Raw genomic sequence first — 114,457 nt, 5'->3', positions numbered from 1 at the left:
TCGGTGAGCACCTCGCCGGTCAGCTCGAAGCCGGCCTCGGCCTCCGGCTCGACCGCCTCGAGGTACTGGTAGAGCCGGTCCCGCAGGATGCGGAACTGGAGCGTGTCGAAGACCTGGTGCACGGCCTCCCGGTCCCAGCCGGTCCAGCGGGTGTCCTCGGCCCGCAGCGGCAGGTCGAGGTCGGCGACCAGGCGGTTCAGGTCGTAGTTGCGGAGCACGTCGGCGAGCCGCTCCCGCAGGCTGTCGCCGGCCTTGCCCTTGATCTGGTCGGCCTGCGCGACGACCCCCTCCACCCCGCCGTACAGGTTGATCCACTTGGCGGCGGTCTTCGGGCCGACGCCGGGCACGCCGGGGAGGTTGTCGCTGGTCTCGCCGACCAGCGCGGCGAGGTCCCGGTAGCGCTGCGGGGGGACGCCGTACTTCGCCTCGACCGCGTCGGCGTCCATCCGGGCCAGGTCGGAGACGCCCTTACGGGGGTAGAGCACGGTGATCTTGTCGTCGACGAGCTGGAAGGCGTCCCGGTCGCCGGTGGAGATCAGCACCGACATGCCCTGGTCGCGGGCCTGGCAGGCGAGGGTGGCGATGACGTCGTCGGCCTCGTACCCCTCCTTCTCGACCACCGGGACGCGCAGCGCGGCGAGGACCTCCTTGACCAGGCTGACCTGGCCGACGAAGTCGGCCGGGGTCTCCGACCGGCCGGCCTTGTACTCGGCGTACTTCTCGGTGCGGAAGGACCGGCGGGAGACGTCGAAGGCGACCGCGAGGTGGGTGGGCTGCTCGTCGCGGAGCACGTTGATCAGCATCGAGGTGAAGCCGTAGACCGCGTTTGTCGGCTGCCCGGTCGTGGTGGAGAAGTTCTCCACCGGCAGGGCGAAGAAGGCCCGGTAGGCCAGGGAGTGGCCGTCGACGAGGAGCAGGCGGGGGGTCGTAGCTGTCACGCACGCGACTCTAGTCCGTACCCCCGACAGCGCCCGGTGCGACCGGCCCGCCGCGTGCTGCGGGTGCCGCGGCGGTCGGTTCCCGCCGCGGCACCCGGCGTCACAGCACCCGGGCCAGGAAGTCCCGGGTACGGCTGTGCCGGGGGTTGGCCAGCACCTCCCGGGGCGGACCGGACTCCACCACGACCCCGCCGTCCATGAAGACCAGCGAGTCGCCGACCTCCCGGGCGAAGCCGATCTCGTGGGTGACCACGATCATCGTCATGCCGTCGCGGGCCAGGTCCTTCATCACGTCGAGCACCTCGCCGACCAGTTCCGGGTCGAGCGCGCTGGTCGGCTCGTCGAAAAGCATCAGCTTCGGCCGCATGGCCAGCGCCCGGGCGATGGCGACCCGCTGCTGCTGGCCGCCGGAGAGCTGGCCGGGGTAGTTGCCGAGCTTGTCGCTGAGGCCGACCCGGTCCAGCAGCGCGGCGGCACGTTCCCGGGCCGCCGCCTTCTTCTCCCGGCCGAGCAGCACCGGCGCCTCGACGACGTTCTCCAGGACGGTCATGTGCGGGAAGAGGTTGAACCGTTGGAACACCATGCCGATGGCCTGGCGCTGGGCGGCGACCTCCTTCTCCCGCATCTCGTGCAGCTTGCCGCCGCGTTCCCGGTAGCCGATCAGTTCGCCGTCCACCCAGATCCGGCCGGCGTTGATCTTCTCCAGGTGGTTGATGCAGCGCAGGAAGGTGGACTTCCCGGAGCCGGACGGGCCGAGCAGACAGCACACCTCGCCCGAGCGCACCTCCAGGTCGATGCCCTTGAGCACCTCGACCGACCCGAACGACTTGTGCACCTGCTCGGCCCGGACCATCAGGTCGGTGGCCGTGCCGGCCGATGCCCCGGTCGCCGTGCCGGCCGAGGCCGGGACACCGTCGCCGCCGGCCCCGTCGGACTGCTTCGCGGTCACCTCAGTCACCCTTGACCACCCCTCCGGTCCGGCCGCCGGTCTCGGCGGTCATCCCGCGCAGCTTCGTCTTCGCCCGCGCGCTGCGACCGACGCCCCGGGAGAAGTGCCGTTCCAGGTAGTACTGCCCGACCAGCAGCACGCTGGTGAGCAGCAGGTACCACAGGCAGGCCGCCACGTACATCGGGAAGACCTGGAAGGTCCGGGTGCCGACGCCCCGGAGCTGGAAGAACAGCTCGGTGGAGACCGGCACGAAGGCCACCAGCGAGGTGTCCTTCAGCATCGCGATGGTCTCGTTGCCGGTCGGCGGGATGATCACCCGCATCGCCTGGGGCAGGACGATCCGGCGCAGGATCTGCGACCGGCGCAGGCCGAGCGCCTGGGCCGCCTCGGTCTGCCCCTCGTCGACGGACTGGATGCCGGCCCGGACGATCTCCGCCATGTACGCCGCCTCGGAGAGGCCGAGCGCCAGCATGCCGGCGACGAAGCCGGTGAGGATGTCGACGGCGGAGAAGCCGAAGAGCCGGGCCTCGAAGTCGTCCACGCCGAAGAGCGCGCCGATCTGGCGGTCGAAGGGGAGCCCGACCTCGATCCGGGACCAGAGAATGCCCAGGTTGCCGAAGAGGATCGCCAGCACCAGCCGGGGCACCGCCCGGAAGAACCAGGTGTAGACCCAGGAGACGCCACGCAGGATCGGGTTCTCCGACAGCCGCATGATCGCGACGACGATGCCGAGCACCACGCCGATCAGCATGGCCAGCACGGTCAGCGCGATGGTGCCGCGCAGTCCCTCGATGATCGCCGGGCGGAACATCTCGTCGACCATGAAGGACCAGTTGAACGCCTTGTTCGTCACCAGCAGGTGCACGAACATGGCCACCAGCACCCCGATGACGAAGACCGCGATCCACCGCCCGGGACGCCGCACGGGCACGGCGCGGATGGGTTCCGGCCGTGCCCGCTCGGTTGGTTCCGTTCCGACCGACATGGTCAGCTGGTCGGGTTCAGTGCGGAGGTCTTGATGCCGCCGCCCTCGACGCCCCACTTCTTCAGGGCCGCCTCGTACGTGCCATCGTCGATGACCGCCTGCACGGCCTCCTTCAGCACCTCGGCGAAGGCCTGCTGCTCCTTGTTCACCGCGTAGCCGTACGGGGCCGACTCGTAGATGTCCCCGACGAGCTGGAGCTGGCCGTTGCTCTGCTTCACCGCGTACGCCACGGCGGGCGAGTCGGCGAGCATCGCGTCGTTCTTGCCGCTGACCACGGCGGCGGTCGCGTCGCTCTGGCCCTGGTACTGGTCGATGGTGATGGCCGGCTTGCCCGCGTCGGTGCACTTCTTCGACCGGGTGTTGAGGTCGTCGACCTGCACCGCGCCGGTCTGCACCGCGACCTTCTTGCCGCAGGCGTTCTCGATGTCGATCGAGGCGCCGGCCTTGGCCAGCCACTGGGTGCCCGCCGAGTAGTAGCTGACCATGTGCACGCTCTGCACGCGCTCGGCGTTGATGGTGAACGACGAGACACCGATCTCGTACTTGCCGGAGGAGACGGCGGGCAGGATCGCGTCGAACGGGGCGGACTCGTACTCGGCCTTCAGGCCGAGCTTCTGGGCCACCGCGTTGAACAGGTCGATGTCGAAGCCGATCACCGTCTTGCCGTCGGTGTCGAGGTACTCCGCCGGGGCGTACGTGGAGTCGGTACCGACCTTGATCACACCGTCGGCCTTGATCGCGTCCGGCACCTTGGCGGCCAGCGCCGCGTCGACCGACGCGCTGACCGAGGGGCCGGAACCGGGCTCGTTCCCGGTCTCCTCCTTCTCGCCGCACGCGGCGAGCGGAAGGGTGAGCAGCACCGCGCCGGCGGCGCCGAGCAGCGCGCGGCGACCTCCGTTGGTCCTGAACATGTGTGGACTCCTTGGGAATGAGGGGTGACGGGCCGGTCAGGCCACGCCGAGGTACGCCTCTTTGACGGCCGGGTCGTGCAGGAGTTCGGTGCCGGTGCCGCTCTTGACGATCCGGCCGGTCTCCAGCACGTACGCGCGGTGCGCCCGGGCTAGGGCCTGCTGCGCGTTCTGCTCCACGAGCAGGATGGTGGTGCCCTGCTGGTTGATCTCCGTGATGATCGAGAAGATCTGCTGGATCAGCATCGGGGCCAGACCCATCGACGGCTCGTCCAGCAACAGCAGCTTCGGCCGGCTCATCAGCGCCCGCCCCACGGCCAGCATCTGCTGCTCACCGCCGGAGAGCGTGCCGCCGGCCTGCTTGCGCCGCTCGGCCAGGCGCGGGAACAGCTCCAGCACCCGGTTGAGGTCCTGCGCGATGCCGGCCCGGTCCCGGCGGGTGTACGCGCCCATGTCCAGGTTGTCCAGCACCGTCATGCCCGGGAAGATGCCCCGGCCCTCCGGCGCCTGGCACAGCCCCCGCCGCACCCGCAGGTCGGCCCGGAGCTTGGAGATGTCCTCGCCGGCGAACCGGATCCGCCCGGACGCGATCGGCCGGATGCCCGAGATGGCGCGCATGGTGGTCGTCTTGCCGGCGCCGTTGGCGCCGATCAGCGCGACGACCTCGCCCTCGTCGACGGTCAGGCTGATGCCGTGCAGCGCCTTGATCCGCCCGTAGAGCAGGCTCATGTCCTCGATCTCAAGCAGCATCGTCCGGCACCCCCAGGTACGCCGCGATCACCTTCGGGTTCTCCCGCACCTCGGCGGGGAGCCCCTCGGCGATCTTCTTCCCGAACTCCAGCACCACGATCCGGTCGGTGACGCCCATGACCAGCCGCATGTCGTGCTCGATCAGCAGCACGGTCACGCCCTTGTCGCGGACCTGCCGGATGAGCTGGAGCAGTTCCTCCTTCTCCGCCGGGTTGAAGCCGGCGGCCGGCTCGTCCAGGCAGAGCAGCACCGGGTCGGTGGCCAGCGCCCGGGCGATCTCCAGCCGCCGCTGCTCGCCGTAGGAGAGGTTGCGGGCGTACTCGTGCAGCCGGTGCGGGATGCCGACGAACTCCAGCAGCCGCTCGGCCTTCTCCCGGCCCTCGCGTTCCTCCCGGCGGTGCCGGGGCAGCCGGAACAGCGCCGAGATCACGCTGGTCTTGTGGTGCGCGTCCGCGCCGACCTGCACGTTCTCCAGGGCGGTCATCTCCGGGAACAGGCGGATGTTCTGGAACGTCCGCGCCATGCCCATCTTGGTGATCTGGTGCCGCTTCTTGCCGCTGATCTTCTCGCCCCGGAACCGGATCTGGCCCTCGGTGGGCTGGTAGATGCCGGTCATCGCGTTGAAGCAGGTGGTCTTGCCGGCCCCGTTGGGGCCGATCAGGCCGAGGATCTCACCCTTGTAGAGGGTGAAGTCCACCTGGTCCAACGCCACCACGCCGCCGAAGCGGAGCGTGACGTTGTCCACCTCCAGCAGCGGCTCGCGGTTCGGCAGCGTCTCGGCGGCCGGCGCGGTCGCCTGCGCCGGCACGACCGGCTTCTGCTCGGTCTCACTCACCGACGGTCACCTCCTTGCGGCGATCCTTGAACTCCGCCGCTCGTCGCCGGTTCGGGATCAGGCCCTCCGGCCGGAAGATCATCATGATGACGAGGACCAGGCCGAAGAAGAGGAACCGGTACTCGTACAGCTCGACTCCGAACAGCTCGATGCCACGGAACCGCTCGATCATGTACGCGACCAGGCCACCGCCGACGATCGCGCCGACGATGTTGCCCGAGCCGCCGAAGATCACCGCCGCCAGGATGATGATCGAGTTGAGCAGTTCGAAGTTCTGCGAGTTGACGAAGTTCTGCTTACCCGCGAACAGCGCCCCGGCCAGGCCGGCGATGGCCGCACCCGCGGCGAACGCCCACAGCTTGAACTTGAACGTCGGCACACCCATGAGCTGGGCGGCGTCCTCGTCCTCCCGGATGGACACCCAGGCCCGGCCGACCCGGCTGCGCTCCAGGTTCCGCACCCCGATGACCACCAGGATGATCAGGGTCAGCACCAGCCAGTAGTACGGGCGCGCGTCCAGCACGCCGAAGACCGGCCGCCCGTCGGCGTACTCACCGGGCGGGTGCGGGATCTGGTTGAAGCCCCGCTGCCCCTTGAGGAACTCCGAGCTCACCGCGGCGATCCGGATCATCTCGGCGAAGCCGAGGGTCACGATCGCCAGGTAGTCACCCCGCAACCGCAGGGTGGGCGTGCCGAGCATGACGCCGGAGACCATCGTCAGACCGATCGCGACCGGCACCGCCAGCAGCCACGGCCAGAGCGTCTTCAGGTCGCTGCCCGGCGAGGTCAGCACCGCCACCGTGTACGCGCCGACGGCGAAGAAGCCGAAGTAGCCGAGGTCCAGCAGACCGGCGAAGCCGACCACGATGTTCAGACCGACGGCGAGCAGCACGTAGATCGAGACGGTGAAGAGCACCTGGGTGAAGTTCGACCCGGTGGTCGGGATCGGCCCGAGGTACTGGTAGAACTCCTTGTTCGGCAACGCGTAGAAGAACACGATCACCGCGGCCAGGACCGCCCAGCGCACCCAGCGCGGCATGTCCCGCCAACGTTCCCCGGCCGCCTGACGGCCGGAGCGCACCCGCTCCAGAACGGTCGTCATGCCCGTGCCCTCCCCAGCGATTCGCCCAACAGGCCGGTCGGCCGGAACATCAGCAGCACCACCAGGACGGCGAACGCCGCGAAGTCCTTCCACTCCGAGCCGAACAGGCCCGAGGCGTAGTTCTCCACCACTCCCAGCAGCAGACCACCGACGAGCGCGCCGCGCAGGTTGCCGATTCCGCCGAGCACGGCGGCGGTGAACGCCTTGAGCCCGAGGAGGAAGCCGACGCTGTAGGTCAGGTTTCCGATCCGCACGTCGTAGAGCAGGCCGGCGGCACCGGCCATCGCACCGCCGACGATGAAGACCATCAGAATGATCCGGTCCTTGTTGACGCCCATCAGAGCGGCGGTGTTCGGGTCCTGGGCCACTGCCCGGATACCGCGACCGATCCGGCTCCGGTTGATGAAGAAGTCCAGAGCGATCATCATCGCCAGCGCGGCGACCACGGTCAGGATCTGCACCTTGGTGATCGGCACCCCGGCGATGGAGAAGACCGTGTCGTTCTTGACGATGGTCGGAATGCCCTGCGGGAGCCGGCGAGTGTAGATGCCGAACGCCTCGGCGATCGCGATCGACGCGCCGATCGCGGTGATGAGGAAAGCCAGCGGCGGGGCGTTACGCTGACGGAGCGGTCGGTAGGCGACCCGCTCGATCACCGTGGCGGTCAGCGCCGAGGCCGCCGCCGCTGCCAGCAATGCCACCAGCAGGTAGAACACGATCGAGCCGAACCCGGTCACCACCGAGTCCTGGTTGAGGCCGAACGCGCCCCACGTCCACAGCGCCGCGAAGGCGCCGGCGATGAACACCTCGGAGTGGGCGAAGTTGATGAGTCTCAGCACGCCGTAGACCAGCGTGTACCCCAGCGCGACCAGGGCGTAGATAGCGCCCTGCGTCAGGCCGGTCGTGGTGAGTTCCCCGAAGTTGGAGAACAGGCCGTCGAAGTCCAAGGGAGGGACGCTCCATCAGGTCTGGAAACAGTTCGGGTGCGGCCGGGAGCGAGCTCCCGGCCGCACCCGCGATCACGAATCAACCGCTGTAGCAGCGACCGGCCGTCAGGACTTCGGGACCTCCTGGTCCGGGACGACCTTGCCGCCCGTGACCTTGAACGCCCAGACCTTGACCTGCGCCGGGTCCAGCTCGCCGCCCTCGACGAACTTGTAGCTCGCCGCGACGCCCTCGCCGCTGTAGCCCTTCACGAACTCCAGCAGCGCCGGACGGGTGGTCTTGCCCGCCTTGATGCCGGCGAGCAGGATGTTCGCCGCGTCGTAGGCGGTGTCGCTGTAGGTGCCCGGGTCGGTGCCGTTGAGCGCCTTGTAGTCCGCGATGAAGTTGCCCCGCGCCTCGGTGGCCGGCTGGCACGGGCAGGTGAGGATGGTGCCCTCGGCGGCGGCCTGACCGGCCGAGGTGATGTAGGCGGCGTCGTTCACGCCGTCGCCGGCCACCAGCGGCGCGGTGACCCCGGCAGCGGTGAGCTGCTTACGGATCAGGCCGGCCTCCTGGTAGTAGCCACCGTAGAAGATCGCCTGCACACCGGCGGCCTTGACCTTGGTGACCACGGCCGAGAAGTCGACCTGCTTGCCCTCGCCCTGGACCTTGTCCGAGCCGACGACCGCCGAGCCGAGGACCTTCTTGACCTCGTCGGCCAGACCCGCGCCGTACGCCGACTGGTCGTCGATGACGTAGACCTTCGGGGCCTTGATGACGTTCTTGATGTAGTTGCCGGCCGCCGGACCCTGGCTCAGGTCGTTGCCGACCGCGCGGAAGAACGTCTTCCAGTTCTGCTTCGCGAGGGTCGGGTTGGTGGCCGACGGGGTGATGGTGACCAGACCGGCCTCGTTGAACAGCGGGCCGGCGGCCTCCGACTCACCCGAGTAGGCGGGGCCGACGATGCCGAGGAGCTTCTCGTCGTCGATGGCCTTCTGCGCCAGACCCGGCGCCTGGTCCGGGCTGCCCTGCGAGTCCAGCGGAACCAGCTCGACCTTGCAGTCGGGGTTCGCCTTGTTGTACTGGTCGACCGCGAGCTTCACGCCGTTGTTCTCGTTGATGCCGAGCGCGGCGGAGCTACCGGTCAACGCGCCGAAGAACGCGATCTTGTTGCCGCACGCGTCCCCACCGGACGCGGCGTCGTCGCTACCGCTGGAGCACGCGGCACCACCTGCGACGAGCGCCATCATGGCCACGCCGCCGATCACGCGTGCGAGCTTCTGCCTCAAGGCCCGAACCCTCCTCAGTCCCATGGCCCGAACCACCCGCTTCAAACTGGCTCTTGCGGGGACGGACGAACCAGACCGTCGTCGCCGGTCTGGGGCGGGACGTTATCCCACGCTGAGCTGTGGCGTAAGACCCGGCAGTTGTCGTTGACCGAACCGTTACAGACCGTGGTAAATCAAGGACGATAACTGTAAGAGTGGCCGTTTCACCTACCACGTACCCCTCCCGACCCGGGCACCGGCGAGGCGCGCCGACCTGCGCGGCTATCGACCGACGTCGCGGACCGACGCGGACCAGACCCGGGACGAACCGCCGTCGTCGGCCACCACGACGACCCGGTCGCCGGCACCCGCCACGGCCACCGCCGAGTCACCGCCGTCGGGCACCACCGCAGGCAGCCCCACCGGCCGCCAGGAGCCGCCCGCGTCCGGCGAGATCCACATCCCGTATCCGCCGCCGTCCCCGGCCACCGCGACCACCTGCTCCCCGGCCACGGCCAGCCCGTCCACCCAGGCCACCCCGGGCCCCGCCGCCGCGCCGAACGCGCCCGCCTCCCGCCAGCCCGCCCCGTCCCACCGCCACGCGCCGAACCCGTCGCCCCGGGAACCGACCACCACCACGGCCGACCCCACCCGGGCCACCCGGTGCGCCTGGCCGCCGCCGGCCGTGGCGGGCAGCATCCACCGGCGCCACGCCGCACCGTCGGAGGAGGTCCAGGCGACCGGCAGGAGGGAAGTCCCACCGGTGGGCAGGAGGGAACCGGCGAGGAACCAACCGGAGGGTCCGGCCGCCGCGTCGTGGGCAGAGGTACGACCACGACCGTCGCCGGCCAGCTCGGCCGCCCCCTCACGCAGCGTGAACCGGTCCGCGTCGGCCGACGACCAGACGGCCGCGCCGTCCCGGCGGCTGCCCGCGATCAGCCAACCCGACGGGCCGGCCGCGATCCGGGCCACGTTGACCGCCCGGGGACCGCCGAACAACTCGAACGGGGCGGCCACCTCGGTCAGCGTCCCGTCCGGCGACTGCCGCCAGGTGGCCGTACGCGGGTTGCCGTGCGCGCCGCCGCTCTTCGCCCCCAGCAGCGCGATCCGGCCGTCCCGGCAGGCCACCGAGTACAGCACGTGCTGCCGACCGTAGTGCGAGATCGGCAGCGTCCGCAGCGCCGTCCAGGTCACACCGTCGGGACTGGACCAGGCCGCCGGCCGGGTGTCACCGACCGCGTCGGCGACCGCACCCACCACGTACCACCGGTCGGCGCAGGCGGCTGCGTCGCGTACCAGCAGGCGACCGGGCGGCCCCGGCGGCGCCGGCAGGGTCAGCGGCTGCCAGGCCAGCGTCAGCGGCCGGACGTCGGCATCGGTGTCCGGCGACCGTGCGCAGCCGGACAGCAATACGGCGACCAGAGCGAGCAGCGCCACCGCGCGCCGGCGAGACATGGACGAGATGCTATCGGTCCGGACCCCGCCGGGGCGGCCGGCGACACCGCCGCGCTCAGGAGCCGGACGGCGCCGCCTCACCGCCCGAGGTCTCCGCCAGGATCCGCTCGGCGACCTCCTTCATGGTCATCCGGTGGTCCATCGCCGTCCGCTGGATCCACTTGAAGGCCTGCGGCTCGCTCATGTTGTACGTGCTCATCAGCGCGCCCTTGGCACGCTCCACCGTCTTGCGGATCTCCAGACGGTCGGTCAGCCCGGCGACCTCGGCCTCCAGTGCGGAGATCTCCGAGTAGCGGGAGAGGGCGATCTCCACCGCCGGCACCAGGTCGCTCTTCTGGAAGGGCTTGACGAGGTACGCCATCGCGCCGGCCGCCCGTGCCCGCTCGACCAGGTCCCGCTGGCTGAACGCGGTCAGAATGATCACCGGCGCGATCCGCGCCCCGGCGATCCGCTCGGCCGCCGCCAGGCCGTCCATGATCGGCATCTTGATGTCGAGGATGACGAGGTCGGGCTTGAGCTCCTCGGCGAGCCGGACGGCGGTCTCGCCGTCGCCGGCCTCCCCCACCACCTCGTAGCCCTCCTCGACGAGCATCTCGGCCAGATCGAGTCGGATCAGCGCCTCATCCTCGGCGATCAGCACGCGCCTGCGCTCGGCATCCGTCTGCGTCTCGGCCACCTGTCCAACTCCCACCAGTCTGAACCCGACACCCGCCTGGCCGGGTGTCGCAGCCATTAGCGTAGTGGGTACTCTCATGGGGCCGGACCGAGGAATGCCCCTGTAGTCCAACGGCAGAGACGATGGACTCAAAATCCATACAGTGTGGGTTCGAATCCCACCGGGGGCACAACCTGTCGTACGCCCGTTCGATAGTAACGGTGTGCACTCCCCTGAGACGCGTGCCCGCGTCCGCGAACTCCGCTCCCGTGGGCACTCCATCCGATCGGTCGCACGTCACCTCTCACTTCCCTACAGCACCGTCTGGCACTGGTGCGTGGACCGGCCCGAACCGGTCGTGTCCGGCACCGCCCTGCGGTGCTTTCGTTGCTCACCCGTCCCACGTCCTCCGGCGGCCCCGGACGCCTACGCCTACCTGCTGGGCCTCTATCTCGGCGACGGGCACCTCGTCACGTCGACGAGGACCCCGGTCCTCCGGATCGCCTGTTCCGACGCCTATCCCGGACTGATCACCTCCTGTGAGCAGGCGATGCTCGCCGTGCTCGCCGCCCGGGTGCAGCGGATCCCCAAGCAGGGCTGTGTCTCGGTCGAGAGCAGCGGAAACCACTGGACGTGTCTGCTACCGCAGCACGGGCCCGGCCGCAAGCACGAGCGGCCGATCGTGCTCGCCGACTGGCAGCGGGACGTCGTCGCGGCGCACGCCGGGGACTTCGTCCGGGGCCTGTTCCACTCCGACGGCTGCCGGGTGGCCAACCGGGTGACCGTCAAAGGGCGGGAGTACGTCTATCCCCGCTACCTCTTCGCCAACGAGTCGGCGGACATCATGGGGCTGTGCCGGTGGGCGCTGGACCTGCTCGGCGTGGCCTGGCGGATGAACCGCCGCAACTCGTTGTCGGTGGCCCGGCGGCAGTCGGTCGCCCTACTCGACGGGTACGTCGGCCCGAAGTCCTGACCGGGTCGGCACGCCGGACGGGCCGGGCCCCTTCAGCCGAGCCACAACTGTCAGCAGAGGTCCAGCCGGCCGCGCAGGAACCGGCGCTCGGCGTCGGTGGGGGCCAGGTCGAGGGCCACCCGGTAACTGTCCGCCGCCTCCACGGTCCGGCCGGCGCGGCGCAGCAGGTCGGCGCGGGTGGCGTGCAGCAGGTGGTAACCGTCGAGCTGCCCGGTGGCGGCGATCGCGTCGACCAGGGGCAGCGCCGCCTCCGGGCCGTCGGCCATGCCGACCGCGACAGCCCGGTTCAGGTCCACGATCACGCTCGGGGCGACGCGGGCGAGGTGGTCGTACAGCCCGACGATCTGCGGCCAGTCGGTGTCGGCCGCGACCGGCGCGGTGGCATGACACGCCGCGATGGCCGCCTGGAGCTGGAACGGTCCGGCGCGCCGGTGGCGCAGGGCGCGTTCGCAGAGGGCGACGCCCTCGGCGATCCGTTCCCGGTCCCAGCGGGAGCGGTCCTGGTCGGCCAGGGTGACCAGGTCACCGGCGGCATCGGTACGGGAATCCCGCCGGGCGTCGTGCAGCAGCATCAGGGCGAGCACGCCGAGCGCCTCGGGTTCGTCGGGCAGCGCGGCGGTCAGCACCCGGGCGAGCCGGATGGCCTCCCGACTCAGTCGGGCCTTCTCCGGGTCGCCGTAGCCGGCGTTGTACAGCAGGTAGAGCACGTGGAGCACGGCAGGCAGCCGGTCCGGGAGCAGGTGCGCCGGCGGCACCCGGAACGGGACGCGGGCGTGAGCGATCTTCTGTTTGGCACGGAAGAGGCGCTGGCCCATGGTGCGTTCCGGCACCAGGAACGCCCGGGCGATCTCGGCGGTGCTCATGCCGGTCAGGCTGCGCAGGGTCAGCGCCACCTGGGCGTCGAGGTTCAGCGACGGGTGGCAGCAGGTGAAGACGAGTTCCAGGCGTTCGTCCGGGATGTCGCTGTCGCCGCGGTAGGGCGGCGGCTCCGGACCTGTCGCGGCCATCTCCCGTAGCTTCGCGGCCTCGGTCGACGCGCGGCGCATCCGGTCGATCGCGCGATGCCGGGCGGTGGTGGTCAGCCAGGCCAGCGGCTGGTCGGGTACGCCGGATTCCGGCCATTTCCGCAGGGCCTGGGTGAACGCGTCCTGGGCGCATTCCTCGGCCAGGTGCCAGTCGCCGCCGGTGAGCCGGATCATGGTGGCCACGATCCGGCTCCACGCCTCGGCGTAGATGCCGGCGATGCGTTCGGTCAACTCAGCCGGTCCGGCGCCTTCCGTTTCCGTGGTCAGTCCTCGTCGTCGGTCCAGAACGGGCGGAGTTCGATCTTCCCTCGCCACGCCATCGGGTGCCGGGACGCCACCTCGACGGCCTCGTCGAGGTGGGCGCACTCGATGATGTCGAAGCCGGCGATCTGGTCCTTTGTCTCGGCGTACGGACCGTCGGTCAGCAGCACCTGGCGGTCGCGGACCCGGACGGTGGTGGCGTCGCTGGCCGGCCGGGTCCGGCTGCCCATCAGCCGGACGCCTTTACCGTCCATCTCGGTGACCCAGTCCTCGACGTCCGGGACGGCGTCGTCCGGGCCGGGCTGGTGGTCCGGGTCGGTGCAGACCAGCATCAGGTATCTCATCGGGCGATTCTCCTCGCGGTGTCGGTGGCGCTCGTGGTGACCGGGTTCATGGTCACGCTCCTCTCGGTCTTCGTCGGCACCGGTGACGAACGGGGTTCGCCGGTCCGGGACAACGAAGGTTCCGTCAGATGGGTGACGAACGGGAGGGGCGTCCCACTACACCGCCGCTTCAGAATCTTCGGCCGGGATCGAGTCGAGCGCGTGGGCGAGGTCGGCGTGCAGGTCCTCCGGGTCCTCGAGACCGACGGAGAGGCGGAGCAGCCCGGCGGGCGGCTTGGCCGGGCCGTCGACCGGGCGGTGGGTCAGCGACGCCGGGTGCTGGATGAGGGTGTCGACGCCGCCGAGGGAGACGGCGTGGGTGATCAGCCGGCAGGCCGCGGCGACGGCAGAGGCGGCCGGCGCGCCGCCGCGTACCTCGAAGGAGAGCAGGCTCCCGGTGCCGCGCAGTTGCCGGCCGACGAGCCCGGCGGGGTCGGCGAGGCTGGGGTGGTGGACGCGGGTGACGTGGGGGTGGGTGGCGAGCCAGGCCGCGAGCTTCTCCGCGCCGGCCTGCTGGGCGCGGACCCGCAGCGGGAGGGTCTGGAGTCCCCGGTGCAGCAGGTACGCGCCGAGCGGGTGCAGGACGGCGCCGGTGAGCGCACGGACCTGGCGCAGTCGCGCCGCCCAGCCGCTGTCGCAGGCGACGACGCCGGCGAGGACGTCGCCGTGCCCGCCGATGCTCTTGGTGGCGCTGTGCAGGACGAGGGTCGCCCCGTGCCGGGCGGGCTGCTGGAGCACGGGGGTGGCGACGGTGTTGTCGACCAGCAGCGGGACACCGCCGGCGGCGGTGGCGAGGGCGGCGATGTCGACGAGGTCGAGGGTGGGGTTGGCGGGGGTCTCGACGACGACCAGGGCGGTGTCCGGGCGGACGGCGGCGGCGACCTGGTCGGGACGGGCCCAGGTGACCTCGGTGCCGAGCAGGCCGCTGGCGAGCACGTGGTCGGTTCCGCCGTAGAGGGGCCGGACGGCGACGAGGTGGCGTTTCCCGTCGCGGGTGGCGGCGAGCAGGGTGGCGGTGAGGGCGGCCATGCCGCTGGCGAAGGCGACGGCGTCGGTGGTGGCTTCGAGTTCGGCGAGGGCGGTCTCGAAGCGGGCGACGGTGGGGTTCCAGAGGCGCTGGTAGACGGCGGTGCCGCCGGGGTGGAGGGGTTCTCCGGTGGCGAGGGCCTGGTAGGCGTCGCCGCCGCTGTCGACCGAGGGCAGCGGGTTGGTGGTGGAGAGGTCGATGGGCGGGACGTGCACGCCGAGGCCGGTGAGGTCGTCGCGGCCGGCGTGCACGGCCCGGGTGTCCAGCGCGGTCATGGCGCAAGCCTCGAATATCCCGGCGATGCTGGGCAAGGAATCCGTAGAAGATTCTGTGTCGCTGCATGTCTGTCGACGGATGTTCGGTAGATCATGGATGGATGCCAGTCGCACCGAATGATGTACGGCGCTTCGCCGCCCTCGACGACACCGACCGGGCGATCCTCGCCGTCCTGGCCGGGGACGGACGGATTCCGAACAACGCGCTCGCCGAACGGGTGGGGGTGGCGCCGTCGACATGCCTGAGCCGGGTCCGGGCGTTGCGGGAGTGCGGGGCGATCCGGGGGTTCCACGCGGACGTGGACCCGGCGGCGGTGGGGCTGCCGTTGCAGGCCCTGGTGTCGGTGCGGTTGACCGCGCACGAGCGGGCGGCGGTGGACGCGTTCCGGGCCCGCTCGGTGCGGCTGCCGGGGGTGGTGTCGGTGTTCCACGTGGCCGGGGTGGACGACTACGTGCTGCACGTGCGGGCGGCGTCGGGGGACGCGTTGCGGGACTTCGTGCTGGACCACCTGGCGGTGGACCCGGCGGTGCAGCACGCCCACACGAGCCTGATCTTCGAACAGGTGCGCGGGCTGGGCTGAGGTGGTAGCAGGGGACCCCTGCTCATCAAATTGCGGTAACAGGGTGCCCTTGCAGGAACAAGGCGGGAGCGAACCGGGTTGGTGAGGCGTGTGATCGACGTACCGTTGTCTGTTCTTGATCTTGCTCCGGTCGCGGCGGGGACCTCCTCGGGGGCGGCGCTGCGACACACCACCGAGTTGGCCCGGCGCACCGAGGAACTGGGTTACCGCCGGTTCTGGGTGGCCGAGCACCACAACATGCCGGCGATCGCGAGTTCGGCGCCGGCGGTGCTGATCGCGCACCTGGCGGCACACACCTCGACGATCCGGCTGGGCTCGGGCGGGGTGATGCTGCCCAACCACGCGCCGCTGGTGGTGGCCGAGCAGTTCGGCACCCTGGAGGCGCTGCATCCGGGCCGCATCGACCTGGGCATCGGCCGGGCCCCGGGCACCGACCAGCTGACCGCGCTGGCGTTGCGGCGGACCATGGAGGGCCTGTCGGCGGAGGGGTTCCCCCGGGAGCTGGCCGACCTGATGAACTACTTCAGCGGGGAGCGGTCGGGGCCGATCGTGGCGACCCCGGGGCGGGGTGAGCAGCCGGCGATCTGGCTGCTGGGGTCGAGCGGGTTCAGCGCGCAGCTGGCCGGGGCGCTCGGGTTGCCGTTCTCGTTCGCGCACCACTTCAGCGCGGCGAACACCGAGCCGGCCCTGGCGTTGTACCGACGCAGCTTCCGGCCGTCGCAGTGGCTGGACCGGCCGTACGCGATGGTGGCGGTGAACACCGTCTGTGCGGAGACCGACGAGCGGGCACGGTGGCTGGCCGCCCCGGCCGCGCTGTCGTTCCTGAAGTTGCGCTCCGGGAAGCCGGAACCCCTGGTCAGCCCGGACGAGGCGGCGGCGTACCCGTACACCGAGATGGAGCGGGAGTTCGTGGCGCAGCGCGGGGACGGCCAGGCGATGGGCTCGCCGGAGACGGTCCGCCGGCAGCTCGGCGAGCTGTTGGAGCGGACCCGCGCCGACGAGCTGATGTTGACCACCCTGGTGTACGACGTGGCGGACCGGGTGCGGTCGTTCGAGCTGGTCGCGGAGCGGGTGGCCGGCGGGCTGCGGCGCGCGGACTGACCGACGGGCCCGCCGGGAGCTCGGGGCGGGTGCCGTTGGTGAACGGGCGGCACCAGACCTGGTGCGCCACCGTTCACCCCACCGCTCCCCCGGTGTCCGGCGTTGCGCACGCGGACACCGGGAGGGCGGTCGGCGGGGTCAGCGCGGGTAGATGTTCGGGGTGGGCGGGTTGGGCATGCCGTCACCGATGAAGAAGCTCGGGTGCGGCGGCTGGTTGTAGGCGGTGTTCTGCCAGGCGACGGCGGTGCGGTACTGCGGGTCGTGCATCAGGGTGTGGATCCGGGTGGCGGTCGGCGTCGGGGTGCTGTAGATGCGCAGCGCGGTGTTGTCGCTGGTTCGCCAGATGACCTCCTCGCGCCAGTCGCCGAGGATGTCGCCGGACAGTGCCGGGGTGGACTTGGTGCCGTTGTTGGCGGCGACGCCGCTGCCGGTGAGCAACCGGGTGTCGCCGCCGGTGCCGTACTTGTCGATCCGGGTGGCGTCGAGGAGTTCCCGGACCGGGTCGCCGTCCCACCAGGCGAGGAAGTTCGCCGAGGACGGTTTGCGGCCGACGTTCTGCCCCCGGGTGTTGGCGATCCCGCTGGCGGCGGACGACCAGGACTCGGCTCCGGGGCTGCCGGCCCAGATGTCGCCGGAGACGCCCCGGCCGTTGTCGCCGGACGCCGGCGTGGACCAGATGATCTGCCCGGTACGGGCGTCGGCGAAGTACGAGCTGGGCTTGCTGCCGTCCTCGTCGACCTTGAAGACCTCCAGGCCGGCGCGGGCCGGGTCGAGGTCACCGACGTGCAGGGCGTCGCCGTGGCCGTTGCCGGTGGAGTGGAGCAGCCGGCCGTTGTCGTCGATGGTGGCCGCGCCGTAGACGATCTCCTGCCGGCCGTCGGCGTCCACGTCGGCGACGGAGAGGTTGTGGTTGCCCTGGCCGTACGCGGCGCCGTTGCCGGAGGTGTTGGAGTCGAACGTCCACCGCTTGGTGAGGGTGCCGTCGCGGAAGTCCCAGGCGGCGATGACCGCCCGGGTGTAGTAGCCCCGCGCCATGATCAGCGAGGGACGCTGGCCGTCGAGGTAGGCGGTGCCGGCGAGGAACCGGTCGACCCGGTTGCCGTAGTTGTCGCCCCAGGAGGCGACGTTCCCGCGCGGCGGGTCGTAGTTGACGGTGGAGGCGATCGCGCCGGTGCGGCCGTCGAACATGGTGAGGTACTCGGGGCCGGCGAGGACGTAGCCGCTGGAGTTGCGGTGGTCGACGGAGGAGGACCCGACGACCTGGCCGGTGCCGGAGCGGGTGCCGTCGGCGGTCTTCATGGCCACCTCGGCGTCCCCGTCGCCGTCGTAGTCGTACACCTGGAACTGGGTGTAGTGCGCGCCGGCGCGGATGTTGCGGCCGAGGTCGATCCGCCACAGCCGGGTGCCGGTGAGGGTGTACGCGTCGACGAACACGTTGCCGGTGTAGCCGCTCTGCGAGTTGTCCTTGGCGTTGGACGGGTCCCACTTGAGCACGATCTCGTAGCGGCCGTCGCCGTCGAGGTCACCGACGGAGGCGTCGTTCGCGGCGTACGTGTAGGCCTCGCCGCTGGGGGTGGTGCCGCCGGACGGGGGCTGGATCGGCACGTCGAGGTGACCGCCCGCGAACTGGAGCGCGGGCGCGGACGGCGGCTGCTCGACGCCGTCCACCACGGCCCGCACGGTGTACGCGGCACCGGCGGCGGCCCCGCTGTCGAGGTGGTTGGTCGCGCCCGTGATCGGCGTGCCGTTCACCTTCGTGGTGCCCCGGTAGAGGTTGAACGACACCCCGGAGGTCTCGGTGCCGAGCAGCCGCCAGGAGACGAGGTTCCCGGTGCCGGATCGGACGCTGATCAACCCCCGGTCGAGGTCCTCGACCTGCTTGGCCCCGGCCGGCGGCGTGGTGGGCGGCGGTGTCGTGGGCGGGGGTGTGGTCGGCGGGGGCGTGGTCGGTGGGGGCGTGGTCGGTGGGGGTGTGGTCCCGGGTGGGGTGGTGGGAGTCGCGCCGGTGCAGGTCGTGCCGTTGAGCGCGAAACTCGCCGGGACCGGGTTGGTGGTGCCGTTCCACGAGGCGTTGAAGCCGAAGGTGGCGGTGCCGCCGGTGCCGATCACGGCGTTGTAGCCGACGTCGCGGGCGGTGACCCGGTCGGCGGACTGGGTGACGGTGGCGTTCCACGCCTGGTCGACCTGTTGGCCGGCGGTGAAGGACCAGGTGAGGGTCCAGCCGGTGACCGGGTCGCCGAGGTTGGTGACGGCGACGTCGGCCCCGAAGCCGCCACCCCACTGGTTGGTCACGCGGTAGTCGACCCGGCAGCCGACGGCGGCGGCCGAGGCGACCACGGTGGTCAGGAGTCCGGCGGCGAGAGTGCCGGCGGCGGTGGCGGCGAGCAGGGCGGTGCGGGTGGTTCGGGTACGCATGCGGGCCTCTCGGGGAGGTCGGGCGCACGGCGAAGGCACCGTCGCCTTGCCCGGTCGACGGTCGCTCGCCGCGCTGCGGGTCCGGCCGGGACAGCACCGGCCGGGAGGAAAGGCCCCACGCACGATGGACGATAGAAGACCCGGTCGTGCGGCACAACACCCGCCGGCCGGGCGGGGCAAGATGCCCGAAACACGATCTTCACACCGGCTTCACCCACGGGTGGCGGGGGTCGCCTAACGTTGGTTCCGGTGGTGGTAGGGCATCCCCGGTCGGGACGGGTCGGGGGTGCTGCGGTGTGGTGCACCGGGCCGCAGCTGTGCGGATTCCGCGGCTGTGGCCCGGTGCCTGCCGTTGGGACAGGTCACACACCCTTGCCTGGCGTACGGATTGTTGGTCGACTCGTCGCGTGGCAGCTCACATGGATCCCGAGGAGTTCCGCCGCGCCGGTCACGCGGTGGTGGACTGGATCGCCGACTACTGGTCGACGCTCGACGCGCGCCCGGTGACCTCGCAGGACCCTCCGGGGACGGTCACCGCCGCGCTGCCCGCCGGTCCGCCGACCGTCGGGGAGCCGATCGAGGCGGTGCTCGCCGACCTCGACACGGTGGTCGCCCCGAACCTCACCCACTGGCAGCATCCCGGGTTCTTCGCGTACTTCCCCGCGAACACCAGCGGCCCGAGCGTGCTGGGCGACCTGGTCAGCTCGGGGCTCGGCGTGCAGGGCATGCTCTGGGCCACCGGACCGGCCTGCACCGAGCTGGAGACGCGGATGCTCGACTGGCTGGCCGGGCTGCTCGGCCTGCCGGAGCGGTTCCACTCGTCCGGTCCGGGCGGCGGGGTGATCCAGGACTCGGCCTCGTCGGCGACCCTGGTCGCCACCCTGGCGGCGCTGCACCGGGCCGGCCGGGGCCGGTGGCGGGCCGTCGGCGTCGACCGCCGCTACCGCGCGTACACCTCCACCCAGGGGCACTCCTCCATCGAGAAGGCGGCCCGGATCGCCGGTCTGGGCGACGAGGGGGTGCGTCCGATCGAGGCGGACCCGGAGACTCAGGCCATGCGCCCGGAGGCGTTGCGCGCGGCGTTCGAGGCCGACCTGGCCGCCGGTGCGGTGCCGGCGATCGTGGTGGCGACGATCGGGACCACCTCCACCGCCGCCGTCGACCCGCTGCCGGAGATCGGCGCGATCTGCGCCGAGTACGGCGTCTGGCTGCACGTCGACGCGGCGTACGCGGGCGCGGCGGCGGTCTGCCCGGAGCTGCGCTGGTCGCACGCGGGCCTGGAGTACGCCGACTCGTACTGTTTCGACCCGCACAAGTGGCTGCTCACCGGCTTCGACTGTGACGCGTTCTGGGTGGCCGACGCGGCGGAACTGGTCGAGGCGCTGACCGTGCTGCCGGAGTACCTGCGCAACGCCGCCACCGAGTCCGGGGCGGTGATCGACTACCGGGACTGGCAGGTGCCGCTGGGCCGCCGGTTCCGGGCGTTGAAGCTCTGGTTCGTGCTCCGCTGGTACGGCGTCGAGGGACTGCGGGCGCACATCCGCTCCGGGGTGGCGTTGGCCGCCCGCTTCGCCGACCGGGTCCGCGCCGACGACCGGTTCGAGCTGACTGCGCCGCACCCGTTCTCGCTGGTCTGCTTCCGGCTCCGGGGCGCGGACGAGCCGAACGCCGCGCTGCTGGAGCGGGTCAACGCCACCGGCCGGGTGTACCTGACGCACACCCGGGTCGGGGGCCGGTACACGCTACGCCTGGCGGTCGGCTCCCCGCAGACCCGCGAGGAGCACGTCGACGAGGCCTGGGAACTGCTCCGTGCCACGGCGGACAGTCTGCTCGCCGAGGAGACTCCGGCGCGGTGAGGGCGCGGGGCGGTGAGGGCGCGGGGCGGTGACGGCGCGGGGCGCGGGTCAGCTCCAGGCTCTGGGGTCGGCGGCGAGCTGGTTGATCCGCTCGGGCAGGGTCCCGGTGGCCACGTCGGCGATGGTGACCAGTTCGAGGATCTCCCGCTCGCTGGCGCGCAGGGCGATCCACACCTCCTGCAACGACCGCGCCGCCCCGTGGTACCCGACCTGCTCCGGGCGCTGCCCCCGGACGTGCGCCAGCGGGCCGTCGATCACCCGGATCACCTCGGCGAGGGAGATCTCGGCCGCCGGCCGGGCCAGCCAGTAGCCGCCCTCCGGGCCACGCTGGGCGTGCACGACGCCGCCCCGGCGCAGTTGCAGCAGGATGCTCTCCAGGAACTTCGGCGGGATGTCCTGCGCCCGGGCGATCTGCTCGGCGGTGACCGGGCGGGTCCGTCCGGGTCCGTCACCGGCGACCGACGCGAGTTCGGCGGTCGCGCGCAACGCGTAGTCGACCCGGGCGGAGAGACGCATGTCGGACAGGTTACCGGCCAGTCGGAACGGCTGGCCGGTCGCCCCGGCGCGTCATCCCTCCACCCGGCGCAGCAGTCCCTCCTGCACCGCGCTGGCGATGTGCCGGCCGTCGGTGGTGAACATCCGACCGGTGGCCAGTCCCCGGCCGCCGGAGGCCGACGGGCTCCAGCAGTCGTAGAGGAACCACTCGTCGGCCCGGAATGGGCGGTGGAACCAGAGCGCGTGGTCGAGGCTGGCCCCGACCACGCCGCCGGGCCCCCAGACCTCACCGTGCACCGACAGCACCGAGTCGAGCAGGGTCAGGTCGGAGGCGTACGTCAGGGCGCAGGCGTGCAGCAACGGGTCGTCGGGGAGCTTGCCGTCGATACGCATCCAGACCCGCTGGTGCGGGTCCGCAGGACGGTCGCCGGGGCGCACCCAGCCGGGCTCGCCGACGTAGCGCACGTCGATCGGACGGGGGATCATCGCCCAGATGCCGAGCCGCTCGGGGTAGCGGGCGAGCCGGTCGGTCATGGTGGGGACGCCGTCCGGGCCGGGCACGTCCGGCGGGGTGGGGGCCTGGTGGTCCAGCCCCTCCTCGTAGCGCTGGAACGAGGCCGACATGAAGAAGATCGGCTTCTCGTGCTGGTAGGCCACCGACCGGCGGACCGAGAAGGAACGCCCGTCCCGGACGTTCTCCACCTCGTAGTCGATCGGCTCGCTCGGGTCACCGGGGCGGACGAAGTATCCGTGCAACGAGTGCACGAACCGCTCCGGGTCGACCGTACGGCCGGCGGCCACCAGAGCCTGACCGGCGACCTGGCCGCCGTACACCCGCTGCGGACCGACCGGGGGGCTGATCCCCCGGAAGGTCGTCGCGCCGGTCGGCGCGAGGTCGAGGACCTCCAGCAGCTGGTCGACGGCGGCCTGGCCGGTCAGGACGTCGGTCACTGCAGGGCCCGCGCCGAGGCCGCGTCCACGAGCGAGCCGAGCTGGTGCACCCGCAGGGTGTTGGTGGAACCGGGGGTGCCGGGCGGGCTGCCGGCGACGATCACTACGTAGTCGCCCGGGTTGGCCCGGTTGAGGCCGAGCAGCGCCTGGTCGACCTGGCGGAACATGTCGTCGGTGTGCTCCACGAACGGCATCAGGAAGGTCTGCACGCCCCAGGAGAGGGCGAGCTGCCGGTAGACCTCGGGGACCGGGGTGAACGCCAGCAGCGGCAGGTCGCAGTGCAGCCGGGAGAGGCGCTTCACGGTGTCACCGGTCTGCGAGAACGCGACCAGCGCCTTCGCGCCGATGGCCCGGGCGATCGACGACGCCGCCGAGGTCAGCGCGCCGCCGTGGGTACGGGGGTCGTGCTGGAGGCGGGGCACGGCGAACGAGCCGGCCTCGGTGGTGGTGACGATCTTCGCCATGGTGCTGACGGTCAGTACCGGGTACTTGCCGACGCTGGTCTCGCCGGAGAGCATCACCGCGTCCGCGCCGTCGAGCACGGCGTTGGCGACGTCGGAGGCCTCGGCCCGGGTCGGCCGGGAGTTCTCGATCATCGAGTCGAGCATCTGGGTGGCCACGATGACCGGCTTGGCGTTCTCCCGGCAGAGCTGCACCGCACGCTTCTGCACCAGCGGAACCTGGTCCAGCGGCAGCTCGACGCCGAGGTCGCCCCGGGCGACCATGACACCGTCGAAGGCCAGCACGATCGCCTCGAGGTGGTCGACCGCCTCGGGCTTCTCGACCTTGGCCAGCACCGGCCGGTGTACCCCGACCTCACTCATGATCGAGTGGACGAGCTTGATGTCCTCGGCGGAACGGACGAAGGAGAGCGCGACCAGGTCGACCCCGAGGCCGAGCGCGAAGCGCAGGTCCTCGGCGTCCTTGTCCGACATGGCCGGCACGCTGACCGCCACGTTCGGCAGCGAGACACCCTTGTTGTTGGAGACCGGACCGCCCTCGGTGACCAGGCAGCGAATGTCGTTGCCGGTGACGTCGGTGACCTCGACGGCGACCCGGCCGTCGTCGATCAGCAGGCGGTCGCCCGGCTTCACCTCCTGCGGCAGCTTGCGGTAGGTGCAGGAGACGCGGTCCTTGGTGCCGAGGATCTCGTCACTGGTGATCACCACCGAGTCGCCGGTACGCCACTCGTGCGGCCCGTCGGCGAACCGGCCGAGGCGGATCTTCGGGCCCTGGAGGTCGGCCAAGACGGCGACCGGACGGCCCGACGCCTCGGCGGCCTCGCGGACCAGCCGGTAGACGGCCTCGTGGTCGGCGTGGCTGCCGTGGCTGAAGTTCAGCCTCGCCACGTTCATGCCCGCCTCGACCAGCCCGCGGATGCGTTCCGGCGAGGAGGTGGCGGGACCGAGAGTACAGACGATCTTCGCGCGGCGTGTCACGCCCATCAGGCTAGTCTCTCCCCCGGGCCGGGCTGGGTGCCGACCCTCTTGCAGAATGCGGAACAGTTGTCCAACGACGCGCGGGGCGCGTATGGCCGGCGGGCGACGCCGCACCGGGACGTTGAGGTGGCGGGCATCGGCGACCGCGCGCCCGGAATCGTACTCCTCGCCGTCGCGCTTCGCTGGATCGTCCCTCGGCCCGGCGGGATCGGTGTCCGGATCGTCGTCCACGACCGGACCGACGACGGACGGTGACCGACCCCCCGCCGCCGGGTGAGTGACCGACCGGCTACGGTCTGATCCATCGATCGCCGACCGGGGGTCCAGTGTGGAAGAGTTCGACTACATCGTGGTCGGCGCGGGCACGGCGGGCTGCGTGCTGGCGCACCGGCTCAGCGCGGACCCGGCGACCCGGGTGCTGGTGGTCGAGGCCGGCGGCTGGGACAGCAGCCTCTTCGTCCGCATCCCGAAGGGCTTCTCGAAGCTCATGGACGACCGGAGCACGGCCTGGCACTACCCCGCCACCACCCCCGGCGGGCGCGAGGTGTGGCAGCGGGGACGGCTGGTCGGCGGCTCCAGCTCGATCAACGGCATGATCTACGGCCGGGGCGCCCCGGCCGACTGGGACGCGCTGGCCGACCGGGGCAATCCCGGCTGGGGCTGGGACGCGATGCGCCCGGTGTTCCAGCGGATCGAGGACAGCCCCTACCGCGCGGCGGATGCCGGCGTGGACGGCCCGCTGCGTCTCTCCACGGCGGTCGGCACGAACGAACTCTGCGAGGAGATGATCGACGCCGGGGTCCGGCAGGGGCTGCGCCGCACCGACGACCTCAACGACGGCGACGACGAACGGATCGGCTACACCACGGCGACCATCCGGGACGGCCAGCGGGTCAGCGCCGCCCACGCCTTCCTGCACCCGGTGCGCGACCGGCCGAACCTGACCGTGCTGGTACGCACGGTGACCCAGCGGGTGCTGGTGACGGCGGGCCGGGCGGTCGGGGTGCGGGTGCACCGGGCCGGGCGCAGCGTCGACCTGTACGCCCGCGCCGAGGTGATCCTCGCGGCCGGCGCGATCGCCAGCCCGCAGCTGCTCCAGCTCTCCGGGATCGGGCCGGCGGACACGCTGCGGGCCGCCGGGGTGACGGTGCTGGCCGACCGGCCCCGGGTGGGTCAGGGGATGCGGGAGCACCGGATGATGGCCCTCCAGTACCGGCTGGCCGGCCAGATCGGGTACAACCCCCTCCTCAACAACGTCCTCGGGCAGTCGCTGGCGGCGATGCGCTGGCTGGTCGCCAAGCGGGGACCGCTCGCCCTGCCGGTGCACGACGTGGCCGCCTGCCTGCGCTCGACGCCCGGGGAGGCCCGGCCGGACGCGCACCTGCTGATGGCCCCGTTCTCGGCCGCCCCGCCCCGGCCGGGCCGGGCGCTGGAACTGGAACGGGAGGCCGGGCTGATGTGCCTCGGCGGGGTGACCCGGCCGGAGAGCGAGGGCAGCCTGGAGATCACCGGTCCGGCACCGGCGACCCCGCCCCGGATCGTCATGCGCTACCTCACCGACCCGTACGACCGGTCGGTGGCGGTGGCGACGTTCCGCCGGATGCGGGAGTTCTTCGCGACCGGGCCGATCGCCCGGCGGATCGTGACCGAGACGCTGCCCGGCCCGGCCGTCCGGGGCGAGCGGGAGATCCTCGACGCGGCGCTGGCGCGCGGCTACTGCGGCTACCACGCCGTCGGCACCTGCGCGATGGGCCCGGACGACGCCGACGTGGTCGACCCGGACCTGCGGGTGCGCGGGGTGGACGGGCTGCGGGTGGTGGACGCCTCGGTGCTGCCGGTGCTGGTGTCGGCCTGGATCAACGGCCCGGTGGCCGCGCTGGCCTGGCGCGCCGCCGACGTGATCCTGGGCACCCGCGTCTGAGATCGAGCATCCCGCTAGTAGCGCCGACCACCCCGACCACGCCAGCCGGATGGCGATCACCTCACATCCGCCGCGCGCGTCGGGGACGGCGCGTCGGGTAAGACCGACGGAGGACATGAACGGCGGAGCCGACCGCCGGTGGACGACGAGGTACGGGAGGATCCGGATCATGACAGTCGGAACGGGTGGTCAGCCGGCGAAGGCGTCGGGGCGGTACCGGATCGGCGGGGACCTGCCCGTCGACCGGCTCGGGTACGGGGCGATGCAGCTCACCGGCCCGGGGGTGTGGGGTGACCCGAAGGACCCGGCCGAGGCGCTCCGGGTGCTGCGCCGGGCGGTGGAGCTCGGCGTCACCTTCATCGACACCGCCGACTCGTACGGGCCGTTCGTGAGCGAGCTGCTGATCCGCGAGGCGCTGCACCCGTACCGCGACGACCTGGTGATCGCCACCAAGGCCGGACTGACCCGCTCCGGCCCGGACGACTGGCGGCCGGTGGGCCGACCGGAGTACCTGCGCCAGCAGTGCGAGCTGAGCCTGCGGCACCTGGGCCTGGAGACCATCGACCTCTACCAGCTGCACCGCATCGACCCGCAGGTGCCGCTCGCCGACCAGCTCGGCGAGCTGGCGCTGCTGAGGCAGGAGGGCAAGATCCGGCACATCGGGCTCTCCGAGGTGTCGGTGGAGCAGATCGAGCAGGCCCGGGAGATCGTGCCGATCGTGTCCGTGCAGAACCTGTTCAACCTGGCCGACCGGCGGGCCGAGCCGGTGCTGGAGCACTGCGAGCGGCACGACCTGGCGTTCATCCCGTGGTTCCCGATCGCCACCGGCGCCCTGGCCCGCCCTGGCGGTCCGCTGGACACGGTCGCCACCGACCACCACGCGACGCCCGCGCAGCTCGCGCTGGCCTGGCTGCTGCGCCGGTCGCCGGTCATGCTTCCCATCCCGGGTACGTCCTCGGTGGCGCACCTGGAGGAGAACGTGGCCGCCGCCGAGGTGACCCTGACCGACGACGAGTTCGAGGCGCTCAGTCGCGCCGCCTGACGTGCCGGCTGACGGTGTGGCCCCGGCCGGGCGGGCCGTCCGCGACCGGGGCCACACCATGACAGGTCAGGGTCAGCACTGCACCACGGAACTGGAGTCGTAGTACCAGGACAGGCCGAGCCACTCCCGGTGCCAGAACCGGAAGGTGATCTTCCCGAGGTACGGCCGCTGCCAGGCGATGCGCTGCCCCACGTAGCGGTCGGCGTAAGCCGCCTGCGGCGGGTAGATGTCCCCGGCGCTGGTGCAGAACGGCGTGCCGAACCCGCTGGTCGGCGTGAGCGACGAGGTGGAGACCAGGAGGTCGCCGCTGCACTTGGCGACGTAGCTGCTCCGGTAGTACGGGCCCGGCTCCTCCACGATCCAGTACCGGTAGGTGTAGCCACCGTTGGAGCGGCTACCGATCCACGAGTAGGTCAGGGCGACCGGGTTGGTGACGCCCGGCGGCACGCTCCACCCGCTGGACCAGCAGTTGGAGTCCCGCTGGATGACCGGACCCGCCGACGCGGGGGTCGTCACCGCCGCAGGGGCGGCCAGCCCGAGCAGCAGCCCGAACAGCAGGACCAGGGTCGACGAACGACGGCGGTGGCGGTGGCGAAACGTGGGCAGGACGTGGTTGGGGGGCACGGCACACCTCCAGGACGGACAGCCGGCGCTGGCAACCGCGCCGGGAACCACCACGAGCATAGAAATTGCTCTATTGGCCGGAGTGACTCTGACAGCGATGTGACACCCGCCGACGCGACCGGGCCGACGGGTGACCGCGCCGGCCGGCACCGGGCTTCGTGCTTCCGCCGGTACCGGTCGGTGGCGCGTGGGGTCAGACCGCGAAGCAGTTCGGGGTGATCGCCCGGTCGGCGAGCGCGTCCTGGATGACGGTGTACGTGGTGCCGTCGAGCACCAGCCCGAGATGCCCGACGATCCGCAGCGGGCAGGGGGTCTGGACCAGCACGTTGGTGGCCCCGTCGGCGAGGGTCGCGTTCTGGGTGGGACGGACCAGCTCGTCCTGGAGGGTCCGGACGGTGGTGTAGCGGACCGCGCCCGGCGTGTCGTCCCCGGCGTTGAGGTCGTTGAGGAACGCCGAGCCGATGGTCATCTGCTGGCAGGCGACGATCCCGATACAGTCGCCGAGCCCGAGGAACTTCGCGATGTCGGCGACGTAGGTGCCGTAGTGCGGGCTGCCCAGGGTGACCAGCCGGCCGACCGAGCCGGTGCCGCCCAGGTACTTCAGGTAGTAGCGGGAGACCAGGCCGCCCTCGGAGTGGGCGACCAGGTCGACCCGGGCCGCGCCGGTGGCGGCGCGCACCTGGGCGACGTACCCGCTGAAGGAGCGGGCGGACGCGGCGATGTCCCCGAGGCCGAGGCCGGGGAGCTGGTAGATCGAGACCCGGTGCCCGTCGCCGCGCAGCCGGGCGGCGAGCGGCTCGTACGCGATGGCGACCCCGGAGAGGCCGCCGACGACGATCACCGGGTTGGTGGCGGACGCGCCGACCCCGGTCGACGCGGGCGTCGTGCTGGCGGCTCCGTCGGGGACGGGTGTCGGGGCGGCGGTGGCGGCGGTGGCCGGCAGCAGGAACGCGGCGGTGGCCGTGGCGGTGACGAGGATCTTTCGGAGCAGCATGGCTGCGCCCTCCGTGGGGGTGGTCCCGGTGGTGGCGGGAGGCTGGCGGGGGACGTCCGATCGATCGTGGACACATGATGCCCGGATGAATTTGGAAACGTCAATGAAAAGTTACGGGCGAGTAATGAGTGGCGTGGTGTCCGGACAGCACGAAGGGGCCGCCCCGATCCGGGGCGACCCCTTTCGTACCGCCGACGCTCAGCGCACCACGCGCAGCCAGATGTTGGTGACCGGCGGCGCCTGGGTGACGCCGACCGGTTCGAGCCGGACGGTCGAGCCGCCCGGATGGTCGAACAGCCGCACCCCGTCGCCGAGCAGCACCGGCGCGACGGAGACCAGCACCTCGTCCAGCAGGCCGGCGGCGAGGCACTGCCGGGCGACGTCCGCGCCGAGGACGTTGACGTACCCGTCGCCGGCCGCCTCCCGCGCCCGCGCGACGGCCGTCGCCAGGTCGGAGACGAAGGTGACGCCGGGCACCGGGTCGGCCGGCGGGCGGTGGGTGAGCACGAACTGCGGCCCTTCCCAGCCGCCGCCGAACGCCTCCCCCTCCCCCGGCAGATCGCGGTACGGGTCGTCGCCGCCGAAGGTCCGCCGGCCGACGAGCAGCGCGCCGGTGCGCGCGGCGACGTCGTCCATCGTCGGGTTCGGACCGAGGTACGGGGTCAGCCAGGACATGTCGCCGCCCACCCCGGCGATGAACCCGTCCGTCGACGTCGACGCGGAGTACAGCAGTTTCGCCACTGTCAGCCCTTCGGAGCCGGGTCGGTCGCCGTACGGGCCTGCGGGACCGCCGTCGGGGTGGCGGCGGCCTGCCCGTTCTTGACGTACGTCGGGTGCAGGTGCACGGGCTTCGCCTCCTCGCGCTTCTGCTTGGACCGGACCCGCAGGTTGAGGAACTCCACGAAGATCGAGAAGGCGATCGGGCCGTACACGTAGCCCTTCGGGATGTGCTGGTCGAAGCCCTCGGCGATCAGGCTGGCCCCGATCAGCAGCAGGAACGACAGGGCCAGCATCTTGACCGTCGGGTGCCGGTTCACGAAGTTGCTGACCGCGCCGGCCGAGACCAGCATGATGATCATCGCGATGATCACCGCCGCCACCATGACGATCAGCTCGTCGACCATGCCGACCGCGGTGATCACCGAGTCGAGCGAGAAGACGATGTCCAGGACGAGGATCTGCGCGATGACCGCGCCGAACGAGGCGGCCTTGCCCGACCGGGCGTGGTCGGCGCCCTCTAGGTGCTCGTGGATCTCGTACGTCGCCTTGCCGAGCAGGAACAGACCACCGACCAGCAGGATCAGGTCCCGTCCGGATATCTCCTGTCCGAGGACGGTGAACAGCGGAGCGGTCAGGCCGATCACCCAGGACAACGAGGCCAACAGGATGAGTCGGGTGATCAACGCCAGGGAGAGACCGATGGTCCGCGCCCGGGCCTGCTGGTGCTCGGGCAGCCGGCCGGACAGGATCGAAATGAACACCACGTTGTCGATACCGAGCACGATCTCCAGCAGGAGCAGGGTCGCGAACGCGATCCACAGCTCGGGGCTGGCCAGAAACTCCATCTCACCCTCGACTTCCTGATCACCGCCGGGTCGTCCGCCCGGTCCAGGCGGATCCTGTCATGCGGTGTCGGGCCGCGTCTGCACGGCGCGGCCCGACACCGTGCCGGCCCCCTGTACCCCGAGTGGATCACCGCCAACCGGCCAGGCGACGACGGACGGCAGCGCCACCCCCGGCGGCGCCACCCGCCGGTCCACCGTCAGGCGAGCGGATCGACCCCCGTGGCGACGGCCAGCAGCTCCGGCTGGCCGCCGACCGTCGCGTCGAGCAGGACGTCGACCGCGATCCCGGGCGTGACCAGCCAGAACGCCTCCGTCGCGCCGACCAGGCCGGGCAGGTCACCGTGGCGGAACTCGGTGAACGTCCCGTCGGCGGGGTCGCGCTCGTGGTATTCGGCGAGGAAGTCACGCAGGTCGGTGAGGGTCGCGAGCCGGTCGGCGCGCAGGATGTGCACCCGCAGGTCGACCCGGGCACCCTCGGCGGTCTCCCGTTCCCACACCCGGGAGGCGAACCGGACGTCGTCCCACTCGGTGGCGAAGTCCGACACCAGGTCACCGGTCCCGGCCGGCACGTGGCCGATCCGGAACCCGTCCAACTCCCCGCCGGACCGCCCCCCACCACCGGATCCACCCACGCCCGCCTCCGCTCCCACCGTCAATCTTGGACAGTTACCGTCCCCTCCGAACGGTAGCTGTCCAGATTGACAATCGGGCGTCACCCGACCGACGGCACGGGGTCGCCGGCGGTCTGCGTGGCACCCGAAGGACGTGCGGACGGACCATCCGGCCATCCCGGACGGCGTGAGCGGTTACCGTGCAGAGACGGCTTCGACGGAACGGCCCTGACCAGCCGAAACGTTTCGTGCTGGTCGGTTCGGAACAGTTCCTCCACCGAGACAGTGGGGAACGGGTGTACGCGGACTGAAGGACAAGGTCGCACTGGTGACGGGAGGTGGATACCGCCCCGAGCAGGTGGGTTCCGGCCTCGGTCGATCCATGTGCGTGGAGCTCGCCTGGGAGGGGGCGAAGGTCGTCGTCTCCGACCTCTCCCTGGCAAACGCCGCGAGCGACGACGCGTCCTTCATCCACGGCCACACCATCCCGGTGGACGGCGGCTCGCCGATCAGGTGACGCAACCGCCCGCCGGGTCGACGAGGACTGGCTCGTCCTCGTCGACCCCTGACCGGTCCGTTGCTCGGCGTCCTACGGTTGGTAGCAACCGGAAAGGTTGCTCTGGGGAACCCAGCCGTCCTGCCAGGGTGCTTCGGCCCCGTGCCCGTAGATCCACATGACGCCCGAGCCGGTGTCGCTGCCGATGCCGTGCGACCGGAACCCGCGTCCGGCGGTCAGCGTACGCAGCACGGTGCCGTGCTCCGAGGCGCGCAGCCACGTGTTCTGGTTGAGGACGCAGATGACGCCGGTGGGGTCCTCGCTGGCCGACGCGGGCGAGGCGACCGCCGCGCCACTGGCGAGCACCAGGCTCATCACCATCAGTACGCGCAGGAGACCGTTTCTCACAACTGTCCTTTCTCGACTGTTTCAGCTCGGCGTGAATTGTGCCTCAGCCACCGCCCGCGGCTGTCTCCGACCTCGGCGAGCAGCTCGTCCGCCTGCCCCCGTACGGCCAGCAGTCGGGCGGCGGATGTCCCCGGGCGGCGATAACGCGATAGCCAGGCCGACACGACCGGTGCAATGATCGACACCTGGGTCGTTAGCTCAACTGGATAGAGCATCCGACTGAGTAGCGCGTCCGTTCTCCGCTCCTGCGGTCATGGAGGCGCTTCCTTCTTCTCCTTGTTGGATCGGAAGGTTCGGGGTTCGAGTCCCCGGCGACCCACTCTGCCGCTGCGGGGCAACGGCCGGAGTCGTTCGGGGGACCACGTGAACGAGAAGCTGATCATCCAGAAGACACTGCGCGTACCGGTCAGCACCGGCGCGGCCGGCGACGGCACGCCGGTGGCCCGGCAACTGGACGCGGCACTGCTCGACGTCGGGTTCTCGGCGTCGCGGGCCCTGCTGGAGCACGTCGGCGCGCTGGCTCCCGGCCCGGCGATGGACCTCGCCGTCACGGTTGTGACGGCGGTACGCGAGCTGGTGGGTGACCACGTCCAGCACAACGCCTACTTCATCGGCTTCCCAGACGACGTGCCGGACACCGTCGAATTCTGGACCGACCGGCTCCGGGCGGCCGTACTCACCGGTGGGGGCACGGCGACCGAGGCGCAGCTGCGGGAGGCCGTGACCTCGGGCGGGGTGAACCTGCTCGACCTGCCGGGTTACGGCACCTACCAGCACACCTACGCCGAGCTGCTGGCCGCGCACGACGACCTGGTCGCCGCAGCCGGCGACCGGGTGACCCTGCTGCGGCTCGGCGATACCGCCGAGGTGGAGACGACCCGGCTCTACCTGGCGCTGGCCGGCAGCGTCACGCCGCACGGCGAGGCGGACCTGGCGATCCTCGGCGAACTCGCGGTGGCCTGCGCGGACGGCCCCCAGCCGGCCGAGATCCCGGTACGGGAGAACCGGGCCGTGCTCAACGGGATCCGGCTCGTCCTCGGCCGGCCGCTGGTCGCCGTGGACACCACGACCGACGTGCTACGCCTGGCCTGCCAGGTCTCCGACGGGGACCCCTCGCTCGGGACCCCCACCCGGTTCCGTGCCTTCCGACGCCCGGAGCGGCGGATGCTGCTGGCCGCGCTGGACCAGGTCGTCGCGGCCAGCCCGGCGAAGCTCGGGGACGTCGCGCGCTACGCGGAGCGGTGGAAGCGGCTCGGGGAACGGCTGCACCCGCACGAGTACGCCCAGTGGCCGCACGCGCAGCGGGTGTTCGCGGTCGCCCGTGGCGAGCGGCGGGTACCCAACCTCGCCGGTCGCGCGGAGGCCGCGATCCGCTCCGGGGCCGTCGCCCCGGCCGCGTCGGTGTTGTCGGCCGCCCCGGGCCTGCTCCTGCGGTCCGCCGACCGGCTGCTGCGGCTGGCGTCGGCGGCGGAGCGCACCACCGTGGTCGACGTCGTCGCGGGCGCGCTCGGCTCGGCGTCGGGCCGGGTGCTCCTTTCCCTGCGCGAACATGTCGACAACCGGCTGACGCCCGCGTCCGTCCGGATGTACGCCAGCCGGTCGCGCAACTCGTGGGTCGGACCCGACGAACGGCCGCCGCTGCCGGCGGAACTGGTGGCCGAGCTGTCGGCACTGCTCGACGCCGAGATCGCCGCCCGGCTGCCGGAACCGGAGCGACCGCTGCTGGTGGACCCGGAGGTGCTCGACGTCGCCCTGCCGCTGACCGGCAAGGCGGCCGAGGGCGGTTTCGCGGTGCTGCCGAGGGGTTCGCGGGCGTCGGTCTCCGGCGAGCTGCTGCGCTTCTTCACGTACTGGCGGCAGAGCAGCCGGCGCACCGACTACGACCTGTCGGTGCTGCTGCTCGACGACGGGTTCCACAGTGCGGGCCAGGTGTCCTGGACGAACTACCGCCACGACGGCGTGGTGCACTCCGGTGACATCACCGATGCGAAGAACGGCGCGACCGAATTCATCGACGTGCCGCTGACCGTCCGTGGGCGGTACGTGGTTCCGCAGGTCAACATCTACGCGGGCGAGTCGTTCGACGAGGTCGCCGAGTCGATGTTCGGGTACCAGACGCGTACCCGGGACCAGCGCGGCGCACCGTTCGACGCCCGGACCGTGCGGGCGCGTTCGCACCTGCGCGGCCAGGGCCGGGTCGGGCTGCCGATGGTGTTCGCCCGGAACGCGCACGGCTGGCAGGCCGTCTGGCTGCACCTCTACCTGCGGGGTATGCCCTCGTTCAACCGGGTGGAGGGCAACACCTTCACCACGGCCGACCGGGTACGGGCACTGGTGGAGCGGCGGTACCTCACCATGGCCTACCTGGTCGACCGGTGGCGCACGAAGGCGGAGGTGACCATGTGGGACGGGCGGCTGCCGGCCGAGCCGGTCACCTACGTCGGCATCGAGGCACCGGAGGGCCTGCCGGCCGGGTCGGAGACGTACACTCTCGACCGACTCAGTGAGTTGATCCCTGGGTAGAGTCGGCGAGGGCCGAGGTCATGCGGGAGCTTCCTTCTATTCCGTTCGATTCGGGAACCTCCGCCACTGCGGGGGATCTGGCATTCAGCACCCGCGCTCTCCTCGGCCCTCGCCGGCTCAGCCAACTGCCTCGGACGAGCGGGCAGCCGGCGAGGTGCTGGGCAAACCCAATCTGAGCAGGAGAAGAGAGACATCGAAGCCGACGGCAGCGAGACCGACAGCGTAATTGAACGCCTGGAGACCGAAATCGCAATCAGGGCAGACGTACTGAGCGCGGTCGCGGGCCAGATAGACGATATCAACTACGAGGTCGACGACCAGATCGCCGAGTGCGACTACGAACGCGTGCGGGAAGCAGCCAACGAGGTGGCCGCGCTCCTGGAGGACGGCGTCGAGCAGGATCTCTTCACCCTGGCGACGCTGGCCGGTGTTCTCCACGGCGTACCCGATCAGCCCGCCTGCCCGACCACGACGAAATCCTTCACCTCCCCTAGCGAGCCAGTCCCGTCACCGGACCATGAGGACGACGAGGAAGAGCGCATCGCAGAGTTGAAACTCAGGGAATTCGAAGCAGGGCACCGCATACGCAGCCTGATTCACCAGGTCTCGGACGCTGTCGGAGAAGCACAGGCAGCCGCCGAAAGAGGCGACCGCGAACGAGCGCTCAGCGAGTTCCACTTCGCGAAGGAAGCAGCCCGGGAAACGTCTATAGCCTGCGACTCCTGGCAGCGAATCTTGGCCGAGTTGTACGAGGTCAGTCCGGGTAGCCTGGGTGCCGTGGGCCAACTCTGGAGTGGCTTCGAGGCGTTTCTCCTCAGCGAGTACGGCAACACCTCGAAGACCGACGACAAGTGACCTCGCCGGCTCGCCAGGTGGGCAGGAGCGATGCTGGCACCTCCCACCTGGCGAGCCGGTCGTTCGGAATCAGGTGCGCACGCCAGTCGTTCAGCTCTCCCCGTCGGCCGAGGCACGAGCCGTCAGGGCGTCGGCGATGGCGGCGAACTCGCGCAGCGCGGCCTGGAGGTCCTCCACGATCTCCTGGGCGATCACCTCGGGCGGGAGTAGCGCGTCGGCGCCCTCCAGGGAGGTGTCCTTGAGCCAGGTGACGTCGAGGTTGACCTTGTCGGGCACGCCGCCGCTCGAAGAAGAGCACGTTGTCCGGCAGGACGACCGCCGCCCGGCCGTCGATCTCCAGCATCGAGGCGATGTGCTGAACGACGTTGAGCTGCTCTAGAGGAGCTACGCCCGAAGGGCGGGTTCGCCAGCACCAGGCTGTAGCGGCGACTGGGCTCCCGGCCGAGCGCGTTCTCGATCGCGATCAGCGAGTCACCGCCGGGGCACCGATGCCGTACAGCAGCACGTTCAACGCAGCCAACCCGCATTCTGTCCGACCATGCCCAACATTGATAACCCGGGTTATCGACTGTAGTGCTCCCGGAACGCAATATGAGTGCCTACAGTGGACCCCGTTGATCGCGGAGGAGGTGAGAGAGCATGACCGCTGAACTCATGTCGTACGGGGAGATCGCCCTGTTGGCGCGGGTCGAGCGTCCCGTGGTGACGACCTGGCGGCGCCGGTACTCCGATTTCCCCACTCCGGTGCCCGGCAGCAGCGGGCAGATGCTCTTCCCTGCGGACGCGGTCCTCACCTGGCTGCTGGACCACAAGCTCGGTAACGCCGATGCCGAGAGCTTGCGCGCCGAGCGCGCGATGCACACCCTGACCGCGTACGCCCGTGAGCACGGCGGCCGCCGCCTGGTGCTGTCCTTGGGCGCTGCCCTCTGCCTGCGTTACCTGGCTGGGCGTCCGTTGCCGCCCGACCCGCTGCCGCTGGCCGGGCGGCTCGACCCCGATGACGAGTTCCTCCTCACCGACCTGCAGGAAGCTCCCGCGCTGACCGATATTCCGGGGATGGTCGAGCAGTTGATCGAGGGCGCCTACAACCCGAGCCGGGCGTACCAGTTCCTGCTCGGCAGCTCCGCCCGACTCGGTTGGCCGGAGCTGGGCGCCGACGCGCTCACCTCACACCTGGTCACGCTGGTCCGGCTCGCCGCCGACGTGCCCGGCCGGTTGCGCGCGGGCGGCCGCCTCACGGTCGGCGACCCTCACGCGGGCTCCGGCGACCTGCTCGCCGCCCTGCTGACCGACCAGGAGCCGGCGGCGTTCAGTTTCAACGCCGCTCAGCCGGACCCGGCGCTAGCTCGCCTGATCCGGCGACGACTGCTGCTGACCGGCGTCCCCGAGTTCAACATCGAGGTGGTCCCGGACGACCTGAACGATGAGTTCGCCGAGGTGGACCTGGTCGTGGCCCGGCTCCCCTACCAGCCCGCCGAGCTGCGCGACCCGGCCGAGGACCTGGCCAGGATCAGTGACATCGCCGACCGGCTCGGCCCGGGGTGCACCGCCGTCGTGGTCGGCCCTGCCACGAGCCTGGTCAACGTCCTGCGCGACCCCGCCGCGATCATCAAGCGGGCAGACCTACTGGCCAGTGGCCTCGTCGAGGCGGTGGTGTGGCTCCCCGGCGGTGTCTTCCCGGCTCGCCCTGGCTACTCCCCGGCCGTGTGGCTGCTCACCCGCGACCCGGTTCCAGCCACCCAGGGCCGTCTGCTGGTCGCGGACGTCAGCAGCACGGCCCTCGACCAGCGCATCGCGGAGACCGCAGCCGAGGACATCCTGCTGTGGCGGGCCGAGGGGTACCGCCACGACGGCCACGACCCGCGCACCGGCCAGGTGGTCCCGCTCGACGCCCTCGACCTGCGCCGGGGCGCGGCGCTGCGATCGCCCGGTCCGGCCTCGGTCACCCTGCATGCCCGTGAGGCCGCCGACCGCCCCGCGCTGATCGGCGAGGTCGAACGCCGTCTCACCGACGCCGGGCAAGAAGCCATCCGGCACGCCGAAGAGCATGGTCCCTTGAGCACCGGGGCAGTGCGGCGCGACGGAACCCGACCTGCGGAACTCTCTCTCGAGGCGCTGCGCACGGCTCGCCGGGTCCGCCCCCTTCCCGGGCACCGCCTGTCACCTGAGCATGCCGGGCCACGCGGGCACCACCGGGTCATCGGCAGTGCGGAGGTCGTCGCGCAGTCGTCCCAGCGCTGGATGGACCGGCTCACCCTCGCCGCCGAGTACCCGCACGTCGCTCTCACCGACCCGGGTGATCTTGTGGTCACCACGGTTCCCCGGTTCGGTGCCTTCCTCGACGAGGACGGCTTCTCGGTGATCGAGTTTCCGGCTCGTGGCCTGCGCATCTCCTCCGGCGACGTCCTCACCCCGCGTGTCCTGAAGGCGCTGCTGGACACCGCCCGCAACACCACGCGCAGCCCTGGCGCGGTACGCGGCCCACGGCTACGGGATGTGACGATCCCCGACCTGAACCGGGACGAGGCAACCCGCCTGGATGAGGTGCTGCGTCGCCTCGACCAGCGCGAGCGCCTACTCCAGCGGCAGACCGGCCTCCTCGCCGAACTGCGCGAACTCGCAGTGGCGGGCTTCGCCGACGGCACCCTCACGACTTTGTACGGTACGAACTCCTGAACGAGAGAACGGAACACACAGTGCCCCCACGCAAACGCGCGAACGTACAGGGCGAATTGCCCGGCATGTCCAGCACCAAGCAGATCCAGGACATCCTGTGGAAGGCCGCCGACAAGCTGCGCGGCTCCATGGATGCCGCCCAGTACAAGGAGTTCGTCCTCGGTCTGGTCTTCCTCAAGTACGTCTCGGACGCGTTCGCCGAGCGCCGCGCCCACGTCGAGGCCAGCCTCTCCGACATCCCGGAGAACCGTCGTGCGCAGTTCCTCGACGAACGCGACGAGTACACCAGCGCCAACGTCTTCTGGGTCCCGGAGACCGCCCGCTGGGACTACCTGGTGAGGAACGCACCCAACGGCGTCGGCGCGCTGCTCGACGACGCCATGGACGCGATCATGAACGAGAACCGAGCACTGACCGGCGTCCTACCGAAGATCTTCAACCGGGACAACGTCGACCAGACGCGACTCAAGGAGCTCGTCGACCTGATCAGCGACGCCCGCTTCACCGGCCACGGCGACCGCAAGGCACAGGACGTCCTCGGCGAGACGTACGAGTACTTCCTGGAGCGGTTCGCCCGCGCCGAGGGCAAGCGGGCCGGCGAGTTCTACACCCCGTCCAGCGTGGTGCGGGTTCTCGTCGAGGTGCTGGAGCCCTACTCCGGGCGCGTCTACGACCCTTGCTGCGGGTCCGGCGGCATGTTCGTGCAGTCGAAGAAGTTCGTGGAGGCACGCGCCGGACGGGAGCACACCCACGACATCGCCATCTACGGCCAGGAGGCCAACGAGCGCACCTGGCGACTGGCGAAGATGAACCTCGCCATCCACGGCATGGATCCCGTGGGCATCGGCGACCGCTGGGCGGACACGTTCGCCAACGACAAGCACCCGGACATGCGAGCCGACTTCATCATGGCCAACCCGCCGTTCAACATGAGCGACTGGGCCCGCCGCGAGACCGACCCACGCTGGCGCTACGGTGTCCCGCCGCAGAGCAACGCCAACTACGCCTGGCTTCAGCACATGCTCTCGAAACTCGGCGACCGCGGCAGCGCCGGCGTCGTCCTGGCCAACGGCTCGATGGCCTCCAAGCAGTCCGGCGAAGGCGAGATCCGCCGGGCGATGGTCGAGGCGGACGTGGTGGCCTGCATGGTCGCCCTCCCGCCGAACCTGTTCCGTACTACCGCGATCCCCGCCTGCCTGTGGTTCCTGACCAAAGACAAGTCGCCGCAGGGCGCAAAGGCGCTGACCGACCGGCGCGGCGAGATCCTCTTCATCGACGCCCGCGCCCTCGGAACCATGGTCGACCGCACCGAACGCATCCTCACCGACGACGACATCGCGAAGATCGCCGACACCTACCACGCCTGGCGCGGCACCAAATCCGCGAAAACCAAGGGCCACACGTACGAGGATGTTCTCGGCTTCTGCTACTCCGCACAGTTGGCCGAGGTTAGCGCCCACGACCACGTCCTCACGCCCGGCCGGTACGTCGGCACCGCCGAAGCCGAGGAAGACCCGGACGCCGAGCCGCTCGCCGAGCGCATCGAACGCCTCACCAAGGAGCTGTACGCGCACTTCGACGAGTCTGCCCGCCTGGAGGCTGTCGTCCGCAAACAGCTAGGAGGGATTGATGTCTGATTGGCGAACCTACGCCCTAGGGGACGTAGCTAACGTATTTGACGGACCTCATGCAACCCCCACCAAGACCGAAAAAGGACCCTGGTTCCTAAGTATTTCGAGCCTCATTTCCGGACGCCTCGAACTATCTCAATCAGCCCACCTATCCGAACAAGATTTCGAGCGCTGGACCAGAAGAGTAACACCGAGCCCAGGGGACATTCTCTTCTCTTACGAGACGAGACTCGGCGAGGCAGCACTCATGCCCGAAGGAATCAGGGCGGCGCTAGGCCGCCGGATGGGCCTTCTCCGACCGAGACGCGAAATAGTCGAACCGAGATTCCTGCTGTTGGCCTATTTGTCGCCGGAGTTCCAGCAGGTGATCCAAGCGCGGAAGATTCACGGAGCAACCGTAGACCGAATTCCGCTGGTGGAGCTTCCGAAATGGCCCATCAGGATACCTGACGTTCCAACGCAGCGCCGCATATCTGCAATCCTGGGAGCATTGGATGACAAGATTGCGACCAACGACCGCATCGCCGCCGCTTCACGCGAACTCGGGACGGCCCTATACCGAGAAGCCTTAACGGAGTCAGGAACGGAAGAGACCGTCGGCCGAATAGCAGTATTACTGACGAGGGGACAAGCACCCAAATACACCGACAACTCCACGGGCATCACGGTTCTGAACCAAAAGTGTGTCCGCGATGGCCGCATCCTTCTCGAACCCGCACGCCTCACGGAGGCCAATCGCGTCAAGCAGGATCGAATCCTGCATAAATACGACATTCTGGTCAACTCAACTGGCGTCGGGACCCTGGGGCGTGTGGGTATCTGGTCTCATGCCATAGCAGCAACCACTGACTCGCACGTCACCATTATCAGGATCGCATCGCCACTTCCAGCAATCATCGGCGGCTTTGCTCTACTAGCGGCTCAATCAGAAATTGAAGCGCTGGGAGAAGGTTCAACGGGCCAAACAGAGCTCAGCCGCTCCAAGCTGGCGTCTCTCGTGGTGCAGATTCCTACGAAAAACACGGAAGACCTGGCGCATCGACTGTCTGCGCTTGAGGAGAGGGCGGACGCGGCACTTAACGAGTCGAAGGCGCTGGCAGCCCTTCGGGATACGTTACTGCCGGAGTTGATGTCGGGGCGGTTACGGGTCAAGGACGCCGAAGAGGTCGCCGAACTAACGGTTTAAAGAGGAATAACGGTTCGCGGGGAGGGGTTGGGATGGGTTTGGACGGGCGGATGAACGAGGCCGACTGGGAGGCGCTTGCGCTGGAACAGCTCGGCGAGCTCGGGTGGGAACCGGGTGCCGGGAAGGAGTTCGCGCCGGGGTCGGGTCAGCGGCGGGACTGGGCCGATCTGGTGCTCTTCGAGGATCTGCGGGTAGCGATCGAACGCCTCAATTCGGACCTACCGCCGACGGCTGTCGCCGACGCGGTGCGCGCCGCCACCGAGGTGACCTCCCGGGAAGCGTTCGCCGAGAACCGGGCGGCGCACAAACGGCTGGTACACGGCCGTCCGATCCCGTACACCGACTCGTTCGGCGCAGAGCGGACCCCCACCGTGCGCTTTGCGGACCTGCACGACCCCGGCCGCAACATCTACCGGGCGATCAACCAGGTCATGGTCGTCGACGGCGACCTCCGATGTCGGTTCGACATCGTGCTCTACCTCAACGGCCTGCCGGTCGCCATCGTCGAACTGAAGAACGCCGCCGACGAGAATGCCACCATCACTGGCGCGCACGCGCAGCTCCAGACGTACCTCGCGGAGTTCCCGCTCGCGTTCCGGCACGCCGTGCTGTGCCTGATCTCCGACGGGGTCACCGCGAAGTACGGCACGCCGTTCACCCCCTATGAACACTTCGCGCCCTGGAACGTCGACGACGAGGGCGCGCGCGTCGACACCAGCGCGCCGGACTACGACGGCCCGGAGGCGCTGATCGTCGCCCTCCACGGCGTGTTCAACCAACGGCGTTTCCTGGAGCTGACCGGCGGCTTCGTCAACTTCACGTCGAAGACCAAGCGGATTGCCAAGGCGCACCAGCACTTCGCGGTGACCCGGGCCGTCGACTGTATCGTCCGGGCGTCCCAGAGTGACGGGAAAGCCGGCGTCGTCTGGCACACGCAGGGCTCCGGCAAGTCCGAGGAGATGGTGTGCACGTCGGCGCTGACCGCTCGTCACCCCGCGCTGAAGAACCCGACCATCGTGATGCTCACCGATCGCAACGACCTCGACGACCAACTCTTCGACACGTTCGCTGACAGTCGGGACCTGCTGGGTCAGGCACCGGAGCAGGCAGAAACCCGCGCCGAACTGCGGGACAAGCTGTCGAACCGGAACGCCGGTGGCGTCATCTTCACGACCCTGCAGAAGTTCGGGCGTACGAAAGAGGAGCGGGAGGCCGGGCGACCGCATCCGCTCCTTTCCGACCGGCGCAACATCCTGGTGATCGTCGACGAGGCGCACCGCAGCCACTACGACAGCCTGGACGGCTACGCCCGGCACCTGCGTGACGCGCTGCCGCACGCCACGTTCATCGCCTTCACTGGCACCCCGATCGCCACCGCCGAGGTGAACACCCGCGCCGTCTTCGGCGACTACATCGACGTGTACGACCTCAAGCGTGCCGTTGACGACGAGGCGACCGTACGGGTCTACCACGAGCCGCGGATCATCCCCGTGTCGCTGCCGCCGGACATCGATCCGAACAGCATCGACGAGCAGGTGGAGACGCTCACCGCCAGCCTCGACGACGCGGAGCGGCGCAAGGCCGAGGCGTACGCGGCCACCATGAACACCGTATACGGCGCGCCCGACCGGGTTGAGACCCTCGCCAAGGACCTGGTCGACCACTGGGAGAAGCGACGCGACCTGATGCGGCCGCAGCTCGGTGGGCCGGGCAAGGCCATGCTCGTCTGCGCTACCCGGGAGATCTGCGTTCGCGTCTTCGAGGCTATCGAGAAGCTGCGGCCCGACTGGGCGGACCCGGCCGTCGACAAGGGCAAGATGAAGATCGTCTTCCACGGGGAGCCCAGCGACAAGGAGGTGCTGCGCCCGCATCGCCTGCGGCCGTCGCAGCAGAAGCGCGTCCAGGCCCGCGCCAAGGACCCGGACGACGAACTGGAGCTGCTCATCGTGCACTCGATGCTGCTCACCGGCTACGACGCGCCGCCGATCCACACGATCTACATGGACCGGCCGATGAAGGGCGCCAACCTGATGCAGGCCCTCGCCCGGGTCAACCGGCGTTTCCGGGAGAAGCAGGACGGCCTGCTGGTCGGCTACGCCCCACTGACGGAGAACCTGCGGAAGGCGCTCACCGAGTACACGCCCAGCGACCAGGAGGACCAGACCCTCGGCCGGGACATCGATCGTGCCATCAGCGAGGTGCGCAACGAGATCTCCGTCATCGAGGCCATGCTGGCGCCGGTGAAGTGGCGGACGATCGTCGACGACGAAGGCGATCCGGCCCGCTGGCGTCGGGCGGTGCGGAAATCCGCCAACTTCCTTCGCGACCCGCGGACCCCCGGGAACGTCGTCGAGCGCGGCACGAAGCCACTGCACCAGCGTTTCCGCGACTCCGCAGGCCGACTGGAACGCTTCTACCGGCTGTGCGCCACCAGCCGCGACTTCGTCGAACGTGCCGGCGACATCCAGGGCCTACGCCGTGACATCCAGTACTTCCGCGACGTTCGGGTCTGGGTCGTCAAGGAGGAGGCCGCCGATCGAGAGGCCAAGGGTCTGCCCAACACCGCCGAGGTGGAACGCTACCTGTCCCAGCTCGCCGCCGAGGTGGTCGACGCCGCCGACATCACCGACATCTACGAGGAAGCGGGCCTCGGCAAGCTCGACATCACCGAGCTCAACGGGGTCGCGTTGCAGCGCCTGCAGGACTCCGAGACCCCGCACCTGGCCGCCTCGGCGCTGCGCCGGCTGATCCAGCGGAAGATGCGCGAGGTCACCAAACACAACGTGGTCCGGCAGGAACGCTTCTCTGCCCAGCTCGAAGACCTGATGAACCGCTACATGCGCCAGCAGTTGACCAGCGCGCAGCTCATCGTCGAGCTGGTCGAGCTGGCCAAGCAGGTATCTGCGGACGCTCGACGCGGCCAGCGGTTCGACCCTCCACTCAACCACGCCGAACTGGCGTTCTACGACGCCGTCGCGCAGAACGGCGCGGCCACGGAGCTCATGGGTGTCGGCACCCTGGCAGAGATCGCCCGGGAACTGGTCAAGTCGATCCAGTCGTCGATCACGGTGGACTGGTTCTCCCGTGAACCGGTACGCGCGAAGCTACGCAGCCACATCCGCCGGCTGCTGGCCCGCTACGACTATCCGCCGGACCACGAACGCGCCGCCATCGACCTGGTCATCCGCCAGATGGAGACCTTCGCCAGCGATTGGACCGTCACCGCCGGATAAACGACCTGAGATCAAATTTCTCGTGCAACAATCCACTTTGCACTTTTCCGCGATCCCCCTGGGAGGATGACTTGAGTTCAGCCGGCCGCCGATCCGGCACCCGCGACACGGCACTACAGGTACGCCAGGTCGAGGCCGCTCTTCGCACCACCTACATCAACGACGGCCTGCTCAATCTTGAAGATCTTGAGGGGCGTCCGGATGAGGAGCGCACCCCTCGGGCGCTCTCCCGGGCGCTCGCCGCGCAGGCCGTTCGTATCGTCACCGGGTGGACTCCGCAGGACTCGGCTCTCACCGTCATCGACGGCGTCGCAGACCAGGGCATCGATGCGATAGCGGTGGTGGAGAAGCCCGACCCGCATGTTTACCTGGTCCAGGCCAAGTGGAGCAAGAACGGCAACGCCAGCGCCGACCGGTCTGCGGTGATGGAGCTTCTCGCCGGCCTGCGACTGATCGACGACGAGGACTTCGCACCGTTCAACCTACGCGGCCGGATCCTGGCGGAACAGGCCAAGAACGTCATGTCTCAGGGGCCGGTTCCGGTGACGCAGGTCGTCGTCCTGATGCGCGCCGACGACGTGCCCTTCGGCTTCCTCGATGCGATCCGTGGCGGGGAGCGGGAGTTCAATCGCCTCGGCAACGTTCTCGACAGCCGCATCATCCTCGCGCCCGAGGTCTGGGCTTCGGTCCGCGAGGACATGTCACCACGCCCCGTGGAGCTGGAGGCTGAGCTGTTCCCGTGGTTCACGGTCAGCACGCCCTACGTCTCCTATCAAGGTGTGGCAGAAGCCGCACAAGTGGCGCAGTGGGTTGAACACGGCACGAACCTGTTCAACCTGAACATCCGCAACCCCCTCGGCCGTACCCCGATCAACAACGAGATGATCGACACGCTGATGAGGGAGCCCGGAAACTTCTGGTACTTCAACAACGGGGTCACCATCCTCTGCGAGTCCGTCGAGTCCGTCCAGCAGGCGATACGGTCGCCGCACTCGCGACCGATCAAGCTGACCTTGCACAACGCCAGTGTGGTGAACGGGGCGCAGACCGTCCGGTCCATTGCGGAGGCCGTCTCCACAGACGAGGAATCCGGCTCCGCTCAGGTTGGCGTGCGCGTCATCGTGACGGGCAAGGCCGTTCAGTTCGCGAAGCAGGCCACCCAGGCGACCAACCGGCAGAACCGGGTCGAGGCTCGGGACTTCATCGCCCTGGATCCGGTGCAGGCAGTCATCCTGGAAGACATGCGGGCCGAGCTCGGGCTCGACTACAGCGTCCGCCGGGGAGAGCTGGAACCTCAGCCGGACACCGGCTGTTCGGTGGTCGAGGCCGCCTGCGCACTCGCCTGCGCCCACCCCGACAGCCAGTACGCGGCCCGGATCGCAACCACGCTCGATGTCTTGTGGGAGCGCGGCTCACAAGGAATCTACGACGTCCTGTTCCGGCCACAACTCGGCGTCTATGCGCTCTGGAACGCTGTTCTGGTGCTGCGACAGGTACGCCGTGTCCTGCATGAGCTACGGCCGCTATACACCGGGCGTGGCGCCGCACTGATCGAACACGGCGGGTACCTTCTCGCCCACCTCGTGTTCCGCAGACTCGACACCGAGGCGATCGATGAGCCCGACTCGAAGTTGGAGTGGGCGAAGCAGGCGGTCGAACAGGTACAAAGCCTGGTTGAGGGGTTGTTGCCCACAGTGGCGGCGGCCATCGACGAGCTGTATACGGACCGCGCGCAGATCCGAGTGGTCTGCTCGGACGTCACACGTTGTCGCGAGATCGCTGAACATGTGCTTGACCCGGCCGGAGCTACTCCTTCGCCATCGGGGAACAAGTACCGCCGACTGCCACCGGGCCGCAAGCGCCGTCCGAACGCTGTCTCCGTCCTCGTCGACAAGGCCGTTCTCCCCGAAGGGGAGGCGCTCACCTTCGTCACGCCGTTTGCAAGCGAGGCAGAGGCACTCCGCGACTGGCTGGCCGAAACCCCGAAGCGGGGACGCGCAACGTGGGTTCCGCACCGCGGCAAGCCGATCCTCTGGGCGGCCGACGGTCAACGGTACTCGCCGTCCGGGCTGATCTCTCATATGTGGGAGCTGGCCGGCTGGGAGAATCGGCCGGTAGCCAACCAAGGGACCGCTCGGTGGGCCGTGAGCTCCGGGGAGACCCTCGCCGACCTCGCGTGGCGAGTCCTTCGCGAACTCGGCCCAGCGAACGAGGTCGATTGACGGCATCCCGAAGGTTGTTCCGGTCGACCAGGAAGAGGATCCGACCGGCCCGCGCGTACTTGAGCAGCCGGTGGCTGGCGCTGAAAGCGGTGAAGGTCTTCCCCGCGCCGGCGACCACTGGACGAGGGCGCGCGGCCGGTCCTCCGCAAGCAATAGGCGGGCTACCCCGCCGCCTCGATCGCGGCCTCTACCTTGTCCAGGTAGTTGAACCACCATTCGCCGGGCGCCTTGGGCTTGGACGACAACAGGTTGGCAGCAACGACGAACGAAAGCGGCACGAGTCGTTCCGGAGGGAGGGTGTCGAGCGTTCGGCTACCGCCAAGGACCGCATCGATGTAGTCAGCAACCTCCGCTATAGTGACCGATGACCAGCCTTCGCCTTCCGCTATGTCGGTGGCCAGTGCCCGTACCTGCCCCTCTGAAGGCCGCTGGCCGAACAAGTCAACCGTCGTGTAGCCGCAGATCGCTACGAGCAGTTCCAGCGCCGAAAGGCGACTAGCCTCGTCCGGGAAGGCACGCAACGCGTCCCCGAACTCGGCAGGCTTACGCTTGACAGCCCAGTGCAGGGTATCGCGCACGAGCTGTTCAACCCGATCATCGATCTTCATTCGAACCTCCGCGCTCCTTTGTTCTGGCCCTATACGCCTTGAAAGCTCCCCAGCTGGCCACCGACCCAAGGAGAACTCCCGCGATCGCCTTCGGCAGCGCCGGCAGGAACTCTGCAACGCTTGCCCATGCGGTGGTAGCAGCGGACCCGCCAAGTGCGATGGCTTCCGGACTCAACCGCTCCCGACGGGCAGGAGGTGGGGCCTCGGTGCCCTCCCGATTCCGGGACTCCCGGCGTTCTTGCCTCCGGGGAGGCTCATCGTCCCACTGTGGCACGCTGGGCCGGATTACCGGAGGAGCCGCCCGGGGTGGCTGGCGGGTTGTGCTGCCACCACCCCCGGTTAGTTTCCCAGCGCGTGGATCTTCGCGATCGTCTCCTGGACATGCTGCCGGGCCGGCTCGCTGCCCTGCGCGGCCTGCATCAACGCCTGCCGGTAGGCGTCAATCACGCCGACCAGCGGACCAGCACCCACGCCCTCCAACGCACTCGCCACGAGAGCCCGCGCCTCGGCGACGTCCTGAGCGGCACCCGCCGTCTTGGCCCGCGACTCCTCCAACTTCTGCGACGCCGCACTCAACTTCGCGATCATCTCCGCAGCGCTACTCACACACCCCTCCCCCAGGGTCAGCCGAGTTGAGCGGCCACGCCAACTCTCCAGCGCGGACCACCACGCAGCGTATGAGAGGCCGGTTCGAGGGCTTTTGATTTGATCTATGCTTTGCGTCCGGTTGAGGGTCCTTCAGCGGGTTCGCCACGGATAGCGGTCTCTCGATGTCGGGGAATGTGAATCCTGGTCGTGACCGTCGGGCGGTAGTGGCGTTAGGCCGTTCATGGGTGATCGGAAGCCGTACCCCAGCGATGTCACCGACGCGCAGTGGGCGTTGATCGGGCCGTTCCTGCGGGCGTGGAAGGCCAAGCGGGTCTCGGTCTCGGGGCATCAGGGTGACTACGACCTGCGGGAGATCGTGAACGCGATCCTCTACCAGAACCGGACCGGCTGTCAGTGGGCGTACCTGCCGCACGACCTGCCGCCGAAGTCCGCGACCTACTACTACTTCGCCCTGTGGCGGGACGACGGCACCGACCAGGCGATCCATGATCTGCTGCGCTGCCAGGCCAGGGAGAAGGCCGGCCGGACCGAGGATCCGACCGCGGTCGTGTTGGACAGCCAGTCGGTCCGGGCGGCGAACCATGTCCCGGCCGCCACGACCGGCAAGGACGCCGGCAAGAAGGTGTCCGGCCGCAAGCGCGCCCTGGCCGTGGACACCCTCGGTCTGGTCATCGCGGTCGTGGTGACCGCCGCCTCGGTCACCGACAACGCCATCGGCATCCGACTGCTCGACACAGTCGTCGAGCGCGCCCCGACGGTCACCCGGGCGTGGGTCGACGCCGGGTTCAAGCAGGACCTCGCGCTGCACGGCTCCGTCCTCGGGATCGACGTCGAGGTCGTCAAACGATCCGACACCCGACCCGGGTTCGTGCCAGTACGCAAGCGGTGGATCGTCGAGCAGACCTACGGCACGTTGATGCTGCACCGCCGGCTCGTGCGCGAGTACGAGAGCCGCCCAGAATCGGCCGTGTCACGAACGTTGTGGGCGTCGATGGTCACCATCGTGCGCCGGCTGACCGGCACCAGCACACCGTCCTGGCGACACCGGTGAACCTCACCGTGATCCTCGACCTGATCACCGCACGCGAAGCCACCGCCGATCAGGCCGCCGACCGGCTACGCGAGCAGATCACCGCCCTCACCGCCGACCTCGCCCGCATCGAGGGCGAGCTGGCTGACCTGAAGGTCACCCGCACCACGCTGCGCATCCTCACCGCCGCCGAGTTCACCGCCGATGACCCGACGATAGCCAGCGCCCCCTACCAGCAGATCCTGACGGTCCTCGACACCACGACCACCGGCATGCGGGCCAAGGACATCTGCCTCGCCCTCGGCGTCGACCCCATCCCGAAACACGTCGAGAGCGCCCGCGCGAAGCTCAAACGCATGGTCAAGCATCACGTCCTGACCGAGAACCAACCCGGAGTGTTCACCCTCACCCCGAAACGGACCTAACCTAACGAACCGGCCTCTGAGATCAACCACGGACAAGCCACCCCGAGACAAATCCACGACGCACCGACCCCACTGATCCACTCCGTTTCGCCAATCCGGGGCATCGCACGCTCGACGACGCCGCGACATCGACGAAACGGAGTGGGTCAAAGCGAGTGAGGGGCAACAGTGGAGGCGCGCGATCGATCGTGGTGGGAAACGGCCCCCATAGGGGCGCTTTGCCACCACGATCAAGGAGGACAGCAGGGCGTCAGCCGGCAGAGCAGCCGACCGCGCCTAACGCTCGGCGACGAACACCCCGACGCCGCTTACTCCCTCGACCAATCCCTCGATCTTGAGGGCATTGATCGCCTGGCGGACGACGATCGCGGACACGCCGTGCTGTTCGCACAGCTGCGAGGTCGACGGCAACTTGTCTCCCGGCGCAAGGTCACCGGACTGGATCTGAGCGCGGATGCCGTCGGCAATCAGCGCCCACTTGGCTTTGGCGGGCATTGGTGTCTCCCAGGTCTGCACCGCCATTCGATCACGCAGAGCTTTACATAGCAAGCGATACCAAGTTCGCCCGCTTGCGCTTGTATGACCTGTTATATATGCCCACCCTCGGCTGGCTCCCAGGTCTGCAACCCCGGAGTTGGTCCTTCCCCACCGCAGTAAGCGCCCGGTCGGCCGCTCCCCCTGGCCGACCGGGCGTGCCGGGGCCTGCCCGCACGCAGCCCGGCCACCGACACCAACACCGAGGCCCAGACCGACCCCACCCATCGCGCAAGGAGCAGACGGGAGACGTACCCGTGGAGCACCTGTCCGACTTCGCGTCCGCGCAGGACGTCGAGGACGCCGACGACATCCTCTTCGCCCATCCCATCCGTACCGTGACCCGACTGGTCTGTGCCTGCGGCGCGGACCATCCCTGCCCGGAGGTCCGCTTCGCCCAGATGATCAAGGGCACGACCAGCGGCGGCACCCGGTGAACCAGGGTCACTTCACCACGTACGCGCACGAGCGGATCACCGACGCGCGCCGGGTGCTCGCCGCGCACCGGACCGTCGCGTACACCGGGGTGTGCCGCGCCTGCGGACGGCCCGGCCCGTGCGACGAGTGGCGGGCCGCTCAGGGCCGGCTCGCCCACTATGCCAGCGTGCGACTCACCGATGACCTGGTCGACGACCTGCGGACCGCCTGGCTGGCGCTGATCGCGGCGAACGACCGGGCCGGCGCGCACCTGCACGGGGTCGGGTCGCCCACCCGGCATCCGTGGCGGGAGGCGGTGACCGAGTGTTGGCGGGCGCTCGGGCTGGTCTACGCGGGGCTGGCCGAGGCGCGGGCCGATCCGGACACGCCGGCCGGTTCCACGAGTTTGCTGGCCGGGCTGCGGTTGGCTCGCGCCGACGCGGACCGGGCCGCCGCGCTCGCCGCCCGGGTGCGGCACCGGCTCGGCGCGGCCGAGGACCGGCTGCGGCGTACCGGGCGGGTGGACGGCCTGGTCGCGGCCCGGCGGTTCGCGGCGGCGTCCGCGCGGCTCGACCTGGTCGCCGCGCGGCTGGCGGTGGGCGCACGAACCATCGACCGGTACGCGGCACGGCTGGCCGGCGTGCCGGAGCCGGCACCACCGCCGTGGGGCAGCACGCGCGCCGACCCGGCGGAGATCGCCGCCGGGGTCCGGGCGGCGGTCCATCTGGTACGGGCCCGGCGTCGCCGGGAGTGCCCCGGCCGCTGGACGTGGGTACGCAACGAGGTGATCAGGGAGTGGCGACGGTGACGGAGAGCGTGCGGACGGCCCTGCGGAGTCTGGTGCACGGGCGGGTGGACCGGCACGACCGGCGGGTACGCGGTTTCGCCGAGCCGGAGTGGCGGCGGTACGCGGACCTGCTGGCCGGGGCGTTGCTGGTGGCCGCCCGGCGGCGGTTCGCGCCCGGGGCGGACCGGGCGGCGGTGATCCGGTTCGTCGCCTCGGCCCGGGAGCGGTACGACGTGACCGGCCTGGACGTGGACCCGACGGTGGCCGAGGCGTTGATCCGGGCGGCGCTCGGCGAGTGCCCGGCCCCGCCGGACGACGCGGCCACGCTGACCGCCCGTACGCTCCTGCTGCTCGGGCTCCTCGAGGACGAGGGGATGAGCCCGGCCGACCTGGACGACCTGCTCACCGCCGCCTGGACCACCGCCGAAGCCGAGCCGACGGACGGCAGCGAGCCGGCCGACACCGCCGGGTCAGCCGCCCCGGGCGAGGAGCAGGTAGCCGCAGGAGACGGCGGGCAGCAGCAGGAAGCAGATCACGAAGCCGGTGTTCAGGTGCCGGGGCGGGGATGCGCCACCGACGGCCGGTCGGCCGTACCGGCCGAGCAGCAGGAACCCGGCGAAGAAGGCGAGCGCGGGGATGCCGGCACCGGTCCAGATGGCGAGGGTGGCCGAGTCGATCCAGCCGGCGTTGGCGACGAGCACCAGGACGGCCACCGCGAGCGCCCCGACCACGGCGCTACCGAGGTAGACGACGATCGCCCGGAGCAGCGGTGACCAGCTTGGCAGGAGTCGGGGCTGCCCGGCCCACGCCTCGACCTGCCGGCCGTACCGGTCGGCCTCGTCGGCGCGGGATCGGACCCGGGCCAGTTCCTCGGCCGGGTCGAGCGGGGGCGGCGGGGCGGCCGGACCGGGCGGAGGCGGCGAACCCGGGTCGACGGCGCGGAGGGCCCCGGCCCGGGCGGGGTCGTTGGTCGGCAGGGCCGGGCGGGACGGGCCGACCGGCAGTTCCTGGTACGTCGTCCCGTCCGTCGTCGGCTCCCGGTCCTCCGGCGGTCCGACCGGGTCGGCCGTGCGGAAGGGTGCACCGATCGCCGCGCCGAGCCCGGCCAGCCACTCCTGTTGGGCGGTGAGACGCTGGTCGAGCTGGTCGACGTCGGCCTGCCAGCGTCGTCGCCGTCCGGTCTCGGCGTCGGCCCGCCGGTCGGCGATCCGGCGTTGCTCGGTGAGGTGCCGGGCCAGGGCCGCGTAGTCCTCGAAGCCGCTCACCTCAGCCCCTCCTCGTCCGGCTCGTGTCCCGCCCCGACGAACGGCACGATCAACTGGGTGCGGTGTTCGTGCCGGTCCACCAGCAGGGCCCGGTTCGCCCGAGGGGTGTACGCCAGGTCGGTCACCCCGAGGTGCAGCCCCAGCTCCGCCCCGGGCACGTTCAGCGCCACCAGGCAGGCCACGTCGTCCCGGTTCTGCGTGCCACCCAGGTCGTCGGCGAGCCGGCGCAGCCCACGCCACCAGCCGAGCAGGTGCACCCCGTACCCGGGGGCGTGCCGCAGCACGGCGCGCAGGTCGTCGTACCCGGTGCGGAAGGTGGCCGGGTCGGACAGGCCGAGCACTGCGCCGGCCGCGTCCACCCCGAACACCACCAGGTACGTCCGCCCGGTCGGCGGTGCGGCCGGTGCGGTGGCGAGCTGGCCGACGTGTCCGCGCAGCCCGGTGGCGTCGAGCTGGTCGACCGGATGCCCGGCGTCGGTCAGCGCGGTGCCAAGGTCGTCGGCGACCGGGTCGGCGGCGGCGACCAGCGGGGCGAGCAGGAACCGGGCGGTGCCCGGCGCGTGCTGCCGGGCGAGGCTCCACGCGGCGGCCCGGAGCACGTGGGCACCGGCCGCCGAGGTGCCCACCACGGCCAGGTGCCGGCCGGGGGTGGCGTCCAGGGGGACGGCGGCGGTGCTGCCGGTCACATCGACCGCCCGGCCGACCAGTGCGGCCGGACGCCGGACGCCGGGCCGTAGCCCAGCGAAGACCGGATCGTCCTCGACGTGCGCGGCCTCGTACCCCCGGAACACGGCCGGCGAATGGTTCCCGGCGGGCCGCGCCTGCCAGAGCTGGTGGCGCAGTCGGGCCAGGTCGGCGGCGTCGGCGTGCGCGTCGGGGAAGCGGATGACGGTGTCCGGGCCGGCGGCCCCGGCGGCGGTGTTCAGTACCGCCGTGCCGATGGTCAGCGCGTCGGCCGCCGGGTTGAGCGGGTCGAGCACCCCGGAACCACCGGGCAGGGCCACCCGGAGCGGGAACTGCCCGAAGATCGCGTCGGCCTTGCCGTAGAGGGCCTCGATGCCGGCGGTGCTCTGGCTGGCCAGCACCAGGTGCACCCCGTACGAGCGGCCCTTGCGGGCCAGCTCCTCCAGCAGGGTGACCGCCTCGCGGGCGAGGCTGTCGTTGCCGGCCAGCAGGACGTGGAACTCGTCGACCACCGCCACGACGCGGGGTGCCGGCGTGTCCCGAGGCAGGTCTGCCAGCTTGGTGACGCCGTACCGTTTCAGCGCGCCGGCCCGGCGACCCAGTTCGCGGCGGAGTTCCCGGAGCACGGCGACGCCGTACTCGCGGTCGGACTCGATACCGACCGCGCGGGCGTGCGGCAGCCAGGACGGGTCCCGCCCGGTGGGGACGAACTCGGTGAAGCTGACCCCCTCCTTGAAGTCGAGGAGGTACAGGTGCAGTTCCGCCGGGGAGTAGCGGGTGGCCAGGCCGTAGAGCACGTCGAGGAGGAAGACCGTCTTGCCGGCCCCGGTCCGTCCGCCGACCAGCCAGTGCGGGGTGGCGTCGTCGAACGCCACGGTGACCGGGGTACGCCCGGCCCGGCCGATCACCGTACGCAGGCCGGCGCGGGCCGACTCGGCCCAGTGGTTGGCCGGGAGCAGGTCGGTGAAGCGGAGTGCGGCGCCCTGCCGGGTGGCGGCGGCGAGGTGTTCGGCGAGCGCCGCGACGGTGGCCGGTGCCGGATCGCCGTCGAGCAGCACCGGGGCGGCCAGTCCGGTCCCGTCCGGGCTGTACGGCAGGCCGGGCGGGTCGCCGACGTGGGCGTACCGGTCGGTGAGGGTGATCCGGGTGGCGGCGGCCAGCGGTGGGGGTGGCGGCCCGGCGTCCCGGGGTGGCTGCCCGGCGAGCAGCACGCAGAGCGCGGCGGTCGGGCCGGCGTGGGTGAGGGCGGCGAGCCGGGCGAGTTCCCGGGGCGGGGGCGGTGCCGCGCCGACCACGACCAGGGTGGGCAGGTCGGCGTCCGGGCCGGCCTGCTGGGCGAGACGGGCGTGTCGTTCGATCGTGTCGAGGAGGCTGGCGATCTCGGGTTCGGTGGTGGCGGGCGGATCGAGCACCCCGGCGTCGACCAGGGGTCGCAGCGGCAGGAAGGCCGCCCCGAACGTGGCCGGGTCGAGGGCGGCGACCCGGACGGTGCCCGGTGGCGCGGTGGCGACCAGCCGGAGCACCAGGGCGCGCAGCAGGGCGGCGACCCGGGGATCGCGGGCGTCGGTGTCGACCGCCAGGTGCCGGCCGCTGCCGAGTGGAACGACCACGGGAAAGTCGCCGTCCACAGTGGACGCCTCGCCGACCCGGACCGGGACCGGTCCGACGGTCAGCGGGGTCGCGCCGGGGGTCGGGGTGGCCAGGGCCGCGCCGACCCGGGCGAGCCGGGCGACCAGGTCGGCGGTCTCCCCATTGGCCGGGACGGGACACTCGGCAAGGGCCCGGGTGAGCCGGCCGAGCCGCTCACGGGCTTCCCGATGGGCCGTGACCGCCTGCCGGTACGCCGACGCGATACGCGCCATCCGTCACCTCCTGATCACCTTCCGTCGTACCGCGCAACGGTAGCGGAGGTGCCCGACAGCCGACAGTCCGGTATGGACCGTCGGCTGTCGGATTGGTGGTGGTGGGAAGGCTCGGGGTCAGCCGGTGACGGCGTTGAGGGCGGGCAGGTAGCCGAGGCGGTAGCCGTCGGCGTTCGGGTGGTAGGCCTCGATCAGCCCGGTGACGTCCTTGATCCAGGGGGTGCTGGCGCAGACGCCGTGCCCGGCGAAGTAGGAGCGGGTGTCGGAGAAGGTCGCCCCGGCCGCCGCCGCCCGGTCCGCGGTGACCTGGGCGAGCAGGTCGGCGGCCTCGTTGAGGATGATCCGCTTGGACTTGCTCATGCCGAGCAGACCACACGAGCCGGTCTCGAAGAGGCGCGGGTAGCCGAGCACGATCAGGCGGGCGTTCGGGGCCCGGTTGCGGATCTCCGCGTACGTGGTGTCGAGCCGGCCGGGGAGCACGGTGGTGGCGAAGGTCTTCGCCTCGTTCACCCGGTTGGCGCAGTCCGACTCGCTGCCGAACCGGCAGTTCTCCAGAATGCTGGAGAAGCCGGCGTCGTTGCCGCCGATGGTGATGGTGACCAGGGTGGTGGTGGCGTCCAGTGATCCGACCTGCTCGTTGAGCACGTCGTCGGTCTTCGCCCCGCCGCAGGCCGGGAACTTGTAGCTGGCCACGGCGTGCTGCTGGGCCCAGAGCGACGTGTACGACTTGGAGCTGCGCAGGCAGGTGTTCGGGTCGTACGACCCGGCTCCGACGCCGGAGGAGTAGGAGTCGCCGAGCGCGACGTAGTGGATGGCGGCGGCCTGGGCGGTGCCGGGAACGAGCAGGACGGCGAGGGTGGTGGCGACCAGCGCGGCCAACGCGGTGACGGCACGGGCCAGCGGGCGGTGGGGCATGGACGGTCCTCCACGTGTGGGGGTGGTGGAACCTTCAGCCGCGCGCGTGGCCTGGGTCCGGGGGGGGTTACCAGGCGGTAATGCTATCGAAACATAGCGATATATGGAAGAACGCCGAGATGGGCTGAGCGGGGCGGGCGCACGGACGGGGCAGCTCGACAGCAACCACGCCAGGCACCGGCCCGCGCCGACGGAACGCCGCGAACGAAGAGGCGGTCACCTGGTCGCCGGGGTGGAGGCCGCGCAGGGCGGGTCCGGCCGCCACGTGTCGGCCACCCCGCAGTGGAAGACCTCCACCGGCTCGTCCGCCACGTCGGGCACCCGCTCCACCCGCATCATCGCCAGCCGCTTCTGCGCCGGCACACCCGTGTCGACGTCCACCCGGAGCAGGCCCGAGATCCCCCGGTAGCCATCCCCGTCGATCTGCCGGAGCACCTCGGCGTGCATGCCGACCGGGTTGATCGCCTCGGGCCGCCACCGTGGACTGTCGTCCCCGTGGTGCAGGCGGGTGGCGAGGCTCTCCACCGCGCGGACCACCATCGTCGTCGCGTCGTAGGCGAGGCTGACGCGCTCGCCGACCTGGTCGCCGCCGGGCGTGCAGCGCGGCCGGTCGAGCAGGTCGTCGCTGGAGATCCAGCGCAGGAAGGTGGCCCGGGGTTCGTCCCGGCCACTCGACGCGGCGGCCCGCAGCACCGCGCAGGTGGCCAGCGAGGCCTTCGACACGTACGTCACCGGCAGGTTGCCCGGCGCGCTGCGGCGCAACTGCGGGTTGGCCATGTAGCGGTTGACCGAGTCGTTGCCGACCAGGTTGCGCGGGGGGTTGTTCGCGCAGTCCCGCTGCAACGCCCGCAGGAATCCGTCGAACTCCGACCACCGGCCGGCGAAGACCAGCATGCCGGCGTAACCGCACTCCCGGGCCATCGAGGTGCCGGGCTGCCACTGCACCGGCCGGGCGAGCCGGTCACCGAACCGCTGTTCGAGGTCCGCCACCAGGGTGCTGACGTAGATGTCCTCCGCCAGCGAACTGCCCTCGCCCGTCGTGTAGTAGACGTGCGCGTCGGTCAGCCGCCGTGCTCGGGCGTACTCGTGGAACAGGCGGGCCTGTTCGGTGTTGGGCGCGGACACCTGGATGTAGAGCCGCGAGCGGCTGCCGATCCCGTCGCCGGAGATGTTCGGCGCGATCACCGGCAGGCCGACCCGGTTCAGCTCGCCGATCGCCTCGGCGGTGTTCCGCCGGCTCTCCACCAGACCGACCACGCCGAGCAGCGTCCGGTCCTCACGGGCCAGCTCGGCGAGCATCCGCACGGCCGGGCCGGCGTGGCGCATCTGCCGGCCACCGTTGGCGACCACGATCCGCAGCAGGGCGGCGCCGGGGGCCCCGGCAGAGATCTGCAACAACGCGTAACGGGCGGTCGCCATCCCCTCCAGTTCCTCCCGCTCGGAGACGTACGACTCCTCGTCCTCGCGGGTCGGGTTTCCGGTCAGGGTGCCCAGGTAGACCAGGGTGAGGAAGGGCCGCCGCTTGCCGCTGCGTTCCCAGGCCCGCTCGGCCGCCCGGTTCTGCGCGAAGATCCGACGCTGGATCGCGCGCAGCCGGTCCTGCCCCGGGTCGTCGTTGAACACCTGCGCCTCGCTGTCGCTGTAGCCGACGCACTCCGACCCGACCAGCTCGACCTTCACCTGACCGGACAGCGACGGCAGGCAGCCCGACCCCCACCGGGTGCCCACCCACGCGCCACCCGCGGCGAGCAGCACCAGGCAGAGCCCGGCGGGCAGGAAACGTCGTGACCACCAGGGCGGATCCGGCGCGGCGAACCCGCGCGGGGCGCCGCGCGTCTGGGCGCCGGTGTCCGGGACGCCGACCTCCAGGGGGAGCAGCCAGGCCGCCGGCCGGCGCAACCGCCGCGCCTCCGGCACCCCCTCGACCCATTCGTCGTACGCCTCCTCGGCGTCGGCCAACGGCGTCACGACGGCGGGTTCCGGCGGCGGCTCCGCCCCGACCGCGAGCACCAGCAGCGGGTCGTTACGCCCCGTCTCGTTGCGGACGTCGTTGAGCAGACGGACGAGCCGGTGCCCCTGGTCGCCCGGGACCACGTGGTCGAGCAGCAGCACCACCGAGGTGGTCCGCCGCCACTCGGACGGCCGCCAGGGTCGCCGCCGGTACGCCTGCCGCAGGTCCTCCAGGAAGGCGTGCAGCAGCAGCTTGTCGACCTGGTCCGGCTGCTCCCCGTCCCGCCAGCCGGTGGTGAGGCGCTCGGCGAAGCCGAGGAAGGTCACCGACTGCTGGGGGGCGAGGTACTGCTGACGCATGAACCACGAGTACGGCCGCCCGAGCACCGGCAGCCGGCCGGAGACCGCGATCCGGAACACCACACTGGGCACCGCCCGCCGGACGAGCCAGAACAGCACCTGGGAGACGACCGTGGCGGCGTCCCCACCCGGGGCCAGCGGCTCCCCCGTCATGCCCTGACCGCGCCGGTCGCGCAGCCGGCGCACCAACGCCGAGCGGCCGTCCTCGGCCTCGACGCCGAAGGTCAGGCTCTGCTGCATCAACCAGTCGGCCAGCGGATAGTGCCGGAACCGGATGCGCTCGGCGCCGAACGCCTCGACGCAGAGCTGCCGGTGCAGTTCCCGCAACACGGCCGGCAGGCCCGCGCCCTCGGGCAGCGTCCGGACGTCGACCACGGCGTGCGGCACCCGCCGGTGCGGGCTCTGCCCGACCAGCCGTCGCAGGACGGACATCAGGTCGGCGGCGCCGGTGGGGTGCACCAGCCAGAACACCGGCAGCCGCCGGTCGCCGCGACGCGGCCGGCGCAACAGCCGGGCGAGCAGGGCGAGGAAATCCAGGCCACCGTCGGGGAGCGGGTCCCGACCCGGGGTGGGCTGCTGTTCCTGAGCTGTGGACTCCCGCACCCGACACCTCCGACGTGGCCGTGCGTGAACACCAGAGCACCCAGTGTCGCGCGGACCGGCAAGCGTCGGATCCGACGACCGGTACCTCCGGCTGGACGCGCCGACGGGGCAGCTCCACAGTGTCCGGTGCGGCACGTCCCCCGCCCCGCGACACGCCCACGCAGACGGAAACGGCCGGCGGCACCGGATGGTGCGGCCGGCCGTACCCGTAGCAGGTCAGCGTGCGGCGAGCGGCCGGGTGGAGGAGGTCACCGGCGCGGGGAGGTTACCCGCGCCGCCGAGGTAGCTGTGGATCGCGGCGGCGGCGGCCCGGCCCTCGGCGATCGCCCAGACGATCAGGGAGGCGCCCCGGTGCATGTCACCGGCGACGAAGACCCCGTCCACCCCGGTCTGCCAGTCGGGGCGGGCGTCGACCGCGCCCCGGGCGTTGCGTTCCACCCCGAACTGGGCGAGCAGCGGCTGTTCCTCGGTGCCCTCGAAGCCGATGGCCAGCAGCACCAGGTCGGCCGGGAGTTCCCGCTCCGAACCGGGCACCGGCGTGACGATCCGCTGGCCGTCGCGCTTCTCCACGGTCACCTCGGCGATCCGGACCGCCCGGACCTGACCGGTGCCGTCGTCGACGAACTCCTGCACGGCGACGGCGAAGACCCGCTGGCCGCCCTCCTCGTGCGCCGGGTAGTCACGCAGCAGCCACGGCCAGGTCGGCCACGGGTCGCGCGCGTCGTCCCGGCTGCGCGGCGGCTCCGGGTACAGGTCGAGCTGGTGTACGCCGAGCGCGCCCTGCCGGTGCGCCACGCCGAGGCAGTCCGCGGCAGTGTCACCGCCACCGATGATCACCACGTGCTTGCCGGCGGCGTCGACCGGGGTCGCCGTGTCCCGGCCGGCGACCACCCGGTTCGCCGCGACCAGGTGCTCCATCGCCTGGTGGACACCGCGCAGGTCGCGTCCGGGGGTCTGCGGGGTGTCCCGGCCGGCGAGCGCGCCGCAGGCCAGCAGCACCGCGTCGTACTCGGCGCGGAGCTGCTCGGCGGTGACGTCCACGCCCACGTTCACGCCGGTGCGGAACTGGACCCCCTCGGCGGTGAGCTGGGCCAGCCGCCGGTCGACGTGCTCCTTCTCCAGCTTGAAGTCGGGGATGCCGTACCGGAGCAGACCGCCGACCGCGTCGTCGCGTTCGTACACGGTGACCGCGTGACCGGCGCGGACCAGCTGCTGGGCGGCGGCCAGGCCGGCGGGGCCGGAGCCGACCACGGCGACCCGGCGGCCGGTCGGCGCGACCGGCGCCGCCGGGGTGACCAGCCCCTGGTCGAAGGCGGCGTTGGCGATCTCCACCTCGACCTGCTTGATGGTCACCGGATCGTCGGCGATGCCGAGCACGCAGGCCGCCTCGCAGGGCGCCGGGCAGAGCCGGCCGGTGAACTCGGGGAAGTTGTTGGTGGCGTGCAGCGACTCCACCGCCGCCGCCCAGTTCCCGGTGCGGACCAGGTCGTTCCAGTCCGGGATCCGGTTGCCCAGCGGGCAGCCGTCGTGGCAGAACGGGATGCCGCAGTCCATGCAGCGGGTGGCCTGCTCCCGGACGAGGCCCTCCTCGGCCGGCGGGTAGACCTCCCGCCAGTCGCTGATCCGCACCGGCACCGGGCGGCGGTTCGGCATCCGCCTCGGGTAGCGCAGGAAACCGTTCGGGTCAGGCACGAGCCACCTCCTGGGCCGCCACCGTCCGGGCCACCGGCACGGCCGGCGCGGACAGCGCGGTCATCACCGCATCGTCGACGTCGCGGCCGGCGGCTTCGGCGGCCCGCATGATGTCCAGCACCCGCCGGTAGTCCCGGGGGACCACCGCGGTGAACTCCTCCACCGCCTCCGGCCAGCGCTTGAGCAGCTCCTCGGCGACCGTCGAGCCGGTCTCGGCCACGTGCCGGCGGACCAGGTCGTGCAGCAGCTCACGCTCCTCGTCGCGCAGTGGCGCGAGGTCCACCAGCTCGGTGTTGACCCGACGGCGGTCCAGCTCGTGCACGAAGGCGAGGCCACCGGACATGCCGGCGGCGAAGTTACGACCGGTCGGTCCGAGGACGACCACCGTACCGCCGGTCATGTACTCGCAGCCGTGGTCGCCGACGCCCTCGACGACCGCCGTCGCGCCGGAGTTGCGGACCGCGAACCGCTCCCCCACCCGGCCGCGCAGGAAGACCTCGCCGGCGGTGGCGCCGTACAGGATGGTGTTGCCGGCGATGATCTGGTCCTCGGCACGTGCGCCGGGCCCGGCCTGGGCGGTGACGAACGGGGCGGCCTGGTCCGGGGTGACGACGACCCGCCCGCCGGAGAGGCCCTTGCCGACGTAGTCGTTGGCGTCGCCGTACAGCCGCAGGGTCACCCCGGACGGCAGGAACGCGCCGAACGACTGGCCGGCCGTGCCGCGCAGCACGAACTCGATCGTGTCGTCGGGCAGCCCGGCCCCGCCGAAGCGACGGGTCACCTCACCGCCGAGCATCGCGCCGACGCTGCGGTGCTCGTTGCGCACCGCCACCTCGACCCGGACCGGGGTGCCGTCGCGCAGCGCCGGCCCGGCCAGCCGGATCAGCTCGTTGTCCAGGGCCAGGTCCAGGCCGTGGTCCTGGGCCCGGACACCGCGCCGCGCCGCGCCCTCGGGCAGCTCCGGCAGGTGCAGGACGCGGGCCAGGTCGAGCCCCTTGGCCTTCCAGTGCTCGACCGCCGGGGCGACGTCGAGCAGTTCGGTGCGGCCGATCGCCTCGTCGATGCTGCGCAGGCCCAGCTCGGCCAGGTAGCCCCGGACCTCCTCGGCGAGGAAGAGGAAGAAGTTCTCCACGAACTCGGGGCGGCCGGTGAAGCGCTCACGCAGCACCGGGTTCTGGGTGGCGATGCCCACCGGACAGGTGTCCAGGTGACAGACGCGCATCATCACGCAGCCGGCAACGATCAGCGGCGCGGTGGCGAAACCGAACTCCTCCGCGCCGAGCAGCGCCGCGACCAGCACGTCCCGGCCGGTCTTGAGCTGCCCGTCGACCTGCACGGTGACCCGGTCGCGGAGCTTGTTGAGCAGCAGCGTCTGCTGTGCCTCGGCCAGGCCCAGCTCCCACGGGGTGCCGGCGTGCTTGAGCGAGTTCAGCGGGGACGCGCCGGTGCCGCCGTCGTGGCCGGAGATCAGGATGACGTCGGCCTTGAGCTTGGCGACGCCCGCCGCGACGGTGCCGACACCGACCTCGCTGACCAGCTTGACGTGCACCCGGGCGGCCGGGTTGACGCACTTCAGGTCGTGCACGAGCTGGGCGAGGTCCTCGATCGAGTAGATGTCGTGGTGCGGCGGCGGGGAGATCAGGCCGACGCCGGGGGTGGCGTGCCGGGTCCGGGCGATCCACGGCCACACCTTGTTGCCGGGGAGCTGGCCGCCCTCGCCGGGCTTCGCGCCCTGCGCCATCTTGATCTGGAGGTCGTCGGCGTTGACCAGGTATTCGCTCGTCACGCCGAACCGTCCGCTGGCGATCTGCTTGACCGCCGAACGGCGTTCCGGGTCGTGGAGGCGGTCGGGGTCCTCGCCGCCCTCACCGGTGTTGGACTTGCCGCCGAGGCGGTTCATCGCCACCGCGAGGGTCTCGTGCGCCTCCGCCGAGATCGACCCGTACGACATCGCGCCGGTGGCGAAACGCTTGACAATCTCGCTGGCCGGCTCGACCTCCTCGATCGGCACCGGCGGCTGGACGCCGCTGCGCAGGGTGAACAGGCCACGCAGCGAGCCGGAGTGCGCGGCGAGCGCGTCGACCTTGCCGGTGTACTCGCGGAAGATGTCGTACTGCCGGCTGCGGGTGGCGTGCTGGAGCAGGAAGACCGTCTCCGGGTTGAACAGGTGCAGCTCACCCTCGCGCCGCCACTGGTACTCGCCGCCGACCTCCAGCCGGGGTGAGGCGGGGGTGCCCGGGGCGGGCCAGGCCAGGGCGTGCCGGGCGGCGACCTCGGTGTGGATGCCGTCCAGCCCGATGCCGCTGATCGTGCTCGGGGTGCCCCGGAAATACCGCTGGACGAGCTGGGTGTCCAGCCCGACGGCCTCGAAGACCTGCGCGCCGCAGTACGACGAGACGGTGGAGATGCCCATCTTCGACATGATCTTCAGGACGCCCTTGCCGAGCGCCTTGACGTAGTTGCGCACCGCCGTGGCGGGTGCCACGCCGGGCAGCGCCCCGGTGGTGATCATGTCCTCGACGGACTCGAAGGCGAGGTACGGGTTGACCGCCGCCGCGCCGTACCCGATCAGCACGGCCGCGTGGTGGACCTCCCGGCAGTCGCCGGACTCCACCACCAGCGCCACCTGGGTGCGGGTCTGCTCCCGCACCAGGTGCTGGTGCACGGCGGCGGTGAGCAGCAGCGACGGGATCGGGGCCAGGTCGGCGTTGGAGTCCCGGTCGGAGAGGACCAGGATGCGGACGCCGTCCTCGATCGCCTCGGAGACGTGCCGGCAGATCTCGGTCAGCCGGGCCTTGATGCCCGCCCCGCCTTCGCGGATGCGGTAGAGCCCGGAGACCCGGACCGCCTTGAAGCCGGGCAGGTCGCCGTCCTCGTCGATGGAGAGGAGCTTGGCCAGCTCGTCGTTGTCGATCACCGGGTACGGCAGGACGACCTGCCGGCAGCTCGCCGGCCCCGGGTCGAGCAGGTTGCCCTCCGGGCCGATGGTGGTCTGGAGGCTGGTGACCAGTTCCTCCCGGATGGCGTCCAGGGGCGGGTTGGTGACCTGCGCGAAGAGCTGGTGGAAGTAGTCGTAGAGCAGGCGCGGCCGGGTGGAGAGCGGGGAGATCGGGGTGTCGGTGCCCATCGAGCCGATCGGCTCCGCGCCGGAGCGGGCCATCGGCGCGAGGAGGATCTTCAGCTCCTCCTCGGTGTAGCCGAAGGTCTGCTGCCGGCGGCGCACCGAGTCGTGGGTGTAGACGGTGTGCTCCCGGGCGGGCAGCTCGTCCAGCTCGATCAGCCCGGCGTGCAGCCAGTCGCCGTACGGCTGGGCGGCAGCCAGCTCGGTCTTGATCTCGTCGTCGTGCACGATCCGGCCGGCGACGGTGTCGACCAGGAACATCCGGCCCGGCTGGAGCCGCCCCTTAGCGACCACCCGGGCCGGGTCGAGGTCGAGCACGCCCGCCTCGCTGCCCAGCACCACGAGACCGTCGGCGGTACGCCACCAGCGCCCCGGCCGCAGGCCGTTGCGGTCGAGCACCGCGCCGACGACCGACCCGTCGGTGAAGGCCACCGACGCCGGGCCGTCCCAGGGCTCCATCAGGCTGGCGTGGAACCGGTAGAAGGCGCGCTCGTCGGCGCGCATGTCCGGGTCGTTCTCCCACGCCTCGGGGATCATCATCAGCACCGCGTGCGGCAGGCTCCGCCCGGCCAGGTGCAGCAGTTCGAGGACCTCGTCGAAGTTGGCCGAGTCGGAGGCGGCCGGGGTGCAGATCGGGAACAGCCGGCGGATGTTGCCCGGCAGGTTCGGCGTCCGCAGCAGCGCCTCGCGGGCCTGCATCCAGTTCCGGTTGCCCCGGATCGTGTTGATCTCGCCGTTGTGGGCGATGAAGCGGTACGGGTGCGCCAGCGGCCAGGACGGGAAGGTGTTCGTGGAGAACCGGGAGTGCACCAGGGCGATGGCGCTGACCACCCGGGCGTCCCGCAGGTCCGGGAAGTACGCCGGGAGCTGGTCGGGGGTGAGCATCCCCTTGTAGACCATGGTGCGTCCGGACAGCGACGGGAAGTACGCCGGCACGCCCCGCTCGGCGGTCTCCCGTTCGGTCTGCTTGCGGACGCAGAACGCCACCCGGTCCAGGTCGAGGCCGGTCAGCGGGGTGCCGGCCGGGCCGTCCGGGGAGTCGGTGAGGCGGTTCGCGGCGAGGAAGAGCTGGCGGACCCGGGGCATCGCGGCCAGGGCGGTCTCGCCGAGGTCGCTCGGGTCGACCGGCACGTCCCGCCAGCCGAGCACCTCGGCCCCCTCGACCAGGGCGTACTTCTCCAGCACCCGGCGGGCGCGGGCCTCGTCGGCGTCGTCGTCGGGGAGGAAGACCAGACCGGTGGCGTACTGCCCGGCGGGCGGGAGGGGGAAGTCCACCACGGCACGGAGGAACGCGTCCGGCACCTGGATCATGATGCCCGCGCCGTCGCCGGTGTTGGGTTCCGCGCCCCGGGCGCCCCGGTGGTCGAGCCGGCACAGCGCGCCGAGGCCGTTCGCGACGACCTCGTGGGAGCGTCGTCCGTACAGGTCCGCCACGAAGGCCACACCGCAGGCGTCGTGCTCGTTCGCCGGGTCGTAGAGGCCCTGGGCGGGCGCCGCCCCGGCGCTCGGGCGCGGGCCGGTGGGCGGGGCGGACTGCGGGTGGGGAGGGTACGGAAAGGCCACCGGGCCTCCTGTCGTCGCTCAGGTGTGGATCAGGTCGGGACGACGTCGGCCCTTCAGGGTCTATTGAGTCTACGTTAGGGCTCGACACGCAAGACCAGTAAGGATTGATCACACTTCCAGCATCTGGGACGTGTAGTCTCGCGCGGTGGATCACGTACCCGCTGAGTTGTTCGACCGGTTGGAACGCTTCTACGACGCGGTACCCCGCGACGCAGCCCGTGCCGAGGAGTTCGGCGGGCTGGTGCTTTTCGTCCGGGAGGGTGCCGGATGGCCGTTTTACGCACGCCCCCGACGCGACGCCTCCCGACCGCCGTCGGTCGCCGACATCGACAACGTCCGGGCGCGGCAGCGCGAACTGGGGTTGCCGGAGGCCTTCGAGTGGGTCCACGAGACGACGCCGGACCTGCTGGCGGTGGCCCGTTCGGCGGGACTGGCCGTGCTGGAGGCCCCGCTGCTGGTCCTCGACCCGGCGGCGTGCCCGGACCCGGCCGGGCTCACCGACGTACCGGTCTGGCTGCTGGACCCGGCGGCACCGGACTTCGCCGCCCAGGTGGCCGCCCGTCGGGCGGTGGCCGCGGTCGGCTTCAGCGCGCCCGGCACCGCCCGTGGTGACGCCGGCCCGGCCGAGCGGGACGCCGCGATCAACGAACTGGATCTCGCCGCGGTCGAGGAGGAGGCGTCCCGGACCGCGGACGGCCGGCGCATCTCGGCCCTCGCCGGCACGCCCGCCGAGGGGGCACTGGCCTGCGGGATGGCGATGCGCGTCGACGACGTGGCCGAGATCGCCGGAGTGGCCACCCTGCCGGTGGCCCGGGGCCGGGGCCTCGGCGCGGCGGTGACCGCCACCCTCGCCCACGCGCTGCGTCAGGCCGGCACCGACCTGGTCTTCCTCTCCGCCGGCAGCGAGGAGATCGCCCGGGTCTACGTCCGGGTCGGCTTCCGCCGGATCGGCACCGCCTGCATCGCCGAGCCCGCCGCCGTGCTGCCCTGAGGCAACTCCCGCGACGAGCCGGCCGACGACGCCCCCGGGGTGGGCCGGTGCCGCCCTCCCGGGCCCGTCAGGCCGACGAGGAGGGCGGACGCCACTGGGCGGCCGACGAGGCGGCGCGGCCCAGCAGGCGGGTGGTGATCGGGCCGAGCGCGGCGTCCCGCGCGCGCAGGGCGAGCCGCCCCCGGGTCTGGAGCACCGCCGACATCCGGCGGGTCTGCCGGACCACGCCGGCCACCCGGGGTCGGCGCGTGCGGTCGTACCCGGTCACGGCGTCGGGCAGCCGGGTCTCCCGGAGCAGGGACTGGAGCGTCGCTGCGTCCTCGAAGGCCAGACAGGCGCCCTGCCCGAGGTGCGGCGGCATGGCGTGCGCGGCGTCGCCGAGCAGCACCACCCCGCCGGGCCCCGAACGGAAGGCGTACTGGCGGGGCAGCGGACGCAGTTCGCGGACCTCCTGCTGCACCAGGTCGGCGGGCTCGGCGGCGGCGAGCAGCGCCTCGACCGGCGCGGGCCAGCCGGCGAACCAGCGACGGAGCAGGGCCAGTTGCGTCTCCGCCGACTCCGGTCGGGGCGCGCCCGCCGCGGTGGCCATCCAGTACACGCCGCCCCGGGCGGTCCCCCCGGCGGAGCCCCGCTCCCCCAGGGACGCGGAGACGAACCGGTAGCCCGCACCGAGGATCTCCCCGCCCAGCGGCTGGTCGGCCGGGATCCGGGGCGCGCGGTACCAGGGGACCACCGCCCGCCAGGTGGCGCTGCCGGAGGCCACCACGCCGGCCTCGGGGGCGAGCTGACGACGGATCACGCTCTCCACGCCGTCGGCGGCCACGATCAGGTCCGCCTCGTACTGGTGGTGACCGTCGCCGACCGAGGGGCGTCCGTTCCCGCCGGTCCGCACCGTGCGGACGGTCACCCCGGTCCGCAGGTCCACCCGGTCGAGACCGGCGACGAGGGCGTCGTGCAGATCCTCCTGGTGCACCACGACCGGCGTCCGCTCCGGTGGGGCGGGGCGGGGTTGCACCAGCCAATGCCCGTCCGGCCGGCGGATACCGCCGTCGGGCAGCGGGGTGGCGACGGCGTCGAGACCGGCGCCGAGGCCGAGGGCACGCAGCGCCCGGACACCGTTGGGCCAGAGCACCACGGCGGTCGGCTCGGGGCGCACCCGGTCGGCCTGCTCCAGGAGGGTGACCTGCCAGCCCGAGCGGGCCAGCGCACCGGCGACCGCCAGGCCGCCGATGCCCGCGCCCACCACCACGGCGCTCCGCACTGCCATGGTCGCCTCAGCCGTCGCGGTCGGTGGAACGCGGCCCGCTGTCGACGTCCCGGGAGCTGCCGACACCGTCGCGAGCGGCGTCCGGCTCCGGGCCGTCCGACTCCCGCGCGGGGCCGTCCTCCCCGGCGGGTCCGTCGGGCATCGTGCCGGTCTCCCGGTACGCCCGGAACTGCTCCTCGTCGACCACCCGGTAGCCGCGTGGGGCGGCCAGGTCGGGGCTGGTCTCGGTACGGGACAGGTCGCGCTGGGAGATGTTCCCGCCGCCGGTGGCCGGCACCGGCGCGTCGGCCGGGATCGGCACCACGTACTCGCGGGGCCCCCGGACGCGCAGGAAGTAGACCAGGGCGCCGAGGAAGACCAGGGCCGAGGTCCAGACGTTGAGCCGGACGCCGAGGATCTCGGTGGCCTCGTCGGTCCGCATCAGCTCGATCCAGAACCGGCCGACGGTGTAGCCCATCACGTAGAGCGCGAAGGCCCGGCCCCGACCCAGCCGGAACCGCCGGTCGACGGCGAGGACCAGCAGGGCGACACCGATGTTCCAGAGCGCCTCGTAGGCGAAGGTCGGGTGGTAGAGGCCCGGTTCGACGATCGGCTGGCCGGCCTCGTCGCGGAGCGCCTGGCCGGGGTTGTCCGGGTCCATCCGGTGGATCTCCAGCCCCCAGGGCAGGGTGGTCCGGCCGCCGTAGAGCTCGTTGTTGAACCAGTTGCCGAGCCGGCCCACCGCCTGCGCCAGCGGCAGTCCGGGGGCGAGGGCGTCGGCCACCACGGCGAACGGGATGCCGAGCTGCCGGGCGGCGAGCCACGCGCCGACCGCGCCACCGGCGACGGCGCCCCAGATGCCGAGGCCACCCTCCCAGATGTAGAGGGCGGCCACCGGGTTGCCGCCGGTGCCGAAGTACTTGTCGGGGGAGGTGATCACGTGGTAGATCCGCGCGCCGATGATGCCGGCCGGCACGGCCCAGACCGCGATGTCCAACACCGCGCCCGGAGCCACCCCCCGGCGACGCAGCCGGTACTCGGTGACCAGGCAGGCCACCACGATTCCGGCGACGATGCACAGCGCGTACGCCCGGATCGGGACCGGACCGAGCTGCCAGACGGCGGTGCTGGGGCTGGGCAGGGCCGCCTGGGGTGTCAGCGAGGCGAGAGTCACGGGTGCACACGCTACCGCTGTGACCCGTGTCGGTGACATCCCGGTCCGGTGCCCATCGCCACCGGGTGACTTCTGGTTTGGGTGGCCGTAGGCTGTTTGTCCATGAGGTCGCTCACCTGGGCGGTCGCCGCGGTGGTCACCGACGACGCCGGGCGGGTGCTGCTCTGCCGGCAGGGCCGGCGGGCGGCACGGTGGGCGCTGCCGGGCGGCCGGTCCCGGCCGGACGAGACCCCGGGCCAGGCGGTGGTACGTGACGTGCACGCCGAGACCGGCCTGACCGTCGAGGTCGTGGACCTGGTCGGGATCTACCACCTGCCGGCGGCGCCCGACGCGCCACGGGCCGGGCGGGCCGGTCCACGGCCGGACGTCCTGGTGCACGTGCTCCGGGCCCGGGTCACGGGCACCGCCCCGGACGGGGTGCCGGGCGGGGGCTGCCGGTTGTCCTGGCACGATCCCGGCCGGCTGCCCGAGCCGGTCACCCCGGTCACCCGGTGGGCCGTGGCCGACGCGACGGCCGGCCGTTCCGGCGTGCTCCGCGAGGTACGACCGCGCGCCGGGGCCGGGCTGCCCGCCGCTCACCCAGGACTGTCTACGGCCCACCCCGGGCTGCCGGCCGCCCGTCCCGGGGATCCGGCAGCGGCCGCCTGCGGAGCCGGGCCGACCCGGCGGGCTGGGGCTACCCCGGCGACCGGTGACACCGTGGACCCGGCGGACGCCGCCTGAGTTCTGGCCCTGAGGGCGCCCCGGACCACTTCACGCTCCCCGCGACCCCCGCGCGATGTCCGGTTTTCGGGACCCGCTGTCCCGGTTGGCGACGTCACGCTCCAGCAGGCCGACGGGGGTGCAGGTATCCCCGGACGCACGCTTTAGAGCTGCCCGCACAGACGGGGCAGCGCGGCCGACCCCGCGACGCGGACGGTGGGCGCGCGACGCGGACGGTGGGCGCGCGACGCGGACGGTGGGCGCGCGGACGGGGCAGCTCCAAAGCGTCCCCGGGCAGACACCTCCGCCCGGCGGACGGCACGCGTGGGCGCGGCCGAGCCGGTGGGCCGGCAAGCCGGCGTGGACTGGTGGGCCGGTGGTGGCCGGTCAGCGGTTACGGACGCCGTCGGCCAGTTCGGCGGAGAGGGCACGCAGCGCGGTCAGGCCGGTGGCCTCGTCGGGGGCGTCGAGCAGGCACCGGATCAGCGCGCTGCCCACGATCACGCCGTCGGCGTACCCGCCGACCGTGCCGGCCTGCGCGCCGGTCCCCACCCCGAGCCCCACCCCGACCGGCAGGTCGGTGACCGCGCGGACCCGGGAGACCAGGGTCGGCGCGGCGTCGGAGGTCTGGGCCCGCGCGCCGGTGACGCCCATGACGGCGGTGGCGTAGACGAAGCCCCGGCAGTGGGCGACGGTCATGGCCAACCGCGCGTCGGTGGAGGACGGCGAGACCAGGAACGTGCGGTCCAGGCCGTGCGCGTCCGAGGCGGCGAGCCACTCGTCGGCCTCGTCCGGGATCAGGTCGGGCGTGACCAGGCCGGTGCCGCCGGCGGCGGCGAGGTCCCGGGCGAAGGCGTCGACGCCGTACTGCTCGATCGGGTTCCAGTAGGTCATCGTCACCACCGGCGCGCCGGTGACCGCGACCGCCTCGACGATGCGCAGCGTGTCCCGGGTGCGTACGCCACCGGCGAGGGCGATGTCGCTGGCCTTCTGGATCACCGGCCCGTCCATCACCGGGTCGGAGTACGGGATCTCCACCTCGATGACGTCGACGCCCGCCTCGACCATGGCGGTCATCGCGGCGATGCTCCCCTCGACCGTGGGGAAGCCGGCCGGCATGCAGCCGACCAGCAGCGCCCGGCCTTCGGCGCGGGCCTTGTCGAAGGCGACCCCGATCCGGCTCATGTCACTCCTTGTCGAGGATGCCGAAGTACCCGCCGGCGGTGTGGACGTCCTTGTCGCCCCGACCGGAGAGGTTGACCACGATGACCGGCTCCCGGCCCAGCTCGTCGGCGAGACGGGGGGCGATCTTCATCGCGCCGGCCAGGGCGTGCGCGCTCTCGATCGCCGGGATGATCCCCTCGGTACGGCAGAGCAGCTCGAACGCGGCCATCGCCTCGTCGTCGGTGACCGGCTCGTACGTCGCCCGGCCGCTGTCGTGCAGCCAGGCGTGCTCCGGTCCGACGCCCGGGTAGTCCAGTCCGGCGGAGATCGAGTGCGACTCGATGGTCTGCCCGTCCTCGTCCTGGAGGACGTAGGTGCGGGTGCCGTGCAGCACGCCGGAGGAACCGCCGGTGATGCTGGCGGCGTGCCGGCCGGTCTCGACGCCGTGGCCGCCGGCCTCGAAGCCGTAGAGGCGGACGTCGGAGTCACCGACGAAGGCGTGGAAGATGCCGAGGGCGTTGGAGCCGCCGCCGACGCAGGCGGCGACCGCGTCCGGCAGCGCGCCGGTGAGGTCCAGGCACTGCTGCCGGGCCTCCTCGCCGATGCCCCTGACGAAGTCCCGGACCATCGCCGGGAACGGATGCGGTCCGGCGGCGGTGCCGATCAGGTAGTGCGTGTCGTCGACGTGGGCGACCCAGTCCCGCATCGCCTCGTTCATCGCGTCCTTGAGGGTGCGCGAGCCGTTGGTGACCGGGACGACGGTGGCGCCGAGCATCCGCATCCGGGCCACGTTCAACGCCTGCCGCTCGGTGTCGACCTCGCCCATGTAGACGACGCACTCCAGGTCGAACAGGGCGGCGGCGGTGGCGGTGGCCACCCCGTGCTGCCCGGCCCCCGTCTCGGCGATCACCCGGGTCTTGCCCATCCGCTTGGTGAGCAGCGCCTGACCGAGCACGTTGCGCACCTTGTGCGCCCCGGTGTGGTTGAGGTCCTCCCGCTTGAGCAGCACCCGTGCGCCGACCTTGGCGGAGAACCGGTTCGCCCGGTAGAGCCGGGACGGCGTGCCGGCGTAGTCCCGCAGCAACGCGTCGAACTCGGCGAGGAACGTCTCGTCGGTCATCGCGTGCCGGTACGCCACGTCCAGCTCGTCCAGCGCGGCGACGAGCGCCTCGGGGACGAACCGGCCACCGTACCGGCCGAAGTGGCCGGCCGGGTCGGGGAGCAGGCCGGCCGAGCCGGCCCGCGCGTTGGCGCTCATCGGTGGTCCTCTCGGTGCTGACGGGAGCGGGCGGGGCCGGTGCGCCTCAGCGCGCCGGACGCGGGGTGGCCGGGTGGTTGCCGGCGTTGACCAGCTCCGACACCGCCTCGCGGGGGCTCTTCTGGGTGACCAGGCCCTCGCCGACCAGGACGGCGTCCGCCCCGGCCGAGGCGTACCGGATGAGGTCGTGCGGGCCGCGCACGCCGGACTCGGCGATCTTCACGACGTTGCTGGGCAGGCCCGGCGCGATCCGCTCGAACACCGACCGGTCGACCTCCAGGGTACGCAGGTCACGGGCGTTGACGCCGATCACCTGGGCGCCGGCCTCCAGGGCCCGGTCGGCCTCCTCCTCGTCGTGCACCTCGACCAGGGCGGTCATCCCGAGCGACTCGATCCGCTCCAGGAGCCCGACCAGGGCGTTCTGCTCCAGTGCCGCGACGATCAGCAGCACCAGGTCGGCCCCGTGCGCCCGCGCCTCGTGCACCTGGTAGCTGGAGACCACGAAGTCCTTGCGCAGCACCGGGACGTTCACCGCGGCCCGGACAGCGGCCAGGTCGTCCAGCGACCCGCCGAACCACCGCCCCTCGGTCAGCACGCTGATCGCCCGGGCGCCGCCGGCGGCGTACTCGCCGGCCAGTTCGGCGGGGTCGGCGATCTCGGCGAGCTGTCCGCGCGACGGCGACGAACGTTTCACCTCGGCGATCACCGCGACGCCCGGCCGCCGCAGGGCCGCGTACGCGTCCAGGGCTGGTGGGGCGGCGGCGGCGAGTTCGCGGATCCGCTCCAGCGGAATCTGCTCCTGCCGCCGGGCGACGTCCTCGCGTACGCCGGCCAGGATCTCGTCGAGCACGCTGGCGGGCGCCGCCGGACCGGCCTCGTCCCCCTCCGCGTGCGCATGCTCAGCAGTCACCAACGGACTCCCCTCTCCGGGTGTCATGGGCCGATGCTAGGTGGCGGCGCTGAACCCCAGGTGGGGGGGTATGGCGCGCCTCACGAGATGGGCTGGGGCATAATGACCGACTTCCGGTGAGCGGAAAATCACACAGCGCAACCGGTCGGGTCGACCACCGCGATCGTCCCCACCGCCCGCCGCCACCGGGTCATCGATCATCCTCATCATCATGACACCACCGCCGGCCGTTGTCCGCGCGAGGCGTCGCGCGCCCGCAAGGGCGGTCCGGTCCCTGCCGTCCGCTGTGACGTAGGTCAAGGACGAACGGCCCTGAGCACGGCGTTCGTCCCCATCGAGTGTTGATGCGGCGGTCATCACGTCGAAACGTGAAGCCGACAGCATCAACGTCGGGCAGACTCGGAAGGCGGGTTTCGCCCCACCGACCCAACGGACCCGTTGCGGAGTGATCATGAGTACTGGCCAGCCGGCATCGACCATCGGACTCACCACGCTCTCCCGGACGGTCGCCTCGCTCGCCGTCGGCGTGGTGCACACCCTGGAGCGGGCGGTCGTCGGCGAGGAGCGGATGCGGACCGCCCGTGGCAACGCCTGGGAGGCGGTCTGCGCGGACCGGGCCCGCGCCGACCGTCGCGCCGAACTGCACCGCCTCGTCGAGGAACTCGCGGCCACCCGGGCCGCCGCCCGCGCCGACCAGCGGCAGCCGGTCAGCTGACCGTCGGGTCCTCGCCCCGGTCCAGCGCGTCCCACGCGTCGGTGGTGCCCCGCGTCGACGCCGCCGCGCCGGTGGCCTCCGGCCCACCGGAGGTGGTGCCGCCGCCACGGGACGGGCGCTCGTAGCGGGCGCCCATCGCCGGCCAGGTGGCCCCGCGCAGGGCCGTCCACCCCCCACCGACCGCCGCGAGCACGCCGCCGAGCAGACAGAGCGCCGGCCACTGCCGGCTGACCTCCCCGGCGAACGCGGCGGTCAGGGCGTACCCGCCACCCACCGCCACGGCCGCGCCGAGCACCAGGATCACCAGCCCGACCGCGCGGCGCAGCCCGCGCCGGGTGGCGAGCACGGCTCCCGCGCCGGCCAGCGCGACCACCGCCAGCGCGGGCAGCCAGGGCAGCAGGGCGGCCCCGGACCGCTCCTCCCGCAGCGCCGGCAGCGGCACCGGCCGAGGGGTCACCTCGACCGCCCAGGTCCGGGTCGCCGCCCAGACCGCCAGGCCCGCGCCGGCCAGGCAGAGCAGCACCGCGTACGTCAGTTCGCGCCGCCCGGCCCGCGTCGAGTTCCCGCCACCGGCCGACGGGTCGGTCGTACCGCTCATCGGGCTGGCCGGAGGGTCTCGGCGGCGGCGATGGCGGCGAGCACCGCGGCGGCCTTCGCCCGGGTCTCCCGATCCTCGGCGGCGGGATCAGAATCGGCCACCACTCCCGCGCCGGCCTGCACGTACGCCCAGCCGTCCCGGAGCAGCGCGGTACGGATCGCGATGGCCATGTCCAGGTCGCCACCGAAGCCGAAGTAACCGACCGTACCGCCGTAGAGGCCCCGGCGGACCGGCTCCAACCCCTCGATGATCTCCATCGCCCGGACCTTCGGCGCGCCGGAGAGGGTGCCGGCGGGGAAGGTCGCGGCGAGCGCGTCGAACGCGGTGGCGTCCTCCCGGAGGGTGCCGACCACGGTCGAGACGATGTGCATCACGTGGCTGTACCGCTCGATGGTGGCGAACTCGGGCACCTCGACCGTGCCCGGCCGGCACACCCGGCCCAGGTCGTTGCGGCCCAGGTCGACCAGCATGACGTGCTCGGCCCGTTCCTTCGGGTCGGCCAGCAGTTCGGTGGCGAGCCGGGCGTCGTGTTCCGGGTCGACGCCCCGGGGCCGGGTGCCGGCGATCGGGTGCAGCAGCGCGCGACGCTGGCCGTCGTCGGCGCCGGTGACCTTCAGGTGCGCCTCCGGCGAGGAGCCGACGATGTCGAAGTCGTCGAAGCGGAGCAGGTACATGTACGGGCTGGGGTTGGTGGTGCGCAAAACCCGGTAGACGTCCAGCGGGTCGGCGTCGGTGCGCCGTTCGAAGCGTTGCGCCAGCACGATCTGGAAGCACTCCCCGGCCCGGATCGCCTCCTTGGCCGCCTCCACCGCCTTCGGGTAGTTCCCCTCGGCCGTCCGGCAGGTCACCGTGCCGACCGGCGGACGGGCGACCGTGGAGATCATCGGCGCGTTCGGCCGGGAGAGCGCCGAGGTCATCGCGTCCAGGCGGCCGATCGCGTGGTGGTAGGCGGCGGTCACCTCGGCGGCGCGGTCGGGCTCGTCCGCGGGGGGCAGGACCGCGTTGGCGATGAGGATCGCCGAGCCCTCGTAGTGGTCGAGGACCACCAGGTCGGTGGCGAGCATCATGCCCAGTTCGGGCACCCCGAGGTCGTCCTCGGTGAGGCTGGGCAGCCGCTCGATCCGGCGGATCAGGTCGTACCCGAGGTAGCCGACCATGCCGCCGGTCAGCGGGGGCATGCCGCTGGTCGGGTCGAACGCCGGCCCGGCCAGCGCGGCCACCGTGTCGCGCAGCGCCCGGGCCGGGTCGCCCCCGGTGGGCAGGCCGGCGGGGGGCTGCCCGAGCCAGGTGGCCTCGCCGTTCCGCTCGACCAGGGTGGCGCTGCTGCGGACGCCGATGAAGCTGTACCGGGACCAGGCCAGACCGGCCGACCCGACACCCTGCTCCGCGGATTCGAGCAGGAAGGTGCCCGGGCCGCCGGCGAGCTTGCGGTAGACCCCGACCGGGGTCTCGCCGTCGGCCAGCAGCCGCCGGGTGACCGGGACGACCCGCCAGCGGGCCGCCAGTGCGGTGAAGGCGGCCAGGTCGGGGCTCACCACGCCGTCGGTCATGCCGCACCCGCCCCGGGGTCGGTGGTCGGCAGGTCGCCGGTGGGGCCGCCGAGGGGCGGCTCCCCGGGGCGGCCGGCCACGACCGGCAGGTCCTCGGAGAAGCAGCTGCGCCGGCCGGTGTGGCAGGCCGGGCCGACCTGGTCGACGGTGACCAGCAGCGCGTCACCGTCGCAGTCCAGGGCGACCGAGCGGACGTACTGGTGGTGGCCGGAGGTGGCGCCCTTGACCCAGTACTCCTGGCGACTGCGCGACCAGTAGGTGGCCCGCCCGGTGGTCAGGGTGCGGTGCAGCGCCTCGTCGTCCATCCAGGCGACCATCAGCACCTCGCCGGAGTCGTGCTGGCGGACCACGGCGGCGACCAGGCCGTCGGCGCCACGGCGCAGTCGGGCCGCGATGTCCGGGTCGAGCCGGGACGGACGGACCGGCTCGGTGGGAGCCGGGCGGTTCGGGCTGGCGGGTACGCCGGTCACCGGCGCGTCAGGTACAGGCACAGTCACCGATTGTCCCGCACGCGGCGTGGACGTCCCAGCCCCGTCCCGGTTCGGGGCACGCCGCCGGCCGGTGGGGCGTCCCGACGACCGTACGGCGGCTGATCGGAAACGGTCGACGGACGGCGCGCGGGGACGGGAGCATTGTGCCCGGCGGACAACTCATCTAGCGTTGAGTTCAACGGTTGATGAATTCTCGGGAGGGTGGCATGGAGAGTGCGATCACCCTGGACGGCCTCGTGGTCGACCGGGGCGGACGCCGGGTGCTGGACGGCGTGAGCTGCGCCGTGCCACGCGGCTCGGTGACCGGGCTGCTCGGCCCGAGCGGCAGCGGCAAGACCACCCTGATGCGTGCGGTGGTCGGGGTGCAGACGGTCAGCTCGGGGACGGTGACCGTGCTCGGCCGCCCGGCCGGGACACCGGCCCTGCGCCAGCGGGTCGGCTACCTCACCCAGGCGCCGAGCGTCTACGCCGACCTGACGGTCCGGGAGAACGTGCGGTACTTCGCCGCGGTGCACGGGCGCGACCGGGTCGACGCCGACCGCGCGACGGCCGAGGTCGGGCTCGCCGAGGCCGCCGGCCAACTGGTCGGGTCCCTCTCCGGTGGGCAACGCAGCCGGGTCTCCCTGGCCTGCGTCCTGGTCGGCCGACCGGAGCTGGTCGTGCTCGACGAGCCCACCGTCGGGCAGGACCCGGTGCTCCGGGCCGACCTCTGGGCCCGGTTCCACGAGATGGCCGCCACCGGCACCACCCTGCTGGTCTCCAGCCACGTGATGGACGAGGCCGCCCGCTGCGACCGGCTGCTGCTGATCCGGCAGGGCAGGTTGCTCGCCGACGACACCCCCGACGGGGTGCGTGCGGCGGCCGGCGTGCCGGACCTGGACGAGGCGTTCCTGCGCCTGATCCGGGCGACCGAGGCAGGTCACGCCGGACGGGAGGAGTCGTGAACCGCCGCATCGTGGCGGCCACCGCCGGGCGGGTGCTGCGCCAGCTCCGCCACGATCCCCGCACGATCGCCCTGCTGGTCGTGGTCCCCGGCGCGCTGCTCGCGCTGGTCCACTTCATGTACGCCGAACAGCCCACCCCGCCGGGGCAACCGTCCACCTTCGACCGGGTCGCCCTGGTCATGCTCGGGTTCTTCCCCTTCATGGTGATGTTCCTGGTGACCAGCATCGCGATGCTGCGTGAACGCACCACCGGCACCCTGGAACGGCTGCTCACCACCCCGCTGGGCAAGCTCGACCTGCTCCTCGGGTACGCCCTGGCGTTCGGGCTGGCCGCCACGGTGCAGGCGGTGGTCAGTGGCGCGGTGGCGTACGGGCTGCTCGACCTGGACACCGCCGGCAGTGGCGGGCTGGTCGTCGTCATCGCGGTGGTCACCGCCCTGCTCGGCATGGCGCTGGGGCTGCTGTGCAGCGCCTTCGCCCGCACCGAGTTCCAGGCCGTACAGTTCATGCCGGTCGTGGTGGCTCCCCAACTCCTGCTCTGCGGGCTCTTCGTCCCACGGGAGCAGATGGCCGGCTGGCTCCGGGCGGTCAGCGATGCGCTGCCCCTGTCGTACGCGGTCGAGGCGTTGCGGGAGGTCGGCGCGCACGCCGAGCCCACCGCGACGATGTGGCGGGACCTGGCGGTGGTGGCCGCGTCGGCGCTGCTGGCCCTGGTGCTCGCCGCGGCCACGCTGCGCCGACGCAGCGGTTGACGGCGGCGAGAGGCGGCGATGAGCGGACGGACCGGACGACGACCGGGCAACCCGGACACCCGGGAGGCGATCCTCGACGCGGCCCGGACGGCGTTCGCCGCGCGCGGGTTCGACGCGGCGTCGATTCGGGCGATCGCCGGCGCGGCCGGGGTGGACCCGGCCCTGGTCCACCACTACTTCGGCAGCAAGGACAAGCTCTTCCTGGCCGCGATGAACGCCCCGATCGACCCGGGACGGCTGCTGCCCGAGGTGCTCGACGGCGATCGGCAGGGGATCGGCGAACGACTGGTCCGGGCCTTCCTGGCGGTCTGGGACTCACCGGCCGGGATGGCCGGGGTGGCGCTGCTGCGCTCGGCGGTGACCACCGAGTGGACCGCCCGGCTGCTGCGGGAGTTCCTGGTCACCCAGGTGTTGCGCCGGGTTCTCCAGCACCTCGACGCCGACCCGGCCGAACGGCCGCTGCGGGGCGCGCTGGTCGCCGCCCAGATGAGCGGGCTGGTGCTGATGCGGTACGTCGTCCGGCTGGAACCACTGGCCTCCGCGCCGCCGGAAACCCTGGTCGCCGCGGTGGGCCCCGGCGTGCAGCGCTACCTGACCGGGCCGCTGGACGAGGTCTTCCCCCTGCCCGACTGACCCGGTCGGCCCCCTCCCGGCCCAGGTGTTTGCAGGGGACCCCTGCTCGGCAGAAAGCGGTAACAGGGGACCCCTGCTACCACCCGGGCCGCGGCCCACGGCGGGGGTCAGGCCGGAGGCAGGGCGGGGGTAGGGCGAGGGGCAGGGGCGGGGTCAGGCCGGTCGGGTCGCTGCCCTGTGCCGGCAGAGCACCGGGTGCAGCAGCCGGGCCAGGTCGGCGTGGTCGGCGACCGGTCGCGGGAACGACAACCGGGCCCGCTGCCGCGCGCCGGGCCCGCCCAGGGACACCACGAGGCCGTACCGGTCGACGCGGACGATCCGGGGCGACGCGCCGGCCCGGTCGCCGAGCCGGCCGAGCTGCCGGCGCAGGTAGGCGACGATCTGGTCGCCGTGGTGCTCGGCGAGGTCGGCCAGGAGCTCCCCCTCGACCGGGTGCAGCGGGTCCGGGTCGGCGGCGGCGTACTCGTCGCGCGGGACGCGCCGCACCTCTCCGGCGACGTCCAGGCGGGCCTCGGCCACCTCGAAGCGGTACAGCCGGAACCGGGTGCCGACGTCGAGCAGGTCACCGGTCGGCTCCACGGTGGCGAAGTCGACCGCGGCGTCGCGGGCGGTCGCCCCGTCCAGCGGGGCCGCCCATCCGGAGACCCAGGCCCGGCCCAGGGACGGCGCACCCGCCGCCGGGGGCAGGTCCAGCACGTCGAGCACCACCGCGGCGGCGTCCCGGGCCGCTCCGGCGGGGCGCAGCGCGGCGGCCAGGTCGCTGACCACCGGTACGAGCATCAGCACCCGCCCGTCGGGGTCGGTGACGTGCCGGACCTGGTACGGCCCCGGGCGGTGCGCCAGGTGCACCAGCCCGGGAAGGCGGCCGGCGACCAGGGTCCGGACCGTCTCGGCGCTGCTCGGTCGCATGACCGCCCCTTTCTGTAGGTTAGGCTAACCTAACCCAGGAGGTTAGAGCACCCGACCACCCGCGTCCAGCCGATCCGCCACCCGCCCGGTCACCGGGTCTGCTCCAGCCAGGAGGCGTAGAGCAGCCCGTACACCGAGTCCGGCTCCCGGATCAGCTCGTCGTGCGGGCCACGCTGCACCACCCGTCCCCGGTCCACCACGATCACCTCGTCGGCCGCCTGGGCGGTGGAGAGCCGGTGCGCGATGGCGAGCGTGGTCCGGCCCCGGGTCACCGCGTCCAGGGTCCGCTGGAGCCGCACCTCGGTGGCCGGGTCGACCGCGCTGGTCGCCTCGTCCAGCACCAGCAGGTCCGGGTCCGCGACGTACGCCCGGGCGAGCGCGACCAACTGCCGCTCCCCCACGCTCAGCGCCTCGCCGCGCTCCCCGACCGGGGTGTCCAGCCCGGACGGCAGCCCCTCCAGCCAGTCGACGAGCCCCAGCTCGGTGAAGGCCGCGACGATCTGCTCGTCGGTCAGCTCCGGCCGGGCGAAGCGGACGTTCTCCCCCACCGTCGCCTCGAAGAGGAAGCCGTCCTGCGGCACCATGACCACCCGGCTGCGCAGCGAGTCGAACCGCACCTGCTCCAGCGGCACGCCGGAGAGCAGCACGGTGCCGGTGGTCGGATCCATCAGCCGGGTGAGCAGCTTGGCGAAGGTGGTCTTGCCGCTGCCGGTCTCGCCGACCACCGCCACCCGGGTCTTCGCCGGAATCTCCAGGTCGATGTCGTGCAGCACCGGCGGCCCACCCGGGTACGCGAAGCCCACCTGCGCGAACCGGACGTCCAGCGGACCCGGCGGCAACTCGCGGCCCTGCTCCCCCGGGTCGGCCACGTCCGGGCTCAGGTCCAGCACGTCGAGCACCCGCCGCCAGCCGGCGATCGCGTTCTGCGCCTCGTTCAGCACCTCGGTGGCGATCTGCACGGGCTGGATGAACAGGGTCACCAGGAACAGGAACGCGGTGATCTGACCGACCGACAGCGTGCGGTCCGCGCCGAGGCTCACCCCGACCACGACCACGCCGGCCAGGGCGACACCGGCCGCCAGTTCCCCGACCGAACTGCCCAGGATGCTGAACCGGATGGCCCGCTGCTGGGCGAGCCGGTGGCCCTCGATCGCCTCGTCCAGCCGTCGGGCCGTCCGCCCGGCGATCCCGTACGCCCGGATGACCGGCGCGCCGACCACGCTCTCCGCGACCGTGCCGAGCAGCGCGCCCAGGCGCTGCCGGACCACCCCGTACGCGGCGCCGAGACGACGCTGGAGGGCCCGGATCACCAGCACGGCCGGCAGGAAGGCGGCGAAGACCACCAGGGTCAGCTGCCAGGAGTAGACGAACATGACGATGGTGGTGACCACGAGCTGACCGAGGTTGATCATGAGGATCACCCCGCCCCACTGGAGGAACTGGGTGATCTGGTCGACGTCGCTGGTCACCCGGGACACCAGGGAACCGCGCCGCTCGGACTGCTGGTGCAGCATCGACAGGTCGTGCACGTGCCGGAACGCCCGGGTCCGGACGTTGGCCAACGCCGTCTCGCTGACCGTGAACAGCCGGCGCATCATCAGGTAGCCACAGACCGTGGTCACCACCAGCGTCGCGGCGGTCAGCACGACCACCGTGCCGACCGTGCCGAGGTCGATCCCGCCGACCAGACCCCGGTCGATGCCCTGCTGCACCGCCACCGGCACGGCCACCCGGCCGACCATGAAGACCAGCGCCAGCCCCAGCGTGCCGGCCAGGCCAACCCGCAGTTCCGGGGAGAGCGCCAGGCCCCGGCGCATGGTGCGCCAGGCCGTCTCGGTCCGCTCCGGCGGCTGCCCCGACCCGCCCACCGGCTCCACCTTCTCCTCCACCACGACCGCGCTCACCGGGTCAGCCTCTCGTTCGCGACTGCGGGGCTCGCAAGCTCACTCCTCGCGCTCACCGGGTCAGCCTCTCGTTCGCGTCCATCTCCACGTCGAGGCCGGTGGTCACCGGGACCACCGGCGGATCCTGGTACGTACGGGCCTGCTCGCGTTCGGCCTCCGCCTGCTCGTAGGCGGTGACCAGGTCCACGTAGCCGGGCACGGTGGCGAGCAGTTCGGCGTGCGTGCCCCGGGCCACCACCCGGCCCTGCTCGACGTAGATGACCTCGTCGGCCAGGGCGATGGTGGCGCGCCGGTACGCCACCACCAGGATCGACGTGCCCGCGCCCGTCCCGTCGGTCGCCGAGGAGCGCAGCCCGGCCAGGATGGCCGCCTCGACCCGGGGGTCGACCGCGCTTGTCGCGTCGTCGAGCACCAGCAGCCGGGGGCGGCCAGCGAGCGCGCGGGCCAGCGTGAGGCGCTGCCGCTGCCCGCCGGAGAGCGAGGTGCCCCGCTCGCCGACCCGGGTGTCCAGCCCGTCGGGCAGGGCCGCGACGAACCCGTCCGCCTCGGCCAGCCGCAGCGCCGCCCAGACGTCGTCGTCGCTGATGCCCGGCCGGTCCAGGGCGATGTTCCCGCGTACCGTGTCGTCGAAGACGAACGGCACCTGGGCGACCAGCGCGACGTTGCCGGCCAGTGAGGCGCTGGTCAGCTCCCGCAGGTCGACCCCGTCGAGGGCCACGGTCCCCGTGTCCGGGTCGACCAGACGCGCCGCCAGGGAGACGATGGTGGACTTGCCGGCCCCGGTCGGACCGACCAGGGCGACGGTGCGCCCGGCGGGCACGGTGAAGGTGACCGCGCCGAGCACCTCGGCGCCGGGCAGGTGCGCCTCGGCCGGCTCGTACCGGAAGGAGACGTCGGCGAAGGCGAGCGTGGCCGGCCTGCCGTCGGCGGGGTCGAGGACCCCGTCCCCGTAGGCCATCTCGCCGGTGGCGCGGAGCACCTGCTGCACCCGGTCCCAGCCGGCGACGCTGCGTGGCAGCTCGGCGAGGACCCAGCCGATCGCCCGCACCGGTACGGCCAGCACGGTGAACAGGAACGCGACGCTGACCAGTTCGGCGACGGTGATCGCGTCCTGGCGCAGCCGGATCGCGCCGACCACCAGCACGGCGAGGGTGCCGATGCTGGGCAGGGTCTCCAGCAGCGGGTCGAACAGGCCGCGCAGCCGGCCGACGGCGATCAGCGCGTCGCGCAGTTCCGCCGCGCGGCTGGCGAACCGGCGGGTCTCCTGCGCCTCCCGGCCCATCGTCTTGACCACCAGCGCGCCGTCGAAGCTCTCGTGGGCGATGCCGCTGACCTCGGCCCGCAACTGCTGGGCGCGGGCCTGGCGGGGGGCCATCCGCCGGGAGTAGACCACGTTGAGCGTGAACAGGGCGGGGAAGACGGCCAACCCGACCAGGGCGAACGCCCAGTCGGTGGCGAAGAGCGCGACGATCGCCCCGGCCACCATCACCAGCGTGCCGACCGCGAAGGGCAGCGGCGCGATCGGGTACCAGGCGGCCTCCACGTCGGAGTTGGCGTTGGAGAGCAGGGTGCCGGTGGCGTGCCGCTGGTGCCAGGCCAGCGGTAGGTCCAGGTAGCGCCGGGTCACCCGGCGGCGGTAGGACGCCTGAAGGCGGTACTGCATGTAGCCGGCGCCGAGCCGACGCCCGAAGATGCCGACCACCCGCAGCAGGCTGATCCCGAAGAGGCCGGCGGCGGCCAGCGCCAGCACGCCGGTCTCCACCGAGCCACGGGCGATCGAGGGCACCACCACGTCCCCCACCACCGCGCCGATCACGTACGCGCTGCCGATCACCATCGCGCCGAACAGCACGCTGCCGGCGACCGCCACCGCGAAGATCCGTGGTTGTTCCCGAATGGCCCGCCCGAGGACCCGAAGGCCCCGGGCGAGCACGGCCGTACTCGTCCTGCTCGACACGCTCTACTTCCCCCGCCGTAAGCCGCAATTATCTCCCTCATCCTTACCGGTCGGGGTCCCGCGCGGCGACCCGGGTTCGGTTTTGTCCGCTCTGGCAGGAGTGGCGTGCCGTGCCACGACGGGCCGACCGGCGGGGCGCGGCCTACCATCGGGGAATGTCGCGGTACGCCCGATCGGAGCGCCAGGCGCTCGCCGACCTCATGCTGGCCCTCGGCCCCGACGCGCCGACCCTGAACGAGGGCTGGGTGGCCCGGGACCTCGCCGCCCACCTGGTGGTCCGGGAGCGCCGGCCGGACGCGGCGGGCGGGATCCTGCTGCCGCCGCTACGCGGGTACGCCGAACGGGTACGGCTCCGGGTCGCGGCGCTGCCCTGGGCCGAACTGGTGGCGCAGGTGCGCCGGCCGCCGGTGTGGAGCCCGCTGAGCAACCCGCTGACCGACGAACTGGTCAACACCATGGAGTTCTTCATCCACCACGAGGACGTCCGGCGGGCCACCCCCGGCTGGCAGCCGCGTGACCTGCCGGCCGGGCTGCACGCCGTGCTCTGGAAGCGAGCCGCCCCGCTGGCCCGCCTCGCCCTGCGCCGGTTCCCGGCGAGCCTGCTCGTCCAGGCCCCCGGGCACGGGGAGGTGCGCTGCGGGCGCGGCGGGGAGGCGGTCCGGCTGGTCGGCGCGCCCGGCGAGCTGACCCTCTTCCTGTCCGGCCGGCAGCGCGCGGCCCGGGTGCAGCTCGACGGGGCGACCGCGACCGTGGAGCGGCTGCGCACCGCCAAGCTGGGTCTCTGACCCGTCCCGGGCGGACCGGCGACGGTTCGCCGCGTCGCCGGGCAGGGACGCGGCGACCGCCGACCGGGGCGGGGGCGAACGGAAAGAACAAGTCCGATATCTTGCCCCCGCACGGATTTGTCGGTCCGCCCCGCCCGGGACGGTGTGGCAGGGGGTGGCATGCGGAGTTTCGCGCTTTCTACGCTACGGGAACCACCGTTCCCGGGCCGGTGCCACCGGCGGTCGCGCAGGTCGCGCGGGACAGCGCCGACTGGGCGGAACGGCTCGGCCTGACCGGGTCCGCCGAGAGTCGACGACGGCTGGCCGGGGCCGCCGCCGCCGACCTGGCCGGTCGGGCCTGCCCGGAGGCGTCGGTGGAGCGGCTCCGCCTGTTGACCGACCTGATCACCTGGCTCTTCGCGGTGGACGACGCCTGCGACGAAGACGGGCTGGGTGACACCCCGACCCGGTTGGCCCCCACCGTGGCGGGCCTGCTCGACGTCCTCGACCTGCGCGGCGACCCGGCGTCCCCGGCGCTCCTCGGCGCCGCCGGACCGCGCGGGACCGCGCTGCACGACCTGTGCCGGCGGGTCCGGGAGCACGCCCGCCCGGCGGTGCTGCTCGCCTTCACCGGGCAGGTGCGGGAGTACCTGCTGGCGCTGCTCTGGGAGGCGGCCAACCGGGAGCACCAGCGGGTGCCCGGCGTCGCCGAGTACGTACAGATGCGCCGGCACACCGGCGGGGTCCACCCGAGCTTCACCCTCACCGACCTGGCGTACGACGGACCGCCGCCGGACGAACGGACCGACCCGGCCCTGGCCGCCCTGGAGACCCTCGCCGCGGACCTGGTGTGCTGGTGCAACGACGTCTTCTCCTACCGCAAGGAGTACCGGCTGACCGGCGACGGGCACAACCTGGTCACCGCCATCGCCGGGGAGGAGCGGAGCCCCGAGCAGGCCGCCCTGCTGGCGGCGGCGGACCTGTTCAACCGGACGCTCACGGCGTACACGGAACGGGAGACCGCGCTGCTGCGCACCGCCGACCCGGCCACCCACCGGTTCGTGGCGGCCCGGCGGGGCTGGATCCGGGCCACCTGGGACTGGTCGCTCAACGCCGCCCGCTACACCTGACCACCCGGGGACACGGCAGCGCCGCAAGGGGCCGGGGCTAGCCGATGACCCGGGGTACGCAATACCCTTCGGTAACCGCAGACCCAGCGTGACCACGATCACGTCACCACCCCCTGAAGGCGGCTGCAGCGATGGCTCTCGATGTACCGTACCGTTCGATCCCGGACATGTTCCTCAAGCGCGTGGCGGCCACCCCCGACCGCCCCGCCTTCGCCCACCCCGCCCCCGACGACTCGGGACCGGTCTGGCTGACCTGGGAGCAGGTGGGACACCGGGCCAAGGCGGTCGCCGCCGGCCTGCACGGTCTCGGCATCGGGCTGGAGGACCGGGTGGCGATCCTGGCCAACACCCGGCTGGAGTGGGTGGTCGCCGACCTCGGCGTGATGTGCGCGGGCGGGGCGACCACCACGGTCTACCCGACCACCGAGCCGGACGACACCTGCTACATCGTCGCCGACTCCGGCTCGCGGGTGCTCTTCGCCGAGAACCCCACCCAGGCCGCCAAGGTCGCCGGCGCCGACCTGCCCGCGTTGACCCACGTGGTCCTCTTCGACGGCGCCGCCGACCCGGACGCGGCCGTCCCCCAGCTCACCCTCGCCGAACTGGAGGAGCGGGGAGCACGGGCGCTGGCCGCCGAGCCGGGCCTGGTCGACGGGATCGTCGCGCAGCTCGGACCCGACCACCTGGCCACGCTGATCTACACGTCGGGCACCACCGGCCGCCCGAAGGGCGTCGAGCTGCTGCACGGCGGCTGGTGCTGGGAGGGTGTGGCGCAGGCCGACGTCGGGCTGCTGCGCAGCGACGACCTTCAGTACCTCTGGCTCCCGCTGTCCCACTCGTTCGGCAAGACCCTGCTCTGCGGGGCGACCCACGTCGGCCTGCCGACCTACGTCGACGGCCGGGTGGACAAGCTGGTCGACATGCTCTCCGTGGTCCGCCCGACGCTGATGTGCGGCGCGCCCCGGGTCTTCGAGAAGGTCTACAACAAGTCCGTCACCACCGCGCGGGACGCCGGTGGCGCGAAGGCGAAGATCTTCGCCTGGGCGGTCCGGGTGGGCAAGGAGAAGGTCGCCCTGGAGCAGGCCGGCAAGCCGGTCCCGGGCGGGCTCCGGCTGCGCCACCGGCTGGCCGAGAAGCTGGTCTTCAGCAAGATCCAGGCCCGGCTCGGCGGCCGGATCCGGGTGCTGGTGTCCGGCTCCGCGCCGTTGAGCCCCGACATCGCCACCTTCTTCGCCGCGGCGAACCTGCCGATCTCCGAGGGGTACGGGCTGACCGAGAGCAGCGCCGGCAACTTCGTGAACCGGCCGGACGGGCTGCGGATCGGCACCGTCGGCCAGGCCATGGGCGACCTGGAGTGCCGGATCGACACCGACGGGGAGATCCTGCTCCGGGGCCGGCCGGTGATGCGCGGCTACCACAACCTGCCCGAGGAGACCGTCGCCGCGTTCACCGAGGACGGCTTCTTCCGCACCGGTGACATCGGCACCCTGGACGCCGACGGCTACCTGAAGATCACCGACCGGAAGAAGGACCTGGTCAAGACCTCCGGCGGCAAGTACGTGGCACCGTCGCTCATCGAGGGCATGTTCAAGGCGATCTGCCCGTACACCTCGCAGGCGATCGTGATCGGCCAGGCCCGCAACTTCTGCACGATGCTGGTCACGCTCGACCCGGACGCGATCAAGGGCTGGGCGGCGGGCGGTCCGTTGGAGGGCCGCGACTACACCGCGATCGTCACCTCGCCCCAGGCGAAGGAGATGGTCGAGGGGTACGTCGCGGAGCTGAACGGCAAGCTCAACCGCTGGGAAACCATCAAGAAGGTCACCATCCTGCCGCGCGACCTGACCATCGAGGACGGCGAGATCACCCCGTCGCTGAAGATCAAGCGGAAGGGCGTCGAGACCAACTTCGCCAGCGAGATCGAGAAGATGTACGACGGCGCGCTCGCCGAGATCTGACCCGCCCGGCCCCGGGACGGCCCCTGATCGCGGGGGCCGCCCGGGGCCGGCCCGGGATCGCCGGCCGTCGCCCGTCCGGTGGTGAGGTCAGGCGATGACGGAGGGCTCACGCCACTGCGGTCGGCCGGCCCGGTCCAGGTCGTACCGGACCGCGGCGATCCGGTGCACCGCGTCGACCAGGTCGGCGGCGGGCAGGGTGAACGGCAGCCGCAGGAAGCGCTCCAGCGTGCCGTCCAGCCCGAACCGGGGGCCGGGCGCGAGGCGTACCCCGACCTCCTCGGCGGCCCGGGCCAGGGCGCTGGAGACCGGCCCGTCCAGTTCCGCCCAGAGGGTCACCCCACCGCGCGGCACGGCGACCCGCCACTGGGGCAACCGTTCGGCCAGCGCGGCCAGCAGGGCGTCCCGTTGGCGGGCCAGTTGCTCCCGCCGGGTGGTCACGATCGTCGACGCCTCGGCGAGCAGGTGGACCGCGACGAGTTGGTCCAGCACCGGGCTGGACATGTCCACCCCGATCCGGGCGGCGGCGAGGCGCTGCACCTGCGGGGCGGAGGCGCGTACCCAGCCGATGCGCAGGCCACCCCAGTACGGTTTGCTCATCCCCCCGATGGTGACCACCCGCGAGTGCCGGTCGAAGGTGGCGGTGGGTGGGGGCAGCGGCGTGCCGTCCAGCGGCAGGTCGACGAAGGACTCGTCGATCACCAGGTCGGTGCCGGCCGCGTGGGCCGTGCCGACCAGCCGTTCGCGCAGCTCGACCGGCATGAGGTGGCCGGTCGGGTTCTGGAAGTCGGGGATCAGGTAGGCCAGCCGGGGCCGGGACTGGCGGATGCTGGCCAGCAGCAGGTCCGCGTCCCAGCCGGCGTCGACGGCGAGCCCGTGCGTGGCGATCCGGGCCCGTCGCGCGGCGAGCGCGGCCAGCGCGTTGGGGTAGGTCGGCGACTCCACGAGCACGCTGCTGGCCGGGGCGAGCGCCAGCCGCAGCACCAGGTCCAACGCGTGCTGGGTGCCGTTGGTGACCATGATCTGCTCGGGGCTGGTGGGCAGGCCGCGCTCGGCGTACGACCGGGCGATCGCCTCCCGCAGCTCGATGATCCCGGTCGGGTGGTAGCCGGCGCTGCCCAGATAACGGGGCAGGTCCTCGGTGGCGGCCCGGGTGGCCGGGATCAGCTCCGGCGGGGCGGCCAGCGCGGCGATGCCGAGGTCGATCATGTCCAGGTCGTCCTGCGGGGTCCACAGGCCGGAGCTGGCCACCCGGTGGCCGCCGGGGAGCGTGGTCCAGCTTCCCGCCCCGCGTCGACTGGTCAGGTGCCCGCTCTCGCGCAACTCCCGGTAGGCGGCGGTAACCGTGGTGCGGCTGATCCGCAGCGCCTCGGCCAGTTCCCGCTCGGCGGGCAGGCGTACCCCCAGCGGCAGCCGGCCGTCGGCGAGCAGACCCCGGATGGCGGCGGCGAGAGCGGCATAGTCCGGAGACCGGCGGCGGCCCGGCAGAGCATGCCACTGGCCGAGCAGTCGGGCCAGTTGCCCCCCGCGTACCTGGCTGGTCATGGCCACTCCCTCCCGATTGGCTCTCTCGCCCCGCCACAATTGGCCCCTAGGTTGGCATGCATGGCCCCGACTGGCAACCTCCGTGACCGTCTGCCCCGACGTCTGGTCCAGCTCTACGGCGGACTGGCGCTCTACGGCGTCAGCATGGCGTTCATGATCGAGTCCAGCCTCGGCCTCGACCCGTGGAACGTCCTCCACGAGGGCGTGGCCCGGCGTACCGGGCTCTCCTTCGGCACCGTCACCATCCTCGCCGGGGTCCTGGTGCTGCTGCTCTGGGTGCCGCTGCGGCAACGCCCCGGCCTCGGCACGGTGAGCAACGTCCTGGTCGTCGGCCTGGTGATCGACGCCAGCCTCGCGCTGCTGCCCGACGTGCGCCCGATCGCCGCCCGAGGGGCGCTGCTCGTCGCCGGTGTCCTGCTCAACGGTCTGGCCACCGCGCTCTACCTCGGCGCGCGGTTCGGTCCGGGGCCACGCGACGGGCTGATGACCGGGTACGTCGCCCGCCACCCGGGCCGGTCGGTCCGCCTGGTCCGCACGGTCATCGAGGTGACCGTGCTCGCGCTGGGTTGGTTGCTGGGCGGCACGGTCGGGGTCGGGACGGTCGCCTACGCGCTGGGCATCGGCCCGCTGACCCAGGCGTTCCTGCCGCTGGTCACCGTCGCCCCGGTCGACTCGCCGGCGCGACCGTTGGCCGAACCGGCCTGAGCTGGGCGTCCCGCGCGCGCGGCACCGGATGTTTTACTCCGGGCCACTCAGCCGGCATCATTTCCCCATGGGGGCTGAGGGATGGCGTTGGTCGGACGCCTGGATCTTCGTGGCACTGGTGATCGCCAGCGGCGCCGGACGGCACCGCCGGGCCCCGTCGAGCCGACGGCCGGAGGGGGTCCGCCTCACCGACGTGCTCTCCACCGCCGACCACCTCAACCAGGCGATTCCGCAGCGGGACGAGGTGGAGACGGCGGTGCGTCGCCTGGTCGGCGCGGGTCTGGTGAGCGTCACCGACGGCTGGTTCCGGATCACGCCCGACGGTGAGCAGCTCTGGCGCACCCGGCCACCGGCCGGACTCTCCACCGCCGTCGACACGGTGCAGACCGCGCTGAGTCGGCGGCACACGCCGGGGCACGCCGACTGGGCGCTGCCGGAGGAGGAGCACGCCGCCGCGGTCCACGAGTACGTCAAACGGTCGATTCCGAGCCCGCGCCGTTCGCCGGAGGGCGGCGGACCGGGCCGGGGCTGACCGCCGACCGAGCGGGTCGGTGCCGGTGAGCTGCCGGTATCCGGACCGGGAGGCGACCGACCCGGTCGCCTCGATCCGCGTGCCGACCCGGCGTCGCTGCTGGTGCTGTGTGCGTCGCCGGTTTCCCGCTGCCGTCGGGTGACGCGGAGGGCGGCGATACCGCCCGCCGGGGGCGTCAGGCCTCGGCGGGCACCCCCGCCGGGGCCGCCACGGCAGACGCGGCCACGGGAAGGCGGACCGGATGCCCGGCGGCACGCAGGGCGTCCTTGACGTCGCCGATGCTCAGCTCGCCGAAGTGGAAGACGCTGGCTGCGAGCACCGCGTCGGCACCCGCCGCCACGGCCGGCGGGAAGTGCGCCACCGCCCCGGCCCCACCGGAGGCGATCACCGGTACGTCGACGACCGCCCGCACCTCGCGGATCAGATCCAGGTCGAAGCCGGCCTTCGTGCCGTCGGCGTCCATCGAGTTGAGCAGGATCTCGCCCGCGCCAAGCCCGGCCACCCGGTGCGCCCATTCCACCGCGTCCAGGCCGGTGCCGCGCCGGCCGCCGTGGGTGGTCACCTCGAATCCGCTGCCGGTGGTGCCGGCCGGCGCCCGCCGCACGTCGAGGGAGAGCACGAGCACCTGCCGGCCGAACCGCTCGGCGATCTCGGCGATCAGCTCGGGGCGGGCGATGGCAGCGGTGTTCACGCCGACCTTGTCCGCGCCCGCCCGGAGCAGCACGTCCACGTCGGTCACGCGGCGAACGCCCCCGCCGACGGTGAGCGGGATGAAGACCGTCTCGGCGGTCCGGCGGACCACGTCGAGCATGGTGCCCCGTTCGTCGGAGGAGGCGGTCACGTCGAGGAAGGTCAGCTCGTCCGCGCCGGCCCGGTCGTACGCCGCGGCCAACTCGACCGGGTCGCCGGCGTCCCGCAGGTCGACGAAGTTGACGCCCTTGACCACGCGTCCGGCGTCCACGTCCAGACAGGGAATGACCCGTACCGCCACCGTCATGCCGCGAGCCTACCGCCCACCCGGGCACCCGCCCCTCGCCTCGGCCCGCGTCCCACGTCCACCGGCGTCCACCGGCATCCACCGGGCACGCACCGCGCGCCGGGCCGGGGTGCCTGCAGGGGACCCCTGCTCCGCAAAAAGCGGTAACAAGGGTCCCCTGCTACCACCCCAACCCACCCCCACCTCAGCCCACGCCGCCCCGCTCCAGCCGGCCGGGGTGGCGGACGTCACAGGCGGACGAGCATCTTGCCGAGGTTCTCGCCGCGCAGCAGGCCGAGGAAGGCCGCCGGGGCGTTCTCGATGCCGTCGACGACGGTCTCGTCGTGGTGCAGCCGGCCGTCGCGCAGCCAGCCGGACACCTCCCGCACGAACTGCTCGCGCAGGTGGCCGTAGGAGTTGACCAGGAACCCGCGCAGGGTGAGCTGCTTGCCGATCACCAGGGCCAGGTTGCGCGGGGCGGCCGGCGGCTCGGTGGCGTTGTACTGGGCGATCATGCCGCAGATCGCCGCCCGGCCATGGGGACGCAGCGCGCCGATCGCCGCCTCCAGATGGTCACCGCCGACGTTGTCGAAGTACACGTCGATCCCGTCGGGCGCGGCGGCGCGGAGCTGGTCGCGTACCGGGCCGTCGTGGTAGTCGAAGGCGGCGTCGAAGCCGAGCGCGCGCAGGCGCTCGACCTTGGCGGGCGAGCCGGCGCTGCCGACCACCCGCGCCGCGCCGCGCAGCTTCGCGATCTGCCCGACCAGGCTGCCTACGGCGCCGGCGGCGGCGGAGACGAAGACCGTCTCGCCCTCGCGCATGCCGGCGACCTCCAGCAGGCCGGCGTACGCGGTCAGCCCGGTCATCCCGAGCACGCTCAGGTACGCGTTCACCGGCGCGAGCGTCAGGTCGACCGGACGGGCGGAGCCGGCGTCGACCAGGGCGTACTCCCGCCAACCGAGGCCGTGCAGCACCACATCACCGGGGGCGAATCCCTCGGCCCGGCTCTGCACCACCTCGCCGACCGCGCCGCCGTCGAGCGGGGCGTCGAGCCGGAACGGCGGGACGTAGGACTTCACGTCGTTCATCCGCCCGCGCATGTACGGGTCGACCGACATGACCAGATTGCGTACCACGAGCTGACCGTCACCGGCAGTGGGGACGGACGTCTCGACCAGACGGAAGTTCTCCGGGGTGGGCCAGCCGTCCGGCCGGGACGCGAGGTGGATCTCCCGGTTGGTCGTCATGCCGCGTCCCGGACGGTCAGCGTGGTCTCGATGTTGCCCCGGGTGGCGTTGGAGTACGGGCACACCTGGTGGGCGTGGGCGACGAGTTCCTCGGCGGCGGAGCGCGGCACCGACGGCAGGTCGACCAGCAGGGCGACGGTGAGGGTGAAGCCGCCGTCGCCGTTCGGGGCGATGCCGACCTCGGCGTCCACGACCGAGCCGCTGACGTCGGCCCGGGCCTTCCGGGCGACCAGGCGCAGCGCCGAGTGGAAGCAGGCGGCGTACCCGGCCGCGAAGAGCTGCTCGGGGTTGGCCGCGCCGCCGGCGCCACCCATCTCCTTCGGGACGGCCAGGTCGAGGTCGACCGTGCCGTCCGAGGTGCGGACGTGGCCGTCCCGGCCGTCGCCGGTGGCGTGGGCGGCGGCGGTGTAGAGCACCTGCATGGTGGTCACTTCCCCTTCTGTCGGTGGATGGTCTCGGTCACCCGGGTGAGGGTGTCGCGGAGCGCGACCAGCTCGTCGAGGGTGAGACCGGTGGAGGCGGCGACCCGGTGCGGCACGTCGCAGGCCGGCTCCCGCAGCGCGCGGCCGGCGTCGGTCAGCTCGATCTCCACCCGCCGTTCGTCACGGGCCGCCCGGCGGCGGACCACCAGCCCGGCCCCCTCCAGCCGTTTGAGCAGCGGGGAGAGGGTGCCGGAGTCGAGCCGCAGCTCGGCGCCGAGTTCGGAGACGGTCGGGGCGGCGTCGCCGCGTTCCCAGAGCACCAGCAGCACCAGGTACTGCGGGTAGGTCAGCCCCAGCCGGTCGAGGATCGGCCGGTAGACGTCGGTGACCGCCCGGGAGGCGGTGTAGAGCGCGAAGCACACCTGCCGGCGCAGAACCAGGTCGTCGTCCACCCGAAAAAGGTAGCCCGCAATTCGATTGCGCACAACTTGATTGGCCGGGCGGTACCCGACCCGGCGCGTGCCGGGCCGGGTACCGGGTCAGGCGTCGGCGAGCACCCGCAGCGCCTCGGCCACGGTGAACGCGCCGGCGTACAGCGCCTTGCCGGCGATGACCCCCTCCACCCCGACCGACTCCAGGGTGGCCAGGGCGCGCAGGTCGTCCAGCGTGGAGACGCCACCGGAGGCGATCACCGGGGCGTCGGTACGGGCGCAGACCTCGCGCAGCAGGTCCAGGTTCGGCCCACGCATGGTGCCGTCCTTGGTGATGTCGGTCACCACGTACCGGGACGCGCCGGCCTTGTCCAGCCGCTCCAGCACCTCGTACAGGTCACCGCCGTCGCGGGTCCAGCCCCGGGCGGCCAGGGTACGGCCCCGCACGTCCAGCCCGATCGCCACCCGGTCGCCGTACTCGCCGCAGATCCGGTCGCACCACTCGGGATCCTCCAGCGCGGCGGTGCCGATGTTCACCCGGGCCGCCCCGGTGGCCAGCGCGGCGCGCAGCGAGGCGTCGTCGCGGATCCCGCCGGAGAGTTCCACCTTGACGTCCAGCCGACGCACCACCTCGGCGAGGAGCCCGGCGTTCGACCCCCGGCCGAAGGCCGCGTCGAGGTCCACCAGGTGGATCCACTCCGCGCCGTCGTGCTGCCAGGCCAGCGCCGCCTCCAGCGGGTCGCCGTAGGTGGTCTCGCTACCGGCGGCGCCCTGCACGAGACGGACGGCCTGCCCGTCGGCGACGTCCACGGCGGGCAGCAGGGTCAGACTCAACGTGTTCTCCTTGTCAGGTACGACGGTCCAGGGCGATCACCACGACCGCCGGGAGTACGAGCAGTAGTAGCACCATCAGCAGCACCCGCAGCGCGGGATCGGGCACCAGCGTCCAGATCGACGCCAGCACGGCCAGCGTCAGCACGACGATGCCGGCGCGCTCGGCCCGGCTCCGGCGGGCCAGGAGGCGGCCGGTCCGCCGCCGCTGCCCGCGTGGCCGCAACCCGCGCAGCACGGCCCGGCGGCGTTCCCTTCGGGCCACCTTCCGGGCCCGGGCGGCCTTCTCCCGCTCGCGTTCGGCCTCCCGGACGGCCCGCAGTCGGGCCCGTTCCTTGCTCACCGCCCCGCCCACCCGCCCGGCGTGCCGGTGCCGCCCGGTGCGCCCACGCGGCTGCCGGTCACAGCGTGGCCAGCCAGTTGCGCAGCAGCAGCGCGCCGGTGTCGGCCGACTTCTCCGGGTGGAACTGGGCCGCCGAGAGCGCGCCCCGCTCCACGGCGGCGACGAAGTCCTGCCCGTGGTGGCTGGTGGTCACCACGGCGCCGGCGGCGGTCAGCGCCGCCACGTCGGCGACGGCGTACGAGTGGACGAAGTAGAACCGTCCCTCCTCGGGCAGCCCGGCGAAGAGCGTCGAGTCGGCTGGCGGGCGCAGCGTGTTCCAGCCCATGTGCGGCAACCGGGTGGCGGCCAGCCGGGTCACCCCGCCCGGCAGCAGGCCCAGCCCCCTGGTCACCACCCCGTGCTCCTCGCCGTGCGAGAAGAGCACCTGCATGCCGACGCAGATGCCGAGCACCGGCCGCCCGGCGGCGACCCGATCGGCGATCACCGGGCCGGCGCCGAGCGCCTCGATCCCGGCCATGCAGGCGGCGAAGGCCCCGACGCCCGGCACCACCAGTCCGTCCGCGGCGGCCGCGGCGGCCAGGTCGTCGGTGACCGTCACGTCGGCCCCGGCCCGTTGCAACGCCCGCTCGGCGGACCGCAGGTTGCCCGACCCGTAGTCGAGCACCACGACGCGGGTCACGACGTCACCTCCGGGAGCAGCCAGAGCACGCCCCCGGCGGTGGCGAGCAGGGCGAGCAGGCCGGTCACCACGACCACGCCCCGGGAGGCCCCCTGCCGGTGCAGGGACACCACCCCGCCGACCAGGAGGCCGGCGAGGATCAACAGCAGTGAGGGCAGCACCGCGCCCATCAGCGGCGCCCCGTCCCGGCGGTCACCGCGCCCCCTCGATACCCGGAGGCCACCGCGCCACCTTGCTGCCCGGCGGTCACAGCGCCACCTTGCTGCCCGGCGGTCACAGCGCCCCCTTGGTGCTCGGCACCACGCCGGCCGAACGCGGATCGATCGCGGTGGCCTCCCGCAGCGCCCGGGAGACCGCCTTGAACTGCGCCTCCACCACATGGTGCGCGTCCGGGTGGCCACCGGGACGGGCCGCCCGGAGCACGTCCACGTGCAGGGTGATCCGGGCGGCCTGCCCGAACGACTCCCAGATGTGCCGGGTCATGCTGGTCGGGTAGACCGGCCCGATGTACGGGGTGAGCAGCGGCTCGTCGTGCACCACGTACGGCCGCCCGGAGAGGTCGACCGCGGCGCGGACCAGCACCTCGTCCATCGGGACGGTCGCCGAACCGTACCGCCGGATGCCGGCCTTGTCCCCCAGCGCCTGGTCGAACGCGCTGCCCAGGGCGAGCGCGGTGTCCTCCATGGTGTGGTGGGCGTCGATCTCCAGGTCGCCGACCGTCCGGACGGTGAGGTCGAAGCCGCCGTGCCGGGCGATCTGGTGCAGCATGTGGTCGTAGAAGCCGACGCCGGTGCTGATCTCCGCCGCGCCGGTGCCGTCGAGGTCGATCTCGACGAGCACCCTGGTCTCCTTGGTGGTCCGCTCCACCCGGGCGGTCCGGCTCATGCTGGATAACCTTTCGTTCGCGACTGCGGGGCTCGGCACGTCGTCCTCACCCGATGTCCTCCATCGCGGCCAGGAAGGCGTCGGTCTCGGCCGGGGTTCCGGCGGTGACCCGCAGCCAGCCGGCCAGGCCGACGTCGCGCACCAGCACCCCCCGGTCGAGCAACGCCCGCCACGCCACGGACTGGTCCCCGCCGACCTCGAACAGCACGAAGTTCGCGTCGCTGTCGGCGACCCGCAGCCCCCGATCGCGCAGCGTCGCGACGATCCGGTCCCGCTGGGCCATGATCGCCGCCACGGTGCCGAGCAGGGCGTCCCGGTGGGCCAGCGCCGCGCGGGCGGCGGCCTGGGTCAGCGCGGAGAGATGATACGGCAGCCGCACCAACTGCACCGCCGCCACCACGGCCGGGTCGGCGGCCAGGTAGCCGAGACGTCCGCCAGCGAACCCGAACGCCTTGCTCATCGTCCGGGTCACCACCAGGCGCGGGTGGCCGGGGAGGACGGCGAGCGCGCTGACCGTGCCCGGTCGGGCGAACTCGGCGTACGCCTCGTCGACCACCACCATGCCGGGTGCGACGTCCAGGACGGCGGCCACCACCTCCGGATCGAGCGCGGTGCCGGTCGGGTTGTTCGGCGAGCAGAGGAAGACCACGTCCGGGCGGTGCTCACGGACCTGGGCCACCGCGTCGTCCACGGTCAGCCCGAAGTCCGCGCCGCGCCGGGCCGGCTGCCAGGCGGTGCCGGTGCCCAGCGCCAGCAGCGGGTGCATGGAGTACGCGGGGGTGAAGCCCAGCGCCAGCCGCCCCGGACCGCCGAAGGCCTGGAGCAGTTGCTGCTGGATCTCGTTGGAGCCGTTGGCCGCCCAGACCCCGTCGACGGTGAGCCCGTGGCCCAGGTAGCCGGCCAGGTCGGCACGGAGCGCCACCGCGTCCCGGTCCGGGTAGCGGTTCAGGTCCCGCAGTTCGGCCGCGAGTGCCTTGCCGATCGCCTCGACCACCGGCTCGGGCACCGGGTAGGAGTTCTCGTTGGTGTTCAGCCGCACCGCCACGTCGAGCTGCGGCGCGCCGTACGGGCTCAGGCCCCGCAGGTCGTCGCGGATCGGCAGGTCGTCCAGGCTGACCGGGGTCGGCGCGTCGGCCGGCGCGGCGCCGACCGGCAGGTCGTCGGGGGCGGTCACGACAGGGCCTCCCCGGGGAAGCGGGCCTGCACCGCCTGGCCGTGCGCGGGCAGGTCCTCCACGGTCGCCAGGGTGACCACGTGCCCGGCCACCTCGCGCAGCGCCTCCTCGGTGTACTCCACCAGGTGGATGCCGCGCAGGAAGGACTGCACGGAGAGGCCGGAGGAGTGCCGGGCACAGCCGCCGGTGGGCAGCACGTGGTTGGAGCCGGCGCAGTAGTCGCCGAGCGACACCGGCGACCAGGCGCCGACGAAGACCGCCCCGGCGTTGCGCACCCGCAGCGCCCACTCGCGGGCGTCGGCGGTCTGGATCTCCAGGTGCTCGGCGGCGTACGCGTCGACCACCCGCAGTCCCGCCTCGAGGTCGTCGACGAGGACGATCCCGCTCTGCTCACCGGTCAGCGCGGTGGTGACCCGCTCGACGTGCTTGGTGGCCGCCACCTGGCGGGTCAGCTCCCGGTCCACCGCGTCGGCCAGCGCCGCCGACGGGGTGACCAGCACGCTCGCCGCCAGCGGGTCGTGCTCGGCCTGGCTGACCAGGTCGGCGGCGACGTGCGCCGGGTCGGCGGTGTCGTCGGCGAGGATGGCGATCTCGGTCGGGCCGGCCTCGGCGTCGATGCCGACCACCCCGCGCAGCAGCCGCTTCGCGGCGGTGACCCAGATGTTGCCCGGCCCGGTGATCATGTCGACCGGCGCGCAGCGGGTCGCCCCGTCGGCGTCGGTGGTCGAGCCGTACGCCAGCATCGCCACCGCCTGGGCGCCGCCGACGGCGTACACCTCGTCGACGCCGAGAAGCGCGCAGGCGGCCAGCACGCGCGCGTCGGGCAGGCCGCCGTTGTCCTGCTGCGGCGGGCTGGCCACGACCAGCGAGCGGACCCCGGCGGCCTGGGCCGGGACCACGTTCATCACCACGGTGGACGGGTACATCGCCAGGCCGCCGGGCACGTAGAGGCCGACCCGGTCGACCGGCACCCAACGTTCGGTGACCGTACCGCCGGACACCACCCGGGTGACGTGGTCGGTGCGGCGCTGGTCGTCGTGGACCCGGCGGGCCCGGGCGATCGACTCCAGCAGCGCGGCGCGCACGGCCGGGTCGAGCGTTCCCTCGGCGGCGGCGATGGCCTCGGCCGGCACCCGCAGCTGCTCCGGGGCCACCCCGTCGAAGCGTTCACTGGCCTCCCGGATCGCCGGGTAACCATGCTCCCGCACCGCCTCGACGAGCGGGCGGATCCGCTCGACCGCCACGGAGACGTCGAGTCGGGCACGGGGCAGCAGGCGGCGCGGGTCGGTGTCGCTTCCCCGCAGGTCGATCCGATTCAGCACACTGCGAGTCTAGGCGGCCGTGCGCGGGAGCCCGGTGAGGCGTCCGAACGCCGGGACGGTGAGGCGAGCCACGCCCCACCGGATCGGGCTACCCTCGACGGCGTGACCGCACGGCTGCCGGTGTTCCCACTCCAGACGGTGCTCTTCCCCGGGCTGGTGCTGCCGCTGCACATCTTCGAGGAACGGTACCGCGCGCTGATCCGTCACCTGGTCGCCCGTCCCGAGGGCACGCCCCGGGAGTTCGGGGTGGTGGCGATCGAGCGGGGCTCCGAGGTGGCCCCGCCCGCGCCGGCCGACGGGTCGCCGCCGGGCCTGGGCGGGCTGACGCTGCACGAGGTGGGCTGCACGGCGGAGCTGCGGCAGATCACCGAGCTGGCCGACGGCGGCTTCGATGTGGTGACCGTCGGCCGGCGGCGGTTCCGGCTGACCGGCATCGACGAGCACGCCGCGCCGTACCTCACCGGCGAGGTGGAGTGGCTGCCCGAACCGGAGGAGGCCGACGAGAGCACCGGGCTGCTCGCCGCCCGGGTGATCGCGGTCTTCCGGCAGTACCTGACGCTGATCCGGCCCGATCCGGAGGCGATCGCCGAGCAGTTGCCCGACGATCCCACGGTGCTCTCCCACCTGGTGGCGGCGACCGCCGCGCTGACCGTGGCCGACCGTCAGCGGCTGCTCGCCATCGACGACACCGCCGGCCGGCTCCGCGCCGAGCTGCGGCTGCTCAACCACGAGGCGGCTCTGCTGCGTCAGGTGCGGGCGGTTCCGGTGCCGCTGCGGGAACTGGCGTCCCCGCCGGCACCCAACTGACCTCCTCCGGCTCCGGACGCAGCGACGGCCACCGCGACCAGCCGGCCAGCAGGGTGTACGTCACGGCGGCGGCGAACGCCGGCAGCAGCAGGTTGCCGTGCGGCACCGGCAGCAGGCCGAGCACCAGGTCGAGGCCGCCCGCACGCAGGTCGGCCGGCTTGTCGAAGTGCTGCCCGACGGGTGCCTCGACCAGTAGCCGCTGGAACTCCGCCAGCCCGATCCGCCGGCCCGACTGCCACGCCACCACGGCCGCGCCCAGGCTGCCGAGGACGCCCGCGAGCAGCTCCAGCGGGCCCCGGTGCCGACGCAGCAGGAACCACAGGCCGAGCGCCACGAGCACCCCGAAGCCAAGGCCGAGGAGGCTGAACCAGCCGTCTGCCGCGATCGGCTGCTCCGGCTGGGCCTCGGCGTAGACCGCCCCGTCGGCGGTCTTGATCACCGGGGTGCCCGGGGCGAGACCGGCCCAGAGCAGCCCGAGGGGGACGCCCAGCAGGGTCAGCAGCCCGACCGCGCCGGCCGCCCGGATCAGCGCCCGCCGGACCGGTCCGTCGGCGTCGGTCGGCACTCCGGTGCCGTCCGGTCCCGCAGGAACGGTCGGTCCGCCGCCGTCGGGCTCTCCGTCGGGCCCGGTCGGGGTGTCGGCGTCCGCTGCCCCGTCGGGCCCGGTTGGGGCGTCGGCGCCCGCCGGTGGCACGGCGGTCGACGAGCCGTCGGTGCCGGCGGGCAGAGGGCGCGCCGCGTCGGCGGGGTCGACGGGACGGTCGGGATCGGGGACTGCCGGGCTCACCCGGTGATCCTCTCAGGCAGCCCGACGTGGTGGCACGCCGGTCGCCGACCACGACCTCACCGGGCGAAGGGCTCCAGCATCACCGCGGCGGCGCGCAGCCACGCCTCACGGGTCGCCGGCTGGAGCTGGTGGTACTCGATCGACGAGCCGGTCTCCAGGGCCGGGTCGTACGGCACCACCGCGACCGCCCGGGTCCGGGTGGCGAAGTGCCGCTGGAAGTCGTCCAGCAGCGGCGAGCGCTCCGGGTTCGGACAGGAGAGCAGGGTGACCGCGTTGTCGGCCAGCTCCCCCATGCCGACCTCGTGCAGCCAGTCGAGCATCCAGTCGGCGCTGAACGCCGCGTCCTCCCGGGGAACGGTGGTCAGCACGAGCTGGTCGGCGGCGTTCATCACCGCCCGCCAGTTCGGGCTCTCCACGTTGTTGCCGGTGTCCACACAGATCACGTCGTGAGTGCGCCGGAGCAGGTCGAGCACCCGCTGGACGGTGTACTTGTCGAGCTTCTGGGCGAAGCGGGGGCTCTCCTCCCCGGCCAGGACGTCGTACGAGCCGTCGGAGGCGTGCCGGAGGTAGTCGTCGAGCTGTTCCACCAGGTCGGGACCCTGGCTGATCTCGATCGAGGCCAGGTCGGCGATGAGGTGCCGGATCGTCCGCGCATGCCGGGCGCTGCCGGCGCGCAGCCCGAGGGTGCCGCGCAGCTCGTTGTCGTCCCAGGCGAGCACACCCCGCCCGCGCACGCTGCCCACGGTCGCGGCGGCCAGCACGGTGGCGGTGGTCTTGTGTACCCCGCCCTTGGGGTTGGCGAAGGCGAGCACGCGCGGGGTGCCGAAGTCGCGGCGCAGGACCGCCGCAGCCCGCTCCTGCTCGTTCTCGGCGGCCGGCGGACGCCACTCCAGCCGGGCCGGGTAACCCCGGTCGACGACTGCCGGGACCGCCGGGACCGCCGCCCGGGCCACCGGCGGCGGATACGCGGGCTCCGGGCGGTGGCCGCTCTCCACCGCCGGGTAGCGGCTCTCGGCGGGGTGGGGGTTGTGCCGGTACTGCTCCAGCAGCGCGTAGCGGGACTCCACCCGCGGGGCCGGCTCCGCGCGGTACCCCGGCTCGACCGGGTGCGCCGGCTCGGGCTGGTAGACCGGCTCCGGCTGGTAGACCGGCTCGGCGTAGGCCGCCTCCGCCCGGTAGCTCGGCTCGGCCGGGTAGGCCGGTTCCGCCGGGTAGGCCGGTTCCGCCAGATACGCGGGCTCGGCCGGATACGCGGGCTCGGCCGGATACGCCGGCTCCGCCGGGTAGGCCGGCTCGGGCCGCCGGTAGGCCGGTGGAACCTGGTAGCCGTCGTCGGACCGGTAGCCGTCGTCGGACCGGTAAGCGCTGTCGGACCGGTAACCGGAGCCCGCACGGTAGCCGGGTTCGGCGTCGGCGCGGTAGCCGGGTTCGGCGCGGTAGGTCGACTCGGCCGGGTAGGTCGCCCCGCCCTGGTACACCGGTTCCACGCGGTACCCGGGCTCGGACCGGTAGCCGGGATCCGCACGGTACGCCGACTCGGCCGGGTGACCGGGGTCAGCCGGATACCCCGGATCCGACCGGTACTCCCCGCCGTACACCGGCTCGACCGCCCGCGCCCGCCCCGCGTAACCGTTGCCGCCACCCCGCGGGGGCAGTGGGTCCGGTGCCGGCGGCAGGAACGGCTCGTCCATCTCCCGGTCGGCCTCGACCTGCTCCCCGCCGCCGCGGCCACCGAGCCGGGCCCGGTCGAGCAGCGTGCGCCAACGCGGTGCTGGTTCGGCCGACCGACCCCAACCGGTCTCGGTGCCGTCCAAGGCTCGCCCTCCCAGCGCCATCGATCTCCGCCTGACAGGCTACGAAGCCAACCCTATTCGGACCACACCGGTACGCGCACCTCCCCGCCACCGGTCTCACGGCGGCGGTTCGGAATCGTGCCCGTCGATCGGCCCGGACGTGCCGGCCCCGGACGGCCCCGGTCCTGCCGTGGTCGCCCCGCCCGAACCGGCCGGGCTGGTCGGCGCGGTCGGAGCCGGGGCGCTGGTCACGGTACCTCCCGGCGTCGCGGTGGGTACGGGGCGGTCGGTGGGCGGGGACGACGACGCGGTCGGCAGCCGCTCGTCTGCGGGCGGGCGGACCAGATCCTCCTGCTCGGGCAGGGGTGGGGTGAAGACCGTCCGGTCCAGACGCTCGATCTCCGGTGCCGGGTCCACCGCCCGGACGCCCGGACGGGCCGCCACCGTCCGCAGCCGGGCCGGTTCGGCCCGGACGACGGCCGCGTACACACAGGAGCAGCCGGCCCGGTACGCCGCCGCCTCGACCGCCGCCACCTCGGCGCCGCTGGCGTAGAACCCGCGCAGTTCCCGCTCCTGCGGGGTGTCGCCGGTCAGTTCCGCGCCACGGGCCCGGTAGTCGGCCGCCTCCCGGTCCTTGCGGTCGGCGAGCTCGACCATTCCGGCACGCACGTCCTCGGGCACGCGTAGCGCCGGAATACGCACGATCTGGGTCTGTCGGCCGGGCAGTGGCACCCGGCCGAAGACCGCCGAGACCGGGACGTCCCCGAGCACCGGGGCGAGCCGCTCCGGCGGCAGGTACTCCGCCAGGGACACCAGCGCCCAGGTCGACCCGGCGGACGCCGACGGCGCCGGGTCCGGCAGCGCGGCGAGTTCGTCACCGGCGGAGCGGAGGTAGCCGGGGATCGAGTCGCCCTCGCCCACCCCGACCCGGGTCACCTCCCCCACCGTCCGGTCGCCGACCGGTGGGCGGCCGGTGGCCCAGGCCGCGGTGAGCAGGACCGCGCCCACCGAGGCGAGCGCGACCCAGCCCAGCAGCCGGGGCCGGGGATCGTCCCGGCCGGTCAGGGCCCGGACCAGCGGCGGCAGGAACCGCTGGTCCAGTCGGCGCAACAGCTCACCGGCGCGCACGGGCGACCGCCCCTCGTCGGATGGGTGACCGGTGGACCGCCGCCGTGGCCGGCACGTCAGTCGCGCAGGCGTCCCAGCGCGCGGTCCAGGTCGTCAGGGTAGTCGCTGACGAAGCGGACCTCGTCCCCCGTTCGGGGGTGCAGGAAGCTCAACGCGCGGGCATGCAGCCACTGCCGGGACAGGCCGAGGCGGGCCGACAGGGTGGGGTCGGCGCCGTAGGTGAGGTCGCCCACGCAGGGGTGGCGCAGTGTCGAGAAGTGCACCCGGATCTGGTGGGTCCGACCGGTCTCCAGCCGGACGTCGACCAGGCTCGCCGCCGGGAACGCCTCGATGGTGTCGTAGTGGGTGATGCTCGGCTTGCCACCGGAGACCACCGCCCAGCGGTAGTCGTGGTGCGGGTGCCGGTCGATCGGGGCGTCGACGGTGCCGCTCAGCGGGTCGAGGTGGCCCTGCACCACCGCGTGGTACTGCTTGTCGACCTCGCGGTACTTGAAGGCCCGCTTCAGCGCGGTGTACGCCTGTTCGCTCTTGGCCACCACCATGATCCCGGTGGTGCCCACGTCCAGCCGGTGCACCACGCCCTGCCGCTCGGCCGCGCCGCTGGTGGAGATCCGGTGACCGATCCCGGCGAGCCCGCCGATCACGGTCGGACCGGTCCAGCCGGGGCTGGGGTGGGCGGCCACCCCCACCGGCTTGTCCACCACCACGATGTCGTCGTCGGCGTAGACCACGCGCAGCCCTGGCACCGCCTGCGGCACCACGGTCGGCGCGGCGGCCGGCGCGGGCAGGGTCACCTCCAGCCAGGAACCCGCCTTGACCTTGTGCGAGTTCGCCCGGACCACGCCGTCGACCAGCGCGTCGCCCGCGTCGACCAGGGCTGCGGCGGCGGTGCGGGAGAGCCCGAACAGCCGGGCCACGGCCTGGTCCAGCCGCATGCCGTCGAGGCCGTCGGGGACGGGCAGGGAACGGTGGTCGCCGCCTTCGTACGCAGTGGTCATGCCCGCTCCCCCAGCTCGACGTCGGTGCTCTCCCGGCGGCCCTCCGTGGGGGGCGTCTCCCCCCGCTGCGGAGCGTCGGTTGTCTCCTCCGGACTCCCGGCCGGTGCGGGGCCGCCCGCGCCGAGGCGGGTGCCGTCGCGTTGCCGGCCGGTGAGTTCGAGGAAGACGGCCAGCGCCACCCCGCAGACCAGCGCGCTGTCGGCGAGGTTGAACACCGGCCACACCCGGCCGTACGGGTCGAAGAGGCTCACCATGTCGACCACGTGCCCGACGAAGTGCCCCGGTGCCCGGAAGATCCGGTCGGCCAGGTTGCCGAACGCACCACCGAGCACCAGCCCGAGCGAGAGCCCCCAGGGCACCGACCGCAGGCGCAGCGCCATCCAGCCGATCCAGCCGACCACCGCGATGGTGATCAGCGAGAAGACCCAGGTGTGGTCGGCACCGAGGCTGAACGCGGCGCCGCTGTTGCGGGTCAGGGTGAGGTAGACCGTCCCGCCGAGCAGGCGGACCGGGTCACGGTCGTCCAGCGTGGCCAGCGCGAGGTGCTTGGTGGACAGGTCGGCCGCGAAGGCGAGCCCGGCGGTGCCGGCGAGCACCACGATCGCCCGGCGTCCGGGCCCGCCACCGCCCGGCTCGGCGGTTCCGGGCCCGTCCGGCCCTGCTGCCGTCATGTGCTCCCCATCGACGTTCCGCGGTGATCGCTCACCGACCTCGGCCCGGCCGCCGGGGAGCACGCGTCAGCGGCGCTCCTCCAGCTGCTTGCAGGTCACGCAGAGGGTGGCCGACGGGAAGGCGGCGAGCCGTTCCACCGGAATCGGGTTGCCGCACCGCTCGCACCAGCCGTAACCGCCCTCGTCGAGCCGCTCCAGTGCCCGCTCGACCTGCGTGATCCGCTCCAGGATGCTGTTGGCGAGAGAGATCTCCTGCTCCCGCTCGAAGGTCCGGGAGCCGGTGTCGGCCGGGTCGTCACCGGCCGAGTCGGTCAGCCGGTCGCGCTGGAGCTCGGTGATCTCGCTCAGGGTCTGATCGTACTCGGCGCGCAACTCGTCACGCCGTGCCGCCAGGGCAGCCCGGATCTTCTCGGTCTCGGCCGCGCTGCGGGGGGACTTCGCCGTCGACTTCCGGCCGGCGGTCCTGGTGTCTGGCTTCGCCATCGTCACTCCCTCGGCCGCGGCACCCGCGGCGTCCCCGGTGCCTGGACGGGGGTCGCCGACGGTGGCGTCCCCCATGAACAAAAGGGGCGCGCGACAGGGCCGTCGCGCACTCCAGAGATTCGCAAGAATACGGAACGTACAGGCGTCCGACAACGTGCCGCACCGATATCCCGTATTTCATCCCCGAACAATCCTCAATCGGAGCAAAAGGACGATAGCAGGTCAATCGCCGCTATCAGTCCCGGTTTCGCCGAACCAGCGGGCCAACCGTCCCCGACGACTCACCGCCCGCAGCCGGCGCTCCGCCTCGTCCCGCACCCCGTCCGTCGCCACAATCAACAGGCTGTCCCCGACCTTCAGCCGGGTGTCCGGGCCGGGCACGAACCCGGTGCCGTCCCGCAGCACCAGGGTCACCGACGCCCCGAGCGGCAGCCGCAACTCGTCGACGTGCACCCCGGCCAGCCGGGAGCCGGCCGGCACCTCCAACTGGAGCAGGTCCGCCCGCATCCGCTCCAGCGGGGCCGTCTCCACCCGGATCTCCGCCGGCTCGGCCGGCGCGGTCACCCGCAGCCGGCGCGCGACCGGGGCCAGCGTCCCGGCCTGTACCAGCGTGAAGATCACCACGAGCACGAAGACCGAGTCGAAGAGCCGGTCCGCACCGGGCACCCCCGCGGAGAGCGGAATGGTGGCGAGCACGATCGGCACCGCGCCACGCAGCCCGGCCCAGGAGAGGAAGGCCTGCTCCCGGATCCCGAACCGGAACGGCGCCGCCGCGGCGGCCACACTGAGCGGCCGGGCGAGGAAGAGCAGCGCCAGACCCGCCACCATGGCCGGCAGGATCGCCTCGTCCAACCGGGCCGGGGTCACCAGGAGCCCGAGCAGCACGAAGAGGCCGATCTGGGCCAGCCAGGCCAGCCCGTCGGCGAAGCCGAGGATCGCCTGCCGGTGCGGCAGCCGGGCGTTGCCGAGCAGCACACCGGCCACGTAGACGGCGAGGAAACCCGAGGCGTGCACCGACGCCCCGACCGCGTACGCCAGCACGGTGAACCCGACCACCGCGATCGGGTAGAGCCCCGCCGAGGGCAGCGCGGCCCGGCGCAACGCCAGCCGGCCGAGGTGTCCGGCCGCGAAGCCCACCGCCGCGCCGGCGGCCAGCTCGTAGCCGACCAGGAGCACCTCGTACCACCACGGGTGGGCCAGCGGGAAGCCCCGGGACAGCAGCACCACCAGCAGCACCACCGGGGCGTCGTTCATCCCCGACTCGGCCTCCAGGGTGGCCACCAGGCGGGGCGGCAGGCGCAGCCGGCGCAGGGTGGCGAAGACCGCCGCCGCGTCGGTCGAGGAGAGCACCGCGCCGTAGAGGAGCGCGAGCCGCCAGTCCAGGTCGAGCAGCAGGTGGAGGGCGATCCCCACCACCAGGATGCTCACCAGCACCCCCACCGTGGAGAGCGCGGTGGCCAGCCCGAGCACCGGACGCAGGGTGCTCCACCGGGCGGTGAGCCCACCCTCCGCGATGATCACGATGAGCGCGCAGAAGCCCAGCATCCGGGTCAGCTCGGCGTCGTCGAAGCGGATGCCCAGGCCGGACCGGCCGATCAGCACGCCGAGCGCCAGGTAGACCAGGAGGCTCGGCACACCCAGCCGGGTGGAGAACCGGACCGCCCCGATGGCCACCAGCAGGACCGCCGCGCCGAGCAGCAGCGCGACGTCCAGGTCGTGCGTCACGGACGGCCGCCCGGGACGACCGTCACCCGTCCGGTCCGTCGCGTAGCCGGGACAGCAACGCCGACACGGCCGGTTCGGGGTGCGCCACCAGGAAGAGTTTGTCGCGGCTCGCCGCGCCGGCACGCAGGGACACCGCCGCCGGTCGTACGCCGAGCGCCTGCGCCAGTGCCCGCCGGGCCGCCTCGGTCGCCCGGCCGTCCACCGCAGGAGCGTTCACCGCGACGACCAGGGCCGGCCCGTGTGGGCCGTCGTAGCGCCCGCCCACCCGCGCGCGGGACGCCCCGGGCTTGACCCGGACCGCGACGGTCAGCGTCTCCTCCCCGCCCACGGCGACCGGTCAGGACGGGCGGGGGTCGGCGAGCAGGACCGTGTCCGGTGCGCAGTCCGCGCAGGGGGTGAAACCCAGCTCGACGGCCTCGGATGCGGGCAGCGGCTCGGGCTCCCGACCGAGCAGGTGGAGACAGTCGGCGACGTGGTAGCGGGGCCGGCCGTCCACCACCAGGACCTCGGTGTCGAGCCGGGCCACCCGGGCCGCGTCGGCCGGAGAGACCTCCTGCACACCGGGCTCGTCGTCGGCCGGCCCGGGATCGTCGTCCCGGGTCCCGGCGGCCGGTGGACCGGGCGGGCCCTGCGGTTCCGGTTCGGCCACCGGCGACCCGGGCGGTTGCCGCCACCCGCTGTCACCGGTGCCGTCCGTCGTGGGGGCGAACTGGGCCGGTACGGCCTGCCCCGCGGTACGCCGGAAGCTGGTCGCTGTCGCCCCGGCCGCCGCCGGCTCACGCCGACGATCGGTCGAGACTGCCGGATCCGCCGTTGCCCGGGCGGTGGCCACCTGGCGGGCACCCACCACGAGAGCCACGGCGGCCAGCAGGCTGGCCCCGATGGAGGCGACCAGCAGGACGCTGGAGCCGCCGACGAGACCAGCCACCAGGAGCACGACGGCGACGAGGATGAGCACGAGACTGCCGACTATCACGGCTCACCCCCGTCGCGTCGTCCGATCCGGGTCAGCTGGTGACCGGGCTCAGTGGCCGGCTTCGAGGGCGTTGGAGCGGCCCCCGCTGTACGACCCGCCGAGGCCGGCGGCGGCCAGGCCACCGTTGCCGACGCTGCGGCCACCCTCGGTGCGGGTGATGTCCGCCTCCAGGTCCTGGCCCCGGGCGCCGAGGTCACGCAGCTGGCTCTCCAGGTAGGCCTTGAGCCGGGTGCGGTACTCGCGCTCGAACTGCTTGAGCTCCTCGATGTGCTTCTGCAGGGCGGTGCGCTTGGCGTCCAGCCCGCCCATCGCCTCCTGGTGCCGCTGGCGGGCGTCCCGCTCCAGCGCGTCCGCCTTGTTGCGGGCCTCGCGGGTGACCTCCTCGGCCTTCGTCCGGGCCTCGGAGAGAAGCTGGTCGGCCTCCCGGCGGGCGTCGGAGAGGTGGTCGTCGGCGGTGCGCTGGGCCATCATCAGCACCCGCAGCGCCTGCTGCTCGCCGTCACCGCCAGCAGCCGGGGCACCCTGGGAGCGGACCTGCTCCAGCTCGGCCTGCATGGCGCGGGCGGCCTGCTCGGCGGCGGCCTTGTCCCGCTGGATGCGGTCGAGCTGGGCCTTCACGTCGTTCAGCTCGGCGGCGAGCCGGGGGTCGGCACCGGGGCCGGCCGGGGCGGCACCACGACCACCGCGCTCCACCTGGGCGCGGAGCTCGTTGTTCTCCTCGATCAGACGGGCCAGCTCGCGCTCGACCTCGTCCAGGAAGGCGTCAACCTCCTCCTCGTCATACCCCCGCTTGCCGATCGGCGGCTTTTTGAAGGCGACGTTGTGAACGTCGGCCGGGGTCAGCGGCATCGAAACTCCTCGGGTCAGTTGCGGCCGCGTAGCGGGCTGGGTCACCGGGTGTTCACCCGAGGATCAGCCGCCTTAACACGAACTCCATCAGCACGAACAGGATAACCAGGAGCACAAGGGAAGCCAGGTCGATGCTCACGGTACCAATCCGCAGCGGAGGGATCACCCGCCTCAACGCCTTGAGGGGCGGATCAGTGACGCTCCACACGGATTCCAGTCCCGCCGACGCTCCCCGACCGGGCTGCCAGCGGCGACCGTACTGGAGGACGGCGCTGAGCACGAAGCGGGCCAGCAGGAGGAGCAGGAAGACGTACAGGATCAGGTACAGCACCTGGAGCACGATCGACAACACGGTAGGCGACGTCCCTCGGTCGGGGGGTGTTAACCCAGGCTGAAAAAGCCACCCTCAGCGATCTTGGCCTTGTCCTCCGCGGTGACCTGGACATTGGCCGGCGAGAGCAGGAACACCCGGTTGGTCACGCGCTCGATCGTACCCCGCAGCCCGAACGCCAATCCGGCGGCGAAGTCCACCAGACGGCGGGCATCCGCCTCGTCCATCTCGGTGAGGTTGATGATCACCGGGACGCCGTCGCGGAAGTGCTCGCCGATGGTCCGGGCCTCGCGGTAGGTCGTCGGGTGCAGCGTGGTGATCTGGTAACGCTGCTCCTCCTCGGCGACCACCGACCGCTCCCGGGGCTGGGCCTGCGGCGCCAGGGCCAGGTTGTCCCGGGTGTGGTACGCCACGCCGGAGGCCTCCCCGGTCCCGGGCCGGGTGATCGAGCGGACGCTGGCCCGCTCCGCGCGCTCCGTCCGATCGGTACGCTCCAGCCGGTCGGCGTCGGCCCGGTCACTGTCCGCACGCGCGGACGCCCGCTCGGTCAGCCGGGTCCGCTCGCCCGCACGCGGCCGGGGGGCCGGCGGGTCGTCGGTGTCGTCGTCATCATCGTCGGCGAACTCCTCGGCGTACCGGCTCTGCCGGTACCGCGACTCGCGGTAGCCGCCCTTCTCGTAGCCACCGTCGTCGTAGCCCCGCTCGTCGTCCTCCTCGACGAGACCGAGCCAGACCCCCGCCTTGCGCAGTGCACCCATCGCCGCGCCCTTCCGTCCGCCGTGCGGCACGCGCCCCCGTGCCCGTGTCGCGTGTCGCGTGTGGGACTCCCCTTGCCCACCGGACCGGGCCGGCAACCGCAGCGGACGATTCGCGGTCGTCCGCCTGACCCCCGACATGGGACGCCGGCCCAAACAACACTGATGTAATTTGCCTTCCCGCGAAGGCTACCGCAGCGTGGGACGCATTCCGAGCAACGCGCTGCCGACGCGGACATGTGTCGCGCCGTATCCGATCGCGACCTCCAGGTCGCCGCTCATGCCGGCGGAGAGCGCGGTGGCTTCCGGGTGGACGGCCCGGAACCCCTCGGCCACCTCGGCGAGCCGGGCGAACGCCCGCTCCGGCTCCCAGCCCAGCGGCGCCACCGCCATCAGCCCGGCCAGCCGCAGCGGCGCGGCCCCGGCCACCGCCCCGGCCACCCGGAGCAGGCCCCGGTCCGGGTCGGCGGAGTCCGGCAGGGCCCCACCCCGGGCCGGGTCACCGTCGATGCTGACCTGCACCAACGCCTCCAACGGCCGGTCCCGTTCCGAGCCGGCGGCGGTGCCGAGCGCGTCGGCCAGCCGGACGCTGTCCACCGAGTGGACCACGTCGGCGTAGCGGACCACCGACCGGCACTTGTTGCGCTGGAGCTGCCCGATGAAGTGCCACCGGGGGTGCGCCCCGGCCGCCGCCACCTCGGCGGCCTTGGCGGACGCCTCCTGGTCGCGGTTCTCCCCCACGTCCACGACACCGAGCCCGGCCAGCGCGATCACGTCACCGGCCGGGTAGGTCTTGGTCACCGCGATCATCGTCACCTCGGCACGGTCCCGCCCGACGGCGGCGCAGGCCTCGGCGATCCTCGCCCGTACCCGGGCAAGCCCGGCGGCGAGGTCGGCACGGCGGTCGGGGCGTACCTGGGTGGTCCGGTCGGTCATGGGCGCGTCTCAGGACCCGTTCTTGAGGAAGTCGGGCACGTCGACGTCGTCGAAGAGCACCCGACGGGGCGACTGGCTGGGCGGGGGCATCGTGGCCTGCTGCGGGGTCGGCGCGGGCGGGGTGGTCGGCTGGTTCTGGTTGGTCTTGCGTCCCGAGTCGACCGCCTTGTACGCCGGCGCGCCGCCGTCGAAGCCGGCGGCGATCACGGTCACCCGCACCTCGTCGCCGAGCGCGTCGTCGATGACCGCGCCGAAGATGATGTTCGCGTCCGGGTGGGCCGCGTCGGTGACCAACTGGGCCGCGTCGTTGATCTCGAACAGGCCCAGGTCGGAGCCGCCGGCGATGGAGAGCAGCACGCCGCGTGCGCCGTCCATGCTCTGCTCCAGCAGCGGGCTGGAGATGGCCGCCTCGGCCGCCTCGACGGCGCGGTTCTCGCCCCGGGCGCTGCCGATGCCCATCAGCGCGCTGCCCGCGCCGCTCATCACGCTCTTGACGTCGGCGAAGTCCAGGTTGATCAGACCGGGCGTGGTGATCAGGTCGGTGATGCCCTGGACACCGGAGAGGAGCACCTGGTCCGCCTGGCGGAAGGCGTCCATCATGCTGATGCCCCGGTCACCGAGGGCCAGCAGCCGGTCGTTCGGGATGACGATCAGCGTGTCGCACTGGTTGCGGAGTTCCTCTATGCCGGCCTCGGCCTGCACCTGCCGCCGCTTGCCCTCGAAGGAGAACGGCCGGGTGACCACACCGATGGTCAGCGCCCCCAGCTTGCGGGCGATGTTCGCCACCACGGGCGCCCCGCCGGTGCCGGTGCCGCCGCCCTCGCCGCAGGTCACGAAGACCATGTCGGCGCCCTTGAGCACCTCCTCGATCTCGTCGCGGTGGTCCTCGGCGGCGTTCTTGCCCACGTCGGGGTTGGCGCCCGCGCCGAGCCCCCGGGTCAGTTCCCGGCCGACGTCGAGCTTGACGTCGGCGTCACTCATCAGCAGCGCCTGCGCATCGGTGTTGATCGCGATGAACTCGACGCCCTTGAGCCCAACCTCGATCATCCGGTTGACGGCGTTGACCCCGCCGCCCCCGATGCCGACGACCTTGATGACCGCCAGGTAGTTGTGCGGAGGTGTCATCTCCGGTCCTTTCCCTTCGAGATTGGCCACGCCGACCGACGGCTCGCCCCGGATCGCCGTCGACGTCAACTATCACCCGTGAAGACGAAGGGCTAACCTTCACCCTCTACTAGAGGCTTACAGTTATGTCAACTATTGATCCTCTTCCGGGCAACGTAAGCGTCCCTGCCCGATGAGCCAAGGACCTGACCGGCGTGTCGTCGCGGAGAGCGGGCAGGCTCACCCTCCCCGGCCACCCGGATCAGCGGAAAGTCACCACGTCGGGGGCACTGACGTCGATGGTGTCGGCATCCCGACCGAGCAGGGTGGTCGCCACCCGGGCCTTGTCCTCGCCCCGCGTCGCGTCGCCCCAGACGATCGTGCGCCCCTCGGAGAGTCGGACCGTGATCCGGGCCAGTCCCTCCACCGTGACGTCCACCAGCGCCTCGCGTAACGGCGGGGTGAGCACGGCGAGCACCTCCAGCGCCGCCCGGGTCTCCGGGTCGTCCGGACCGGGGCGGGCCACCCGGGCCAGCGGCAGGCCCTCCGGGCGCACCGGTTCCGTCCGGAACGCCACCCCGAACCGGTCCACCACGACGAACCGCTCGCCCTGCGGGACCACCGCCACCGGCGTCCGCTCCACCACCCGCACCACCAGCGCACCCGGCCAGTCCCGGGTCACCGTGGCCCGCTCGACCGGCGGCAGCTCACCGATCCGGCCCGCCGTGGCCGCCAGGTCGACCCGGGCCAGCGGGACACCGTCCGGCACCGCCGCCGCCTGCCGGACCTGCACCGGAGTGACCAGTTCGGTCCCGACCACCCGCACCTCGCGCACTCCGAACAGGCCGGTGCCGAGCAGCACCCAGGTGACCATCAGGGCGAGCACCAGCACCCCGCCCGCCACCGCCCACGGCAGTGCGGCACGCAGCCGGCGCTGCCGGGCCCGTTGCATGAACCGGCGGGTCGACGGTGGCACCGCGTCGGTGCCGGCCCGGACCAACTGCCACCGGCGGACCGGGCCGCGCCGTCCCCCGGGCTCCGCGCCGGCCGTCCGTCCCCGCGCCGGGCCGGGACTCATCCGGCCGTGGGCGACGCGCCGTCCGTACCGGCGGCCGGGGCGTCCCGGGCGACGTCGGTCACCGGGGCGGTGGTGGTGCCGACCGGGGCCTCGGCGGCCACCGGGCCGGCCGCGCCGGGGTGGCCGGTCCGGGCCAGCAGCGCGTCGAGGAGCTGGTCGCCCATCAGGGAGATCGGCGGCGCGCCCATGGTGACCACCACGTCACCGGGTCGGGCCCGCCGGGCCACCTCCACCGGCGCCGCCTCCCAGGAGTCGACGAAGACCTTCCGCTCGGCGGGCAGGTCGATCGCCTCGACCAGGGCGGCCGACCCCTCCCCCGGCTGGCGCAGCTCACCCGGGCCGAAGACCTCCAGCAGCACCACCTCGTCGGCGACGGCCAGCCCCTCGGCGATCTCCGCCTGGAGGTCGCGGGTGCGGTAGAGCCGGTACGGCTGGAACACCACGAGCAGCCGGCCCTCCCCGGCCACCTCACGCAGCGTCCGCAGTGCCAGGGTGATCGAGGTCGGGTGGTAGGCGTACTCGTCGTAGACCAGGACGCCGTCGGCGACGCCCTTGCGCTCGAACCGCCGCCGCACACCGGGGAAGGCCGCGAGCGCGTCCGTGGCGGCGGCCAGCGGCAGGTCCAGCAGGTACGCGGTGAGCACCGCGGCAGCGCTGTTGAGTCCCATGTGGCGGCCGGGCACCGGCAGGCGGATCTCGCCGAGCGCGCGTCCGTCCACCTCGGCCAGGTAGCGGACGCCCCGGGCCGACGACGACATGTCGGTCATCCGCAGGTCGGCGTCGGGCGACTCGCCGTAGGTGTACACCCGGCGGCCCTCGGCCCGCAGCATCGCGGCCAGGTCCCGGGTGGCCGGGTCGTCGGCGCAGGTGACGATGAAGCCCTCCGGGTCGGTGAGCCGGGCGAACTCGGCGAAGGCCGCCTTCAGGGTGGCGAAGTCGCCGTAGGTGTTGAGGTGGTCGGGCTCGATGTTGGTGATCACCGAGACGAACGGCCGGTAGATCAGGAACGACCGGTCGCTCTCGTCGGCCTCCACCACGAAGTACTGCCCGGTGCCGTGGTGCGCGCCCGAGCCCACCTCGGAGATCTCCCCGCCGATGACGAACGACGGGTCCTCCCCGGCCTGCTGGAGCACCATGGTCACCATCGAGGTGGTGGTGGTCTTGCCGTGGGTGCCGGCGACGGCCACCGCCCGCCGGCCGGTCATCGCCGCCGCGAGGGCCTCGGAGCGGTGCAGCACCCGCAGGCCGCGCCGGCGGGCCTCCACCATCTCCAGGTGGTCCGCCGGGATGGCCGACGAGTAGACCACGGTGTCCACACCGTCGAGGTTGGCCGGCTCGTGGGTCATGTGGATGGTGCCGCCCAGCGCGCGCAGGCCGGCCAGCGAGGGCCACTCCCGCAGTTCGCTGCCGGTGGTGCGGATGCCCCGGGTGAGGAAGAGCCGGGCCAGGCCGCTCATGCCGACCCCGCCCACCCCGATCAGGTGGATGGTGCCCAGGTCCTCGGCGGTCAGTGTGCCGGCCGGGGAGAACTGCGCGGTGTTCATGGGAGGTACCTTCCCGTCGCGGTGGCCCGGCGCACCGGGCCGGTGGTGGTCGCCCGGCTCACCGGCGTGGTGGTCGCCCGGCTCACCGGGCCACCGCCTCGTGGACGAATCGGAGCAGTGCCTCGTCGCCGTCGCGCCGGCCGTAGTTGGCGGCGGCGGCGCCCATCGCGGCGAGTCGGTGCGGGTCGCGGATCAGCGGGATCACCGTCCGCTCCAGCCAGTCCGGGGTGAGCTCGGCGTCGTCCACCAGCAGCCCGCCGCCGGCCTCGACCACGGGCAGCGCGTTGCGCTTCTGCTCCTGGTTGCTGTGCGGGTACGGCACGTAGATGGTGGGCAGTCCGATCGCGGCCACCTCGGCGCAGGTCATCGCCCCGCCCCGGCCGAGCATCAGGTCGGCGGCGGCGTAGCCCAGCTCCATCTCGGACAGGTAGGGCAGGGTGACGTACGGCACCGGCAGGTCGGTGGGGATCGGCACCGGCTCGTTGCGGGCGCCGATCACGTGCAGCACCTGCACGCCGTAGCGGGCCAGCTCCTTCGCTGCCCCGGCCACGGCCAGGTTGATCGAGCGGGCGCCCTGCGAGCCGCCGGCGACGAAGAGCACCGGCAGGTCGGGACGGAGCCCGAAGCGGGCCCGGGCGGCGTTGCGGTACGCGACCCGGTCCAGCCCGGCGATGCCGCGCCGCAGCGGCACCCCGACCACCCGGGCCTCCCGCAGCGCCTCGGCCTGCACCGGTTGGTGCGGGAAGCCCACCGCCACGTGCTGGGTGAACTTCATGCCGAGCCGGTTGGCCACCCCCGGCGGCACGTTGACCTCGTGGATGACGATCGGCAGGTCCCGCCGCCAGGCGGCGAGGTAGCCGGGCACCGAGACGTACCCGCCGAAGCCGACGACCACGTCGGCGCGTACCTCGTCGATCACCTTGCCGGCGGCGCGGGCCGCGGTCCACATCCGACCCGGGGTACGGACCAGGTTCATGTTGACCGAGCGCGGCAGCTGGTAGGCGGGGATCGTGCGCAGGTCGTAGCCGTGCGGCGGGATCAGCTCGTTCTCCAGGCCCTTCGGCGTGCCCAGGCAGGTGATCCGGACGTTCGGGTCGTGCCGGCGGAGGCAGTCGGCGAAGGCGAGCAGCGGGTAGATGTGTCCCCCGGTGCCCCCTCCGCAGAGCACCACCGAACGCAGCGGACCCATCAGCGTCTCCTCTCACTGGCCGACCCGGCGCGGGTCCGGGTGCCCCGGGCTCCGCGCGGAGCGGTCTCGTCGTCGTCCTTCCGCCGCGTCCGCGCCCGGGGTACGGACCCACGGTCGGCCGGGGGCGTCGCCGGCCGGCGACGCCGGCCGGGAAGCGGCGGCAACGGGGCCCACACTAGTCGGACCCATCGGGCGGGCGGACGGGCGTGCATGGCCCGCGCGGCGTCCGGCTCGGCACGGGCGAAGGAGGCGAGCATCCCGATCGCGGCGAGGGTGACCACCAGGGCGCTGCCGCCGTCGGAGATGAACGGCAGCGGCAGGCCGGTGATCGGCAGCAGCCCCACCACCCCACCGATGTTGATCACGGCCTGGCTGACCAGCCAGGTGGTGACGGCGGCGGCGGCGAGCCGCCGGAACGGGTCCTCGACCCGACGGGCGATGCGCAGCCCGGTGTACGCGAGCACCGCGAAGAGCACCAGCACCACGACGCAGCCGACCACC

Annotated in this window: 107 protein-coding genes, 2 tRNA genes and 1 pseudogene (2 of these 110 running past the window's edge); 33 read left to right on the top strand and 77 right to left on the bottom strand. The window is 72.4% G+C overall.

Going from position 1 to position 114,457, the window contains the following annotated elements; translation table 11 throughout:
* From polA to GA0070618_RS19905, 11 genes are all read right to left on the bottom strand, one after another.
* Positions 1–938, bottom strand: the 5' end (the start) of a protein-coding gene (gene polA / locus GA0070618_RS19955) for a DNA polymerase I (RefSeq protein ID WP_088982990.1). 1,762 nt of this gene lie to the left of the window's left edge; the window shows 938 of its 2,700 coding nt (coding positions 1–938); the start codon lies at positions 936–938; the stop codon falls past the left edge of the window.
* Between the two features lie 100 nt (positions 939–1,038).
* The gene (locus GA0070618_RS19950; protein ID WP_088985682.1) at positions 1,039–1,791 is read right to left on the bottom strand and encodes an amino acid ABC transporter ATP-binding protein; all 753 of its coding nucleotides are present in this window, start codon (positions 1,789–1,791) and stop codon (positions 1,039–1,041) included.
* Between the two features lie 97 nt (positions 1,792–1,888).
* A complete protein-coding gene (locus GA0070618_RS19945) occupies positions 1,889–2,872 on the bottom strand; it encodes an amino acid ABC transporter permease (protein ID WP_088982989.1) in 984 nt (327 codons plus the stop codon).
* A gap of 2 nt (positions 2,873–2,874) precedes the next feature.
* Positions 2,875–3,783, bottom strand: a complete 909-nt coding sequence (locus tag GA0070618_RS19940; RefSeq protein ID WP_088982988.1) for an ABC transporter substrate-binding protein — start codon at positions 3,781–3,783, stop codon at positions 2,875–2,877.
* A 36-nt stretch (positions 3,784–3,819) separates the two neighbouring features.
* Positions 3,820–4,530: an ABC transporter ATP-binding protein gene (locus tag GA0070618_RS19935; protein WP_088982987.1), complete on the bottom strand. Its 711-nt coding sequence runs from the start codon at positions 4,528–4,530 to the stop codon at positions 3,820–3,822.
* Entirely contained in the window at positions 4,520–5,365 is an 846-nt protein-coding gene (locus tag GA0070618_RS19930; RefSeq protein ID WP_088982986.1) for an ABC transporter ATP-binding protein, read from the bottom strand. Before GA0070618_RS19930 ends, GA0070618_RS19935 begins: the two co-directional genes overlap by 11 nt.
* Complete coding sequence (locus GA0070618_RS19925) at positions 5,358–6,467, bottom strand: branched-chain amino acid ABC transporter permease (RefSeq protein WP_088982985.1); 1,110 nt, start codon at positions 6,465–6,467, stop codon at positions 5,358–5,360. Before GA0070618_RS19925 ends, GA0070618_RS19930 begins: the two co-directional genes overlap by 8 nt.
* A complete protein-coding gene (locus tag GA0070618_RS19920) occupies positions 6,464–7,414 on the bottom strand; it encodes a branched-chain amino acid ABC transporter permease (protein WP_088982984.1) in 951 nt (316 codons plus the stop codon). Before GA0070618_RS19920 ends, GA0070618_RS19925 begins: the two co-directional genes overlap by 4 nt.
* Before the next feature lie 105 nt (positions 7,415–7,519).
* Entirely contained in the window at positions 7,520–8,680 is a 1,161-nt protein-coding gene (locus GA0070618_RS19915; RefSeq protein WP_088982983.1) for a branched-chain amino acid ABC transporter substrate-binding protein, read from the bottom strand.
* Between the two features lie 261 nt (positions 8,681–8,941).
* Positions 8,942–10,114, bottom strand: coding sequence for a hypothetical protein (locus GA0070618_RS33570; RefSeq protein WP_143740297.1), 1,173 nt, complete (start codon positions 10,112–10,114; stop codon positions 8,942–8,944).
* Positions 10,115–10,169: 55 nt separating this feature from the next.
* A complete protein-coding gene (locus tag GA0070618_RS19905) occupies positions 10,170–10,790 on the bottom strand; it encodes an ANTAR domain-containing response regulator (RefSeq protein ID WP_088982982.1) in 621 nt (206 codons plus the stop codon).
* A 96-nt stretch (positions 10,791–10,886) separates the two neighbouring features.
* Between GA0070618_RS19905 and GA0070618_RS19900 the strand changes: the two genes are divergently transcribed.
* A tRNA-Leu gene (locus GA0070618_RS19900) sits at positions 10,887–10,959 on the top strand.
* A gap of 168 nt (positions 10,960–11,127) precedes the next feature.
* Positions 11,128–11,742, top strand: coding sequence for a transcriptional regulator (locus GA0070618_RS19895; RefSeq protein WP_231931380.1), 615 nt, complete (start codon positions 11,128–11,130; stop codon positions 11,740–11,742).
* A gap of 50 nt (positions 11,743–11,792) precedes the next feature.
* On the opposite strand, the gene GA0070618_RS19890 is transcribed toward GA0070618_RS19895, so the two are convergent.
* From GA0070618_RS19890 to GA0070618_RS19880, 3 genes are all read right to left on the bottom strand, one after another.
* Positions 11,793–12,998 carry an RNA polymerase sigma factor gene (locus tag GA0070618_RS19890; protein WP_269148429.1) on the bottom strand — a complete coding sequence of 402 codons (1,206 nt, stop codon included), beginning with the start codon at positions 12,996–12,998 and terminating at the stop codon, positions 11,793–11,795.
* Positions 12,999–13,030: 32 nt separating this feature from the next.
* The gene (locus tag GA0070618_RS19885; RefSeq protein WP_088982980.1) at positions 13,031–13,372 is read right to left on the bottom strand and encodes a YciI family protein; all 342 of its coding nucleotides are present in this window, start codon (positions 13,370–13,372) and stop codon (positions 13,031–13,033) included.
* Positions 13,373–13,528: 156 nt separating this feature from the next.
* The gene (locus GA0070618_RS19880; protein ID WP_088985680.1) at positions 13,529–14,731 is read right to left on the bottom strand and encodes a trans-sulfuration enzyme family protein; all 1,203 of its coding nucleotides are present in this window, start codon (positions 14,729–14,731) and stop codon (positions 13,529–13,531) included.
* A gap of 83 nt (positions 14,732–14,814) precedes the next feature.
* Here GA0070618_RS19880 and GA0070618_RS19875 point away from each other — a divergent pair, with 83 nt between their 5' ends.
* Complete coding sequence (locus GA0070618_RS19875; RefSeq protein WP_088982979.1) at positions 14,815–15,294, top strand: Lrp/AsnC family transcriptional regulator; 480 nt, start codon at positions 14,815–14,817, stop codon at positions 15,292–15,294.
* Between the two features lie 90 nt (positions 15,295–15,384).
* Positions 15,385–16,395 (top strand): LLM class flavin-dependent oxidoreductase, encoded by a 1,011-nt coding sequence (locus GA0070618_RS19870; RefSeq protein WP_172900311.1) that lies wholly within the window; start codon positions 15,385–15,387, stop codon positions 16,393–16,395.
* A gap of 138 nt (positions 16,396–16,533) precedes the next feature.
* Here the strand turns inward: GA0070618_RS19870 and GA0070618_RS19865 are convergent, their stop codons facing one another.
* Positions 16,534–18,810: a rhamnogalacturonan lyase family protein gene (locus GA0070618_RS19865; protein WP_088982977.1), complete on the bottom strand. Its 2,277-nt coding sequence runs from the start codon at positions 18,808–18,810 to the stop codon at positions 16,534–16,536.
* A gap of 407 nt (positions 18,811–19,217) precedes the next feature.
* Here GA0070618_RS19865 and GA0070618_RS19860 point away from each other — a divergent pair, with 407 nt between their 5' ends.
* On the top strand, positions 19,218–20,666 hold the full coding sequence (locus GA0070618_RS19860) for a pyridoxal-dependent decarboxylase (protein WP_231931379.1): 1,449 nt from the start codon (positions 19,218–19,220) through the stop codon (positions 20,664–20,666).
* Positions 20,667–20,714: 48 nt separating this feature from the next.
* Here GA0070618_RS19860 and GA0070618_RS19855 read toward each other — a convergent pair whose 3' ends face one another.
* Genes GA0070618_RS19855 through pyk form a run of 3 tightly spaced genes read right to left on the bottom strand, consistent with a single transcriptional unit; the run spans position 20,715 to position 23,557 of the window.
* Positions 20,715–21,182 carry an RrF2 family transcriptional regulator gene (locus GA0070618_RS19855; RefSeq protein ID WP_088982975.1) on the bottom strand — a complete coding sequence of 156 codons (468 nt, stop codon included), beginning with the start codon at positions 21,180–21,182 and terminating at the stop codon, positions 20,715–20,717.
* Between the two features lie 51 nt (positions 21,183–21,233).
* On the bottom strand, positions 21,234–22,112 hold the full coding sequence (locus tag GA0070618_RS19850) for an acyl-CoA thioesterase (protein WP_088982974.1): 879 nt from the start codon (positions 22,110–22,112) through the stop codon (positions 21,234–21,236).
* Positions 22,109–23,557 (bottom strand): pyruvate kinase, encoded by a 1,449-nt coding sequence (gene pyk / locus GA0070618_RS19845; protein ID WP_088982973.1) that lies wholly within the window; start codon positions 23,555–23,557, stop codon positions 22,109–22,111. The genes GA0070618_RS19850 and pyk overlap by 4 nt, the downstream gene beginning before the upstream one ends.
* A 60-nt stretch (positions 23,558–23,617) precedes the next feature.
* Between pyk and GA0070618_RS19840 the strand changes: the two genes are divergently transcribed.
* From GA0070618_RS19840 to GA0070618_RS19830, 3 genes are all read left to right on the top strand, one after another.
* Positions 23,618–23,806, top strand: a complete 189-nt coding sequence (locus GA0070618_RS19840) for a hypothetical protein (protein WP_088982972.1) — start codon at positions 23,618–23,620, stop codon at positions 23,804–23,806.
* Between the two features lie 73 nt (positions 23,807–23,879).
* Complete coding sequence (locus tag GA0070618_RS19835) at positions 23,880–25,472, top strand: GMC family oxidoreductase (RefSeq protein WP_088982971.1); 1,593 nt, start codon at positions 23,880–23,882, stop codon at positions 25,470–25,472.
* Between the two features lie 169 nt (positions 25,473–25,641).
* Positions 25,642–26,514, top strand: a complete 873-nt coding sequence (locus tag GA0070618_RS19830) for an aldo/keto reductase (RefSeq protein WP_088982970.1) — start codon at positions 25,642–25,644, stop codon at positions 26,512–26,514.
* A 72-nt stretch (positions 26,515–26,586) separates the two neighbouring features.
* On the opposite strand, the gene GA0070618_RS19825 is transcribed toward GA0070618_RS19830, so the two are convergent.
* The 5 genes from GA0070618_RS19825 to GA0070618_RS19805 form a co-directional block, all read right to left on the bottom strand.
* Positions 26,587–27,138, bottom strand: a complete 552-nt coding sequence (locus GA0070618_RS19825) for a hypothetical protein (RefSeq protein WP_088982969.1) — start codon at positions 27,136–27,138, stop codon at positions 26,587–26,589.
* A gap of 193 nt (positions 27,139–27,331) precedes the next feature.
* Positions 27,332–28,132, bottom strand: coding sequence for a lipase family alpha/beta hydrolase (locus GA0070618_RS19820; RefSeq protein WP_088982968.1), 801 nt, complete (start codon positions 28,130–28,132; stop codon positions 27,332–27,334).
* 198 nt (positions 28,133–28,330) lie between these two features.
* Positions 28,331–28,873, bottom strand: coding sequence for a dihydrofolate reductase family protein (locus tag GA0070618_RS19815; RefSeq protein WP_088982967.1), 543 nt, complete (start codon positions 28,871–28,873; stop codon positions 28,331–28,333).
* A gap of 2 nt (positions 28,874–28,875) precedes the next feature.
* Complete coding sequence (locus GA0070618_RS19810) at positions 28,876–29,697, bottom strand: TerC family protein (protein WP_088982966.1); 822 nt, start codon at positions 29,695–29,697, stop codon at positions 28,876–28,878.
* A 197-nt stretch (positions 29,698–29,894) separates the two neighbouring features.
* Positions 29,895–30,329, bottom strand: coding sequence for a hypothetical protein (locus tag GA0070618_RS19805; RefSeq protein ID WP_143740298.1), 435 nt, complete (start codon positions 30,327–30,329; stop codon positions 29,895–29,897).
* A gap of 307 nt (positions 30,330–30,636) precedes the next feature.
* Here GA0070618_RS19805 and GA0070618_RS34745 point away from each other — a divergent pair, with 307 nt between their 5' ends.
* Positions 30,637–30,825, top strand: coding sequence for a hypothetical protein (locus GA0070618_RS34745; protein WP_088982964.1), 189 nt, complete (start codon positions 30,637–30,639; stop codon positions 30,823–30,825).
* A 72-nt stretch (positions 30,826–30,897) separates the two neighbouring features.
* Here GA0070618_RS34745 and GA0070618_RS19795 read toward each other — a convergent pair whose 3' ends face one another.
* Entirely contained in the window at positions 30,898–31,212 is a 315-nt protein-coding gene (locus tag GA0070618_RS19795) for a hypothetical protein (protein ID WP_143740299.1), read from the bottom strand.
* Positions 31,213–31,399: 187 nt separating this feature from the next.
* On the opposite strand from GA0070618_RS19795, the gene GA0070618_RS33560 reads away from it, so the two are divergent.
* The 3 genes from GA0070618_RS33560 to GA0070618_RS33555 all read left to right on the top strand — a co-directional run bounded on the left by GA0070618_RS33560 (position 31,400) and on the right by GA0070618_RS33555 (position 34,590).
* Positions 31,400–31,531 (top strand) — tRNA-OTHER (locus GA0070618_RS33560).
* Between the two features lie 44 nt (positions 31,532–31,575).
* Positions 31,576–33,735: a TerD family protein gene (locus GA0070618_RS19790; RefSeq protein WP_088982962.1), complete on the top strand. Its 2,160-nt coding sequence runs from the start codon at positions 31,576–31,578 to the stop codon at positions 33,733–33,735.
* 345 nt (positions 33,736–34,080) lie between these two features.
* On the top strand, positions 34,081–34,590 hold the full coding sequence (locus GA0070618_RS33555; RefSeq protein ID WP_231931378.1) for a hypothetical protein: 510 nt from the start codon (positions 34,081–34,083) through the stop codon (positions 34,588–34,590).
* A gap of 90 nt (positions 34,591–34,680) precedes the next feature.
* On the opposite strand, the gene GA0070618_RS19780 is transcribed toward GA0070618_RS33555, so the two are convergent.
* The gene (locus GA0070618_RS19780; RefSeq protein ID WP_088982960.1) at positions 34,681–34,866 is read right to left on the bottom strand and encodes a hypothetical protein; all 186 of its coding nucleotides are present in this window, start codon (positions 34,864–34,866) and stop codon (positions 34,681–34,683) included.
* Positions 34,867–35,229: 363 nt separating this feature from the next.
* Between GA0070618_RS19780 and GA0070618_RS19775 the strand changes: the two genes are divergently transcribed.
* The 5 genes from GA0070618_RS19775 (at position 35,230) to GA0070618_RS19755 (ending at position 45,538) form a co-directional block, all read left to right on the top strand.
* Positions 35,230–37,266: a DNA-binding protein gene (locus tag GA0070618_RS19775; RefSeq protein ID WP_088982959.1), complete on the top strand. Its 2,037-nt coding sequence runs from the start codon at positions 35,230–35,232 to the stop codon at positions 37,264–37,266.
* Positions 37,267–37,331: 65 nt separating this feature from the next.
* Positions 37,332–38,903 (top strand): type I restriction-modification system subunit M, encoded by a 1,572-nt coding sequence (locus tag GA0070618_RS19770; protein WP_231931377.1) that lies wholly within the window; start codon positions 37,332–37,334, stop codon positions 38,901–38,903.
* The gene (locus tag GA0070618_RS19765; protein WP_088982957.1) at positions 38,896–40,083 is read left to right on the top strand and encodes a restriction endonuclease subunit S; all 1,188 of its coding nucleotides are present in this window, start codon (positions 38,896–38,898) and stop codon (positions 40,081–40,083) included. Before GA0070618_RS19770 ends, GA0070618_RS19765 begins: the two co-directional genes overlap by 8 nt.
* Before the next feature lie 32 nt (positions 40,084–40,115).
* Complete coding sequence (locus tag GA0070618_RS19760) at positions 40,116–43,316, top strand: type I restriction endonuclease subunit R (RefSeq protein WP_088982956.1); 3,201 nt, start codon at positions 40,116–40,118, stop codon at positions 43,314–43,316.
* Positions 43,317–43,387: 71 nt separating this feature from the next.
* Positions 43,388–45,538, top strand: coding sequence for an AIPR family protein (locus tag GA0070618_RS19755; protein ID WP_088982955.1), 2,151 nt, complete (start codon positions 43,388–43,390; stop codon positions 45,536–45,538).
* A 16-nt stretch (positions 45,539–45,554) separates the two neighbouring features.
* Here GA0070618_RS19755 and GA0070618_RS35565 read toward each other — a convergent pair.
* From GA0070618_RS35565 to GA0070618_RS19745, 3 genes and pseudogenes are all read right to left on the bottom strand, one after another.
* Positions 45,555–45,656: pseudogene (locus GA0070618_RS35565) on the bottom strand (DEAD/DEAH box helicase family protein); the annotation flags it as partial.
* Positions 45,657–45,699: 43 nt separating this feature from the next.
* Entirely contained in the window at positions 45,700–46,146 is a 447-nt protein-coding gene (locus GA0070618_RS19750) for a hypothetical protein (RefSeq protein ID WP_088982954.1), read from the bottom strand.
* A gap of 339 nt (positions 46,147–46,485) precedes the next feature.
* On the bottom strand, positions 46,486–46,752 hold the full coding sequence (locus tag GA0070618_RS19745) for a DUF6244 family protein (protein WP_231931375.1): 267 nt from the start codon (positions 46,750–46,752) through the stop codon (positions 46,486–46,488).
* Between the two features lie 223 nt (positions 46,753–46,975).
* Here GA0070618_RS19745 and GA0070618_RS19740 point away from each other — a divergent pair, with 223 nt between their 5' ends.
* Entirely contained in the window at positions 46,976–47,806 is an 831-nt protein-coding gene (locus tag GA0070618_RS19740; protein WP_088982952.1) for an IS5 family transposase, read from the top strand.
* Positions 47,803–48,210: a hypothetical protein gene (locus GA0070618_RS19735; RefSeq protein ID WP_088980359.1), complete on the top strand. Its 408-nt coding sequence runs from the start codon at positions 47,803–47,805 to the stop codon at positions 48,208–48,210. Before GA0070618_RS19740 ends, GA0070618_RS19735 begins: the two co-directional genes overlap by 4 nt.
* Before the next feature lie 276 nt (positions 48,211–48,486).
* On the opposite strand, the gene GA0070618_RS19730 is transcribed toward GA0070618_RS19735, so the two are convergent.
* On the bottom strand, positions 48,487–48,732 hold the full coding sequence (locus tag GA0070618_RS19730; RefSeq protein WP_088982951.1) for a winged helix-turn-helix domain-containing protein: 246 nt from the start codon (positions 48,730–48,732) through the stop codon (positions 48,487–48,489).
* A gap of 269 nt (positions 48,733–49,001) precedes the next feature.
* On the opposite strand from GA0070618_RS19730, the gene GA0070618_RS19725 reads away from it, so the two are divergent.
* Together GA0070618_RS19725 and GA0070618_RS19720 are read left to right on the top strand one after the other, a co-directional pair.
* Positions 49,002–49,181, top strand: a complete 180-nt coding sequence (locus tag GA0070618_RS19725; protein WP_088982950.1) for a hypothetical protein — start codon at positions 49,002–49,004, stop codon at positions 49,179–49,181.
* Complete coding sequence (locus tag GA0070618_RS19720) at positions 49,178–49,969, top strand: hypothetical protein (RefSeq protein WP_088982949.1); 792 nt, start codon at positions 49,178–49,180, stop codon at positions 49,967–49,969. Before GA0070618_RS19725 ends, GA0070618_RS19720 begins: the two co-directional genes overlap by 4 nt.
* On the opposite strand, the gene GA0070618_RS19715 is transcribed toward GA0070618_RS19720, so the two are convergent.
* The 7 genes from GA0070618_RS19715 to gltB all read right to left on the bottom strand — a co-directional run bounded on the left by GA0070618_RS19715 (position 49,950) and on the right by gltB (position 63,963).
* Positions 49,950–50,273: a hypothetical protein gene (locus GA0070618_RS19715; RefSeq protein ID WP_088982948.1), complete on the bottom strand. Its 324-nt coding sequence runs from the start codon at positions 50,271–50,273 to the stop codon at positions 49,950–49,952. The two genes, GA0070618_RS19720 and GA0070618_RS19715, sit on opposite strands and share 20 nt — an antisense overlap.
* 145 nt (positions 50,274–50,418) lie before the next feature.
* On the bottom strand, positions 50,419–51,213 hold the full coding sequence (locus tag GA0070618_RS34280) for a hypothetical protein (protein WP_197701557.1): 795 nt from the start codon (positions 51,211–51,213) through the stop codon (positions 50,419–50,421).
* Entirely contained in the window at positions 51,210–53,759 is a 2,550-nt protein-coding gene (locus tag GA0070618_RS19705) for an FtsK/SpoIIIE domain-containing protein (protein WP_088982947.1), read from the bottom strand. Before GA0070618_RS19705 ends, GA0070618_RS34280 begins: the two co-directional genes overlap by 4 nt.
* A gap of 117 nt (positions 53,760–53,876) precedes the next feature.
* The gene (locus GA0070618_RS19700; protein ID WP_088982946.1) at positions 53,877–54,674 is read right to left on the bottom strand and encodes an SGNH/GDSL hydrolase family protein; all 798 of its coding nucleotides are present in this window, start codon (positions 54,672–54,674) and stop codon (positions 53,877–53,879) included.
* A gap of 216 nt (positions 54,675–54,890) precedes the next feature.
* Positions 54,891–57,587, bottom strand: a complete 2,697-nt coding sequence (locus GA0070618_RS19695; RefSeq protein WP_088982945.1) for a hypothetical protein — start codon at positions 57,585–57,587, stop codon at positions 54,891–54,893.
* A 216-nt stretch (positions 57,588–57,803) separates the two neighbouring features.
* Positions 57,804–59,279 carry a glutamate synthase subunit beta gene (locus tag GA0070618_RS19690; protein ID WP_088982944.1) on the bottom strand — a complete coding sequence of 492 codons (1,476 nt, stop codon included), beginning with the start codon at positions 59,277–59,279 and terminating at the stop codon, positions 57,804–57,806.
* Complete coding sequence (gltB, locus tag GA0070618_RS19685; protein ID WP_088982943.1) at positions 59,272–63,963, bottom strand: glutamate synthase large subunit; 4,692 nt, start codon at positions 63,961–63,963, stop codon at positions 59,272–59,274. The genes GA0070618_RS19690 and gltB overlap by 8 nt, the downstream gene beginning before the upstream one ends.
* A 145-nt stretch (positions 63,964–64,108) precedes the next feature.
* Between gltB and GA0070618_RS19680 the strand changes: the two genes are divergently transcribed.
* Entirely contained in the window at positions 64,109–64,954 is an 846-nt protein-coding gene (locus GA0070618_RS19680; RefSeq protein WP_088982942.1) for a GNAT family N-acetyltransferase, read from the top strand.
* Positions 64,955–65,021: 67 nt separating this feature from the next.
* On the opposite strand, the gene GA0070618_RS19675 is transcribed toward GA0070618_RS19680, so the two are convergent.
* A complete protein-coding gene (locus GA0070618_RS19675; RefSeq protein WP_088982941.1) occupies positions 65,022–66,215 on the bottom strand; it encodes an FAD-dependent oxidoreductase in 1,194 nt (397 codons plus the stop codon).
* Positions 66,216–66,228: 13 nt separating this feature from the next.
* Positions 66,229–67,374 carry a prolipoprotein diacylglyceryl transferase gene (gene lgt / locus GA0070618_RS19670; protein WP_088982940.1) on the bottom strand — a complete coding sequence of 382 codons (1,146 nt, stop codon included), beginning with the start codon at positions 67,372–67,374 and terminating at the stop codon, positions 66,229–66,231.
* Positions 67,375–67,476: 102 nt separating this feature from the next.
* Here lgt and GA0070618_RS19665 point away from each other — a divergent pair, with 102 nt between their 5' ends.
* Positions 67,477–68,097 carry an NUDIX hydrolase gene (locus GA0070618_RS19665; RefSeq protein WP_088982939.1) on the top strand — a complete coding sequence of 207 codons (621 nt, stop codon included), beginning with the start codon at positions 67,477–67,479 and terminating at the stop codon, positions 68,095–68,097.
* Positions 68,098–68,463: 366 nt separating this feature from the next.
* Here the strand turns inward: GA0070618_RS19665 and trpA are convergent, their stop codons facing one another.
* Genes trpA through trpC form a run of 3 tightly spaced genes read right to left on the bottom strand, consistent with a single transcriptional unit; the run spans position 68,464 to position 71,348 of the window.
* Positions 68,464–69,261, bottom strand: coding sequence for a tryptophan synthase subunit alpha (gene trpA, locus GA0070618_RS19660; RefSeq protein WP_088982938.1), 798 nt, complete (start codon positions 69,259–69,261; stop codon positions 68,464–68,466).
* A 1-nt stretch (position 69,262) separates the two neighbouring features.
* Positions 69,263–70,498: a tryptophan synthase subunit beta gene (trpB, locus tag GA0070618_RS19655; RefSeq protein WP_088982937.1), complete on the bottom strand. Its 1,236-nt coding sequence runs from the start codon at positions 70,496–70,498 to the stop codon at positions 69,263–69,265.
* 46 nt (positions 70,499–70,544) lie between these two features.
* Positions 70,545–71,348, bottom strand: a complete 804-nt coding sequence (gene trpC, locus GA0070618_RS19650) for an indole-3-glycerol phosphate synthase TrpC (protein WP_172900402.1) — start codon at positions 71,346–71,348, stop codon at positions 70,545–70,547.
* A 511-nt stretch (positions 71,349–71,859) separates the two neighbouring features.
* On the opposite strand from trpC, the gene GA0070618_RS19645 reads away from it, so the two are divergent.
* Positions 71,860–72,123 carry a hypothetical protein gene (locus GA0070618_RS19645; RefSeq protein WP_088985679.1) on the top strand — a complete coding sequence of 88 codons (264 nt, stop codon included), beginning with the start codon at positions 71,860–71,862 and terminating at the stop codon, positions 72,121–72,123.
* On the opposite strand, the gene GA0070618_RS19640 is transcribed toward GA0070618_RS19645, so the two are convergent.
* Genes GA0070618_RS19640 through hisI form a run of 3 tightly spaced genes read right to left on the bottom strand, consistent with a single transcriptional unit; the run spans position 72,116 to position 74,762 of the window.
* Positions 72,116–72,721, bottom strand: a complete 606-nt coding sequence (locus GA0070618_RS19640) for a Trp biosynthesis-associated membrane protein (protein ID WP_088982935.1) — start codon at positions 72,719–72,721, stop codon at positions 72,116–72,118. The two genes, GA0070618_RS19645 and GA0070618_RS19640, sit on opposite strands and share 8 nt — an antisense overlap.
* Positions 72,718–74,271 carry an anthranilate synthase component I gene (locus GA0070618_RS19635; protein WP_088982934.1) on the bottom strand — a complete coding sequence of 518 codons (1,554 nt, stop codon included), beginning with the start codon at positions 74,269–74,271 and terminating at the stop codon, positions 72,718–72,720. Before GA0070618_RS19635 ends, GA0070618_RS19640 begins: the two co-directional genes overlap by 4 nt.
* The gene (hisI, locus tag GA0070618_RS19630; RefSeq protein ID WP_172900310.1) at positions 74,268–74,762 is read right to left on the bottom strand and encodes a phosphoribosyl-AMP cyclohydrolase; all 495 of its coding nucleotides are present in this window, start codon (positions 74,760–74,762) and stop codon (positions 74,268–74,270) included. The genes GA0070618_RS19635 and hisI overlap by 4 nt, the downstream gene beginning before the upstream one ends.
* Positions 74,763–74,968: 206 nt before the next feature.
* On the opposite strand from hisI, the gene GA0070618_RS19625 reads away from it, so the two are divergent.
* From GA0070618_RS19625 to GA0070618_RS19615, 3 genes are read left to right on the top strand one after another with little or no spacing between them, the layout of a single operon-like run.
* Positions 74,969–75,706 carry an ABC transporter ATP-binding protein gene (locus GA0070618_RS19625; RefSeq protein WP_088982932.1) on the top strand — a complete coding sequence of 246 codons (738 nt, stop codon included), beginning with the start codon at positions 74,969–74,971 and terminating at the stop codon, positions 75,704–75,706.
* The gene (locus GA0070618_RS19620; protein WP_088982931.1) at positions 75,703–76,458 is read left to right on the top strand and encodes an ABC transporter permease; all 756 of its coding nucleotides are present in this window, start codon (positions 75,703–75,705) and stop codon (positions 76,456–76,458) included. Before GA0070618_RS19625 ends, GA0070618_RS19620 begins: the two co-directional genes overlap by 4 nt.
* 18 nt (positions 76,459–76,476) lie before the next feature.
* Positions 76,477–77,091, top strand: a complete 615-nt coding sequence (locus GA0070618_RS19615; RefSeq protein WP_088982930.1) for a TetR/AcrR family transcriptional regulator — start codon at positions 76,477–76,479, stop codon at positions 77,089–77,091.
* Positions 77,092–77,244: 153 nt separating this feature from the next.
* On the opposite strand, the gene GA0070618_RS19610 is transcribed toward GA0070618_RS19615, so the two are convergent.
* The 3 genes from GA0070618_RS19610 to GA0070618_RS19600 all read right to left on the bottom strand — a co-directional run bounded on the left by GA0070618_RS19610 (position 77,245) and on the right by GA0070618_RS19600 (position 81,861).
* Positions 77,245–78,000 carry a DUF2470 domain-containing protein gene (locus tag GA0070618_RS19610; protein WP_088982929.1) on the bottom strand — a complete coding sequence of 252 codons (756 nt, stop codon included), beginning with the start codon at positions 77,998–78,000 and terminating at the stop codon, positions 77,245–77,247.
* Between the two features lie 89 nt (positions 78,001–78,089).
* On the bottom strand, positions 78,090–79,817 hold the full coding sequence (locus GA0070618_RS19605) for an ABC transporter ATP-binding protein (RefSeq protein WP_088985678.1): 1,728 nt from the start codon (positions 79,815–79,817) through the stop codon (positions 78,090–78,092).
* 139 nt (positions 79,818–79,956) lie between these two features.
* Positions 79,957–81,861, bottom strand: a complete 1,905-nt coding sequence (locus GA0070618_RS19600; protein WP_088982928.1) for an ABC transporter ATP-binding protein — start codon at positions 81,859–81,861, stop codon at positions 79,957–79,959.
* Positions 81,862–82,016: 155 nt separating this feature from the next.
* On the opposite strand from GA0070618_RS19600, the gene GA0070618_RS19595 reads away from it, so the two are divergent.
* The 3 genes from GA0070618_RS19595 (at position 82,017) to GA0070618_RS19585 (ending at position 85,713) form a co-directional block, all read left to right on the top strand.
* Positions 82,017–82,646 carry a TIGR03085 family metal-binding protein gene (locus GA0070618_RS19595; protein WP_088982927.1) on the top strand — a complete coding sequence of 210 codons (630 nt, stop codon included), beginning with the start codon at positions 82,017–82,019 and terminating at the stop codon, positions 82,644–82,646.
* 209 nt (positions 82,647–82,855) lie between these two features.
* A complete protein-coding gene (locus tag GA0070618_RS19590; RefSeq protein ID WP_231931374.1) occupies positions 82,856–83,755 on the top strand; it encodes a terpene synthase family protein in 900 nt (299 codons plus the stop codon).
* A 131-nt stretch (positions 83,756–83,886) separates the two neighbouring features.
* Positions 83,887–85,713, top strand: a complete 1,827-nt coding sequence (locus GA0070618_RS19585) for an AMP-dependent synthetase/ligase (protein WP_088982926.1) — start codon at positions 83,887–83,889, stop codon at positions 85,711–85,713.
* An 87-nt stretch (positions 85,714–85,800) separates the two neighbouring features.
* On the opposite strand, the gene yczR is transcribed toward GA0070618_RS19585, so the two are convergent.
* A complete protein-coding gene (gene yczR / locus GA0070618_RS19580; protein ID WP_088982925.1) occupies positions 85,801–87,255 on the bottom strand; it encodes a MocR-like transcription factor YczR in 1,455 nt (484 codons plus the stop codon).
* A gap of 60 nt (positions 87,256–87,315) precedes the next feature.
* Between yczR and yczE the strand changes: the two genes are divergently transcribed.
* Positions 87,316–87,960 carry a membrane protein YczE gene (gene yczE, locus GA0070618_RS19575; protein ID WP_088982924.1) on the top strand — a complete coding sequence of 215 codons (645 nt, stop codon included), beginning with the start codon at positions 87,316–87,318 and terminating at the stop codon, positions 87,958–87,960.
* A 67-nt stretch (positions 87,961–88,027) separates the two neighbouring features.
* Entirely contained in the window at positions 88,028–88,492 is a 465-nt protein-coding gene (locus tag GA0070618_RS19570; RefSeq protein WP_088982923.1) for a hypothetical protein, read from the top strand.
* Between the two features lie 175 nt (positions 88,493–88,667).
* Here the strand turns inward: GA0070618_RS19570 and hisF are convergent, their stop codons facing one another.
* The 11 genes from hisF to hisD form a co-directional block, all read right to left on the bottom strand.
* Positions 88,668–89,489, bottom strand: a complete 822-nt coding sequence (gene hisF / locus GA0070618_RS19565; protein ID WP_088982922.1) for an imidazole glycerol phosphate synthase subunit HisF — start codon at positions 89,487–89,489, stop codon at positions 88,668–88,670.
* A 227-nt stretch (positions 89,490–89,716) separates the two neighbouring features.
* Entirely contained in the window at positions 89,717–90,715 is a 999-nt protein-coding gene (locus GA0070618_RS19560) for an NADP-dependent oxidoreductase (protein ID WP_088982921.1), read from the bottom strand.
* Positions 90,712–91,137 carry an organic hydroperoxide resistance protein gene (locus GA0070618_RS19555; RefSeq protein ID WP_088985677.1) on the bottom strand — a complete coding sequence of 142 codons (426 nt, stop codon included), beginning with the start codon at positions 91,135–91,137 and terminating at the stop codon, positions 90,712–90,714. Before GA0070618_RS19555 ends, GA0070618_RS19560 begins: the two co-directional genes overlap by 4 nt.
* Positions 91,138–91,142: 5 nt before the next feature.
* A complete protein-coding gene (locus GA0070618_RS19550; protein WP_088982920.1) occupies positions 91,143–91,589 on the bottom strand; it encodes a MarR family winged helix-turn-helix transcriptional regulator in 447 nt (148 codons plus the stop codon).
* Between the two features lie 87 nt (positions 91,590–91,676).
* Complete coding sequence (priA, locus tag GA0070618_RS19545; protein WP_088982919.1) at positions 91,677–92,402, bottom strand: bifunctional 1-(5-phosphoribosyl)-5-((5-phosphoribosylamino)methylideneamino)imidazole-4-carboxamide isomerase/phosphoribosylanthranilate isomerase PriA; 726 nt, start codon at positions 92,400–92,402, stop codon at positions 91,677–91,679.
* A 13-nt stretch (positions 92,403–92,415) separates the two neighbouring features.
* Positions 92,416–92,742, bottom strand: a complete 327-nt coding sequence (locus tag GA0070618_RS19540; protein WP_088985676.1) for a hypothetical protein — start codon at positions 92,740–92,742, stop codon at positions 92,416–92,418.
* 58 nt (positions 92,743–92,800) lie between these two features.
* Positions 92,801–93,421 (bottom strand): imidazole glycerol phosphate synthase subunit HisH, encoded by a 621-nt coding sequence (gene hisH, locus GA0070618_RS19535; RefSeq protein WP_088982918.1) that lies wholly within the window; start codon positions 93,419–93,421, stop codon positions 92,801–92,803.
* On the bottom strand, positions 93,418–93,591 hold the full coding sequence (locus GA0070618_RS34060) for a hypothetical protein (RefSeq protein WP_170107778.1): 174 nt from the start codon (positions 93,589–93,591) through the stop codon (positions 93,418–93,420). Before GA0070618_RS34060 ends, hisH begins: the two co-directional genes overlap by 4 nt.
* A gap of 103 nt (positions 93,592–93,694) precedes the next feature.
* Positions 93,695–94,306 (bottom strand): imidazoleglycerol-phosphate dehydratase HisB, encoded by a 612-nt coding sequence (gene hisB / locus GA0070618_RS19530; protein WP_088982917.1) that lies wholly within the window; start codon positions 94,304–94,306, stop codon positions 93,695–93,697.
* A gap of 46 nt (positions 94,307–94,352) precedes the next feature.
* On the bottom strand, positions 94,353–95,462 hold the full coding sequence (locus tag GA0070618_RS19525) for a histidinol-phosphate transaminase (protein ID WP_088985675.1): 1,110 nt from the start codon (positions 95,460–95,462) through the stop codon (positions 94,353–94,355).
* Between the two features lie 14 nt (positions 95,463–95,476).
* The gene (gene hisD / locus GA0070618_RS19520) at positions 95,477–96,802 is read right to left on the bottom strand and encodes a histidinol dehydrogenase (protein ID WP_088982916.1); all 1,326 of its coding nucleotides are present in this window, start codon (positions 96,800–96,802) and stop codon (positions 95,477–95,479) included.
* Positions 96,803–96,904: 102 nt separating this feature from the next.
* On the opposite strand from hisD, the gene GA0070618_RS19515 reads away from it, so the two are divergent.
* On the top strand, positions 96,905–97,609 hold the full coding sequence (locus tag GA0070618_RS19515; protein WP_088982915.1) for an LON peptidase substrate-binding domain-containing protein: 705 nt from the start codon (positions 96,905–96,907) through the stop codon (positions 97,607–97,609).
* Here the strand turns inward: GA0070618_RS19515 and GA0070618_RS19510 are convergent.
* From GA0070618_RS19510 to GA0070618_RS19425, 18 genes are all read right to left on the bottom strand, one after another.
* Positions 97,524–98,396, bottom strand: coding sequence for a hypothetical protein (locus GA0070618_RS19510; RefSeq protein ID WP_088982914.1), 873 nt, complete (start codon positions 98,394–98,396; stop codon positions 97,524–97,526). The genes GA0070618_RS19515 and GA0070618_RS19510 overlap by 86 nt on opposite strands.
* 56 nt (positions 98,397–98,452) lie before the next feature.
* Positions 98,453–100,210 (bottom strand): MinD/ParA family ATP-binding protein, encoded by a 1,758-nt coding sequence (locus GA0070618_RS19505; RefSeq protein ID WP_088982913.1) that lies wholly within the window; start codon positions 100,208–100,210, stop codon positions 98,453–98,455.
* A 96-nt stretch (positions 100,211–100,306) separates the two neighbouring features.
* The gene (locus tag GA0070618_RS19500; protein ID WP_088982912.1) at positions 100,307–101,317 is read right to left on the bottom strand and encodes a hypothetical protein; all 1,011 of its coding nucleotides are present in this window, start codon (positions 101,315–101,317) and stop codon (positions 100,307–100,309) included.
* Positions 101,318–101,373: 56 nt separating this feature from the next.
* The gene (locus GA0070618_RS19495; protein ID WP_088982911.1) at positions 101,374–102,315 is read right to left on the bottom strand and encodes an RluA family pseudouridine synthase; all 942 of its coding nucleotides are present in this window, start codon (positions 102,313–102,315) and stop codon (positions 101,374–101,376) included.
* Positions 102,312–102,986, bottom strand: coding sequence for a signal peptidase II (lspA, locus tag GA0070618_RS19490; RefSeq protein WP_088982910.1), 675 nt, complete (start codon positions 102,984–102,986; stop codon positions 102,312–102,314). Before lspA ends, GA0070618_RS19495 begins: the two co-directional genes overlap by 4 nt.
* A gap of 66 nt (positions 102,987–103,052) precedes the next feature.
* Positions 103,053–103,469, bottom strand: coding sequence for a TraR/DksA family transcriptional regulator (locus GA0070618_RS19485; protein ID WP_088985674.1), 417 nt, complete (start codon positions 103,467–103,469; stop codon positions 103,053–103,055).
* A 222-nt stretch (positions 103,470–103,691) separates the two neighbouring features.
* Positions 103,692–105,194 (bottom strand): potassium/proton antiporter, encoded by a 1,503-nt coding sequence (locus tag GA0070618_RS19480; RefSeq protein ID WP_088982909.1) that lies wholly within the window; start codon positions 105,192–105,194, stop codon positions 103,692–103,694.
* 22 nt (positions 105,195–105,216) lie between these two features.
* Complete coding sequence (locus GA0070618_RS19475; protein ID WP_088982908.1) at positions 105,217–105,522, bottom strand: DUF167 domain-containing protein; 306 nt, start codon at positions 105,520–105,522, stop codon at positions 105,217–105,219.
* Between the two features lie 9 nt (positions 105,523–105,531).
* Positions 105,532–106,170, bottom strand: a complete 639-nt coding sequence (locus GA0070618_RS19470; protein ID WP_088982907.1) for a hypothetical protein — start codon at positions 106,168–106,170, stop codon at positions 105,532–105,534.
* 48 nt (positions 106,171–106,218) lie between these two features.
* Positions 106,219–107,019: a DivIVA domain-containing protein gene (locus tag GA0070618_RS19465; protein ID WP_088982906.1), complete on the bottom strand. Its 801-nt coding sequence runs from the start codon at positions 107,017–107,019 to the stop codon at positions 106,219–106,221.
* Between the two features lie 52 nt (positions 107,020–107,071).
* On the bottom strand, positions 107,072–107,371 hold the full coding sequence (locus tag GA0070618_RS19460; RefSeq protein ID WP_088982905.1) for a YggT family protein: 300 nt from the start codon (positions 107,369–107,371) through the stop codon (positions 107,072–107,074).
* A gap of 29 nt (positions 107,372–107,400) precedes the next feature.
* A complete protein-coding gene (locus GA0070618_RS19455) occupies positions 107,401–108,108 on the bottom strand; it encodes a cell division protein SepF (RefSeq protein WP_088982904.1) in 708 nt (235 codons plus the stop codon).
* A 186-nt stretch (positions 108,109–108,294) separates the two neighbouring features.
* Entirely contained in the window at positions 108,295–109,041 is a 747-nt protein-coding gene (locus tag GA0070618_RS19450; protein WP_088982903.1) for a YggS family pyridoxal phosphate-dependent enzyme, read from the bottom strand.
* 9 nt (positions 109,042–109,050) lie between these two features.
* On the bottom strand, positions 109,051–110,166 hold the full coding sequence (gene ftsZ, locus GA0070618_RS19445) for a cell division protein FtsZ (protein ID WP_088982902.1): 1,116 nt from the start codon (positions 110,164–110,166) through the stop codon (positions 109,051–109,053).
* Positions 110,167–110,407: 241 nt separating this feature from the next.
* Complete coding sequence (locus GA0070618_RS19440; RefSeq protein WP_088982901.1) at positions 110,408–111,223, bottom strand: cell division protein FtsQ/DivIB; 816 nt, start codon at positions 111,221–111,223, stop codon at positions 110,408–110,410.
* Positions 111,220–112,767, bottom strand: a complete 1,548-nt coding sequence (gene murC, locus GA0070618_RS19435; RefSeq protein ID WP_088982900.1) for a UDP-N-acetylmuramate--L-alanine ligase — start codon at positions 112,765–112,767, stop codon at positions 111,220–111,222. The genes GA0070618_RS19440 and murC overlap by 4 nt, the downstream gene beginning before the upstream one ends.
* Before the next feature lie 82 nt (positions 112,768–112,849).
* Entirely contained in the window at positions 112,850–113,956 is a 1,107-nt protein-coding gene (gene murG / locus GA0070618_RS19430) for an undecaprenyldiphospho-muramoylpentapeptide beta-N-acetylglucosaminyltransferase (RefSeq protein ID WP_088982899.1), read from the bottom strand.
* A protein-coding gene (locus GA0070618_RS19425) for an FtsW/RodA/SpoVE family cell cycle protein (protein WP_088985673.1) crosses the window boundary here: on the bottom strand, positions 113,956–114,457 show its 3' end. It continues 908 nt past the right edge of the window; 502 of the gene's 1,410 nt are visible here — the last part of the coding sequence; its start codon lies off the right edge, out of view; its stop codon occupies positions 113,956–113,958. Before GA0070618_RS19425 ends, murG begins: the two co-directional genes overlap by 1 nt.

Source organism: Micromonospora echinospora, assembly GCF_900091495.1.
In the GTDB taxonomy this organism is placed as follows: Bacteria; Actinomycetota; Actinomycetes; order Mycobacteriales; family Micromonosporaceae; genus Micromonospora; species Micromonospora echinospora.
This window is presented reverse-complemented; position numbering and strand designations above follow the sequence as displayed.

What these genes read in the sequence shown, in the direction of transcription:
- GA0070618_RS19585 (WP_088982926.1), top strand. Translation starts at nt 83,887, where the DNA reads ATGGCTCTCGATGTACCGTACCGTTCGATCCCGGACATGTTCCTCAAG.
- GA0070618_RS19570 (WP_088982923.1), top strand. Translation starts at nt 88,028, where the DNA reads ATGGGGGCTGAGGGATGGCGTTGGTCGGACGCCTGGATCTTCGTGGCA.
- yczE (WP_088982924.1), top strand. Translation starts at nt 87,316, where the DNA reads ATGGCCCCGACTGGCAACCTCCGTGACCGTCTGCCCCGACGTCTGGTC.
- GA0070618_RS19440 (WP_088982901.1), bottom strand. Translation starts at nt 111,223, where the DNA reads ATGAGTCCCGGCCCGGCGCGGGGACGGACGGCCGGCGCGGAGCCCGGG.
- GA0070618_RS19940 (WP_088982988.1), bottom strand. Translation starts at nt 3,783, where the DNA reads ATGTTCAGGACCAACGGAGGTCGCCGCGCGCTGCTCGGCGCCGCCGGC.
- GA0070618_RS19925 (WP_088982985.1), bottom strand. Translation starts at nt 6,467, where the DNA reads ATGACGACCGTTCTGGAGCGGGTGCGCTCCGGCCGTCAGGCGGCCGGG.
- GA0070618_RS34060 (WP_170107778.1), bottom strand. Translation starts at nt 93,591, where the DNA reads ATGGGCGCGGTGCTGCCCTCACTGCTGTTGATCCTCGCCGGCCTCCTG.
- GA0070618_RS19595 (WP_088982927.1), top strand. Translation starts at nt 82,017, where the DNA reads ATGTCGCGGTACGCCCGATCGGAGCGCCAGGCGCTCGCCGACCTCATG.
- GA0070618_RS19750 (WP_088982954.1), bottom strand. Translation starts at nt 46,146, where the DNA reads ATGAAGATCGATGATCGGGTTGAACAGCTCGTGCGCGATACCCTGCAC.
- GA0070618_RS19645 (WP_088985679.1), top strand. Translation starts at nt 71,860, where the DNA reads ATGAGTACTGGCCAGCCGGCATCGACCATCGGACTCACCACGCTCTCC.
- GA0070618_RS19635 (WP_088982934.1), bottom strand. Translation starts at nt 74,271, where the DNA reads ATGACCGACGGCGTGGTGAGCCCCGACCTGGCCGCCTTCACCGCACTG.
- GA0070618_RS19885 (WP_088982980.1), bottom strand. Translation starts at nt 13,372, where the DNA reads ATGAGATACCTGATGCTGGTCTGCACCGACCCGGACCACCAGCCCGGC.
- murG (WP_088982899.1), bottom strand. Translation starts at nt 113,956, where the DNA reads ATGGGTCCGCTGCGTTCGGTGGTGCTCTGCGGAGGGGGCACCGGGGGA.
- GA0070618_RS19495 (WP_088982911.1), bottom strand. Translation starts at nt 102,315, where the DNA reads ATGACCACTGCGTACGAAGGCGGCGACCACCGTTCCCTGCCCGTCCCC.
- GA0070618_RS19615 (WP_088982930.1), top strand. Translation starts at nt 76,477, where the DNA reads ATGAGCGGACGGACCGGACGACGACCGGGCAACCCGGACACCCGGGAG.
- GA0070618_RS33570 (WP_143740297.1), bottom strand. Translation starts at nt 10,114, where the DNA reads ATGTCTCGCCGGCGCGCGGTGGCGCTGCTCGCTCTGGTCGCCGTATTG.
- GA0070618_RS19770 (WP_231931377.1), top strand. Translation starts at nt 37,332, where the DNA reads ATGTCCAGCACCAAGCAGATCCAGGACATCCTGTGGAAGGCCGCCGAC.
- GA0070618_RS19700 (WP_088982946.1), bottom strand. Translation starts at nt 54,674, where the DNA reads ATGCCCCACCGCCCGCTGGCCCGTGCCGTCACCGCGTTGGCCGCGCTG.
- GA0070618_RS19775 (WP_088982959.1), top strand. Translation starts at nt 35,230, where the DNA reads ATGACCGCTGAACTCATGTCGTACGGGGAGATCGCCCTGTTGGCGCGG.
- GA0070618_RS19740 (WP_088982952.1), top strand. Translation starts at nt 46,976, where the DNA reads ATGGGTGATCGGAAGCCGTACCCCAGCGATGTCACCGACGCGCAGTGG.
- hisB (WP_088982917.1), bottom strand. Translation starts at nt 94,306, where the DNA reads ATGAGCCGGACCGCCCGGGTGGAGCGGACCACCAAGGAGACCAGGGTG.
- GA0070618_RS19625 (WP_088982932.1), top strand. Translation starts at nt 74,969, where the DNA reads ATGGAGAGTGCGATCACCCTGGACGGCCTCGTGGTCGACCGGGGCGGA.
- murC (WP_088982900.1), bottom strand. Translation starts at nt 112,767, where the DNA reads ATGAACACCGCGCAGTTCTCCCCGGCCGGCACACTGACCGCCGAGGAC.
- GA0070618_RS19935 (WP_088982987.1), bottom strand. Translation starts at nt 4,530, where the DNA reads ATGCTGCTTGAGATCGAGGACATGAGCCTGCTCTACGGGCGGATCAAG.
- yczR (WP_088982925.1), bottom strand. Translation starts at nt 87,255, where the DNA reads ATGACCAGCCAGGTACGCGGGGGGCAACTGGCCCGACTGCTCGGCCAG.
- GA0070618_RS19665 (WP_088982939.1), top strand. Translation starts at nt 67,477, where the DNA reads ATGAGGTCGCTCACCTGGGCGGTCGCCGCGGTGGTCACCGACGACGCC.
- GA0070618_RS19820 (WP_088982968.1), bottom strand. Translation starts at nt 28,132, where the DNA reads ATGCTGCTCCGAAAGATCCTCGTCACCGCCACGGCCACCGCCGCGTTC.
- GA0070618_RS19950 (WP_088985682.1), bottom strand. Translation starts at nt 1,791, where the DNA reads ATGGTCCGGGCCGAGCAGGTGCACAAGTCGTTCGGGTCGGTCGAGGTG.
- GA0070618_RS19605 (WP_088985678.1), bottom strand. Translation starts at nt 79,817, where the DNA reads ATGCGCCGGGGCCTGGCGCTCTCCCCGGAACTGCGGGTTGGCCTGGCC.
- GA0070618_RS19485 (WP_088985674.1), bottom strand. Translation starts at nt 103,469, where the DNA reads ATGGCGAAGCCAGACACCAGGACCGCCGGCCGGAAGTCGACGGCGAAG.
- GA0070618_RS19810 (WP_088982966.1), bottom strand. Translation starts at nt 29,697, where the DNA reads ATGGAGTTTCTGGCCAGCCCCGAGCTGTGGATCGCGTTCGCGACCCTG.
- GA0070618_RS19455 (WP_088982904.1), bottom strand. Translation starts at nt 108,108, where the DNA reads ATGGGTGCACTGCGCAAGGCGGGGGTCTGGCTCGGTCTCGTCGAGGAG.
- lspA (WP_088982910.1), bottom strand. Translation starts at nt 102,986, where the DNA reads ATGACGGCAGCAGGGCCGGACGGGCCCGGAACCGCCGAGCCGGGCGGT.
- GA0070618_RS19555 (WP_088985677.1), bottom strand. Translation starts at nt 91,137, where the DNA reads ATGCAGGTGCTCTACACCGCCGCCGCCCACGCCACCGGCGACGGCCGG.
- GA0070618_RS19945 (WP_088982989.1), bottom strand. Translation starts at nt 2,872, where the DNA reads ATGTCGGTCGGAACGGAACCAACCGAGCGGGCACGGCCGGAACCCATC.
- ftsZ (WP_088982902.1), bottom strand. Translation starts at nt 110,166, where the DNA reads ATGACACCTCCGCACAACTACCTGGCGGTCATCAAGGTCGTCGGCATC.
- GA0070618_RS19875 (WP_088982979.1), top strand. Translation starts at nt 14,815, where the DNA reads ATGCCAGTCGCACCGAATGATGTACGGCGCTTCGCCGCCCTCGACGAC.
- GA0070618_RS19465 (WP_088982906.1), bottom strand. Translation starts at nt 107,019, where the DNA reads ATGCCGCTGACCCCGGCCGACGTTCACAACGTCGCCTTCAAAAAGCCG.
- hisF (WP_088982922.1), bottom strand. Translation starts at nt 89,489, where the DNA reads ATGACGGTGGCGGTACGGGTCATTCCCTGTCTGGACGTGGACGCCGGA.
- GA0070618_RS19865 (WP_088982977.1), bottom strand. Translation starts at nt 18,810, where the DNA reads ATGCGTACCCGAACCACCCGCACCGCCCTGCTCGCCGCCACCGCCGCC.
- GA0070618_RS19450 (WP_088982903.1), bottom strand. Translation starts at nt 109,041, where the DNA reads ATGACCGACCGGACCACCCAGGTACGCCCCGACCGCCGTGCCGACCTC.
- GA0070618_RS19560 (WP_088982921.1), bottom strand. Translation starts at nt 90,715, where the DNA reads ATGACGACCAACCGGGAGATCCACCTCGCGTCCCGGCCGGACGGCTGG.
- GA0070618_RS19730 (WP_088982951.1), bottom strand. Translation starts at nt 48,732, where the DNA reads ATGGCGGTGCAGACCTGGGAGACACCAATGCCCGCCAAAGCCAAGTGG.
- GA0070618_RS19640 (WP_088982935.1), bottom strand. Translation starts at nt 72,721, where the DNA reads ATGAGCGGTACGACCGACCCGTCGGCCGGTGGCGGGAACTCGACGCGG.
- trpA (WP_088982938.1), bottom strand. Translation starts at nt 69,261, where the DNA reads ATGAGCCGGATCGGGGTCGCCTTCGACAAGGCCCGCGCCGAAGGCCGG.
- GA0070618_RS19855 (WP_088982975.1), bottom strand. Translation starts at nt 21,182, where the DNA reads ATGCGTCTCTCCGCCCGGGTCGACTACGCGTTGCGCGCGACCGCCGAA.
- pyk (WP_088982973.1), bottom strand. Translation starts at nt 23,557, where the DNA reads ATGGGCGTGACACGCCGCGCGAAGATCGTCTGTACTCTCGGTCCCGCC.
- GA0070618_RS19830 (WP_088982970.1), top strand. Translation starts at nt 25,642, where the DNA reads ATGACAGTCGGAACGGGTGGTCAGCCGGCGAAGGCGTCGGGGCGGTAC.
- GA0070618_RS19765 (WP_088982957.1), top strand. Translation starts at nt 38,896, where the DNA reads ATGTCTGATTGGCGAACCTACGCCCTAGGGGACGTAGCTAACGTATTT.
- GA0070618_RS19610 (WP_088982929.1), bottom strand. Translation starts at nt 78,000, where the DNA reads ATGCGACCGAGCAGCGCCGAGACGGTCCGGACCCTGGTCGCCGGCCGC.
- trpB (WP_088982937.1), bottom strand. Translation starts at nt 70,498, where the DNA reads ATGAGCGCCAACGCGCGGGCCGGCTCGGCCGGCCTGCTCCCCGACCCG.
- GA0070618_RS19705 (WP_088982947.1), bottom strand. Translation starts at nt 53,759, where the DNA reads ATGGCGCGTATCGCGTCGGCGTACCGGCAGGCGGTCACGGCCCATCGG.
- GA0070618_RS19760 (WP_088982956.1), top strand. Translation starts at nt 40,116, where the DNA reads ATGGGTTTGGACGGGCGGATGAACGAGGCCGACTGGGAGGCGCTTGCG.